113 protein-coding genes, 2 pseudogenes and 1 riboswitch are annotated in these 115,343 nt (G+C 41.6%); of the genes and pseudogenes, 26 read left to right on the forward strand and 89 right to left on the reverse strand.

Annotated features, from left to right (window positions below):
- Positions 1-195: 195 nt before the first annotated feature.
- The 5 genes from AC6CHU_RS05495 to AC6CHU_RS05515 form a co-directional block, all read right to left on the reverse strand.
- The gene (locus AC6CHU_RS05495) at positions 196-852 is read right to left on the reverse strand and encodes a potassium channel family protein (protein ID WP_159862922.1); all 657 of its coding nucleotides are present in this window, start codon (positions 850-852) and stop codon (positions 196-198) included.
- A 459-nt stretch (positions 853-1,311) separates the two neighbouring features.
- Positions 1,312-2,175 carry an NmrA family NAD(P)-binding protein gene (locus AC6CHU_RS05500; protein ID WP_498120660.1) on the reverse strand — a complete coding sequence of 288 codons (864 nt, stop codon included), beginning with the start codon at positions 2,173-2,175 and terminating at the stop codon, positions 1,312-1,314.
- A 669-nt stretch (positions 2,176-2,844) separates the two neighbouring features.
- A complete protein-coding gene (locus AC6CHU_RS05505; RefSeq protein WP_159862921.1) occupies positions 2,845-4,008 on the reverse strand; it encodes an endonuclease in 1,164 nt (387 codons plus the stop codon).
- Between the two features lie 140 nt (positions 4,009-4,148).
- Positions 4,149-4,673 carry a DinB family protein gene (locus AC6CHU_RS05510; protein WP_159862920.1) on the reverse strand — a complete coding sequence of 175 codons (525 nt, stop codon included), beginning with the start codon at positions 4,671-4,673 and terminating at the stop codon, positions 4,149-4,151.
- A 271-nt stretch (positions 4,674-4,944) separates the two neighbouring features.
- Positions 4,945-5,415, reverse strand: coding sequence for a GNAT family N-acetyltransferase (locus tag AC6CHU_RS05515; protein ID WP_159862919.1), 471 nt, complete (start codon positions 5,413-5,415; stop codon positions 4,945-4,947).
- Positions 5,416-5,822: 407 nt separating this feature from the next.
- On the opposite strand from AC6CHU_RS05515, the gene AC6CHU_RS05520 reads away from it, so the two are divergent.
- The 5 genes from AC6CHU_RS05520 to AC6CHU_RS05540 all read left to right on the forward strand — a co-directional run bounded on the left by AC6CHU_RS05520 (position 5,823) and on the right by AC6CHU_RS05540 (position 10,679).
- Entirely contained in the window at positions 5,823-6,347 is a 525-nt protein-coding gene (locus AC6CHU_RS05520; RefSeq protein WP_159862918.1) for a GNAT family N-acetyltransferase, read from the forward strand.
- Positions 6,348-6,455: 108 nt separating this feature from the next.
- Positions 6,456-6,596, forward strand: a riboswitch (cyclic di-AMP (ydaO/yuaA leader).
- 149 nt (positions 6,597-6,745) lie between these two features.
- Complete coding sequence (locus AC6CHU_RS05525) at positions 6,746-7,969, forward strand: dicarboxylate/amino acid:cation symporter (protein WP_251284438.1); 1,224 nt, start codon at positions 6,746-6,748, stop codon at positions 7,967-7,969.
- Positions 7,970-8,133: 164 nt separating this feature from the next.
- Entirely contained in the window at positions 8,134-8,505 is a 372-nt protein-coding gene (locus AC6CHU_RS05530) for a MerR family transcriptional regulator (protein ID WP_159862916.1), read from the forward strand.
- 122 nt (positions 8,506-8,627) lie between these two features.
- Complete coding sequence (locus AC6CHU_RS05535) at positions 8,628-9,938, forward strand: hemolysin family protein (RefSeq protein ID WP_251284452.1); 1,311 nt, start codon at positions 8,628-8,630, stop codon at positions 9,936-9,938.
- A gap of 138 nt (positions 9,939-10,076) precedes the next feature.
- Complete coding sequence (locus tag AC6CHU_RS05540; protein ID WP_159862914.1) at positions 10,077-10,679, forward strand: DedA family protein; 603 nt, start codon at positions 10,077-10,079, stop codon at positions 10,677-10,679.
- Between the two features lie 35 nt (positions 10,680-10,714).
- Here AC6CHU_RS05540 and AC6CHU_RS05545 read toward each other — a convergent pair whose 3' ends face one another.
- The 3 genes from AC6CHU_RS05545 to AC6CHU_RS05555 all read right to left on the reverse strand — a co-directional run bounded on the left by AC6CHU_RS05545 (position 10,715) and on the right by AC6CHU_RS05555 (position 12,427).
- Positions 10,715-11,530 (reverse strand): lipid II flippase Amj family protein, encoded by an 816-nt coding sequence (locus AC6CHU_RS05545; protein ID WP_159862913.1) that lies wholly within the window; start codon positions 11,528-11,530, stop codon positions 10,715-10,717.
- Between the two features lie 227 nt (positions 11,531-11,757).
- Positions 11,758-11,883, reverse strand: coding sequence for a hypothetical protein (locus tag AC6CHU_RS05550; protein WP_498120663.1), 126 nt, complete (start codon positions 11,881-11,883; stop codon positions 11,758-11,760).
- Between the two features lie 4 nt (positions 11,884-11,887).
- Positions 11,888-12,427 (reverse strand): general stress protein, encoded by a 540-nt coding sequence (locus tag AC6CHU_RS05555; protein ID WP_159862911.1) that lies wholly within the window; start codon positions 12,425-12,427, stop codon positions 11,888-11,890.
- 152 nt (positions 12,428-12,579) lie between these two features.
- On the opposite strand from AC6CHU_RS05555, the gene AC6CHU_RS05560 reads away from it, so the two are divergent.
- Entirely contained in the window at positions 12,580-13,131 is a 552-nt protein-coding gene (locus tag AC6CHU_RS05560; RefSeq protein ID WP_498120665.1) for a DUF3231 family protein, read from the forward strand.
- Between the two features lie 226 nt (positions 13,132-13,357).
- Here the strand turns inward: AC6CHU_RS05560 and AC6CHU_RS05565 are convergent, their stop codons facing one another.
- From AC6CHU_RS05565 to AC6CHU_RS05595, 7 genes are all read right to left on the reverse strand, one after another.
- Complete coding sequence (locus tag AC6CHU_RS05565) at positions 13,358-13,795, reverse strand: hypothetical protein (RefSeq protein WP_159862909.1); 438 nt, start codon at positions 13,793-13,795, stop codon at positions 13,358-13,360.
- Positions 13,796-14,085: 290 nt separating this feature from the next.
- Positions 14,086-14,586 carry an RNA polymerase sigma factor gene (locus AC6CHU_RS05570; RefSeq protein ID WP_498120667.1) on the reverse strand — a complete coding sequence of 167 codons (501 nt, stop codon included), beginning with the start codon at positions 14,584-14,586 and terminating at the stop codon, positions 14,086-14,088.
- Positions 14,587-14,601: 15 nt separating this feature from the next.
- On the reverse strand, positions 14,602-16,821 hold the full coding sequence (locus tag AC6CHU_RS05575; protein WP_498120669.1) for a sensor histidine kinase: 2,220 nt from the start codon (positions 16,819-16,821) through the stop codon (positions 14,602-14,604).
- A complete protein-coding gene (locus AC6CHU_RS05580; protein WP_159862906.1) occupies positions 16,799-17,491 on the reverse strand; it encodes a response regulator transcription factor in 693 nt (230 codons plus the stop codon). The genes AC6CHU_RS05575 and AC6CHU_RS05580 overlap by 23 nt, the downstream gene beginning before the upstream one ends.
- Before the next feature lie 230 nt (positions 17,492-17,721).
- Positions 17,722-18,846, reverse strand: coding sequence for a DNA polymerase III subunit beta (dnaN, locus tag AC6CHU_RS05585; protein WP_159862905.1), 1,125 nt, complete (start codon positions 18,844-18,846; stop codon positions 17,722-17,724).
- A gap of 69 nt (positions 18,847-18,915) precedes the next feature.
- Positions 18,916-19,371 carry an NUDIX hydrolase gene (locus tag AC6CHU_RS05590; RefSeq protein ID WP_159862904.1) on the reverse strand — a complete coding sequence of 152 codons (456 nt, stop codon included), beginning with the start codon at positions 19,369-19,371 and terminating at the stop codon, positions 18,916-18,918.
- Positions 19,372-19,390: 19 nt separating this feature from the next.
- Positions 19,391-20,206: a pentapeptide repeat-containing protein gene (locus AC6CHU_RS05595; protein WP_251284442.1), complete on the reverse strand. Its 816-nt coding sequence runs from the start codon at positions 20,204-20,206 to the stop codon at positions 19,391-19,393.
- Positions 20,207-20,358: 152 nt separating this feature from the next.
- Here AC6CHU_RS05595 and AC6CHU_RS05600 point away from each other — a divergent pair, with 152 nt between their 5' ends.
- From AC6CHU_RS05600 to AC6CHU_RS05610, 3 genes are all read left to right on the forward strand, one after another.
- A complete protein-coding gene (locus AC6CHU_RS05600) occupies positions 20,359-20,700 on the forward strand; it encodes a hypothetical protein (RefSeq protein ID WP_159862902.1) in 342 nt (113 codons plus the stop codon).
- Between the two features lie 639 nt (positions 20,701-21,339).
- A complete protein-coding gene (locus AC6CHU_RS05605) occupies positions 21,340-22,269 on the forward strand; it encodes an ABC transporter ATP-binding protein (protein WP_159862901.1) in 930 nt (309 codons plus the stop codon).
- A 25-nt stretch (positions 22,270-22,294) separates the two neighbouring features.
- Positions 22,295-23,392, forward strand: a complete 1,098-nt coding sequence (locus AC6CHU_RS05610; protein WP_159863034.1) for an ABC transporter permease — start codon at positions 22,295-22,297, stop codon at positions 23,390-23,392.
- Between the two features lie 57 nt (positions 23,393-23,449).
- Here AC6CHU_RS05610 and AC6CHU_RS05615 read toward each other — a convergent pair whose 3' ends face one another.
- Positions 23,450-24,460, reverse strand: coding sequence for a DUF3231 family protein (locus AC6CHU_RS05615; protein ID WP_498120672.1), 1,011 nt, complete (start codon positions 24,458-24,460; stop codon positions 23,450-23,452).
- A gap of 186 nt (positions 24,461-24,646) precedes the next feature.
- Positions 24,647-25,813, reverse strand: a complete 1,167-nt coding sequence (locus AC6CHU_RS05620) for a TraB/GumN family protein (protein WP_498120674.1) — start codon at positions 25,811-25,813, stop codon at positions 24,647-24,649.
- Positions 25,814-25,984: 171 nt separating this feature from the next.
- On the opposite strand from AC6CHU_RS05620, the gene AC6CHU_RS05625 reads away from it, so the two are divergent.
- Positions 25,985-26,611 (forward strand): metal-dependent hydrolase, encoded by a 627-nt coding sequence (locus AC6CHU_RS05625; RefSeq protein ID WP_251284446.1) that lies wholly within the window; start codon positions 25,985-25,987, stop codon positions 26,609-26,611.
- A 29-nt stretch (positions 26,612-26,640) separates the two neighbouring features.
- Here AC6CHU_RS05625 and AC6CHU_RS05630 read toward each other — a convergent pair whose 3' ends face one another.
- From AC6CHU_RS05630 to AC6CHU_RS05640, 3 genes are all read right to left on the reverse strand, one after another.
- A complete protein-coding gene (locus AC6CHU_RS05630; protein WP_159862897.1) occupies positions 26,641-27,084 on the reverse strand; it encodes a GyrI-like domain-containing protein in 444 nt (147 codons plus the stop codon).
- Positions 27,085-27,670: 586 nt separating this feature from the next.
- Positions 27,671-30,883: a DEAD/DEAH box helicase gene (locus AC6CHU_RS05635; RefSeq protein WP_498120676.1), complete on the reverse strand. Its 3,213-nt coding sequence runs from the start codon at positions 30,881-30,883 to the stop codon at positions 27,671-27,673.
- A 111-nt stretch (positions 30,884-30,994) separates the two neighbouring features.
- Positions 30,995-31,459 carry a hypothetical protein gene (locus AC6CHU_RS05640; protein WP_159862895.1) on the reverse strand — a complete coding sequence of 155 codons (465 nt, stop codon included), beginning with the start codon at positions 31,457-31,459 and terminating at the stop codon, positions 30,995-30,997.
- Between the two features lie 101 nt (positions 31,460-31,560).
- On the opposite strand from AC6CHU_RS05640, the gene AC6CHU_RS05645 reads away from it, so the two are divergent.
- A complete protein-coding gene (locus tag AC6CHU_RS05645; RefSeq protein WP_159862894.1) occupies positions 31,561-32,307 on the forward strand; it encodes a uracil-DNA glycosylase family protein in 747 nt (248 codons plus the stop codon).
- Positions 32,308-32,351: 44 nt separating this feature from the next.
- Here AC6CHU_RS05645 and AC6CHU_RS05650 read toward each other — a convergent pair whose 3' ends face one another.
- The 4 genes from AC6CHU_RS05650 to AC6CHU_RS05665 form a co-directional block, all read right to left on the reverse strand.
- Positions 32,352-32,972, reverse strand: coding sequence for a LysE family translocator (locus tag AC6CHU_RS05650; protein WP_498120678.1), 621 nt, complete (start codon positions 32,970-32,972; stop codon positions 32,352-32,354).
- 90 nt (positions 32,973-33,062) lie between these two features.
- Positions 33,063-34,013, reverse strand: coding sequence for an oxygen-dependent tRNA uridine(34) hydroxylase TrhO (gene trhO / locus AC6CHU_RS05655; RefSeq protein ID WP_498120680.1), 951 nt, complete (start codon positions 34,011-34,013; stop codon positions 33,063-33,065).
- Between the two features lie 93 nt (positions 34,014-34,106).
- The gene (locus tag AC6CHU_RS05660; RefSeq protein ID WP_159862891.1) at positions 34,107-35,159 is read right to left on the reverse strand and encodes a DUF2332 domain-containing protein; all 1,053 of its coding nucleotides are present in this window, start codon (positions 35,157-35,159) and stop codon (positions 34,107-34,109) included.
- A gap of 251 nt (positions 35,160-35,410) precedes the next feature.
- Positions 35,411-35,737 (reverse strand): histidine phosphatase family protein, encoded by a 327-nt coding sequence (locus AC6CHU_RS05665; protein ID WP_498120682.1) that lies wholly within the window; start codon positions 35,735-35,737, stop codon positions 35,411-35,413.
- Between the two features lie 68 nt (positions 35,738-35,805).
- Here AC6CHU_RS05665 and AC6CHU_RS05670 point away from each other — a divergent pair, with 68 nt between their 5' ends.
- Positions 35,806-35,946, forward strand: a complete 141-nt coding sequence (locus tag AC6CHU_RS05670; RefSeq protein ID WP_175609156.1) for a hypothetical protein — start codon at positions 35,806-35,808, stop codon at positions 35,944-35,946.
- Between the two features lie 51 nt (positions 35,947-35,997).
- Here the strand turns inward: AC6CHU_RS05670 and AC6CHU_RS05675 are convergent, their stop codons facing one another.
- The 13 genes and pseudogenes from AC6CHU_RS05675 to AC6CHU_RS05735 form a co-directional block, all read right to left on the reverse strand.
- Entirely contained in the window at positions 35,998-36,555 is a 558-nt protein-coding gene (locus tag AC6CHU_RS05675; RefSeq protein WP_251284449.1) for a GNAT family N-acetyltransferase, read from the reverse strand.
- On the reverse strand, positions 36,552-37,040 hold the full coding sequence (locus AC6CHU_RS05680) for an NUDIX domain-containing protein (protein WP_159862888.1): 489 nt from the start codon (positions 37,038-37,040) through the stop codon (positions 36,552-36,554). The genes AC6CHU_RS05675 and AC6CHU_RS05680 overlap by 4 nt, the downstream gene beginning before the upstream one ends.
- Before the next feature lie 21 nt (positions 37,041-37,061).
- Positions 37,062-37,247 (reverse strand): hypothetical protein, encoded by a 186-nt coding sequence (locus tag AC6CHU_RS05685; protein ID WP_236566147.1) that lies wholly within the window; start codon positions 37,245-37,247, stop codon positions 37,062-37,064.
- 43 nt (positions 37,248-37,290) lie between these two features.
- Entirely contained in the window at positions 37,291-37,806 is a 516-nt protein-coding gene (locus AC6CHU_RS05690; protein ID WP_236566146.1) for a class I SAM-dependent methyltransferase, read from the reverse strand.
- An 11-nt stretch (positions 37,807-37,817) separates the two neighbouring features.
- Positions 37,818-38,210, reverse strand: a pseudogene (locus AC6CHU_RS05695) (GNAT family N-acetyltransferase); the annotation flags it as partial.
- Positions 38,211-38,236: 26 nt separating this feature from the next.
- The gene (locus AC6CHU_RS05700) at positions 38,237-38,896 is read right to left on the reverse strand and encodes a hypothetical protein (RefSeq protein WP_159862887.1); all 660 of its coding nucleotides are present in this window, start codon (positions 38,894-38,896) and stop codon (positions 38,237-38,239) included.
- A gap of 13 nt (positions 38,897-38,909) precedes the next feature.
- Entirely contained in the window at positions 38,910-39,062 is a 153-nt protein-coding gene (locus AC6CHU_RS05705) for a glycine zipper domain-containing protein (protein WP_201306482.1), read from the reverse strand.
- 242 nt (positions 39,063-39,304) lie between these two features.
- The gene (locus AC6CHU_RS05710; RefSeq protein WP_201306481.1) at positions 39,305-39,445 is read right to left on the reverse strand and encodes a hypothetical protein; all 141 of its coding nucleotides are present in this window, start codon (positions 39,443-39,445) and stop codon (positions 39,305-39,307) included.
- Between the two features lie 60 nt (positions 39,446-39,505).
- A complete protein-coding gene (locus AC6CHU_RS05715) occupies positions 39,506-39,967 on the reverse strand; it encodes a GyrI-like domain-containing protein (protein WP_159863033.1) in 462 nt (153 codons plus the stop codon).
- 4 nt (positions 39,968-39,971) lie between these two features.
- A complete protein-coding gene (locus AC6CHU_RS05720) occupies positions 39,972-41,132 on the reverse strand; it encodes a pyridoxal-phosphate-dependent aminotransferase family protein (protein ID WP_159862886.1) in 1,161 nt (386 codons plus the stop codon).
- Between the two features lie 53 nt (positions 41,133-41,185).
- Positions 41,186-42,193 carry a nuclease-related domain-containing protein gene (locus tag AC6CHU_RS05725; RefSeq protein WP_498120687.1) on the reverse strand — a complete coding sequence of 336 codons (1,008 nt, stop codon included), beginning with the start codon at positions 42,191-42,193 and terminating at the stop codon, positions 41,186-41,188.
- An 892-nt stretch (positions 42,194-43,085) separates the two neighbouring features.
- Complete coding sequence (gene cysI, locus AC6CHU_RS05730; RefSeq protein ID WP_159862884.1) at positions 43,086-44,807, reverse strand: assimilatory sulfite reductase (NADPH) hemoprotein subunit; 1,722 nt, start codon at positions 44,805-44,807, stop codon at positions 43,086-43,088.
- A gap of 24 nt (positions 44,808-44,831) precedes the next feature.
- A complete protein-coding gene (locus AC6CHU_RS05735) occupies positions 44,832-46,640 on the reverse strand; it encodes an assimilatory sulfite reductase (NADPH) flavoprotein subunit (RefSeq protein ID WP_159863032.1) in 1,809 nt (602 codons plus the stop codon).
- 197 nt (positions 46,641-46,837) lie between these two features.
- On the opposite strand from AC6CHU_RS05735, the gene AC6CHU_RS05740 reads away from it, so the two are divergent.
- Both AC6CHU_RS05740 and AC6CHU_RS05745 read left to right on the forward strand, forming a co-directional pair.
- On the forward strand, positions 46,838-47,728 hold the full coding sequence (locus AC6CHU_RS05740) for a LysR family transcriptional regulator (RefSeq protein ID WP_159862883.1): 891 nt from the start codon (positions 46,838-46,840) through the stop codon (positions 47,726-47,728).
- A gap of 323 nt (positions 47,729-48,051) precedes the next feature.
- Positions 48,052-48,261 (forward strand): methionine aminopeptidase, encoded by a 210-nt coding sequence (locus tag AC6CHU_RS05745; RefSeq protein ID WP_159862882.1) that lies wholly within the window; start codon positions 48,052-48,054, stop codon positions 48,259-48,261.
- Positions 48,262-48,307: 46 nt separating this feature from the next.
- Here the strand turns inward: AC6CHU_RS05745 and AC6CHU_RS05750 are convergent, their stop codons facing one another.
- Together AC6CHU_RS05750 and AC6CHU_RS05755 are read right to left on the reverse strand one after the other, a co-directional pair.
- Positions 48,308-49,486 (reverse strand): M20 family metallopeptidase, encoded by a 1,179-nt coding sequence (locus tag AC6CHU_RS05750; protein ID WP_159862881.1) that lies wholly within the window; start codon positions 49,484-49,486, stop codon positions 48,308-48,310.
- Positions 49,487-49,561: 75 nt separating this feature from the next.
- The gene (locus AC6CHU_RS05755) at positions 49,562-50,077 is read right to left on the reverse strand and encodes a YbaK/EbsC family protein (protein WP_159862880.1); all 516 of its coding nucleotides are present in this window, start codon (positions 50,075-50,077) and stop codon (positions 49,562-49,564) included.
- 196 nt (positions 50,078-50,273) lie between these two features.
- On the opposite strand from AC6CHU_RS05755, the gene AC6CHU_RS05760 reads away from it, so the two are divergent.
- Positions 50,274-51,362 (forward strand): aromatic acid exporter family protein, encoded by a 1,089-nt coding sequence (locus AC6CHU_RS05760; RefSeq protein ID WP_159862879.1) that lies wholly within the window; start codon positions 50,274-50,276, stop codon positions 51,360-51,362.
- Between the two features lie 38 nt (positions 51,363-51,400).
- Here AC6CHU_RS05760 and AC6CHU_RS05765 read toward each other — a convergent pair whose 3' ends face one another.
- The 4 genes from AC6CHU_RS05765 to AC6CHU_RS05780 all read right to left on the reverse strand — a co-directional run bounded on the left by AC6CHU_RS05765 (position 51,401) and on the right by AC6CHU_RS05780 (position 55,810).
- Positions 51,401-52,462, reverse strand: a complete 1,062-nt coding sequence (locus AC6CHU_RS05765) for an SDR family oxidoreductase (RefSeq protein WP_159862878.1) — start codon at positions 52,460-52,462, stop codon at positions 51,401-51,403.
- A gap of 132 nt (positions 52,463-52,594) precedes the next feature.
- Positions 52,595-53,362, reverse strand: coding sequence for a hypothetical protein (locus AC6CHU_RS05770; protein ID WP_159862877.1), 768 nt, complete (start codon positions 53,360-53,362; stop codon positions 52,595-52,597).
- Between the two features lie 143 nt (positions 53,363-53,505).
- Positions 53,506-55,002 (reverse strand): BglG family transcription antiterminator, encoded by a 1,497-nt coding sequence (locus AC6CHU_RS05775; RefSeq protein WP_159862876.1) that lies wholly within the window; start codon positions 55,000-55,002, stop codon positions 53,506-53,508.
- 127 nt (positions 55,003-55,129) lie between these two features.
- On the reverse strand, positions 55,130-55,810 hold the full coding sequence (locus AC6CHU_RS05780; protein WP_159862875.1) for a response regulator: 681 nt from the start codon (positions 55,808-55,810) through the stop codon (positions 55,130-55,132).
- 194 nt (positions 55,811-56,004) lie between these two features.
- Between AC6CHU_RS05780 and AC6CHU_RS05785 the strand changes: the two genes are divergently transcribed.
- A complete protein-coding gene (locus AC6CHU_RS05785; protein ID WP_159862874.1) occupies positions 56,005-58,047 on the forward strand; it encodes a molybdopterin oxidoreductase family protein in 2,043 nt (680 codons plus the stop codon).
- Positions 58,048-58,076: 29 nt separating this feature from the next.
- On the opposite strand, the gene AC6CHU_RS05790 is transcribed toward AC6CHU_RS05785, so the two are convergent.
- Entirely contained in the window at positions 58,077-58,610 is a 534-nt protein-coding gene (locus AC6CHU_RS05790; RefSeq protein ID WP_159862873.1) for a P-loop NTPase family protein, read from the reverse strand.
- A gap of 149 nt (positions 58,611-58,759) precedes the next feature.
- Here AC6CHU_RS05790 and AC6CHU_RS05795 point away from each other — a divergent pair, with 149 nt between their 5' ends.
- Positions 58,760-59,626: a YitT family protein gene (locus AC6CHU_RS05795; RefSeq protein ID WP_159862872.1), complete on the forward strand. Its 867-nt coding sequence runs from the start codon at positions 58,760-58,762 to the stop codon at positions 59,624-59,626.
- Positions 59,627-59,671: 45 nt separating this feature from the next.
- Here AC6CHU_RS05795 and zupT read toward each other — a convergent pair whose 3' ends face one another.
- From zupT to AC6CHU_RS05825, 6 genes are all read right to left on the reverse strand, one after another.
- Positions 59,672-60,481 (reverse strand): zinc transporter ZupT, encoded by an 810-nt coding sequence (gene zupT, locus AC6CHU_RS05800; RefSeq protein ID WP_159862871.1) that lies wholly within the window; start codon positions 60,479-60,481, stop codon positions 59,672-59,674.
- A 248-nt stretch (positions 60,482-60,729) separates the two neighbouring features.
- Positions 60,730-62,082 carry a glycosyltransferase family 2 protein gene (locus AC6CHU_RS05805; RefSeq protein WP_159862870.1) on the reverse strand — a complete coding sequence of 451 codons (1,353 nt, stop codon included), beginning with the start codon at positions 62,080-62,082 and terminating at the stop codon, positions 60,730-60,732.
- A 148-nt stretch (positions 62,083-62,230) separates the two neighbouring features.
- Positions 62,231-63,076, reverse strand: a complete 846-nt coding sequence (locus tag AC6CHU_RS05810) for a pirin family protein (RefSeq protein WP_159862869.1) — start codon at positions 63,074-63,076, stop codon at positions 62,231-62,233.
- A 60-nt stretch (positions 63,077-63,136) separates the two neighbouring features.
- Entirely contained in the window at positions 63,137-63,748 is a 612-nt protein-coding gene (gene wrbA / locus AC6CHU_RS05815; RefSeq protein ID WP_159862868.1) for an NAD(P)H:quinone oxidoreductase, read from the reverse strand.
- 111 nt (positions 63,749-63,859) lie between these two features.
- Entirely contained in the window at positions 63,860-64,462 is a 603-nt protein-coding gene (locus AC6CHU_RS05820; RefSeq protein ID WP_498120693.1) for an alpha/beta hydrolase, read from the reverse strand.
- 20 nt (positions 64,463-64,482) lie between these two features.
- Complete coding sequence (locus tag AC6CHU_RS05825) at positions 64,483-65,421, reverse strand: ring-cleaving dioxygenase (protein ID WP_498120695.1); 939 nt, start codon at positions 65,419-65,421, stop codon at positions 64,483-64,485.
- A 282-nt stretch (positions 65,422-65,703) separates the two neighbouring features.
- On the opposite strand from AC6CHU_RS05825, the gene AC6CHU_RS05830 reads away from it, so the two are divergent.
- A complete protein-coding gene (locus tag AC6CHU_RS05830; protein WP_159862866.1) occupies positions 65,704-66,903 on the forward strand; it encodes an iron-containing alcohol dehydrogenase in 1,200 nt (399 codons plus the stop codon).
- Between the two features lie 71 nt (positions 66,904-66,974).
- Here the strand turns inward: AC6CHU_RS05830 and corA are convergent, their stop codons facing one another.
- The 7 genes from corA to AC6CHU_RS05865 all read right to left on the reverse strand — a co-directional run bounded on the left by corA (position 66,975) and on the right by AC6CHU_RS05865 (position 72,199).
- Positions 66,975-67,931, reverse strand: a complete 957-nt coding sequence (corA, locus tag AC6CHU_RS05835; RefSeq protein ID WP_498120697.1) for a magnesium/cobalt transporter CorA — start codon at positions 67,929-67,931, stop codon at positions 66,975-66,977.
- Between the two features lie 197 nt (positions 67,932-68,128).
- Positions 68,129-68,479 carry a GNAT family N-acetyltransferase gene (locus AC6CHU_RS05840; protein WP_498120700.1) on the reverse strand — a complete coding sequence of 117 codons (351 nt, stop codon included), beginning with the start codon at positions 68,477-68,479 and terminating at the stop codon, positions 68,129-68,131.
- Positions 68,480-68,580: 101 nt separating this feature from the next.
- Positions 68,581-69,390, reverse strand: a complete 810-nt coding sequence (locus AC6CHU_RS05845) for a GNAT family N-acetyltransferase (RefSeq protein ID WP_159863031.1) — start codon at positions 69,388-69,390, stop codon at positions 68,581-68,583.
- Between the two features lie 17 nt (positions 69,391-69,407).
- A complete protein-coding gene (locus tag AC6CHU_RS05850; RefSeq protein ID WP_159862864.1) occupies positions 69,408-70,349 on the reverse strand; it encodes a hypothetical protein in 942 nt (313 codons plus the stop codon).
- Between the two features lie 112 nt (positions 70,350-70,461).
- Entirely contained in the window at positions 70,462-71,139 is a 678-nt protein-coding gene (locus tag AC6CHU_RS05855; protein WP_159862863.1) for an NAD(P)H-dependent oxidoreductase, read from the reverse strand.
- Between the two features lie 120 nt (positions 71,140-71,259).
- Positions 71,260-71,715: a GNAT family N-acetyltransferase gene (locus AC6CHU_RS05860; protein ID WP_159862862.1), complete on the reverse strand. Its 456-nt coding sequence runs from the start codon at positions 71,713-71,715 to the stop codon at positions 71,260-71,262.
- Between the two features lie 82 nt (positions 71,716-71,797).
- Positions 71,798-72,199, reverse strand: a complete 402-nt coding sequence (locus AC6CHU_RS05865) for a VOC family protein (protein ID WP_159862861.1) — start codon at positions 72,197-72,199, stop codon at positions 71,798-71,800.
- Between the two features lie 132 nt (positions 72,200-72,331).
- Here AC6CHU_RS05865 and AC6CHU_RS05870 point away from each other — a divergent pair.
- Positions 72,332-72,960 (forward strand): annotated as a pseudogene (locus tag AC6CHU_RS05870) (flavodoxin family protein).
- Between the two features lie 129 nt (positions 72,961-73,089).
- On the opposite strand, the gene AC6CHU_RS05875 reads toward AC6CHU_RS05870, so the two are convergent.
- The 3 genes from AC6CHU_RS05875 to AC6CHU_RS05885 all read right to left on the reverse strand — a co-directional run bounded on the left by AC6CHU_RS05875 (position 73,090) and on the right by AC6CHU_RS05885 (position 75,317).
- Positions 73,090-74,460, reverse strand: a complete 1,371-nt coding sequence (locus AC6CHU_RS05875) for an MATE family efflux transporter (RefSeq protein ID WP_159862859.1) — start codon at positions 74,458-74,460, stop codon at positions 73,090-73,092.
- A gap of 117 nt (positions 74,461-74,577) precedes the next feature.
- Positions 74,578-74,901 carry an ArsR/SmtB family transcription factor gene (locus AC6CHU_RS05880; RefSeq protein ID WP_498120703.1) on the reverse strand — a complete coding sequence of 108 codons (324 nt, stop codon included), beginning with the start codon at positions 74,899-74,901 and terminating at the stop codon, positions 74,578-74,580.
- A complete protein-coding gene (locus tag AC6CHU_RS05885; RefSeq protein ID WP_498120705.1) occupies positions 74,901-75,317 on the reverse strand; it encodes an SRPBCC family protein in 417 nt (138 codons plus the stop codon). The genes AC6CHU_RS05880 and AC6CHU_RS05885 overlap by 1 nt, the downstream gene beginning before the upstream one ends.
- Before the next feature lie 167 nt (positions 75,318-75,484).
- Between AC6CHU_RS05885 and AC6CHU_RS05890 the strand changes: the two genes are divergently transcribed.
- The 3 genes from AC6CHU_RS05890 to AC6CHU_RS05900 all read left to right on the forward strand — a co-directional run bounded on the left by AC6CHU_RS05890 (position 75,485) and on the right by AC6CHU_RS05900 (position 77,289).
- Positions 75,485-76,282 (forward strand): DUF169 domain-containing protein, encoded by a 798-nt coding sequence (locus tag AC6CHU_RS05890; protein WP_159862856.1) that lies wholly within the window; start codon positions 75,485-75,487, stop codon positions 76,280-76,282.
- Positions 76,283-76,376: 94 nt separating this feature from the next.
- The gene (locus tag AC6CHU_RS05895; protein WP_159862855.1) at positions 76,377-76,991 is read left to right on the forward strand and encodes a class I SAM-dependent methyltransferase; all 615 of its coding nucleotides are present in this window, start codon (positions 76,377-76,379) and stop codon (positions 76,989-76,991) included.
- A gap of 88 nt (positions 76,992-77,079) precedes the next feature.
- On the forward strand, positions 77,080-77,289 hold the full coding sequence (locus AC6CHU_RS05900) for a hypothetical protein (protein WP_159862854.1): 210 nt from the start codon (positions 77,080-77,082) through the stop codon (positions 77,287-77,289).
- 210 nt (positions 77,290-77,499) lie between these two features.
- On the opposite strand, the gene AC6CHU_RS05905 is transcribed toward AC6CHU_RS05900, so the two are convergent.
- The 7 genes from AC6CHU_RS05905 to AC6CHU_RS05935 all read right to left on the reverse strand — a co-directional run bounded on the left by AC6CHU_RS05905 (position 77,500) and on the right by AC6CHU_RS05935 (position 85,569).
- Entirely contained in the window at positions 77,500-78,672 is a 1,173-nt protein-coding gene (locus AC6CHU_RS05905; RefSeq protein WP_159862853.1) for a phenylacetate--CoA ligase family protein, read from the reverse strand.
- A complete protein-coding gene (locus tag AC6CHU_RS05910; protein ID WP_061792213.1) occupies positions 78,672-79,460 on the reverse strand; it encodes an ABC transporter ATP-binding protein in 789 nt (262 codons plus the stop codon). The genes AC6CHU_RS05905 and AC6CHU_RS05910 overlap by 1 nt, the downstream gene beginning before the upstream one ends.
- A 170-nt stretch (positions 79,461-79,630) precedes the next feature.
- Positions 79,631-80,812 (reverse strand): ABC transporter substrate-binding protein, encoded by a 1,182-nt coding sequence (locus AC6CHU_RS05915; RefSeq protein WP_159862852.1) that lies wholly within the window; start codon positions 80,810-80,812, stop codon positions 79,631-79,633.
- 73 nt (positions 80,813-80,885) lie between these two features.
- Entirely contained in the window at positions 80,886-81,947 is a 1,062-nt protein-coding gene (locus tag AC6CHU_RS05920) for a branched-chain amino acid ABC transporter permease (RefSeq protein ID WP_159862851.1), read from the reverse strand.
- Between the two features lie 3 nt (positions 81,948-81,950).
- The gene (locus AC6CHU_RS05925; protein ID WP_159862850.1) at positions 81,951-82,835 is read right to left on the reverse strand and encodes a branched-chain amino acid ABC transporter permease; all 885 of its coding nucleotides are present in this window, start codon (positions 82,833-82,835) and stop codon (positions 81,951-81,953) included.
- On the reverse strand, positions 82,835-84,742 hold the full coding sequence (locus AC6CHU_RS05930) for an AMP-binding protein (protein ID WP_159862849.1): 1,908 nt from the start codon (positions 84,740-84,742) through the stop codon (positions 82,835-82,837). Before AC6CHU_RS05930 ends, AC6CHU_RS05925 begins: the two co-directional genes overlap by 1 nt.
- Before the next feature lie 53 nt (positions 84,743-84,795).
- Positions 84,796-85,569: an ABC transporter ATP-binding protein gene (locus AC6CHU_RS05935; RefSeq protein ID WP_498120710.1), complete on the reverse strand. Its 774-nt coding sequence runs from the start codon at positions 85,567-85,569 to the stop codon at positions 84,796-84,798.
- 288 nt (positions 85,570-85,857) lie between these two features.
- On the opposite strand from AC6CHU_RS05935, the gene AC6CHU_RS05940 reads away from it, so the two are divergent.
- Both AC6CHU_RS05940 and AC6CHU_RS05945 read left to right on the forward strand, forming a co-directional pair.
- A complete protein-coding gene (locus tag AC6CHU_RS05940) occupies positions 85,858-87,192 on the forward strand; it encodes an FAD-dependent oxidoreductase (RefSeq protein WP_251283986.1) in 1,335 nt (444 codons plus the stop codon).
- Positions 87,193-87,273: 81 nt separating this feature from the next.
- Complete coding sequence (locus AC6CHU_RS05945) at positions 87,274-87,648, forward strand: nucleotide excision repair endonuclease (RefSeq protein ID WP_061792220.1); 375 nt, start codon at positions 87,274-87,276, stop codon at positions 87,646-87,648.
- A 28-nt stretch (positions 87,649-87,676) separates the two neighbouring features.
- Here the strand turns inward: AC6CHU_RS05945 and pssA are convergent, their stop codons facing one another.
- Positions 87,677-88,372 carry a CDP-diacylglycerol--serine O-phosphatidyltransferase gene (gene pssA, locus AC6CHU_RS05950; protein ID WP_095245375.1) on the reverse strand — a complete coding sequence of 232 codons (696 nt, stop codon included), beginning with the start codon at positions 88,370-88,372 and terminating at the stop codon, positions 87,677-87,679.
- Between the two features lie 365 nt (positions 88,373-88,737).
- Here pssA and AC6CHU_RS05955 point away from each other — a divergent pair, with 365 nt between their 5' ends.
- Entirely contained in the window at positions 88,738-89,052 is a 315-nt protein-coding gene (locus AC6CHU_RS05955; protein WP_251283987.1) for a hypothetical protein, read from the forward strand.
- 43 nt (positions 89,053-89,095) lie between these two features.
- Here AC6CHU_RS05955 and AC6CHU_RS05960 read toward each other — a convergent pair whose 3' ends face one another.
- The 19 genes from AC6CHU_RS05960 to AC6CHU_RS06050 form a co-directional block, all read right to left on the reverse strand.
- Positions 89,096-90,190: a CaiB/BaiF CoA transferase family protein gene (locus AC6CHU_RS05960; RefSeq protein ID WP_498120714.1), complete on the reverse strand. Its 1,095-nt coding sequence runs from the start codon at positions 90,188-90,190 to the stop codon at positions 89,096-89,098.
- Between the two features lie 20 nt (positions 90,191-90,210).
- Positions 90,211-91,779: a fatty acid--CoA ligase gene (locus AC6CHU_RS05965; RefSeq protein WP_251283989.1), complete on the reverse strand. Its 1,569-nt coding sequence runs from the start codon at positions 91,777-91,779 to the stop codon at positions 90,211-90,213.
- A 19-nt stretch (positions 91,780-91,798) separates the two neighbouring features.
- Positions 91,799-92,950, reverse strand: a complete 1,152-nt coding sequence (locus AC6CHU_RS05970; protein WP_498120716.1) for a thiolase family protein — start codon at positions 92,948-92,950, stop codon at positions 91,799-91,801.
- Positions 92,951-92,962: 12 nt separating this feature from the next.
- Positions 92,963-94,108 carry an acyl-CoA dehydrogenase family protein gene (locus AC6CHU_RS05975; protein ID WP_498120718.1) on the reverse strand — a complete coding sequence of 382 codons (1,146 nt, stop codon included), beginning with the start codon at positions 94,106-94,108 and terminating at the stop codon, positions 92,963-92,965.
- A gap of 257 nt (positions 94,109-94,365) precedes the next feature.
- Positions 94,366-95,133 (reverse strand): 3-hydroxyacyl-CoA dehydrogenase, encoded by a 768-nt coding sequence (locus AC6CHU_RS05980; RefSeq protein ID WP_159862840.1) that lies wholly within the window; start codon positions 95,131-95,133, stop codon positions 94,366-94,368.
- A gap of 136 nt (positions 95,134-95,269) precedes the next feature.
- The gene (locus AC6CHU_RS05985) at positions 95,270-95,791 is read right to left on the reverse strand and encodes an RNA polymerase sigma factor (protein ID WP_236566141.1); all 522 of its coding nucleotides are present in this window, start codon (positions 95,789-95,791) and stop codon (positions 95,270-95,272) included.
- Between the two features lie 32 nt (positions 95,792-95,823).
- Complete coding sequence (locus tag AC6CHU_RS05990) at positions 95,824-97,800, reverse strand: DUF6449 domain-containing protein (protein ID WP_159862839.1); 1,977 nt, start codon at positions 97,798-97,800, stop codon at positions 95,824-95,826.
- Positions 97,754-98,650: an ABC transporter ATP-binding protein gene (locus AC6CHU_RS05995; RefSeq protein WP_159862838.1), complete on the reverse strand. Its 897-nt coding sequence runs from the start codon at positions 98,648-98,650 to the stop codon at positions 97,754-97,756. The genes AC6CHU_RS05990 and AC6CHU_RS05995 overlap by 47 nt, the downstream gene beginning before the upstream one ends.
- A complete protein-coding gene (locus AC6CHU_RS06000; protein WP_159862837.1) occupies positions 98,634-99,032 on the reverse strand; it encodes a GntR family transcriptional regulator in 399 nt (132 codons plus the stop codon). Before AC6CHU_RS06000 ends, AC6CHU_RS05995 begins: the two co-directional genes overlap by 17 nt.
- A gap of 156 nt (positions 99,033-99,188) precedes the next feature.
- The gene (locus AC6CHU_RS06005; RefSeq protein WP_251283992.1) at positions 99,189-100,979 is read right to left on the reverse strand and encodes an L-lactate permease; all 1,791 of its coding nucleotides are present in this window, start codon (positions 100,977-100,979) and stop codon (positions 99,189-99,191) included.
- A gap of 255 nt (positions 100,980-101,234) precedes the next feature.
- A complete protein-coding gene (locus AC6CHU_RS06010; RefSeq protein ID WP_159863029.1) occupies positions 101,235-102,011 on the reverse strand; it encodes an IclR family transcriptional regulator domain-containing protein in 777 nt (258 codons plus the stop codon).
- Positions 102,012-102,056: 45 nt separating this feature from the next.
- Positions 102,057-102,836, reverse strand: a complete 780-nt coding sequence (locus AC6CHU_RS06015; RefSeq protein ID WP_159862835.1) for a fumarylacetoacetate hydrolase family protein — start codon at positions 102,834-102,836, stop codon at positions 102,057-102,059.
- 144 nt (positions 102,837-102,980) lie between these two features.
- Positions 102,981-105,158: a malate synthase G gene (locus AC6CHU_RS06020; RefSeq protein ID WP_159862834.1), complete on the reverse strand. Its 2,178-nt coding sequence runs from the start codon at positions 105,156-105,158 to the stop codon at positions 102,981-102,983.
- A 183-nt stretch (positions 105,159-105,341) separates the two neighbouring features.
- A complete protein-coding gene (locus tag AC6CHU_RS06025; protein ID WP_159862833.1) occupies positions 105,342-106,802 on the reverse strand; it encodes an FAD-linked oxidase C-terminal domain-containing protein in 1,461 nt (486 codons plus the stop codon).
- Positions 106,799-108,157 carry a (Fe-S)-binding protein gene (locus tag AC6CHU_RS06030; RefSeq protein WP_159862832.1) on the reverse strand — a complete coding sequence of 453 codons (1,359 nt, stop codon included), beginning with the start codon at positions 108,155-108,157 and terminating at the stop codon, positions 106,799-106,801. Before AC6CHU_RS06030 ends, AC6CHU_RS06025 begins: the two co-directional genes overlap by 4 nt.
- Positions 108,158-109,480 carry an FAD-binding oxidoreductase gene (locus AC6CHU_RS06035; RefSeq protein ID WP_159862831.1) on the reverse strand — a complete coding sequence of 441 codons (1,323 nt, stop codon included), beginning with the start codon at positions 109,478-109,480 and terminating at the stop codon, positions 108,158-108,160.
- 63 nt (positions 109,481-109,543) lie between these two features.
- Positions 109,544-110,236 carry a FadR/GntR family transcriptional regulator gene (locus AC6CHU_RS06040; RefSeq protein WP_159862830.1) on the reverse strand — a complete coding sequence of 231 codons (693 nt, stop codon included), beginning with the start codon at positions 110,234-110,236 and terminating at the stop codon, positions 109,544-109,546.
- Between the two features lie 766 nt (positions 110,237-111,002).
- Positions 111,003-112,355 carry a coiled-coil domain-containing protein gene (locus AC6CHU_RS06045; RefSeq protein ID WP_498120725.1) on the reverse strand — a complete coding sequence of 451 codons (1,353 nt, stop codon included), beginning with the start codon at positions 112,353-112,355 and terminating at the stop codon, positions 111,003-111,005.
- A 321-nt stretch (positions 112,356-112,676) separates the two neighbouring features.
- A complete protein-coding gene (locus tag AC6CHU_RS06050) occupies positions 112,677-113,036 on the reverse strand; it encodes a Na-translocating system protein MpsC family protein (RefSeq protein WP_498120727.1) in 360 nt (119 codons plus the stop codon).
- A 176-nt stretch (positions 113,037-113,212) separates the two neighbouring features.
- Here AC6CHU_RS06050 and fdhD point away from each other — a divergent pair, with 176 nt between their 5' ends.
- Complete coding sequence (fdhD, locus tag AC6CHU_RS06055; protein ID WP_498120729.1) at positions 113,213-114,010, forward strand: formate dehydrogenase accessory sulfurtransferase FdhD; 798 nt, start codon at positions 113,213-113,215, stop codon at positions 114,008-114,010.
- Positions 114,011-114,087: 77 nt separating this feature from the next.
- On the opposite strand, the gene AC6CHU_RS06060 is transcribed toward fdhD, so the two are convergent.
- Together AC6CHU_RS06060 and AC6CHU_RS06065 are read right to left on the reverse strand one after the other, a co-directional pair.
- Entirely contained in the window at positions 114,088-114,408 is a 321-nt protein-coding gene (locus AC6CHU_RS06060; protein WP_159862827.1) for an 8-amino-7-oxononanoate synthase, read from the reverse strand.
- Between the two features lie 12 nt (positions 114,409-114,420).
- Positions 114,421-115,326: an HD domain-containing phosphohydrolase gene (locus tag AC6CHU_RS06065; RefSeq protein WP_251283997.1), complete on the reverse strand. Its 906-nt coding sequence runs from the start codon at positions 115,324-115,326 to the stop codon at positions 114,421-114,423.
- Positions 115,327-115,343 lie beyond the last annotated feature (17 nt).

Below are 115,343 nucleotides of genomic sequence, written 5' to 3' on the forward strand. Positions count from 1 at the left end.
CTCTTGCTGCTGCACTTATTTTCGGCTCCATGACTGCTCTATGACGACCTTTTTCTTCACGCTGTTCTCATTTTCGGCTCCATGACTGCTCTATGACGACCTTTTTCTTCACGCTGTTCTCATTTTCGGATTCATAAAAACCAGGGTAGAGCACTCCACTCTACCCTGCACAAACGGCAATCCGAAGTTTTATCCTTAAACCCCATGCCTTTCAAATCTGCCAATCCCTTTATTGTGCCCCATTACAAGAAGGACGTCGCCCTTTAATATAACCTCTTCCGCTGGAGGAGTAACCATTACTTCTTTCCCGCGCTGAATACCCACAATATTACAGCCATACTCAGCCCGTATATTTAAATCCGCAAGAGATTTGTTGGCGATTTTATCTGTTGCCACGATCTCCACCATACTATAATCTTCAGACAGCTCTATAAAATCAACCATTTTTTCGGAAACAATATGATGGGCGATCCGCTTTGCCATATCCCGCTCAGGATGAATTACACGATCAACGCCAATTTTTTCGAGCACTCTGGCATGATACTCATTATGCGCCTTCGCCCAAACCTTTGGAATTCCCATTTCTTTTAACAGCAAAGATGTTAAAATGCTGGACTCAATGTTTTCACCAAATGAAACAAATGCATGATCAATATTTTTGATTCCCGTCTGTTTAATAGCAGCTTCATCAATACCATTAATTTGGACGGCATATGTTACAAACTGTGCGTATTGATCCACTTTCTCCTGATCGACATCAATCGCCAGCACTTGCACACCTAATTCATGGAATTCCTTTACAAGACTGCCGCCAAAGCGGCCTAAACCAAATACTGCATACTGTTTTTTCATTGAAGAAATTCCCTTCTTTTTGAAAAGTAACACAAAAAAACCACTCTTATTAAAGAATAGCCAATGGTTCCCTATAACCCTTCTCTCGATTTTGGTATACGGAGTCAGCTTTCAGATTGGGGATTATGAATAATCCCTTCTTAGCCTTAATATGCTAAGAATCCCCCCAAGTTAAACAACATATATCATTATTTGACCTACCCGTACAAATGGTTCAGCAATTAGGATTACAAAAAAATGAATAAATCTAAATTACTCCCATGGTAATCTCTTGTCAAACTTTTTGGCATAAGCTGTTCAAGATGTCTTTTTAAACAAATGAAAAGGACCTCCTCATCAGGTCCTAAGTCATTTATTGAATTTCTATATTACCCCAGGATCATACTAGCCTTCTTACTAAAAAAGGCAATCTGTTAATAGGGTTAATTATGATCTACCCTTAATGTTAATTTAAATTGTTCAGAAGCTCCAGAATGACTGCCTGCTGGAATTAATAAAATATCCTGTATTCGCCTTAACCCACTCTTCAAAAGTATACGGCTTATCTCCTGTAACATGCTCTACGGTCGATAATACCTTATGAGCGGATGGAGGCGGATTAAGATGCCAGTTTATCACATAGTCAATGGCATCTTCCTCAACCCCCATCTTCCTCATCTGCTCACGTTCCTCTTCTTCGGAACTCTCAACAAAACGGATATCCCTTCCGATTACTTTGCTAATAATCCCTACTTTATCTTTAACTGACAAACTCTCAGGCCCTGTTAAGGTATATATTTTACCTGCATGACCGTCCTCAGTCAGTGCAGCTGCTGCAACCCTTCCAATATCAGCTTCATGAACAGGAGCAATTGGAGAACCCCCGAAAAGATCACGAACCAGCTCCTCTGAGCGTATGGAATGTGCCCATTTTCGTGCATTTGCCATAAATTCAAAAGCTTGAAGCTGAGTCCACTTCAGGGCACTTGCTTCAACAGCACTCTCAAAAGGGCCCTTCTCTCCATTCCATAAAACGGTAATCCTGCTTACTCCAGCTTTCTCAGCAAGACGAACGATTTCTGGTCCCGTTTGTAACGGAGTATATTCGGCGCCGGTAGTAATCAAATGCATACCGCTAATGCCAGCCAAAGCAGCCCTTAGCGTACTTGGTTCACTTAAGTCCCCCGCAACAACCTCAACACCTGCAGGCAGATTGGCCATTTGCGGATTACGTGTCAATGCCCTCACTTTTTCCCCCTTACGAATAAGCTGATCTACGACATGCCGCCCTACGGTTCCCGTTGCTCCTGCCACTAAAATGGTCATTCTTTTCCATCCTCCCATTCTTATTTCATCCTATTAATTTCTTTCGAAAATAAATCCCTTTAAACAAATATAAAATCCTCATAATTTATTTTTACATTATTACGAAATGATTGCCTCCAGGTATAGTTTGAAATCCCCTACAACTTTAGATGTAGGAGCCCAGAAAAGGCAGCCATTTTGACAGCCGTAACCCAATTAATGCACCAGTTTGTATAAGTACCATCCTTCACAAACTGACTTTGGAATATGAAAAAGAGGTGCCTCAGCATATTCAAGCACCCTATAGTTTAGTTTTATCTAATGTTAGACTGCCTGCAAAACCCCCATTAATCCAGTTATGATGAAATCATAGATAGTGATTCTGTAAATATCCTAAACTGCCATCATAAACACCATTCAGCAGAGGTACTTAGTTTCCAGTTCAATTGATTTGAGGTTGCACATTTAAGGTTTTACATTTTTATTAAATCTAAAATATTTTTTTGTTCCTTTAACTCGCAATCAGCGAGCTGTCTCCATCTGCTTTAAAGTTTTAGTAGATAGTCGTTTATTTTCAGAAAGGAGGAACAAAAACGCTTTCTCCTTAATTTAATTATAGCCAGTTATTGCCCTTAATCATTTCAAGATATATAGGTAATTCACGAAACATAAAAAGCACTTTCAACAAAGAAAGTGCTTTCCTCATGATTATTCCCAAATCGCTGATGCCCACTCCGGATGATCTATAAATGGATTTCGGTTATGCTGATAATCAGAGTAGATAATTACATTTCTTCTCCGTTCAATTTCATCAACCGGATCTTCCTTGTGCCACTGGAGCAGAACAGACATTTTGCCATGATAAGGAGCAGAACCGTTGTTTACTGCATTATTTAGCTCCAGATCTACCTCCCCGCTGTCTCCTTCATAACGGACAGCCATATAAAAAAGCATACGCGCTACATCGCCTTTTACAGCATCCCTTGGTTCCCATGAATCTGAGTCATAGTAATTTCCAATTGCTTCTGAATGCTGGGATCCGCCATTATCAAAATCGAGATTCCCTCTCGAGCTATTGACAGAAACATCTGTTGCCCGCAAATGGTGGAGGTCAGTTCCCGGACCCATCGCTGTGCCAAAGTCTCCGTGCGATTTAGCCCATACATGTTCCCTGTTCCAGTCATTGACTCCAGAACCATTGGCGAATTTGTCCTGAGAACGGCCCGTATATAAGAGAATGACGTTATTCGGATTAGCCGGGTCTTCGTCTGTTTCACGAAGAGCTTCCCACACATTGGAATAGGATATTTCAGTATGATCATCAATGATGTTATGAAGTGCTGATTTTAAAGACTCACCTGTTTTTCCAAATGCTGCATCATAATACCCGCCAGGTTCAGGATCAGGATCAGACGCTCCGCCTCCATCCAGTTCAAAAGCAGTACCGTCCTTTAACCCCGGATGAGAAAAATAGGCAGTCAGCGTTCCCGTTACCTTGATTTTCTTTCCCATCAGCAATGGATTCGACTTTAAACCAAAAGCTGAACGAAAGGAAGATGGGATTTGTACATAAAGCATCTTAGCCAAGTTGGTCTCTGATGGACTATCTGCCAGGGCCAAAGCATAGTCATTAGGAAACCCGCTGGTGATAACCGTATTGGTGGCAGTTGGCTGTCCAACTACATAGCCCTGGACAGTTTTGCCAGCGTTGTTTTGTGAATTGATTCCCTGTGAAACCGAATAAGGGGATGACCAGGATCCATCTCCCGCAGCTGCCCTTATGATTGAACCTTGAATGGGCACCATTACAACCAGAATGGCAGCAAATAGAATCAGCGATAACAGCAGAAATTTTCTCTTACGATTCAGCATTCATTCGCCTCCATATTATTTTAAAAGGACTTCGAATAATCAGAAAAGTCCAATCAACTTTAAGTATAAATGAACACCATAGGCTATATCATGAGGTATTGGTCCCAAAACTTTACATTTTACAACCCTTATTAAAGAGCTTACTTTTTTAAAATGCCCAAATACTCAATCCAAGGACCAACATCTATCCTGTACCTGTTTGCCAGCACTCTTGAAATCTGCGCTATATGCGTAAGATCATGGACAGCCCATGTGGAAATCAATTCCCTGACTCTTACAGAACCTAATGCCGGATGAAGCCCCTTCTTTTCGAATTGAGTTTCCAGATCAGGCATCCCCTTCAATGTGGCCAAATTATCTCTTCTAAGCGTCTTAAAAATCTCAAGTTTTTCCTCAATTGATAAATCCCCTGATATATTTAAATGAGCAAAACGGTCAAATGGAGGAAATGGCTTGCTTTCCCCTTCCTGCAGAATAAATGTCAGCCGCGGAATCCAATTTTTCTCCTCGCCGTCAATCAAATGGCCAACCACTTCTGCAGCATTCCATGTGCCTTCCCCTTCATTTTCTTTAAGCCATTCTGAAGATAGACCGCTTAGCAGTGCATCAAGTGTATCAGGTGTACGTTCAAGAATCTCAATAGCTTCACTTAAGTTAAAAATCATTTCAGCAGCCCCCATTTTTACAGATTAGTCAATGCAAACACAGCATGCGTGGGTATATAAATCAAATCTTAAAGTCCTTTTCTATTTCTTTCTTTTCTTTGACAAGTACAACCAGAAAAACCAATATTATTAATCATAGAGCTTAATTTTTTATAATTATTTTTAATTAACATGAGACTCTCCTTAAGGTATTTTCCATTGATCACGAGTAATAGCGGACTCGATAAAAACATATCATAATTTTCCGATTTTTTAAAAATAGCGATCTTTCCTAATTGGAAGAATCGCTATTCGGTAAGTATTTTTCAAAAGCAGTAATAGTCAGGGATTCATTTATGTTAATTCTTTCAACCTCGCTGAATCCATTTTTTAGATAGAAAGCGACAGCCGGGGTATTCTTGGAGCCTGTGGTGACAATCATTTTTCCTATCATCGGCCTTCGTTCAATGTAATTCAGCAGCTTTTGCGCAATACCCTTTCTAAAATGTTCAGGATGCACGATCAGTCTGTGAATATCTATAACATCCTTATTCTCTTTAAACGAAATCGCACCGCATAATTCTTCACCAATAAAATACCCAAAGAAAGTCTCTCCGGTTATTCTTAGAGTATCCGCTGTTTCCTTCAAAGGCGGTAAGTCTGGATATTCAATGATTTCAGCTTCAATTTTATACGCTTGCAGCTGTACTCTTAGCACCTGCTGAGCTGCTTTTCGGTCTTTAATATTTATTTCCTTGATCATCGAAGTCCCTCTTTTATATTAGTTTAAGGCTCTTTTCTAAAAGATTGTTGTTTTTTGTTAATAAATTGTGCCCGTTGATTGCAGCGAAAGGCACACAGCGAACCGCGGGGAGGAATGTGCCCCTCGGCTTCGCCTGCGGGGTCTCACACTTCCCTCTCCTCCCGCAGGACATTGAATAAGCTCCTTCGAATGAACACCGCACGAAGGAAATGCCTCAGCATTTTCGAGGATCAACTGCCCCCAGCGAAGATCAACTCAGCAAACTATACAAAGGTATAAAAAAAGCAACAAATAAACGAAAACAGTTATTTAAAAAGTAATTCCTCTTTCAAAGTTCGTTTCCCTCTTTTATTTTGGACGAATACAGGCATTCCGATATAAAATATTACCTTAAGGGGTGAATTGGAATGAATTTAAACTATGAAGTGATAACAGAAGACAAGATCAGCTTTTGCCGGGATTTATGCAATGAGCTGATGGCTTTTCAGAAATCTAAGGCACATATAGCATCTGAACGTTTTGACAGCATGAATTTTGAAACAAGAATGGTTCCATCCGTAAAATCTGCTATACATAATTATATCGTGATTGTTAAAGATGATGAAGAAATTGTAGGCTATGTTTATTCCAATGTTTCTCCTAAAGAAGCCTACTCAAATGAATTCGCTACTTTTTTCGATTTATCTTCAGTAGAAAAAGACAATGTTGGCTGCTTATCACAATTCTTTATCAGAGATGGCTACCGGCAGTATGGAATTGGCTCAGTGCTATTTAACATGTCTATGGAATGGTTAAGCCAATTCCATGATGTGGAGGATCATTTTATTTTTGTGTCCAACGGGAATACAGATGCCCTTGAATTTTATACACGCAAGGGGTTTGCTATTAGTCACGATATACTGGAAGGATTTATTACCGTACTGCGTAAATAAGACTATTTGCCCGCGCTGCAAGCATTATTATTAGAATAATAGTTATTTTAAAAATTAAAGTGCTGTTTACAATTTTCACAATTCTTTGTTATTATATTAAAAAAATATAAACTATTTTCGCTTAATCTTAATTGAGCGGGGGAACCAATGTACTTTTTTAGAAAAGTACCTGGGGTGAATCCTTTACAGGCAGGGTACTCTCAAGACCCGAACCCGACAGCTAACCTCGTAAGCGTTTTGAGAGGAAAACACTGCATATACGCACAGTGGTTACACCTCTGTGTTTTTTTGTTGCCTTTTTAAGTTAGGTTTATGTTTTTTGGGGGTAATGTAGGGAAGGACATTATTCTCGTGTCTTTATTTTATATTTTTTTACTTTATTCATTGGAGGAACATATATGAAATTATCTACTAAAATTATTATTGCTTTGATTGCAGGGGGAATTACAGGACTTTTAATTAATTTGTTTGCGCCGGGAATATTCCCTGAGCTTGACAAGTATCTGTTTACACCTCTTGGAAAAATCTTTCTCAACCTGATTAACATGCTGGTTGTCCCGATCGTATTCTTTTCCATCGCACTTGGAACAGCGGGGCTTGGTGATCCAAAGAAACTAGGAAGAATTGGTATAAAAACAATATCCTACTTTTTAGTTACTACAAGTATAGCCATTATTATTGGACTTACATTAGCAGCCGTTTTCCAGCCAGGAAATGTTGGGGAATTCGACGTAACCAATGTGGAGTATGAATCTAAAGAAGCTCCTCCTGTCTCAGAGACATTATTAAATATTATCCCAACCAATCCGGTAAAAGCCTTTACGGAAGGAAACATGCTCCAGATCATAACATTTTCCATTTTCATCGGATTTGCCTTAACGATGCTTGGAAATAAAACTAAAGGAATTTTAAACCTTATTGAACAGGGAAATGAGATAATGATGTATCTTGTTAATCTTGTTATGAAATTTGCACCTTATGGGACGTTCGGACTTATTGTTTCTGCTGTTGGAAGCCAGGGTCTCGATGCCATTAAAGCAATGGGACTTTATATGATTGTGGTAGTTCTTGCCCTGCTTGTCCACGCCCTTATCACCTATGGCGGTTCAATCGCACTCATTGCAAAAAGAAATCCATTATCCTTTTTTAAAGGCTTTGCTCCGGCAATGGGTGTTGCTTTCAGTACATCAAGCAGTAATGCGACACTGCCAATTTCCATGAGTACTGCTCAAAAAAACCTGAAAGTTCCTGAATCAATCAGCAGCTTTGTGCAGCCGCTGGGTGCAACGATCAACATGGATGGAACAGCCATCATGCAGGGTGTGGCTACTATCTTCATCGCGCAAGTATTCAATGTTGATTTATCACTCACCCAGCTTATTACTGTTGTTCTAACTGCGGTTCTTGCCAGCGTTGGTACTGCAGGGGTTCCAGGTGTCGGCCTAATCATGCTGGCGATGGTTCTTAACTCCGTTAACCTGCCGGTTGAAGGTATCGCATTAATCATTGGTATTGACCGTCTGCTTGATATGACGCGAACAGCTGTCAATATTACAGGCGATGCGGCTTGTGCGGTTATTGTTGCGGAAACAGAAGCAAAGAAAGAGGCTGTGAAAGCCTAATCACAAAATAACACCGGATTACCGGTGTTATTTTTTTGCATCTCTTTTCTCCCTGCCTTCAAATTTATTGATTTTCTATACTAGTTTAGTATAATTAGATTCATAACCATCACGTAACAGTTTGGAGGAAACCAAATGGGGCAGAGAAGTTAAGAATAGGAGAATTGGCTGAAAAAGCTAAGGTTACGAAGAGAACGATTGATTACTATACTTCCCTGGGCCTTTTAGAAGCAGAACGTTCACCTTCTAATTATCGCTATTATGACTGCTCCTCCATTGAACGGATTGCATTCATTGAGAAATGTAAAGCGGATGGATTGTCTCTAGAGGAAATTAAGAAAAAAGTCATCAGCCAATTTTCTGAAGAGGTGGATGTTCTTGAACTGCGGCTAAAAATTCAGGATCTGGAAGAAGATGTGACGAAAGCACTTTCCCAGCTAAAAAAATCAGATCCGGAAAAATATGAATACGTTAAAAAAAATATTTCAAATGAAAGCTTATCATTAATTCAGTCACTGCTTTTACTGCTGAACTGATATCGATTTTTGATATTTAGAGCATTTTGGATATCTGTTTGGGCACAATTTAAGTAGTGAACTTATTAAGTATTATTGCCATTTTAGGAGGTGTATGTCTTACTTTTTAGTAAGACTGCTTGTTGACAACCATAAATTTATTACTGATAGCATTATTAATAGCATTAACCGCATTCTTCGTAGCAACTGAGTTTGCGATTGTGAAGGTCCGAGTCTCCCGAATTGATCAGCTGATTGCTGAAGGAAATAAAAGGGCTATAGCGGCAAAGAGAGTCGTTACGCACCTCGATGAGTATTTATCAGCCTGCCAATTGGGGATTACCATTACCGCATTAGGTCTCGGATGGCTTGGTGAGCCAACAGTTGAAAAGCTATTGCATCCGTTGTTTGAAAGATTTGATATAGCAGAATCGCTCACTCATATTTTATCATTTGGTATTGCCTTTGCTTTAGTCACCTTCCTGCATGTCGTTGTAGGAGAGCTTGCACCTAAAACAGTTGCCATTCAAAAAGCGGAAGCCGTTACAATGGCGTTCGCTGCACCGATTATCTGGTTCTACCGAGTGATGTTTCCCTTCATTTGGTTCTTAAATGGATCTGCCCGGGTACTCGCTGGCCTATTTGGATTAAAGCCGGCTTCTGAGCATGAAATGGCGCACTCTGAAGAAGAACTGAGAATACTTTTATCAGAGAGTTATAAGAGCGGTGAAATCAATAAAAATGAATTGAAGTATGTGAACAATATCTTTGAATTTGATGAAAGAATTGCAAAAGAAATCATGGTTCCGCGTACTGAGATGATTACGATTGCTTCGGATAATACACTGGAAGAAATTATGGAAACTATCCAAACAGAAAATTACACGCGATATCCCGTTGAAGATGGAGATAAGGATAATATCCGCGGGTTTATAAATGTTAAAGAATTTTTGACGGCCAGTCTTACAGACAAGATTACACCGGAAAATCTTGATCTTGACTCCTTTATTAACCCGGTTATTCATGTCATCGAAAGCATTCCAATTCATGACCTGCTTGTCAAAATGCAGAAAGAGCGAATTCATATCGCCATCTTAATGGATGAATATGGCGGAACGTCCGGTTTGGTGACGGTTGAAGACATTCTTGAAGAAATAGTCGGTGAGATCCGTGATGAATTCGATGAAGATGAAGTTCCTGAAATACGAAAGTTAAACGAGGACCATTATATCCTGGATTCCAAGCTTCTTATAGAAGACGTCAATACTTTGCTTGGAACTAATTTTGATCATGAAGACGTTGATACGATTGGCGGCTGGTTCCTTACACAGCATATGGAAGCAGAGATAGGAACAGAGATTGAAGCGGATGGATTTACATTTAAAGTCCATGAAAAAGATGGGCACCAGCTTCATTACCTGGAGGTTTTTAAAAGCAAGCCCCTATTAGCCTAAAAAAACGGCGGCTCCGATTTCGGCAGCCGCCGTTTCATTTGCTTCTATATAAATACTTGATTGTTTTCCTATTACCCGTTAGACTGACTTATGTACTTGAAGGATTACCTTTTTTATAAATTTACAGGATGTGTGTCTATGTCAGAAATTGTTATTAGCTTAATTGAATTCTTAAAACAGTTCTCATATTTTGGAATATTACTTTCACTTTGCTTTGAATTCGTTCCGGCAGAAGTGGTTCTTCCATTGGCCGGCTTTTGGGTCTACCAGGGTGACTTTAATTATTATCTGGTTGTATTAGCAGGCACTGTGGGAGGTACGATTGGTCCGCTGACATTATATGCTCTGGGCCGATATGGCGGCCGTCCCATGGTTTTAAAATACGGTAAATACTTCTTAGTTTCACAAAAACAGATTGATGCTTCGGACAAGTTTTTTGAAAAATACGGTTCAGGGGTCGCTTTCTTTGCCCGCTTTATGCCGGTTGTCCGTACCGCGATATCGATTCCATGCGGAATGACCAAAATGAATGTGTGGAAGTTCTCGATCTATACGTTCCTGGCCATGCTCCCGATTACCGCATTCTACGTTTATCTGGGGTTTAAACTAGGTCCGCATTATAAAGAAGCAGAGGAGATCTTCAATAGCTATGCCCTTCCTCTGGTCCTGGTTATTGTGGCGGGGCTCATTATTTTCGCTGCTTACAAAATCATCAGCAAGCGCAAGAGCGAAAGTCTTTAAATAGGAACGGCACTCTTTGATGAGTGCCGTTTTTTTTATACAAAAAACTTTGAAGCCCAAGCAATATAATAGGCCCCAGGTATAAACAAAATCTGTGCAAGGACAGTGCCAATTAATCTGGAAGTAACCATCATAATGGAAATTCCTTTGAGGTTCGTATATTTGGCTTTCCCTCGCACTACATTATCAGACATGACAGAAATTTTCGGGTCGACAAAAATTGATAGAAGGATCGTTGCTACACCGTTTATAAGACCAGATGACATAATAGCTGTTCTTGAGCTTTCGTAGGTAAGCAAAGAAGCATATATGGCTGACAGCACCCCAATTGTATAGATGGCGGTTACAAACATGTTAAATAAAAATAGCCGTTTCGGTATTTCGCTGAGTTTAATTCCATTTAGATAGGACAATCTCGGAAACTTTAAATGTTTGATCACTTTCTTTGCCGATCTCCAGCTTAACCCGACCTTTAGCAGCGATGGTACTGACCCTCCTTGATCAGCAAGACGGATAATGGCTCTTGAGAAAATCGCGATGAATGTCGGCAGCAGCAGAATACCAATGATGGTCCCTATAGTGGAAGCTCCAATTAATACCCTAAACTGACTTTCAACAAAACCGAGAAAATTTTGCTTCGGAGCCGTATCAATAATACTCCCAATAAGCGGCTGCTGACCCATGTTCGCCATTCGAGAAACAATGACAATGGTGCTGAACAAAGAAAGCCCAGATGCAATCAGCTTGACCCTGGCACCGGATAACCGGACTGCGTAGGCTAAGGTTTCAATACTATGTATGAGAATGATGAATAAGGAAGTAAACAGGATCTTTCCTGTAATTAGATCCAATATGAACACTTCTTTCGTTTTTCCTGATTATACCATTTTGTCATGAGTGTTTGAAGTTACATGATGGCTTATCCGGATGAATTGTGACCATTTTACAAAAGGACACGTCTCATAAAATTCCTTCTTGATTTACTCCTCATTTTCCTTCTTTTCTCATGGGTTTGGCGTTATTCTTCTTGACTAATTACCGGTTTCCTCCTGCTCTTGCCGTTTTGTGCGTTATCCCCCTAATGGAAACCACTACTATGACCAAAACTTAAAGAAATGCTGCAAACCACATGATAGATACCTCTTTTTCCTAAAAAATCCAGCCAAGCTGCATCAATCCGCATGCGAGACAGCAAATTTTCCATATACTCACCGTAATCCCTTGCCATCCTCATTCCCCAGCCTCTTAAATTCCTTGCTCAAACAAGCCTGTTTAAAGCGCTTAGCCTGTTTAAGGCTGTTAATGTCAGAGCGATTGTCATAGGATAGCTGAATATGAAAATAGTTGATATATTCCAGAATGGCAAAGACATAGATAAAGCAGGCAATCGCCAGCCCGGGAGGAACTGCCGTATGCCATATTATGAAGTCTGCCACGAATGCACCTGGAATCACTGCGATCATGCCCAGATTCCATTTCTTCATGATCCATAGCCCCCGTACTATCCTGATGGGGGCTTCTGACGTATTTTCTCTTTTTAATCGCTTCCATTTTACAAACCAATAACTAGAGCCCTGAAACAATATGAACTCCAGCAGCAGAAATGAAGACCAGAAGGCAAGCAGTGAATATAAATGGAGATCCGGATAGGTATCGTTCACCAGGTAACTGATGTATAGAAACAAAATAAGACTAATTGATTCTCCAGTAAAAAGATATGAAAGTCGTTTTAGCACTCTATTTCTCAATTTGAAATTCCCCTTTTACCAGTAAGAAATGTTTAAATGTATTACGAATAATCACAAAAATGGTTTCAAAAAATGTGTCTCATTCTTGACATCGAATGAAAATGAAAATATCGGTAAAACTAAAAAAAATGTATATTATCAGGAGTGAGATAATGCGAAACCCATTTGAAGCAATTAAAGAAACCCTTAAAAATTTTACTGATGACGAACCCAAGCCGCCTTTGCATGTCGGGGAGGTTATGGATCTTTGGACTCTATATACTGCTTTCCACGAAGCCCACTATCTCTATTATATTGCTTTAAATATGACGACAGATACAGCGCTATTGCACACCATCCGTTCTGCCATTGAAGGAAGCCGGGCAGACACAAAAATGATTGAAGATTTTCTGCTTAAAGAAGGTGTGCCGCTGCCATTAACTAATGCGGAAAAACCACTTTCCAACCCTGATTCTGTTCCTGAGGGCGTAAGGTTAACAGATGATGAAATAGCCAATTTAATATCTGTTAAAGTCGCAGCAAGCATAACCTATTGTGCTCAGGCTATGATCAAAACAATCAGAACCGATGTGGGGATGATGCTATTTTCCATACAGGTGCATTTAATGGAATTCTCCTCCCCCCTTAAGAATTTAATGAAAGAAAGAGGCTGGCTGAGAATCCCGCCTAGCTATATGCCGCCTGGCAATCCGGAAAGAAAATAATTACTCTAAAAGACTTCTGCAATCGGAGCAGGAGTCTTTTTTACTTTTTTACCGATACACGTACTGGCACAGAAACTTTTTCACAGCGTATTTCTATAGTGGTGATGAAAATGAAAATACTAAGAAGAATCAGAAGTATGCTAAAACATGAGGCCAGGAAATTATTTGATAACAGAATGGAAAGGAATAAAGAAGTACTGCGGGCTTCCGGCAACAGCAGGAAGCCCTAATATGATCTTATAAAATGCAAATGCCAGCGCAAAAAGAAAAATGCTGCAAAATAGTAGAAGATAGAATACCACCATTTCCAGGAGATATAATTAATAAAATCCACCTTTACTGTTACGATTTCGAAAAGCACCGAAAAAAGAACCCAGGCAGCTGTATAAAAGAAAAAAGAACGCATGGTTTCCGGCATAAAATTCAGAAAAATAATCCCAAATGATGCACCAAGAGTCAGTTCAATAAAATGGACTCCCAGCTGCACTCCCCCGCCGTTTAACTCGTACAGACGAAAATATAAACTCAGCGTTACATCTGTACTTAAGTTAATCAATGCAATGACAGCCCAGCTGACGTAAATCTCTTTATTTGTTAAATGCTTTGGCATTAACCTGATTACAATGAGATTAATGGCAAATGAAAGATAGGTAAACCAATACATACAAAGAACCGCCTTTTATTTGTACTAACTATGTCAAGAACTTAACTCCCCAATTTAGAGTTTTCATATATATTTCCTTATTTATCGATCTGCTATGCAGAGATATTGTTTCCTACATAGTAAGCTCAGCATTATAGTCTTGCAAAAAGGTTGCCCTGAAGCAATTGGGTTCCTGCAGATTGGGAAATTTGGTTATGTATTTCATGGTGCAGGTTATCTTTTCTTCACTAAAGCCTTATCTCCCAAAAAAGAGAGCTGACCATAAAATCACCTGGTCAACTCTCTTTCAATTAAGCTCCTATTCCGGCTAAGGCTCTCATTTGCTTTCTTGCCCTAAAAATCCTGGTTTTCACTGTTGAAGGCTTTAAATTTAAAACATCGGCAATTTCCTGCTCTTTTAACCCTTCATCCACCTTCAGTAAAAGGACTTCCCGGTAGTTCGAAGCAAGCTTCCCAATGGCCGACTTGATTTCCTCTGCAGCAAAACCTGATTCCACTTCCTGTTCGACGTCTTGCTTTGTTACGAGGCAGAAGCTTTCAAGCGTTTCCTGCTCCACCGGCACTGCAGCCTTCCGTTTTTCCCGCCGAATAAAATCCAGTGCGGTTCTTCTGGCAATGACTGACAGCCATGCCCCTGCTTTTTCTTCATCTATAATTGAATCTGCCTTCTTCAAAGCTTTAATAAACGTTTCTTGAACAATATCTTCTGCCAGATACGCGTCTCTTGTCATTGAAAAGCATATATGAAATAGCCGTTTATAATGGCTTGAATACAGCTCTGCAATATCCATAATTCCCCTCTTCCCTTACTCCTCTAATTTCAGTGAAATGCTCACCTTGAACAAATCACCATCTGTATCAATTTCGAGATTCCCTTCATGAAGGTCAATGATCGACTTGGCAATGGCGAGCCCAAGTCCTGAACCATCTGTATGCCTTGATTTATCTCCCCGCTTAAAACGCTCATATAATTCTTCACTCTGGTCATCCAGCTCGTATTTTGAAACATTTTTAAATGTAATGACTGCCTGGCCCTTGGCTTTTGAAATGGCGATATAGACCCGCGAATGTTCCAATGAATATTTAAGGATATTGCCTATTAAATTATCAAACACACGCCATAGCTTTTGACCATCCACATTGGCGATTGCCGGATCATTAGTCGTGGTGACACGGAACAGCAGATTGGATTCCTTAATAGCATTATCGTGCTCTGCAAGTGCCTGCTGCAGCAGCTGAACCAGGTCCACTTTCTGTTTTCGAAGCTCAATATTGCCGCTCGCCATTTTCGATACCTCAAATAAATCTTCAATCAAAACTTTTAGCCGTTTTGACTTACGGTCAATAATCTCAATATAGGCAGAACGATCCTCTTCTGACGCTTCGCCCGATTTCAAGAGCTCTGTATACGTAATAATGGAAGTCAACGGTGTTCTTAAATCGTGGCTGACGTTTGTAATCAGTTCCGTTTTTAACCTTTCGCTTTTTGCCTGTTCGCTAAGGGACGTTTTGACGCCCTGCTTCAATATATTAATGTTTCCCGCGAGTGAAGCCAGAACGCTTTTTCCTTTAACCGGCAAGTCCTCTCCCATCTGGCCGGAAGCCAAATCACTTGCGGTTTCAACAATCCGGTTAAAATAGCCAACACGCCTAATTAAGAGCAAAACAAACGGAACACCTGCAAAAACAAGGATCAATACATATAACAGGGCGAACACCGGGTGTATGAACATTGCAACAGAACCCAATCCCATACCAAAGATTAAAGCAAGTACAACAAACAGCTGTGTTCCTGTACTCCGGTTCAAAAAGGCTTCCTGCAGGCTCGTTTTTAAACTCACGGACGCCCTGTAAATCAGACTTCCCTTAAAAATTGCTATTGCGCTTTCCCAATCCTTCCATTCAATTGCGAGATATCTGAGCTGAATAATTGTCAGGCCGCAAAGAACCGATGTTCCAAGGAGAGCAATAATCAATTCAATTACTTGCGTCGCAGAGTAGTAGCCCATTAGAAAGTCGTTTATCAGAAAAAGCGCCAAAATGCTGCTTATTCCTGAAAATACTAAGAAAGTGATTTGTAAATCAATAGGCATCTTATTGAATAAAGGCTCCCACCGTTTGATTTCTTCAGACAGGGCCCTTGATTTTCTAAAGCCTATCAATGCAGAAATTAAGGCTATAACAGCAATACCGCCATAGATTAATAAAACCATCTGCTTTTGCTTGAAATGATTATATTGTTCCATGAATATATTTGAATCCGGAAGATTTTTAGCCAGGCCAATTTGGCCTTTAAAGTAGCCTGATGGGGTTGCAACCAGTGCCTCATCGACCCCATCATATTCTCCCCCTACAATAAAATGGAAGAAATAGTCTTTATCCATCGTGTATTCTGTATGATAGATCATCTCTTTTTTCATAACTTCATCCGGAGATTCATTTTTGGATAAAGTTAAATTGGTGTAGACTTCTCCAGTCGCAGTATCCTTGAAATAATAGGTAAATGAATCCTGATAAAAGTCATAGCTGTCCCGCTGCTGCTCTTTTTCCTTAAAAAACTTCTCAAGCTTTTCTTCTTTTTCCTTCACCACTTTGTTCCGCACATGTTCATCATTTTCAAAGTTTTTAGTGATGTCTTCGATTTTTTTATTCATCTGATCAGTTAAAGCCTTGGCAAGATCATTATTTTCTATATCCTTTGCCTCTTGAATCCTTGACTCATATTGGATTCTAATATTATCAATTTGTTCAGGAAGATCCCCATAACGATAGCGATGTTCATTAATTTCCTCTTCTGTCACTTCAATTGATTCTTTAGCTTTTTCGATTGTCACGTTATTCAGTTCAAATAACTCCAGATAAGCGGCATAATTGTCAATATCACTTTGAAACTGTTCTGTGTGAAAATAATCCGGGTTTATATATTCCCTGCCGTTAATCAGAACGGACAAAACGCCGCTTGCTCCGAAAGCAAATAAAACCATAATTATTGCAATGATGAATCTATTTTTCCATCTTGTACCCAATTCCCCATACCACCTTTAAATATCTCGGATTTTTCGGATCGATTTCAATCTTTTCACGGATTTTCCGGATATGTACCGCTACCGTATTTTCCGCGTTATACCCTGGTTCGTTCCAAACCCGTTCATAAATTTCATCTATGGAAAAAACGCGTCCGGCATTTGTCATTAACAGCTCCACGATTTTATATTCGATTGGAGTCAATTTCACCGGCTCACCATTAACACTTACTGCTCTTGCTTCCTTATCGAGCATAAGGCCATTCAAATCGATCACCTTTTTAATGCCTTCAAACGTTCCGAAGGACACATATCTTCTTAGCTGCGATTTTACGCGGGCAACCAATTCCATCGGATTGAAGGGCTTGGTCACATAATCATCCGCTCCAACCTGCAGACCGAGGATTTTATCGGTATCCTCAGTCTTGGCACTCAGAATGATAATCGGAATGTTTTTCTTCTCGCGAATTTTATATGTAGCCGAAATGCCATCGAGCCTCGGCATCATGACATCTAAAATGATCAGATGCACCTGATGCTCATTCAAGAGTTCCAGCGCTTCAATTCCATCCTTTGCTTTTAACACAGTGATGCCTTCATTTTTAAGATAAATTTCAATGGCGTCCCTGATCTCTTTTTCATCATCTACAACAAGTACATTATAGTTATTCATAATCCCCCTGCTTTCAAGGTGCTCTTTTCATATTTTTATACTAAACGCAAAATCTTAACATTAATGTAATAGAAATCTTAAGAATTTCTTAAGATTGGATCTGTATTTCTTAAGTTTGCACTTTTATTATTTTATAATGGGTAGAAATGGAAATATAGACTTGTAATTGTAAGGAACAAAAAAGCACCCTCCCCCAGCTAATTATGCTGATGGACGGTGCATGAAAAAAATTATGAGCGGACAGGTGATACCAGCTGAATATAGGACTCACTGCTGACTGGCTTGATTATGACCGGTCTCATTGTGCCGCTGAAGATTAAAAGAACATGCTCCTCCCGTATAGCTTTAAGGGCATCCATTAAAAAATCCCCATCAACAGAAATGGATAGTTCGTGCTCGCCAGTGATTTCTAATAGAGGCTGGCTTTCCTCAATTTTTCCAACTGCAGAAGAAACAGAGGATATTTTCAATGCTTCTCCATTTATCTCTAAAAGGACATTATTGTTTTTCCATTCATGGGCAAACAGGCAGGCACGATCAATTCCATTTAATAGTCTCTTTGCATCCAGTTTTATGACTGTTTTCGCTTCATTGGGAATGAGGCCAGTTACAACCGGATAGTTACCTTCTATAAGCCGGGAACAGAGCATGATGGATTTTGTTTTGAAAACCAAATAACTATCTGATGAAAAGATTTCTACTTCACTATCGTCCTGATGAGCTAACAGCTTTAACAGTTCTTTAAGGCTGGAGCCTGGAACTATGTAAGAGCCGCTAAGCTGAGAAAGCATCCTGGTCTCAACAACTGCTAATCGATATGAGTCAGTTGCGGCACATGAAAAGCTGTTTCCGTTAAAATTCATGTGCACACCTGTAAGTGCCGGCCTTGTGCCATTCTTTGAAACAGCAAATACGGTTTGCTTAATCATTTCTATTAATTTTGCAGAAGAAAATGCAATTCCTTCTGTATCTTTAAATTCGGGAAGGACTGGGTACTCTTCAGCGGGAAACCCATTTAAGGAAGTGAGGATTTCATCTGACCGTACTGTTATTCTATTCTTTTCATCAACTCTAATATGTATGTCACTTGGCAGCTTTTTAATAAGCTCTGTCAGGTATCTGGATGCTGCTACAACACTGCCGGTTTCAGTAATTTTAAGGCCGGCTTCTTCGTCATATGCAGAAATGACCTTCTCAATCACAATATCAGAATTACTCCCAGTAAGTGTTAATCGATCTTTACATGCTGTCAGCTTTATTCCGGTCAAAATCGGAAAAGGAGTCTTTGGTGAAACAGCACTGCTAACTTCTCCAATTGCTTTATTAAAGTATTCATTCTTTATTATAAACTCCATTCATACCCCGCCTATTTTTTTCGATAGGGTATTCATTCGACAAAATTCCTGAAAATTCCTTTCGCTTTGTCAGCTTAACTTTTGTTGAAACAGTTCAAGGGGATAAAGCTTATCCGCTTTTACGGCATCAAAAATTTGCCTGATGACTTTGGGATCGCGGAGCTCCTCGTCCTTAAAGTTAGTAAAGTTAGTTAGATCCACCCACTTGCTATCAGCTATTTCTTCTTCCTGAAGGCTCAAAAAGCCACCTGTCATTTGACCAATAAAATGAAATAAGATGACCTGATGGTCTGTACTGCTGATAAAGTTATAGACTCCGGTTGTGTGGGTCAGCAAAACATCCAGGCCTGTTTCCTCTTTAACTTCCCTGCAGGCAGCTTCAAGGATACCTTCCCCTTTTTCAACACGTCCCGCCGGAAAATTCCATTTATTCTTTACTGAGGCTTTATTCTCTTTTACCATCAGTACTTTGCCTTTATGTATTATTGATGTGCTGGAAACCAGCACGATTTCATTTTGAGTCATTCGGCATTCCTCTTTCATCTTAATTCTTCCAATGCTCTGGCCTCTGTAATGTCCCTGGCAGCTTTGTATACCTATCACCTTTAGCGGAGTTAACCTGAGCCTGATTAAGAAAAATACTTCCCATTAAATTGGCTCCGCTTAAATCTGCGTCTCTGAAGTCCGCTCCAATAAGATCCGTATTTCTTAAGTCCGCTTTGCGCAGGTCAGCAGCAATAAACAAGGAACCTCTCAAATTAGCCCCGCATAACACCTCACCTTTTAAATTAGCTCCGATAAAGTCTCTTCGCCCGCTGTATTTTTTCGCCGATTTTTTTTGATGAAATCCCGAGTTCTTCCTGATAATCTCACTCGCTTTTAGGATCAGCTTATTAACTTCATGCCTATGAGCCTGAACATCAATAGCCATAATCAAACCCGGTTCCATATTAGTTAAATTTTCTGTTGCCTCCAAGATTCCTCTGACTTCCCCATGAATTGGCCTGGCTGCTTCTAAAAATAGTATTTCTGTTAAGTAGAAAAGCATTTCATGAAGCTGATGCATTATGGGAAACACTGCAAACATCTCTTTCCCAAGACCGGGATGGCTGCGCCAGTCCCTATTCTTAAACGTGTCTTGAGATACTTTCTGGCCTGCTCCAAAGCACTCAAATGTGGTGCAGCCTCTAAAGCCTTTTTTTCTAAGGTCTGCATGTATCTGGCAGCGAAAATCAGTCTGCAGATTTGAGCATGGCCTGCCAGCTTCCTTGTCCATAGCAAAGTCTGCTGATTTTGCATAAGGCAGGGCTACACAGCAAAGCCCAAAGCAATTTTCACAATCTGGTCTTAACTTACTCAATTTTTCAGGCAAAACTCGCACTTCCTTTTTTAAAGTTTAAGGAAAGAATTCAGCAATCAATTCAATGCTATTCTTGACTTTCCAGACGGTAATGTTTATTCTTTCTGCAAATGGAAAATATTCTTAATATCACAGTATTAAGGGGTGACTACATGTCCAGGAATAAATACAAAGAAAAGGCAATGAGTGCCGTAAACAAACTAAAGGCCAACATTAAAGGTAAGTATTATGAGATGGCCGATATTCCTTCCGTATCTGTTAGGCAGCTGTCAGAATTCATCCAGCAGCATCCCGATACGCAAATAACAAAGAAAGAACTCCTTGGCAACACATACACATTCTATCGTCTAAATGCGAATGAAGACTTTCTGTATATGGAAACTATCAATGACCATATTCTTCAATTGGATGGTTCCTCCCATGGAAAAAGATTTGTTTCTTATCGATCCTACCGGGATGCGCACAGCTTTAATGCTCCAATGAGGCTAACATAAGGCCTCCAGTCAAAAGTGAGATTCACGTTAGTGGATGCTCACTTATTATGGATATGGGGTAGCTTTTAAGATTTTTTAACAGGTTAATAGCCTTTTCATTTTATCCATTTTAATTGGATAATGTCTATTTTCTCAACAAGACGAATATTGATGGCATCCAGTATGATTGGGTGCCATTTTTTCCGGCGATTGCTTTAAGGTGTACTCTCTGGCCTCCTGCTAAGAGATAAAATCCTTCTCCCTCAATGTGCAGAAATGCCGCAATATGCAATCATTATATAATTCAGGTACATATTCTAGAGATCATTAACCGCTATTGGAAGTTCTCCCATACGCCATTCTCCCCTGACTTTCTTTAAAAAGCCTCATAATCCTGCAGCCAAGTGTTCTCTTGTAAACTTGCACGTTGATTTTTCGCTGCAGGCACTCAGCAAACCTGCGCAGCTGCCGGGTTCCTCGCGCAAATCTGCGCTGCCTCTTGGTACACTCGCCCCCCGCTTCTAGAAAACGGCTATTCATTGATATTATTAAGTTTACTAAAAAAGTGAATTTTTTCAAAAATTGAAACGTATTAAATAGAAGGTTAGGAATTTTGCAGGATACTAACTTTTCAACTTGTCATGAAAGTGGGGAAAATGAATGACTGTTTTAGAGGTAAGGAATCTACAAAAGTCCTTTGGATCCATCAAGGCGGTCCAGGATATCAGTTTCTCGGTACATGCCGGTGAAGTTTTCACCATAATAGGACCTAATGGAGCAGGTAAGACGACAACACTGGAGATGATTGAAGGCCTTGTTCCACCTGACTATGGAGAAATTCATTTTGGCGACCTGAATTGGAATAAGCATGCAGTATCGATAAAGAAGAAAATAGGTGTGCAGCCTCAGTCAAGTGCCATGTTTGATTTGCTGACACCAGAAGAAAACCTGAACCTGTTTGCTTCCTTTTACGACGATGCAAGGCCAACAGAAGAAATCCTTGAAATAGTCAACCTGACTGAGCACCGCAGGAATCACGTAAAAAAACTTTCAGGCGGCCAGAGGCAAAGGCTCGCCATCGGTCTGGCGCTGATTAGCGATCCCGAAATCATCTTTCTGGATGAACCGACTACCGGCCTCGATCCCCAGGCCCGGAGAAATATATGGGATATTATTCTCCACCTTAAGGAATTAGGCAAAACGACCATCTTAACGACACACTACATGGAAGAAGCGGAAAAGCTAAGTGACCGGGTATGTATTGTGGACCAGGGTAATGTGGTTACACTTGATTCACCTTCCGCACTCATTGAGATGCTGACGGATGAGCGGGAAATAAGACTGAGTTTTATGGATGGAGAAAAGGCGGCTGAGGACGCTGATTTGTTTTCAAAGGAGCTGGCATCTGTATCCAAAACAGAACGTGAAGGGGCTGCTCTAAAAATATGGGCGTTAAAGCCGGAAGAAACTCTTTTGGACTTATTTAAATTCACCAAAGAGAAATCATACGGGGTCGAACAGGTTTCCATACGGGAAATGAGCCTGGAAGATGTGTTTATCTCGTTTACCGGAAAAGAATGGAGGGATTAAGATTAATAAATTTCATCAATTTAAAATGATGTTTCTGGCACAGCTGAGACTAACCCTTCGCGAAAAACAGGCATGGTTTTGGGGCATCTTTTTCCCGGTCATTTTAATGGTTATCTTCATGGTCATCTTCAGCGGCAATTCAGATGAAGAGTTTAAAACAGAGGTTGCCATCGTTAATCCAAGTCCAAATCCGGCATCCGAGATGATGCTTTCTCAGATCAGCGAGCTTCCTGTTTTTGAGGTTAAGTCAGGAAAGCCTGTTACGAGGGATAAAGCGGAGGCATGGGTAAAAGACCAGGAAGTGGATGCCGCTATTATCCTGCCGGAATCGGCGGAAGCCTCCTCTGTTTTACTTGTTGTCAATAAAGAAAATGAACAGGGTGCTGCAGCCCAGGCCGTTTCCGGTATTCTGGATAAGTTTGTCCAGCAGGCAAATTTATTGGCTGCAGGTGCTGCGCCCAAATATGATCTTCAATTTGAATCGATAACATCAAGCACCAATGAATTAGACTATACTGATTTCCTTTTAACCGGCATGATCGCTTTATCCATTGCCCAGGGCGGCATGTTTGGCATGGTGGATCTGGTGGAAATGCGCAGAAAGGGATTAATCAAGAGACTCCGCATGACACCGGCTAATATGGGGATTTTCGGGTTAAGCGATATGTTTATGAGACTATTATTCAGCATTGTGCAAATTACCCTTCTCTCTTTAATAGGAGTCTTTATATTCGGTGCCAGCCTATATATTAATCCTTTTACCCTGATTATTGTATTTTTGTTCGGCGCTCTATCCTTTAATGCACTCGGCTACTTCTTCTCTTCTTTCAGCAAAACGACAGAAGCTTATATGGGGGTAGCCAATATCAGCAGCTTTCTCATGATGTTTTTAAGCGGAGTGTTTTTCCCTATTGAAACGATGCCTGAATGGATTCAGCCGATTTCGGCGATTCTTCCCCTCACCTATTTCGCTGATGGTTTAAGAGAAAGCATGGTTTACGAGACCGGCATAGCTACAGCATCACTTTGGATCGGAATTGCCGTGATGGTGATTTGGGGCGCGGTCACCTTCCTTCTGGGGTCTGTACTTTATAAAAGGAAGGCCATTGCTGCAGACAGATAAAAAAGGCCCGGCTGCCTGCAACCAGGCGGCTGGACCTCACTTCAGTACTGCTTTTCCTCACTTTTTCTTTGACAGATCTTCATGGTCGGTAGCCATAGGCGGCTTTTCAAACCATCCATGGTCTATCATAATATTCATCCCATCTTCAGCCAGAATTCCAATTTCAGCAATCATCTTTGCATATTGTGCTGCAATATCCCTTCGCTGCGTCATGGACATCGCTTCTCCATAAAAGCCTATAGAGGCTGATAGAAGTGATGAAGTATGATACATCATAAGTTTATCGGAAAATGGAGGAATCGTTGAATCCGTTACTTCTGCCTCGAATGTACTGGGAATATTCAAATTCGACTGTTTTAATAGACCAGATAAAGTTTCAAGATGCTTGCGGCAAATCAGCCTGCTTCTTTCCATATATTTTTGAACTTCCTTAGATTGGGCAACCTGTCCAAATCCGAGTTCTAAAACAATCTTCATCATCATTTTCTGCATATTCACGTAAATCCCGCTGATTTCAATCGAATTTATAGGTCTCCGCTTCCCGAACCATCCCGTTAAATAACTCTGTTTATTTATAAAATCAATTTCCTGCTGGTTGTTTAATATCGGTGGTTTAACGATTACTCCTTTATTAATCAGCACATCTGAAGAGCGGTCAAATAATTCCAGCGATTCATCTATAACCTGCTTCATATACTTCCTGATATCCTGCCGGGTGGCATTGCCAATAGCACCTGCATATCTTGTGCCTCCATGTATGGACATAATATGGATATATACTCCCATAAAAACATCAGTAAATAATAACGGAGCGTCCACATGAACATCTTTGTCAGTAAACCCAACAGGGATTGGCTGATTCTCCCTTGATAAAAACCCTTTAATCTTTTCTATGTGGCTTTCAGATAATTTAAGGGCAAATTCAAGTACTTTGCGAATCTCTTTGTCCTTAACACGGTTTAAAAAATACCGCAGGATACAAACAGAAAGACTATCATTTACATATTGCGACCAAAGGGTTGCGTGTTCAGCTGCAGTAAGCTTATCTTGTTTATTTCCGCCAGGCATATCTTTCCCTCCTGCATTTTGTCTAATATATGGTTCCCCTTCCTTCACATTTTTATTTAAAAAATCTCTTCTGCACTATATAAGCGCGCAGTCCGCAGATACTTCCAACTCCATATAAACCCCTCTGGAAAACGAATCCAAAGAACCAAAAAGGTGAAACCACCCGGGTTTCACCTCGCAAAATGATTATATATTTTCAAAAAACACTCTGATAACATCGGCTCCCCCAATAAAGGTTCCGAGTGAGCTGCCCAGATTGGCTAGTACCACAATTAATAAAATACGGCTTACTTTGTTTCTCCAGAATCCCTTCACACTGAAAACATCTTCAGATAAGGTTTCAAAATCCCTTACACTTGGACGGCGGATATAAGCCTGAGTCAGCCCGGCAAACCAGCCTGCAGCCAGAAGGGGGTTCAGTGATGTTATAGGTGCTGCTACAAAGGCAGTTAAAATGGTCAGCGGATGTCCCATTGCAATGGCAGCCCCGAGTGCTGACAAAGAACCATTCCAGATAATCCAGCTGATCGTCTGTGCCAGCCCTGCCGATGGATTAGCAATGAATGTATAGGCGATAATGGTTAAAATGAACACCGGGATACTCCATCCAATGATTTTTGGCACATTGGATTTTGGAGGACGCTCAGTCAATTTGGCCATGTCCTGTTCTTTTTTAATTTCCTCTTTAATTCCCGGTACATGGGCTGCTCCAAGCACCGCTACTATTTTTTCTCCCGGAGCATCTTTAATTTTTTGTGCCAGATATTGATCACGCTCATCAATAAGGGGTTTCTTTAATCGCGGAAAACTTTCAGTAAATTCATTCAGTATTGCATTTATCGTATCCTGATTCTTCATTTTTTCAAGTTCCTCTTCAGTTATGGTATCTTTGCTGAAAATACTTGCAATTACCTGACTGAGAAGCAGTGATTTTCCTTTTAATCCAAGGTTGCCCCAAATCCTGGCAAATGTAATCTGGATATTACGGTCCGCCAAAACGAGCTTTGCCCCTGTTTCCTTCGCAGACTCAATTCCCTGGATCATTTCCTGGCCAGCCTTTATGCCAAATTGGTCGGCCATACGGTTTTGAAAGGATGAAATCGCCAGGTTCATTAAAAGCAGTGATGCCTTCTTCTCTTTAATAACCTGGATAATATCCATTTCCTTCCACTTACTGCCTTCTGTAATCGACTGATATCTCTGTTCATCCAATTCCACACAAACAGAGTCAGGCTGTTCAGCCTCAATGACTTCCTTCACCTGTTCTGCACTGTGCTTCGAAACATGCGCTGTTCCGATCAGTATGTATTCCTTGCCGTCTAAATGAATCCTCGTTATGTTTTCCTCTGACATAAATACCTTCCTTAGATACAAATTCTATTATGCAGGCTTTAGCTTTGTCCACATTATACCATGAACTGCCGGGAGATTTTAGTCTATTAGCCACCAAATAGAACAAATGTTTTGATATAATATAAGAATGCATGAAAAAAATGCAAATAACACATAAAGGTGGAAAAAATTTTGAATGGTACCGCCCATGCAGCAATTGGAGCAGCAGCAGGATACGTGGTAGCGAACACTGTTCATGCAAGCCCTTCTGCAACACTTTTACTAGTGGGCCTCGGGAGTGTTTCAGGATTAATCCCGGACCTCGATATTGATGGAAAACTCCGAGACCGGCTAACACTATCACATGAAGTCGTTCGAACGGTTGCCCAAATCATTGGAATCCTAATGATTATTTATAGTTTTTATGAGGGCTCCCCGAAAGAAAAATGGCTCGGCATGGCCATTGGAATTGGAATGACTGCCATCTCAGCGAAAATAAGGCAAAAACATATGCTGACCATAACGGGGATCGGTGTCCTGGCAGGAGGAATCTCCCTGCAGGAACTTTGGCTCATATTATTTGGGATTTATATATTGATAGCTTCCTTTGTTTCCCACCGCAGCTATACCCATTCCTTGCTGGGAGTTGTTTTTTTTGCTTTCATTTCTTCAAGATTTGAAATGTCCCTGGGCATAGAAGGAGTCTATTATACCTGCCTTGCCGGTTACATAAGCCATTTGGTTGCTGATTTAAAAATCCTGCCCTTCAATAAAAGAGGGGTAAAACTCTTTCTTCCCATTTCATCAAAGGAAATTTAAAACACCAGCCGCTCAAGCTTTTGAGCGGTTCAATCTTTGATTGGGATAAATACCTCTGCCTCTTCCTCCTCATTTGCAGCCGGATAATAAACTTCAATAATATAATGATCAATAAACTGCTGATGATTATTCTTCCTGAGCCAGCTGTTAAGCCGCATATGCAAATCGCCCATCTCAGCAGTCTTTCCTCTGATCGAGGCATAAGTTTGCCCGGCTTCTAAATACTCCATCCCATCTGGCAGTATTTCTGCTTTTTCATGAACTAAAAAACCGGTAAAAAAGGTTCCCTCTAAGTGATCTTCCCCTCTCTTTGGTTCAAAAAAGGCAACTTCTAAACCGCTGCTATTTTGAACTAGATGGCCACGCTTCAAAAAATCCTGTGCTGCTTCAGGTACCAGGCGGGCATAATCCTTAAAAAGACCATTGCTCCTTATCACAATTGCTTTAAACTCTTTTGACACCAATTTGCACACTAGGTTTCCCCCTAAAACTTTTATTCATATTAATTCTTTACCTAATGGAAAAATCCTCCTTTATTATTTTGCGTTAGAAAAGACGCGCCATGCCGGACGCGTCACTTCAATAACAACTATCTGTTTTACAGGCAGCTGGACCTATACTTTTTTGAATGGGATGACAAAGACAAACACCTGTTAAGGTTTTTGAGTTTGAAAGCCAGGGGCTGCTTCGGACTTTGCGTCCAAGGTTTTATTATTTTATGTCCCAACCCGAAGCAACTTTTAACTCTGCAGCCGTAGTTTTCTTGTTTTGTGTCCGAACCCGGGGCAACTTCTGACATAACTGCCAAGGTTTTATTATTTTATGTCCGAACTTGCGGCAACTTCGGACATAACAGCCAAGGTTTTATTACTTTGTGTCCGAACCCGAAGCAACTTCTGACTCTGCAGACATGATTTCCTATTTTTGTGTCTTTACCCGGGGCAACTTCTGACACAAACAGCCATGGTTTACTTACTTTGTGTCAAAACCCGAAGCAGAAGCAACTCCGCACTCTGCAGCCAGCCATCCATAACCGTTAAAATCCTACCGCAGCACATTCTAAATCATCAATATCTCCCGAATATCCTCTTCAGTCAGGCTGCCAGCAGCATTTTCATTTGAGTCGATAATTTCCTCGATCAGGTTTTTCTTTTTCTCCTGGAGTTCATTCATCTTCTCTTCGATGGTGCCTCTCGATAATAATTTTATCACCTGGACCGTATTTTTCTGTCCAATGCGGTGGGCCCGGTCGGCCGCCTGTTCCTCAACGGCAGGGTTCCACCACAAATCGTATAAGATGACAGTATCAGCACCAGTCAGGTTGAGGCCTGTACCGCCTGCTTTCAGAGAAATCAGGAAGAAATCGCGCTCTCCCTCATTAAATCGGCTGCAGGTTTCCACCCGTTCTTCCGAAGGTGTCTGTCCATCCAGGTAAAAGAACTGCAAACCCATAAGGGCCAGTTCTCTGCCAATAAGGTCCAGCATTTTTGTGAACTGGGAAAAAATCAGCACTCGTCTGCCGGACAATCTGGATTCTTCTATAATCCCTTTGAGCTGTTCAAATTTTGCTGAACTTCCTTTATATCCATCGACGAACAATGCAGGGTGGCAGCAAATCTGGCGTAGCCTTGTCAAACCGGCAAAGATTCTGATGCGGTTCTTTCTGATTGTGTCCTTATTTAAATGCTTTAAGGTATCTTCTCTAAGTTTTGCAAGGTATGCAGCATAAAGCTTCTTCTGATCAGGCAGCAGTTCAGAGGAATCAACCAGCTCCATTTTTTCCGGCAGCTCTGAAAGAACATCTTCCTTCATCCTTCTGAGCATGAATGGACGAACCCTTCTCGCAATCGTTTTCCTTGTTAAATGACTGTAATCCTTTAAGCCACCAAACAATTCAGGGAAGACGACATGAAAAATAGACCACATCTCTTCTGCAGAATTTTCAACAGGTGTGCCTGTTAAGGCGAATCGAAATTTTGCCTGGATTTTTTTTACTGCTCTAGCTGTTTGCGTGACCGGATTTTTAAATACCTGTGCTTCGTCGAAAAATACTGTGTGAAATGGCTGCATCTCATACCATTTAATATCTTTCAGCACCAGCGGATAGGAAGTAATCACCACATCTATTCCGGATATATCTTTCTGAAGCTCGGTCCGTTCTTTTTGATTTCCATCGATGACTATTGCCTGTATGTCCGGAGTGAACTTCGTCAGCTCGCTTAACCAGTTGTATGTTAAGGATGAAGGGCAGACAATCAGGACAGGACCGTTAGATTCACGTATATCCATTAGCTCAGACTGAATAAACGCAATGCTTTGGATTGTCTTTCCCAATCCCATATCATCAGCCAAAATGCCGCCAAATCCATAATGCGCCATTGTCTTTAGCCATTTAAACCCACTCTTCTGGTATTCTCTTAAAACCGATTCCAGATTATCCGGCACAGAAATCTGCAGGCTTGATGGATCCTCAAGCTCTGCCAAAAATGTCCTAAAGGATTCCTCTTGAAGGAACATTTCCTGATCACCAGCAGCAGCCAGCATTCTAAGACCTGATACAATCGGCATGTTTAACCCGCTCTCCAGATCCTCCGCCTGTTGGGGCACAGCTCTCAGAAAACGCTGGATTTCCTCAAACTCCCTTGTCTCCAATGAAAGAAGCGCGCCATCTCTCAGGCGATAGAACTTTCGTTTTTCCTCAAGTGCAGCTAACACATCCCGTATCTCCTGATCTGCTATTCCGGTCAATACAAACTTGAATTCCAGCCAATTTGTCCGCTCTTTTTTCATTTTTATCCGAATCTGCGGTTTGGCATTCTCTCTGAATATCCTGTTTCTTACAGACGCAGTCGCATATATTTGCACCAGCTTCTGCAGTTTAGGGACAACACGATAAAGGAATTCATACTCCAGCTCATCATTCTGCAGAAAATAACCGCCATCCGTCTTCGCAAAAGAACTTTCCTCCATAAGCTGAAGAATTTCATCCTCCAATTCCACATCTCTAATAATCCTTGTGCCGCCCTTCGGCTCCCTGCCCTCCAGCGGGTTGATCACGATATTATCATAATGAAATTCAATTCCTGCCAGCAGCCGGTTCCGCAGGCGGTCCAAGAACAGCTTGGCAGTTAAAGGAGTTTTCATAAACCTGTGTGACATGTCCTCAGAAATATGGACATCTCCCAGCTTTCTCAATCCAGGTACCACTTTTTCCAGAAACATCTCCATTTGTTCAGCAGCTATCGGAATTTCATTTTTTCCGGCAGCCTCCAGCATTTGAGTTAAATCATAAAGACGCTTGCAATCATCCTTCTTGAGCGTAATGAACTTGCCGCCGGACACCACAGCACTATACGAATCCAGGATCAGCAGCCGCTCCAGTCCTTTAACACGTAAGTAATAAGTATTTTTTGCTTCGTCCAGATCAAATCGCAATGGCAGCCGCTCATCTGAAAATGCCATATAATCAAATGTTTTACCTGTTATTTCAAGCTTCACTTTTTCTGCGAGCGCCAAAACAGGCTTTAGCCGTTCCCATGATGATGGCGGGATTAAGAGCATATGCTTGCTCGCTGTATAATCAAAATCTTCCATTAAAGCATTGATATAAATGGATTCATCCTGTATTACCTGTATCAGCCGCTGAAAGACAGCATCCGCTTCCGGCGGGAAACAATGGAGGGCGGGATCATAGGAAAAAGTCAGGGATAATAGGCTTGGTTTCCCCTCTTTAACTGAGTGGAGAAATTGCCGGATATCCAGGACATCCATTGAGCCTATGGAGCATTTAATGGCAAACAGATAATGTCCTTTTCCTAAATGGACAGGCACACAGGTAAATTCAGGATGGAGCACTTGCCTGTTTTCAAAATGAAGCTGGTGCCCGCTTGACCTTAACGCGAGCTCACTGAAAAGTGTCATGAGGCTATCAGATAAGGCGTGTTCTGGAGAAGCTTCAAGGGTGCCTGAAGAAAGGTTTGGCGCTTTAGTTTGCTGCCTATCATAAATTGCCAGCAATACAGCCGCAGCGTGCTGGCACTCTTTATCAAATGATGCAAGCCTGGGACAGCTGCATGTTATTTTTAAGCCATTACCTGAAGTCTTTTCTATTTCAACATAAAAATCTTCACCGGCAGATACCGATGCTTCACAAATATCATCATTGTATTTATGTATAGTTACTTTTTTATTCCTGAAAAATGCGTCTCCTCTTTTGAAGGAGACAGTACCGCACCGTTCTTTTATCATTTTGTGAGTCAATTTAATATCCACAAATGTTCTCCTCCCGGGAAAATCCATACCAAAATTGTATCATAGTCATCTGCCCAAATTCATTTTATGCAACACAAAAAGGGGGTGCAGATCCCCCTTTTGAGTTATCCATTATTTAAGTTCCTTTTCAAGCCTGCTAACCCATTTATAATATGTCACCACTATTACAAGCAGAATTGGGTCAAGTATGGCCGCATGCCACAATCTCCACCAGCCATAGTTAAAATATCCCCAGGGTTCCGGCAATAAAGCGATGACTTCATAAAGCAAAATAGCCACTACCCAAAATAAGATATAAGAAAATCGCTTAATCCGATCTCCTTTAAACGGATACCAATTCAGAAACATCATATTTACCGGGGGGACCAGCACAATATGTGCCATTAGTCCTCCCCAATTGGGATTCTTGTCAAAGTACCAATATCCCCAATATTTAAACTCAATCATAACATCAAATGTCATCTGAGCACATATTGTAAATGTCCATATATGTAAAATTTGATTTTTTGTCAAACGCTTGTTTGTTTTAAACGCAATGGTATTAAAAAGAATGGTGGCTATCAGCAGTCCAATCATAGCAAAATCCTTTTTATTTGTTAATGTCTCTTAGATGGCGTCTATTATTCATGATTTGGTAACATTATTCATATAACAACTGTGACTAAAAGGAGAATTTAATGGAGCGCTCATTGTTTTCAGCGTTTTTTCCGGCCATACAGCAGCTTCCTGAAGGCAGGCCGCTGACAAAGGATCAATTGATTACCCGGGATTTTCTTATATCTAAGTACGGGGATTTGGAAATATATTATGCCCCCCACAACGAATTTATCAATATTGATGCGAAAGTTGTCATCGTCGGGATTACTCCAGGATGGAGCCAAATGAGGGCTGCCTTTGAATCATTCACAAAAGGAATAGCTGCAGAAAAGAAGCTTGAGACAATACTGAAAGATACTAAGGAAGCAGCCAGTTTTGCAGGAGGAATGAGGAGAAATTTAATAAGCATGCTGGATCAATGCGGTTTACAGAATGCTCTTGGCATAGACAGCTCAGATACACTTTTTGAACAAAATAGAGCACTCCTGCACACCACTTCAGTCGTAAAGTATCCAGTTTTCTACCGGGGCAAAAATTATACCGGACACCAGCCTGATCTTTTAAAAACTGAAATTCTTGCCCAGTATGCTACAAAGGTATTTCCTGGAGAGCTGAGTCTAATTAAAAGCCATGCTCTCATAATTCCGCTGGGGATAACCATTGAAAGGGTCATCCGTCATCTAAACACAGCCAGCCAGCTTACAGGACATACCATTTTATACGGATTTCCTCATCCATCAGGTGCAAATGGCCACAGAGCTAAGCAATTTGATAACAACAAACAGGCTATGGCCCGAATCATTAAAAAGTGGGCTGAACAGCAATAATCAAGTTGCTTCTCCCTTCTTAGAGGCTATTCAGTCCATTTTTCTTAAGGCTGCTTCTCAAGTGCCAATTTAATGCCAAAGCCCATTAACACAACACCTGAAATGCCTTGGATTGCATTGTTTACAGCAGGCTTTTTCAGCCATGTCCTGAAGATGTCGATCAAGTACACATAGAAAAAGAACCAGATGATGGTAATAAGCGTATAGATGAAGCCCATTGCAGTGAACTGCAGAAAGTGGTTTCCATCAGGACTTAAAAATTGGGGGAAAAAGGTTAAAAAGAACACAGCTACTTTCGGGTTGGACACACACGTGAAAAACCCTTGCAGAAAATGCGATTTGTTTTTCTTAAGCTTTCTCCCGCTGTCAGTAAATACCTGGTTGTTCCTTAAAGATACTAACGAAACGATGCCTAAATAAATCAGATATAGTGCCCCGGCATACTTAATAAAAGTAAAAATGTATGCAGACTTTACAATTAAGGCCGATAAGCCCAGAACAACAGCGATTGTATGGACAAGCAGCCCGGCGACAGATCCAAACATCGTTTTAATGCCGCTTTTTTTCCCGTTTGAAATCGTGTTTTGAATCAGGATGCCAGTATCTGGTCCGGGCAAAATGACTAGCAGAAATGACATTAAAAGAAATAAAAGTACATTATCCATACCCCACCCGCCTCATAAAAATATTAAGAATATTATATCAGCTTTTAAAAAAAAAGAGCAGTTCCATGAAGGAAATCTGCTCTAATTCTCTTATGCTTTTACTTTTTCTAATCTTTCTTCCACTTCTGCCTCAGAAAGTCCATGCTCAGCAATATAACGGTTCCGAGGATGCGTGCGGCATTCATGAGAACAGCTGCGCATATATTTATGCTCGTTTTCTTCAGAGCAAAGGATTTTTTTGTTGCAGGCAGGGTTTGCACAGTTGACATAGCGCTCACAAGGCTCGCCTGTGAAGTAGTCCTTACCTACGATAACATGCTCTTTTTGGTTAACCGGAACGCCAATGCGGTCATCGAATACATAAAGCTGGCCATCCCATAGCTGCCCCTGTACTTCAGGATCTTTTCCGTATGTGACAATTCCTCCGTGAAGCTGGGCTACATCTTTAAAGCCTTCTTTTACAAGCCAGCCTGAGAACTTTTCACAGCGGATGCCGCCTGTACAATACGTAATGATCTTTTTATCGCCAAGCAGTTCTTTATTTTCACGGACCCAGTTTGGCAGGTCGCGGAAATTTTCGATATCCGGCCTGATTGCCCCTCTGAAGTGTCCAAGATCATACTCATAATCATTTCGTGCATCCAAGACAATTGTATCTTCATCCTGAAGTCTTTCGTAGAACTCTTTTGGCTCAAGGTATTTACCTGTAAGCTCGTTCGGGTTCACGTCGTCTTCAAGACGAAGAGTTACAAGCTCGGGACGTGCACGAACCTTCATCTTTGGAAACGCATGTCCATCTGCTTCATCTATTTTGAAAACCATCTCCGCAAAGCGCGGATCCTGCTTCATTACTTCCATATAGCGGTCTGTCTGTTCCACTGGTCCGGAAACAGTTCCATTTATGCCTTCATTTGCAACCAAAATACGTCCCTTAAGGCCCAGTTCATTGCAAAGAGCTTTATGCTCACTTGCGAACTCCTCAGGGTCCTCAATCGGAACATACATGTAGTAAAGTAAAACTCTGTACGGTTTTTGACTCATTTGTATTTCCACCTATCACTTAATATTTGCAAGATATATCTGTTAATAGGTTAAAACAATATATACTTACCTAGATAAGTATAACAGATGATGTCAAGTTTCAAAATTTTCGGAGTGCGAAAGATTCAATTCCCATGTAAACCACTTTCCATGTCCTTCAGTATGTCCGACAATTCTCTTGAATTCCTTAGTACCAAGAAAATAATCAAGATGAAGACCCCTGTCCTGGATATTATTATAAATATGGAAAATATCCCTGTTTTGCCCGCAAGCTGTTATTTCAGCAAGCAGTTGCTCTTTTCCTTCTGCCGGCATTTGATTGGCCACATGTGTGTGGAATACACAGATTGAATGGTCGTCAGGTATTTCTTTAACCAGACCCGGCAAAAGCTTGGCACCATCTCCCTCAATCAGTCTTACTGGATTTTCTTTCAGACACTTGGCAGCTTGTTCAAATAAATTTCTTCTCTCCAGGTGTTCAGGCCAGATAAGTGAATACAGCCACAGAAAATCTTCCTGATTATTCAGGTCATTAATATGAAGGTCAACTCCAGTTCTCGATGCAACCGGGGGCATTTCTTCAGGAAAAATCGGGACATTTCTTCCCCTGATTTCAGAGGTTAAATGAACGTCTGCGTTTGAATTCCCATATATTTTTCCTGTTCCATATGAGTAGCTGTACTTGTCCCAGAGAAGCTGCAGACCGGCGCTTGTCCCTATCTCAATCAGGGCCAGCGGCTTTTGTGCCTGCTGGAAAATATATGAGAATACGGGAAATAAGTAAGCACAGCGCCTTACTTCATTTGTCTGAACGATTTTCGTTTTTAATATCTCTTTAATTTCTTGTGAATTCAGCCTGCAGAAATCTTTAAAGCATTGGAAGGCATCCTGCGGGTTTCTTGGATCCTCCTCCAGGCTTGGATAGTATTCCTTAAGCTCATGATCTTTCCCTTTTAACAGCAGATAATGTATGGCCCCAAAAAACAAGTTCGGTACAGGCTGGCCGTCTCTCGCCTCTGATGCCAAAACCAGCAATTCATTATCCTCAGCAATTTTATTTGATAGGAATTCATAAAGATTACTCGAACCGCGGCATTCAAATTGTCCAAAAGTCTTGAATTTCGATGATATATTTGCTTTTATCATATTCTTACGCCCCCGTTATTTCACATAAGTGACTGCATTCCAATGCTTTGAACCAGTTCTTCTCTTTCCGTTCCATCCGGATTTCTGAAGTTCTTTTGCAATATAGAGGTTAAAAAACCCGTGTCCAATGAGAACGGCATGTTGATGTTCTTTCGAAAAAGAAGTTAACTTTAATGAAGCTCGTTTTGCCCGGTGCTTTGCTTGAATGTATGATTCACACCCGTGTGAATAGCCGCAGATCCACAGGATTCTTAATAAGAAAGTCCATGTTTTGGTCTTAATCTTACTCCCGTCAGATGAATGTCAGGCAATGGCAATTCCATTTCCCTGAATAACGGATCTGATTGTACCTTTGCTGAAGGGTTCAAGGTTCTGGCCGATTCGATTGATCTTTTTAAATCACTTGTGAGTAAAATTAATGATGATGCCCCTTTTTTGATTGAATCCTCAGGACCTCTCTCACCCTCAGCTATCCCTAAATTGTTATACGTATCAACCCATTTTTTGTATTCCATGCTGGTCATGCGGTGATTTTCCATTTGCGCTGACCTGCCATGTCTGATTAGTGTTATTTCCATTTAAAAACCTCAAAATTTATATATTTTTTTCCTTTATGGATAATTTAATTAACATGGAGGTGAAGACCATGCGGGAACAAGAATATCCAAATGTAAAGCTCGGCGGCAAAAAGGTGCATGAAAAAGGAAATGGCGGAGACCAGGTGCGGGGCCATGAAAAGGAAAATAAAAACGGGACATTTAATACAAATCCTAAATCTGATTTATAACAAAATAACGGGACACCCCCATATTGATTGGCGGGTGTCTTTGACACTTGTCTATGCCCAATCTGTTTTTTTCATAATGTAATGAAAAAACTGTTCTCCATCAATTATTTTTTCTCCCGCAAGCTTGAAGCTGCATTTTTGCAGAACTCTATTGGAACTGGCATTGCTGGTTAAAGCAACAGCATTTAGTGTTTCAAGGGCTGTTTTCTCAAAAAGAAAACCTATCAGCCCTTTTGCAGCAAGGGTGGAATAGCCTTTATTCCGCCAGTGCTTTGAAATGGCATAGCCAATTTCCCTGTTCGGTTCCGGCAGTTCATCCTTTATACCTGTATTGCAAAAGCCGATAAACTCTCCAGTTTCCTTTAAAATGATTCCCAAATTCAAAAATCCGGCATTTTTCAGTTCCGGCAATGAGGACTTGAATTTGTTATTGGCTGGAATTTCATAATTCTCCATCCAGTTCACCCGCTGCTCCAGAGTAGCCTTTGCCCCTGGGATAAACTCATAAACTTCCGGCTGGGACGTAATTTCAAAAAGTGCCTGGACATCCTCCATCCGGTATTCCCTGAGGATTACTTCACCGCAATCAATCATGATTTCTTCATTCATTTTTTCATCTCCATAGGGTACACATCCAGTGTGTGCTCTTCAATTAAATCTATGTTTCGTTTATTGTTTATATATTCTAAGATGTGAGCTTTCATATTAGGATACAGCACTATATTGGCAAGCGTAGAAAGCGGCACCCACCTGACACCTGTCTGGTTAGGATCCGGGGCTGATGGCATTTTAGGCATGGAGCCTTCAATTAACTGGCATTCAAACATTAAGTCCAGTGAATGTATTTGCCCATAACTAAATTCATTTAAGTGTGGGGCATATTCATATACAAATGCCAATGGGCCAACCCTCACATCCACAGATGCCTCTTCTTTCACTTCCCTTATCACTGCATCAATTACAGATTCCTGGGGTTCAACCCCGCCTGCAGGCAAATTAAAATGAAGGCCTTTTTCATCCTGAAACTCAATCAGCAGGATCGAATTATTTTCTATAATAACTGCACCTGCTCTGACTCTAATATGATAGGTCATTTGGTCTCTCCGCCTTTTCTTCTATAGCTTTCTGCATTTAATAATAAAAGCAGCGGGTACAGCTCTCGCCTTTTCATAGGAATACCAGCTATTGGCATGCCGCTGAACATCTCCCTTAGTAAGGCTGACATCTTCAATTACCCTTTCAATCGCAAACCCGTTTTCTATTAATAGATTGATATATGTACTCAGTTTAAATTGCTGCATAATGGCAGGCTGATTCCATGCAATGTGCTGATAAGGGCCTTCCTCATGATAGGATTTCCATAATTAATGCTCTATTTTCAGCCTTAATCCGGTTATATAGGGGATGTTCCCAGCTGAAGATGAACATTCCGCCAGATTTAAGATAGGAATGAACATTTTTCAGCGTCTCTTCTATGTTCGTTGTCCAGCCAATCGCATATATAGAAAAAACGGCATCGAAATAATCAGCAGGAATTCCAGGATTTTGTTCCATCGGGGACTCAAACAGCTTTACTGGTGAAGAAGATTTGACTAAAAGGGCCTTTGCTGATTCGATTTGACTGGAGGATAGATCCAATCCCCATAATTCACCTGCTCCCCGCTGGTCCAAATACTTAAGGGAATGCCCGCTTCCGCACCCAATTTCCAGCATTTTTAAGCTGCGCACATCTCCGAACAATTGGAGATTATCTTCAGTTGGCGCTAATGGCCCATATTCAGGCAGCGAATTTCTCCCATAAAACCTTTTAGCAGCTGCATCCCAGCTTTTCTTATTTAACTCAAGTGTTTCATTAATCATTCGTAACTCCTTTATACCGAAAAATAGTAAACCTCTTCCTCTCCCCATATCTCTGCGGTGGGAGAAAATCCAAAGTTATTATAAAGCTTTTTTGCGTGAAGATTATCTTTGTGAACCGTTAAGCGGATTTCCTCGCATTCTGGAAACTTAGCTTTTATCCAGCTGATCATCTTCGCTAATGCTGCACGGGCATAGCCCCTGCCCTGATACATCTGATCAATAAAAAAACCGTTGATCCAATACATATTAACTGTATCCGGTTCATAGGCGTGCAAAATAAACCCGACCATTTTATCATTGTCATATATGGAGAATGGAATATACTCTACTGCCTCGCCATCGGGTTTTATATATACCTTCATCTGTATAGCTTCTTCCCAATTCTCTCTTGTGACAGGTCTTAACTAAATGTTCATTCTTTCAGCCCCTCTCACAATTTCCTGATTTTCTCACCAGACTTAATCATGATGCTTATATAAGCAGATTCCCCATTTGTAACGTGATTTGGGATTTGTGACACATCCATCTCTTTCTCAATCCGAACAAGCTTTGATTCGTTAGGGTGCAAATTAACGGAATGAGGTTCGCCGCTGCTCATCAGTGAAACCATCTTTACATCTTCTTCGAATAAGTATTTGTCATAAAAGCCGATAGTAAAAGACACTTCATCATTGCTGTAATTTTCAAATGGCAGCTGACAAATTCCCTTCAAAGTATCTTTACCTGTCATTTCAAACGTACAACGACTTTCATCTTTTATATAAGAAACAGCATTGATCCCATTTGCCAGCGTTTTTTGATACGTCTCTGCCAGATAAGGAGGAAGAAGGGAAAAGATGATAATAACGGCGAAAAATGATCGCAAATGATACTTTTCAAGAGAACGATGCAGGAACACAATTCCCAATATAAGTAAAATGAGATTGAATACACCTTTATAATAAATGCCCTCTGCTGAATTGATAGGAATAGTGAAAACCGCAGTTCCTTCATCACCTAAGGGATACTCATTCGGGAAAGGAAAATTCATAGCCATAGATATAACGAATAAGATCATTGATGCCATAAACAGCTTTTTATTTTTAATCATGGCAGAATCTCCTTTATTTCTTATCTGCTGATCCAAACGAAGCCCCAAAGGCAACTCCCATGGCAATGCCCAAGGCCCAATTGTCAAAAAGCATTCCAAAAACTAATCCCATAGACAGTCCAAAAGCCATTCCGCTGCCCGAAAAACCCCAATTCATTTTTTTCATCAAATATAACCGCCTTTAATTGTTTTCCTTATATACGAACTAATGGAAGTTTAAGTTTCATATTTTTGGAAAAAGGCAGCAGGTTTATTTATTTCCTTTGAGCAGCCAGCTATCCTGTTTCGCTGTTAAATGTATTAACGTTTTCTCTCTAATTGCTGACAGTTCCTCCAAATCATATTCAAGGGGATGATTATTGATTTCACGCCTTGCTTTTTCACCCAGTTCATACGCAGCGGCCCATTTTAAATGTTCTTGGTCGTTAGATCTCTGTTTTCAAACGTAATGATTTGGTGAACATATTCAACAAATGCAATATGCTTCAGAACCAAGTCTCCTATTTTTTCATCGTATCCCTTCATATGTTTAATTCGATACTCTATCACTCTTTTATTCTCCCTTCTTTTATTTCAGGGAAAAGACTGCCGGGAAGGCAGTCTTTAACATCATGCGATCGTATCCAGCAGCTCTATATCTAAATCCTCTAGCCGTTCCCAGCTATGATGGATTTCTATGTGCCACTTATTTTTCAGCCGTTTGTATCCCTTTTCTTCAATCCATCTGTGCAGTTTCCTGTAGGAATTTCCAATCTCATCATTAGGTCCTTTGTGCCGGATAGAAGCATATTTTTGCGGTGGAATTTTTAATGAGAACATCCCATCAGGAACACGAATAAATTCCTTCACCTCTATGCCAATCCAATATCCGTCTTCTTCAGGAGAATCTTCCTCCACTTTGAAGGCACCAACAAGCTGCTCAGGATTTATAGCTCCCTTGATTTCTGTTAGGCGTTCAGATAAAAGATGAATTGCCTTAGGAATTTCAGCGGGATACTGATCAGGCGGGCATATGATGCGGATCCCTATTAGTTTTAATTCCCCAAGTTCTGTCTGAGTCAAATCAGGCATCTTATTAAGCAACAGGCAATGCCAGTTCTCTAAATCTATCAGCTGCTTTTTGGATATCTGCCTCAAAACCCAATTCGTTCATTGTTTCCCCGATCAGCACAATGGCCTTTTCAAGCATATCTTCTGTCGTATTCCCCATATGGCCGATTCGGAATGCTTTCCCTGCAAGATGGGCCAGTGCTCCGGCAACAATGACACCTTTTTTCGCAAGGGATGAACGGAATTCAGCATCATCCATCCCTTCAGGGTAAAGAATACAGCTGAGAGTGGCTGATGCGGCCTTTTCCTCGGCAATTGCCTTCATTCCATATTCAGCAAGTGCCGCACGTACTGCTTTGCCGTAGGTTTCATGACGCTTATAGCGTTGTTCCATTCCCTCCTCTAATACCAGCCTCATTCCCTCGTCATAGGCATAAATCAAATTCACAGGCGGCGTGGCAAAGTATTTTTGCGGATCATGCATAATGGGAATCCAATTATAGATATCACAATAATAGGCAGGTACATGTTCCATTTGTTCGCGGGCAGCCAGTGCTGTCTCATTGAATGCTACAACTGCGAGTCCCGGCGGTACACCGATTGCTTTCTGTGATCCTGTTAAGACCACATCAATTTTCCCTTCTCCATATGACTTGCTCATATCCTCTTCCATTGCCGCCGTAGCACAGACTCCATCCAGAATGACAAGTGCCCCGTGCTTCTTAATGATAGGCACCAGGGAATCCAGATCAGCCGACACACCTGTTGATGTATCCGCATGGGTAATCGTCACAGCTTTATAGGAATGAGAAGCAAGTTTCTCCTCAACTGCTGCGGGGTCCACCTGCTTACCCCATTCAGACTGAATAATATCTGCCTGGATTCCGAACGCCTTAGCTAAATGCAAGAAACGATCACCGAAAAAGCCCTGGCTGATAATCAATAGTCGTTCTCCTGCTGCTACCGTGTTCACGAGAGCCATTTCCATCGCAATCGTCCCGGACCCGGAAATGACAAGCACCTCTCCATCCGTCTTCAGCATCTCCCTCGTTTTCTCAATCGCACTCTTATAAACAGCGGCAAACCTCGGATCCGTATGTCCCCTTGTCTCTTGTGACATCGCCTCATAAATCGAATCTACTACAGGCGTAGGTCCTGGAATTAAAAGCATTTCCTCGTTTGGCATGATAAAAATCCTCCTTTGGCTGTTATGTAGATATCTAAATGTTTCGACATTTCCTAATGAATACCTCTTTTAATTCCTTTTTGATTTGTAGATTCCTCGGGGAATATGAGTGTATATGTTCTATTTTTCTGAGCTCCGGTTTGCGGGAGATTAAGGGATTGGAGAAGTCGGGTTGCAGTATAGGAAGAAGAGATATGAAGAAAGTTTCTGAGTTCCTTGTTTGTGATGGCATTACCCAGCAGAAGGCTATAGTCGTGTAATGCTTGCACATGAGCATCTATATTTTTCAGATTACATTTGGGACAGTACCATGTGCGGCTTACTCTTTGGAGGGGCAAAAAGCTGCAGGCAGGACAGAATACACCAGTAAGTATTTCAGATTGATGGATCTGGTACCTTGATAGAATAGAGCTTTCCTGCTCTGTGCTCTGCTTCTTTAATAAACGAATGATCTTTTTAAGTGTTTTTTCACTGATTTCTTTCTTAATGGAATTTTCTATTTGCACAATCTTTAAAGGAAGAGTATTTCGGTGTATAACTTTACGGCTGAGGTCAATATGTGAAGGGATAACTTTAATTCCTGTATGCGGATTACTAATGACTACAAAAGATAAAACAGGTAAATCTTCCATACTGCCACTGGCTTTTAGCCACCTTCTTAGTTGTGACGCCTGTCGATTAACCTGAAGTAAAGGACAAGGAAAAACCTGCTCTTTGCCATTCTTAATACGTATTAATTGATTGTATACTGTATCAAAATGAAGAAGTCCTGTAATATTTTTCACTTCCAGTACTAGTGCAAATTTTTTCGTAAGGATGAGTGTATCAATTTGGAAAAAGCGATCATGATCCGGCAAGCGAAGATCATGAAGAATAAAATATTCCTTGCTATCCAGAAAATCAAGAGGAAAATCCAATGAAGCTTCTCCTTTATAACCTGCAAGTCTTTTATTCAAATCCTCGTTTATGAGTGGGATTTTTTGGTGGTGGGATGGCAGCCTGCGGAGGAGGGCTTCTGTTTTACATATTAAAAGAGGGATTTTTCGTTTTTTGAGGATCATTTTTTCACTCCATTCTTGTTTTATACTAGTGGATTCTTCAATACTATCTGGAAATCCTTTTGGAAAACTACTAAAAAAGTATTTATGTGCGGATAGATGAATTTGTGTGCGCAAAAACGATTTTGTGTGCGCATAGGCAAAAAATATGTACAGATAAAATTATTTATGTGCGTCCACTCCACACTATGGTGAAAAGACAAAGTCTTAGCTCAATTAAGGAGATTTTTCACTCTTTGAGGATCATTTTCCGCTCCAATCTTGCTTTATACTAGAAATTCTATTACAAATCTCTTTGAAAACGGCCCAAAAGTGAGTTTATGTGCGGATAACCAAATTTGTGTGCACATAAGCCCAATATGTGAGCGGATAAAATTATTTCTGTGCGTTCACTGGCAAACTTGGCGAAAAGACAAAGTCCTAGCTCAATTAAGGAGATTTTTCAGTCTTTAAGAATCATTTCTACTGCAATCTTGCTTTTTTCAAGAATTTCTATTACAAATCTTTTTGAAAACGCCCCAAAAGTGTGTTTGTGTGCGGATAACCAAATTTGTGTGCGGTTAAGCCCAAAATATGTGCGTATAAAATTATTTCTGTGCGCTCACTCACACACTATTAAAAAAAGACAGGTTTGTAGCTCAATTAAGGCGTTTTTCGCTCTTTGAGGGTCCATTAACCGCTGCAATCTTGATTTATACTAAAAAATCTATTACAACTCTCTTTGAAAAACGCCCCAAAAGTGGGTTTATGTGCGGATAGAAGATATTTGTGTGCGGATAACCAAATTTGTGTGCGCATAAGCCCATAATATGTGCGGATAAAATTATTTCTGTGCGTTCACTCGCACACCAAGAAAAAAAGACAGGGCACCAGCCCCGTCTTTCCTCAAACTCAATCAATCATGAAAATTAGTTCCATCCGTAGTAGCTTCAATAAGTCCCGTACGGATCACGAAGTCGCCAAAATGCTCGCCGTCCAGACGTTCGCGGGCGTAGCGCGGCAGGATGACGCGCAGCTCGTTCAAGATTTCTTCTTCCCCGATATTTTCGCGGTACATTTTGCTAAGGCGGCTTCCGTCAAAGGCTGCCCCGAGATACATATTGTACTTGCCGACTGCCTTGCCGATAAAGCCGATTTCGCCGAGCGCATGTCGCGCGCAGCCATTCGGGCAGCCGGTCATGCGGATCGTGATTTCTTCATTCCTCAAGCCCGCCTCATCGGCGATTTCATCAATTTTATCGATCAATCCAGGCAGATACCGTTCAGCCTCAGCCATTGCCAATCCGCAGGTCGGCAGGGCAACACAGGCCATGGATCCGCGGCGGAGTGCACTGTAGCGGCTTCCGTCTGTTAGACCATATTTTTCAATAAGCGACTCAATCTCTGCCTTATCCTCATCAGCTACACTTCCGATAATCAGGTTCTGGTTGGCCGTCAGCCTGAAATCACCTTTATGAACTTTGGCAATCTCCCGCAATGCTGTTTTCAGCTTATAATCTTCATAGTCAGCCACACGGCCTCCTTCTATGAACATGGTAAAATGCCATTTTCCGCGGATGCCCTTAACCCATCCATAGCGGTCACCATTGGAATCAAACTTGAATCCGCGGGCTTCCTCCAGTTTCCAGCCTAAGCGGCTTTGCAGCTCTTCAATCACAGTCTCCAGCCCAAGGCGGTCAACTGTATATTTAAAACGTGCATTTTTCCGGACAGAGCGGTTACCGTAATCGCGCTGAATCGTAATAACCTTTTCAGCCACTTCATAGATTTTATCTGGCGGCACAAAGCCAATAACCTTTGAAAGCTGCGGATAGGTTGCCTTATCTCCATGAGAGAACCCCATTCCGCCGCCGATAGCTACGTTAAAGCCAGTCAGCTTGCCATCTTCCACGACTGCAATAAAGCCGAGATCCTGTGAAAAGACATCAATATCATTTGAAGGCGGCACAGCGATCCCAATCTTAAATTTCCGCGGCAAATATAGCGGGCCATACATCGGCTCAATTTCTTCATCAACATCAGGAGAGCCGGCTACTTTTTCTTCATCCAGCCAGATTTCATGATAGGCACGTGTGCGCGGCAGGAGATCATCACTCAGCATCTTCGCCAGCTCATACACTTCCTCATGTATTTCCGATTGATCGGGATTGGAGATGCACATGACATTCCGGTTCACATCTCCGCATGCCGCGATTGTATCAAGCATTGTCGAATGGATAGCCTGAATAGTCTTTTTCATATTCCATTTCAGGATTCCATGCATCTGAAAGGTCTGGCGTGTAGTTAATTTCAGTGTGCCGTTGCCATACTTCTCAGCCAGGTCATCCACAACCAGCCATTGCTCGGGGGTTGCGACCCCTCCGGGAAGCCTAAGGCGGAGCATAAACTGATAAGCTGGTTCAAGCTTTTGTTTCTGACGTTCATTCCGCAGATCCCTGTCATCCTGCAGATAGCTCCCATGGTGCTTCATTAATCTATTATCATCATCGGGAATACCGGCGCTGATCCTGTCCTGCATAACTTCCGCCAGCGTTCCGCGCAAATAGTTGCTTCGCTCCTTAATTCCCTCAACATCACTTGGAGGGCCATCCGGTGCTTTTAAGTTTGGGTTTACCATGCTGTAAAACTCCTTCCTTCCAAATCAATATACATCGCGCTGGTAGCGTTTATTTTTCTGCATATCGGCCAGATATTCCGCAGCCTGTTCGCGGCTCATTACGCCTTCTTTTTCAATAATATCAATGAGTGTGTTATGGACATCATGCGCCATGTTTTTCTCATCGCCGCAGATGTAAACAGCTGCACCTTCCTCGAGCCACTGGAATAGCTCCCTGCTGTTTTCCTTCATTCTATGCTGAACATAAATCTTCTCATCACCGTCACGGGAAAAAGCGACGTCCATCTTGGATAACACTCCATCCTTAAGCCACTTCTGCCATTCAGTCTGATAAAGGAAATCCGTCACGAAATGCTGGTCGCCGAAGAACAGCCAGGACTTCCCTTCCGCGCCGCTTTCTTCACGCTCCTGCATAAATGAGCGGAACGGTGCAATTCCGGTTCCCGGACCGACCATGATAATAGGTGTGTCTGGATTTTCAGGCAGTTTGAAGTTTTCATTCTGCTGAATAAACACTGGCAGTGTATCACCAGGCTGTAGGCGTTCTGCACAAAGAATCGAGCAGACCCCCTTGCGTTCACGGCCATGGGCATCATAGCGGACAGCACCGATTGTTAAATGAACTTCATCCGGATTCGCTTCAAAGCTGCTCGAGATGGAATAAAGACGTGCAGGCATTTTCCTCAAAATAGAGATAAACTCCTGTGCCGTGCTGTTCCATGGCTTAAAATCACGCACTAAATCAATTAAATCGCGCCCATCAATATAGGATTTCAGTTGAGTGCTGTCTGAGACAAGCTGATGAAGCTCTTCATTTCCGGAGAACTTTGCAGCCTTTTCCACTAGCGGCTTGGTCAGGACAGTAAGCTCAAAGTGTGCCATAAGCGCTTCTTTTAATGTTACTGTTGCTTCTTTCACTCTGACTGTTTCCTCAGGATCCCAGTTCATTTCAGTTAAAAGGAGATCAACCAATTCCGGATCGTTTTCCGGATATACTCCAAGACTGTCACCAGGCTGATACGTCAGCCCTGAACCTTCCAGTGAAATCTCAAGATGGCGTGTTTCTTTATTGGAGCCGCGGCCATTGAGATTAATATTCTCGAGCACTTCTGCCCTGAATGGGTTAGAACGGGAATAAACTGTTTCGGCTGGTGCAGCAGCTGATACTGACGCTGCTGAAGGAGACAGACTGCTGCTTCCCCCTTCGCTCAAACCGGATAAAACAGCTTCCGCCCATTGGGCTGCAGGCTCGTCGAAATCAAGGTCGCAGTCTACCCTTGGCGTAATTCTTGTTCCGCCAAGCTCTTCCAATCGCTTATCAAAATCCTTCCCAGTCTGACAGAAGAATTCATAAGAACTGTCTCCAAGTGCCAGAACAGAGAACCTGAAGTCCTCCAGTTTCGGGGCTCTTTTTCCATGAACGAATTCATGGAATGTCAGCGCGTTATCAGGAGGATCTCCCTCACCATGCGTACTGACGACAATTAACAGGTTTTTAACCTTTTTAAGATTATTAGGCTTAAAGTCGCTCATGCTTGAGACCGTTACTTGAAAGCCTTTTTCCTCGAGCGTTTTCCCGGCTTTTTTTGCCAGATTTTGCGCATTCCCGGTCTGTGATCCAAATAAAATGGTCACTTCTTTTGGAATGGACGGCATCGCTGCCGGTGCTGGACGTTCCTCTACTGCCGGTGCAGCCTGCAATGATGAAGACTGTACAGCGGCAAGATACCCGCTCAGCCAGAGGGTTTGAGTCTCCGTCAGAGTTGGGAGTAGACGATTTAGGAGCTCTGTCTGCTCCTGGTTAAACGGACTGTTCATTACCTGAAGTTGCAACATGATCCACCTCGCAAACCAGCTGAAATAGGCTGGTTTATTCTTATTTCTTTAAAATTCTTCTTTTCCTATAAAAAAAGTCGGGTTTATAAGTAAAAAATATATATCTAATACTTTACCTAATGATTTAGCATTAGTAAAATAAATATTAATTATCATAACTATTAATATTATTAATTATAAAAAGGGTGATATTTTTGCATTATGATGCGTTAAAAACATTCGTCACCTTGGCTGAAGTAAAAAATTTTACGAAAACGGCCGAGCTCCTGCTCATGTCACAGCCCAGTGTCAGCCTTCATATCAAAAATCTGGAGAAGGAATTTCAGACAAAGCTCTTTCAGCGTTCTCCAAAATACTTGAAGATTACGCCCAGCGGTGAAATATTATATGACCGGGCCAAGCAGATGATTACCATCTATGAGCAAACCCGGCAGGAAATTTTAGATCAGCAGCATTCCATTAAAGGGGATCTGAAAATTGCGGCCAGCTTCACGATAGGGGAATATGTCCTTCCTTCCCTTCTGCTTGACCTGCAGAATGAATATCCCGAACTGAATCTTCATGTTACGATTGCCAACACGGAGGAAGTTGTTCAATCCACCCGCTCCCATCATGTCGATATCGGCTTAATCGAGGGCCAGACAAATGAAAAAGAGCTAATAGTTACTCCCTTTTTAGAAGATGAATTATTTATTGTAACCTCCACACAGCATCCACTGGCACAAAAAGAAGAAGCAACCATTGCTGATCTGCAGGATCAGGCATGGATTATGAGGGAAAATGGGTCAGGAACCAGGGAGTATTTTAACCATGTGGTCAGATCAAATGGTCTTAAGGTGAAATCTCTCCTGACGATCAGCAGCAACCAGGGGATAAAAGAAACACTCATTAACGGGCTGGGAATGAGCATTCTTTCCGGGAGTGTGGTGGCAAGGGACGTAAAACAAAACAATCTGTCGATTATAAAGGTGAAAAATCACGAATTCAAACGCACTCTTTCCTATGTACTTTCCCCCATTATGCAGGACAAAAGGAATGTCAGCATTTTTATCGAAGCCCTTAGCGAAAAATGGAAAAAAAAATAATATTAACCTAGATTAATTTGCTGAGCTGATCTTCGCTGTGTGCACTCCATCGCCGAAAATGCTAACGCATTCTCTTCGTGCGATGTTCATTCGAGGAAGCTTATTAAATGTCCCGCGGGAGGCTCAGTCCTCCCAGCCGGTTCTCTATGTGCCTGAAGCGAGTTGAAAACATAAACAAAAGACAAAAATCCTTGGAAAAAAACCTAAAAATAAGACAAGCTTTTTTCACACTAGTCCTATTTTATGCATATATTATTGTGTAGAGGTGTATAAAATCTGCCCAATTTATTCAAAATAAGGAAAAATTGGCTGAGGTGAAAAAGATGGGATTATTGAATGCCTTTAATGAATGGCGCGAAATGAGATATCAAAACCATGTTAATCGCATGAAGGAAGAAAATAAGTGTCCAGACTGTTACGGCAGGGGTTTTTCACTCTATCCAGGGAATGAATTCGCTTATCATGCTAATCAATTTGACTGCCAGGGCTGTAATGGAACCGGATTGTATTCAGAATGGGAGAGTTTATCCTAATAAAAAGGCCATGATCCATTTAAGGATCATGGCCTTATTTTGGCACTTAAGCAAATGCCCGGCTTGACTCAAATTCTGCTTTAATCTTTTGGAGAAGCTCCTTGTTTGTTAACACTTCATACCCTGTGAGTGCCATTGCTTTGGCTCCGAGGATCATGGCTTCTCTGGCCTGATCACTCATGGCAGCTTCGCGGAATTCATGTGTATGGCAGGCATATGCCTCATTGCAGATTTTAATATAAGGATGAATGGAGGGGGCTGCCTGACTGACATTTCCCATATCAAGAGAACCTGAGCCATCCTTCTGCTCCATTATTTCCTCCTCACTTACACCGAGGGAAATCAGTTCTTTATTGAACGCTTCCGATAAAGGGCTGTTCGTAACCATATCATCATAAGAAAATTCATAAAACGACCATTTCATTTCAGCGCCAGTCTGCAGAGCAGCCCCTTCAGCACATTTCTTGACCTTTTCTACTAATTCATTTACATATTCACGTTTCGCAGAACGAACATAGAATTGTGCAACAGCATAATCTGGGACAACGTTAGCCGCTTTGCCCCCTTCTGTGATAATTCCATGAATCCTGGCATCTGGCTTGATATGCTGGCGCAGAGCATTTATGCTGTTGAACGTCTGCAGAACAGCATCCAGCGCATTAATTCCCAAATGCGGGCTGGCAGCGGCATGCGCTGACTTTCCAAAAAACTCAAACTGGATTGCATCCATCGCCAGTGATGTTCCGCTCTTCACATAATTGTCAAGGGGATGAACCATAATCGCTGCATCCAAAACGTCAAAAATACCCGCTTCAGCCATGGTCACCTTGCCGCCCTTTGTCTCCTCTGCAGGCGTTCCAAAGACGATGACTTTCCCTCCTATTTCATGAATCACTTTACTCAGACCTATTCCGGCAGCAATTCCCATTGTCCCAATAAGATTATGGCCGCATGCATGCCCGACTTCAGGCAATGCATCGTACTCAGACATATAACCGATTACTGGCCCTTCTTTCCCGCTGTCATAAGTTGCCGTGAAAGCAGTCGGCAAACCGCAAGTGCCAATTTCCACGGCAAAACCATGCTTTTTCAGCTCATCTGTCAATACTTTGCATGCCTTATACTCTTCGTGTCCCAGTTCAGGGTTCTCGCCAATGTAGGTGCTGATTCTATTAAACTCATTTTGAAGTTCATCGATTTTTTTAATAATCAAATTCTTTCCCATATTCGTTCTCCTAATCTGCAATCTATTTATTCATTCACCAGTATAATAATACAACATTTTTTTATGATAAACTGCCTATTTCGTAATTTTTTCAAGAGGACGATCAACGATCAGTGCATCCTCCCAGTCCTTGCAGACATCCACCCAGGCTTTTGCATCTGAATATGTATTAATTTCAGCAGGTGTAAGTTCAATGGCAGAATTGCTGCTACCGCACGCAGGGAAAAGGGTTTCGAATCTTTTCATAGATTCATCCAGATAGATATCCAGGTCATTCTTCAATCCAAATGGGCAAACTCCGCCTACCGCATGCCCAGTCTGTTCAAGAACTTCCTCGGATGAAAGCATGCGTGCTTTGAAACCGAACGTTTTCCGGAATTTTTTGTTATCAATTTTCGCGTCACCGGCTGCCACTACCAGGATTGCTTCATCCTCATCACCTTTGAAGGAAAGAGTCTTGGCAATTTGCGCAGTGCTGACACCGATTGTTTCAGCAGCCTCTTTTACAGTTGCGCTTGAAGAATCAAACTCCATTACATCCTGTTCCCGATCCCATTTCTTAAAATGGGCTTTCACACTTTCAATTGACACTTAATCTCACCCTTCCCCTTTGTTAAACTCTTATATATATTCATTATCTACACTTTATAGTTGTCTATTTTAACATACTATCTGATTATGTCACCGGGATATTCTTTTTTATCAGAAGATTTGCATTTGCTCTTATTGATGAGTTGCACTAAGATATTAATAAATTCAAAGCCAGAGGTTTAAAGAAGGTTTTTTTATGAAACAGACTATTCCATATACATTTATTGGAGGAAGAATTGCCAAAACCGGGCTGGCTGTTTTTATAACAGCCTTTATATGCCATATGCTGAAATGGCCGGCCATGTTTGCAGTAATTACGGCAATCGTTACGATTGAGCCAACTGTTGCAGACTCCATCCGGAAAGCATATGTAAGATTTCCAGCCGCAGCTATTGGAGCGGGCTTTGCTGTTTTATTTACATTCATTTTTGGAGACAGTCCGTATAGTTATGCCTCAGTGTCGCTCGCGACAATCATTGCCTGCCATAAGCTTAAGCTTCAAGATGGGATGCTTGTCGCAACCTTGACGGGTGTTGCAATGATATCTACCGTCCAGGACCATTATCTGTCCTCTTTTTTCATCAGACTGGGAACTACTTCGACTGGTATAGTTGTGTCTACAGCTGTTAATTTATTGGTCATGCCGCCCGATTACTCAAAATCAATTATGAAAAATATCCAGGCCCTCTACCGGCGATCGGGCGACATATTATTTAAAAGAGGCCATGAGGTTTTTAATATGCTGGAATCAAATGGCACTGCCCGTGCTGATTTCCAGAGCCTTATTAAAGATATCGATAAAACCGAAACTTTATGCCATTATCAAAAATCTGAATATAGGTTTCACCGATTCAGCCGTGAAGATATGCGTGAATTTCATTATGAATATAAAAAACTGACGATTTTAAAGCAAATCTCCTATCACATTGGAAACCTGGTTTTTTTGCCGCCTGGAAGGCCAGACATGGAGTCGGAAAGGAAAAATCTTGCCGCATCAGTTCTTGAGGATTTAAAAAACAGACTATATGAACCGGACTTCCTGATTACAGATAGTCATTATAAAAAAATCAGCGAAGTAACACAGTGGTTTTTTGAGCAAAAACAGCAGAACCCCGGGGCCGGTTTAAAACCTCGCACACACCACCATGTTCAGCCAGAAACAGCTATTCTATACGAGATTCTATCCATTCATGACCTAATTGAGGAATTGAATCAAATTCAAACGATGGAAGTCAAAAACCGAAGGATTTTAAAAACCCCCTGGAAACAGGGGGAGGGTGAATAAAAATAAAGACCGGGAATTCATATCCCGGTCTTTTTCCACTAAGAAGATACACTCGTTTTATTAAGCAAATATCCTGCTATTATTCTCGTTAATACCTCTCGATCCATCTGCAGCATGGGAACCCCTGCAGCTGCAAGCAGCTTTTCCGTATTGTCTGATGGAAAATAAATGGTCCGCTGAAAATAACTATGGAAAATGCTCATTGATTCATGAAAGGTCTTTTCCTCAATAGACATTTCTGCAGAGGATTCAGGGACACACATCTCCAATTGCGAAAAACCCAATACCTCTTTTACTATTTCATATATATCTGACTGTAAAGGCGGGTTAGGATTTGTAATATTGTAAATACCGCCATTCACTCCATGAATCAAGGCAGCATTCAGAGTATCTATAACATAATTCACCGGTACAAAGTTCTGGGCCACTTCAGGATCCAGATAGATTCTGCAGGTTCGGCCGTCCTGTTTCCGCATCGCCCTTTTTTTTAAGATCTTGATGCCTTTTAGAAAACCATATAAGCCGAAGTTTGTATCAGCTTCACCTGACCTGGAATCACCAATGATAATCCCTGGACGGAGAATAACAATATCCAATTTATCCCGAAAAGTATAAACGAGGTGTTCTGCCTCGCATTTGGAAGCTTCGTAGGGATTCACAAACTTCCTTTCCGTTGAGTATAGAGCCTCCGCACCCGAGACCTCTGTACCGACCGTATAGGCGGTACTGATATATAAAACCTTTGGGCAATTTATTACCAAAGCAAGCTTTAGAACATTCTCTGTGCCTCCCACATTCACTTCAAAAGTCTTATCCCGATCTTTTTCATCAAATGACAGAAGGGCTGCACCATGGTAAAAGGCATTTATCTTTCCTTTTAATGAATCCACTAATTTTCTATTCAATCCAAGATGCTCTTCTGTAACATCGCCTTCCAATATATGAATCTTCCTGGAAAAGCCGCGTGCTTCGCCTTGCATGAAGGCATCCAGCCGCTTTCTGCTTCTGACTAATAAATAAAGTTCATGCCCCTGTTCCAAAAGCTTGAGTGAGAGCTTTTTCCCTAAAAATCCGTTTGCACCTGTAATAAGTATTCTCAAAAAAGATTCACAGCCTTTCTACTTACATCCTTCTAAAAACTTTAGCGGGAAATCCAATTAAAAGCAATGGAAATACATTCACCCTAAATCAATTCATTAACAGCAGAAGCGCCTGGTTTTCCCAGGCGCCTTTTAGGATAAGTATTTGTGTTTTCCCTCAATCTTTCCGTCCCTGTCACAGACATCCTGAAAAGGACAGGCTGGACACTCATTCATATTGTACAATTCCGAAAACTTGTTTGTGTCTTCGAGAAGCGTCTTCATCATCTGCAAATAGTTTAATCCCGCTTCAAGGCTATCTTTACTTGGAATGAATACGTGCCTCTCATCATCCATTAATGTCACAACTTCAATTCTGGCCGGCCTTATTCCAAATACCCTTTCTGAAAAAACCACTGTTAGATGACTATAAAGCTCAAGCATTTGCTCGTCAGCATCCACCAGGAATTTCTTCACTATAAAAGTATCCTGCTGCCATTCCGCGACATCAAAAGTTAATGAGAGATCTGCATTCAGCTCTTTAAGATTCATTTTAAACTTTTCATACAAAAACAGCGGCTGAGCTATTTCCGATTCACTGCTTAAGTTTCTCATTAACCCATCTGTTACTGCAGCTGCAGCCATATAATATTGGAGGTGGGAGTCAAACATGCGCAGCTGGAGCCTTCTCCAATATTGATCGATCAGCATCATAACATTTGCAGGTGTCCGATGGCTTTGCGGCAGCTGAAAATAGGATGAAACGACTTTATTGATAATATGCTGAATGGCCTGACGCCAGCCAAGAGGATGCTTTTTCTTTTCGATATGTGTGTAATAAAATCTATAAGGACACCGAATAAAGTCCGTTAAATTCTGGTCAGTCATAGTGCGTACGGATACTTGAGGGCTTTTATTCAAATCCACGCCTCCTTAAAATATAACCTATGTTTGTGTAAGATTATCATTTATTTTATTTTAATTGATAATGATTATCAAAATCAACATGTTTCAGAAAATAAATAAAAAACGCCTTCAGCTTTGAAGGCGTCTTCTTTTCCTGCTTATTTTTCAAAAGGATAGATCATTTCTTTATCCAGCCCGATTTGTTCAAAGAAATGGTCATGAATGAATTGCCTGATTTCCATAAGCTCTGACCCTGTCGGAAAGGCAGAAACATTAATGGCCGGCAGGTGTCCTATCAGCTTAGATGACTGATTGAGCTCAGTAGAAATGACTAAATCAAACTCCTCATACTCTGAAATTAAATCAACACTTGATGAATCAAGGGTTGATATGGCAAGCTGGTGTCCAAAATGATATTTTAATACTTCCCTGATATAATCTTTTTCATAGTATGTCCGGCATACCAGTGCAGCCTGTATGACATGCTTATTTTTCCTTCGCAGGATAGCAGCCTGGAAAAGAGTAAAAATCTCAAGTACATTCAATTTACTAAAAACAAGAGGGATTTTCGAGAATGTCTCGGCTACCAGTTTTTCTAATGTTTGAAAAAGCGGGTTTGTCTCATAATACGGCAGATGCTGAAGCATTGAGCTTTGCAGTGTTTCAGTATTAAATTCATTCCCAAGATGAATCCTTTTAAAGGTCTGGTAAATGTGAAATAAAAAGATATCATCATCTGTCAGATTGAAGCCGGCTATGTCTGAAAGGCGTTCTAAGCAGACAGAAAAAGGATGTTCTTTTTCGCCTATCCTTCTCCTTCGCAGATACCGCAGATGCTTGGCCCGATTCGTAGGCCTTTCCTCGCTCATTAAATATACAGCAAAGAACAGAATCTCCTGAAGCTGTGTCTCCCTGGACGGAATCTTTTCTTTAGCGATATAATGCATTAAGTCTTTAGCAGCGAGAAAAAATTTACTATCTTTATATACATTCAGGAAAGCTATTGGAAACGCTGCAAAATATCCCATAGATATACGCAGATTTGATATATATATAACCATTTTGAGTCGTTGAATGGCTCCTGTCCGCAATGTAATAGAGTGTTCTGATGTTACTTCCAGTAAATCCTGCTGAAACCCCCCGGAATGCAGCCATTCCTGCTCAGCTTCAGGGCTAAAACTCATCAAATCTAAGTATTGCATAAGAAAACGCCTGATAATTCTTTCATCCCCAACTACTTTGAAAGGACTTGGAGTTAAGGCAAGCTGTGATTCCTTTAGCACTTCCTGCAGCTTCTCGATGTGGCGGTATGCTGTCGAACGGCTAATATGGACTTTATTGGAAATTTGGGCAATGTCAATTCCATCGCTCTTTAAAATCAGCTTTAACGTATGAAAATACGTATTTTTTTTTCGAATTTCACTTAAGATTGTTTCCAGTGTGCCGCTTTCAGGCTTTTTTAGCTTAATACCCAAGGTCTCATGCTTTTCCAGCTTCCAATTCTCCGGCAGAATCGTCTCCAGGAATTCCAGATCACGCCATATCGTGCTTTTGGAAAAGCCTGTTCGTTCTGCCAGCTGTGCTAAGCTGATCCACTTATTTTCACTGAGCAAATGAAAAATTAAATCTGAGTAGCGTTTATAAAACCTGTTCATATTATCACCTATCTTTTCAGGCTCTTCCAATTTATCATTTCTTTTACTGCCGAGACTTACTCATCCCCAAGCACAAAAAGACATGCTCCGGTGAACATGCCTTTAAAAAACAGTACAATAGTGAAATCTATCCGATATTGACCCAGCCTCTTTTAATCGCCTTGAGTACGGCCTGTGTCCGATCATTGACCTTAATCTTTCTTAAAATGCTGCTGACATGGTTTTTTACCGTTTTATCGCTAATAAAAAGCACCTTGCTGATATCAGTATTGCTATTCCCGTCCGCCAGAAGCTGCAGCACCTCACATTCGCGCCTTGTCAATATATGGAGCGGCCGCTGATAGCTTTGACTTGAAACATGATTGCTGGCTGAATTAAATTCTGTCAGCCTTCTATATTCCTTAATGATATTTTTCGTAACCTTCGGATCCAGATAACTGCCGCCTTCCGCAACAACCCTGACTGCCTCGACCAGCCCTTTAGCACCAATATCTTTGATTAGGTATCCGGCGGCGCCGTTCTGCAGAACCCGGGTGACATAATTTTCATCATCATAAAAAGATAAAATAATGACCTTGCTTTTCGTTTTGTTCTCATTCAGCTTATCCGTAGCCTTGATGCCATTCATATTAGGCATATCGATATCCATAATCATTACATCCGGCTTAAAAGCTTTATCAATTTTAAGAGCATCACGGCCATCTTCCCCTTCGGCAACTACTTCAATGCCCTCTTCCATTTCCAGAATTCGTTTGATGCCTTCTCTGTAAAGCTTATGATCATCTATTATCGCTATTTTCATTACCATCTATTCACCTGCTCAGTTTTTTCTGAACTAAAAAATCTATAGAACCAATTTTACAAAAGTTTTTTCAAGGCAAAGTTCCAAATATGAGGTCTGATGTTTCATATTAGAAATCCCCATGCTCCTCCTGGACATCAATCAAATAATCTGAATTTTATGGTATGATCAAATTACTTAGAGGAAGGGGTATTTTGGTTATGAACTCTTACAGCAGTACCTTAAATGGAGTTTTTCCATCTGTTTGCTCCCTGGATTGTCCGGATCAATGCGGCCTTCTGGTACATAAAAAAGATGGAAAAATCGTAAAAATTGAAGGGGATCCCAATCATCCCGTCACACAGGGGAATATTTGCAATAAGGTCCGCAACATGCCTTCAAGGATATATGACAGAAATCGCCTTAAATATCCTATGAAACGTGCCGGCACCAAAGGTGAAGGTCATTTTGTACGAATTGGGTGGAAAGAAGCCATAGACACGATTACCTCCAAATGGAAGGAGCTAATTGCTGAAAATGGGCCTGAAAGCATTCTGCCATACAGCTTCTATGGAAACATGGGCAGATTAAACGCTGAAGGTATGGACCGCCGTTTCTTCCATAAACTCGGAGCAGCCCAGCTTGACAGAACCATTTGCCAATCTGCCGGTACAGCAGGATATTCGTACACCATGGGAGGAAGCTTTGGAATTGATCCAGAAGATACCATCCATTCAAAGCTCATTATTCTATGGGGCATTAATGCAGTCAGCACGAACATGCATCAAATGATTCTTGCTCAAACGGCAAGAAAAAACGGTGCAAAAATCGTGGTTATTGACGTTCATAAAAACCAGACGGGGAAAATGGCCGACTGGTTTATCCCCATTACACCCGGCACAGACACTGCTCTTGCACTTAGCATTATGCATGTCCTGTTTGCGGAAAATTTAGTGGATGAGGCGTTTCTGAAGGAGTTTACTGTTGGCCATGAGGCACTTCGTGAACATGTGAAGGAGTATGACCCTGAAACAGCAACACGTTTAACAGGTGTCCCAAAAGAGGACATTATCAAATTAGCCCGTATGTACGGAGAGACTTCCCCAGCTTTTATCCGGATCGGCAACGGGCCGCAGCATCATGACAATGGAGGAATGTGCATCCGCACCATTTCATGTCTTCCTGCCCTAACAGGACAATGGCTCTTAAAGGGCGGCGGTGCCATCAAGGGAAACTCCGGGTATCTGGCTTTTAACACCGGAGCCCTGCAAAGGCCTGATCTCCTGCAAAAGAAGAATACACTAACTATTAATATGAACCGGATCAGTTCTGCACTGCTTGAACAGGACCAGCCGATTAAATCTATGTATGTGTATGGAACCAACCCTGCTGTTGTTGCACCGGAAGGGAATAAAGTCAGGAAAGGGCTGCAAAGAAAGGATTTGTTCCTTGTCGTGCATGATCTGTTCTTAACCGAAACGGCCAAATATGCTGACATTGTGCTTCCGGCCGCTTCCTCATTTGAGAATAAGGACATTTATTCATCCTATTGGCATCACTATATGCAGATTCAAGAGCCAGTCATTGAACCATACGGTGAATCAAAGTCAAATGTCGAAGTGTTTCGGCTTCTTGCAGAAGGGATGGGCTTTCATGATGACGTATTTTATGAAACGGAAGAAGAAATGATGGATGCCGCATTAAATTTTCCGGCTAACCCCTTCATTGAGGAGATCAATGCTGAATCCCTGAAGCGAGACAAGTTTATCAAGGCTGCGGTAAAACCGCTGTTTCCCGGCAGGCTGCCGACGCCAAGCGGAAAAATTGAATTATATTCGCAGAGAATGAAAGATGACGGTTATCCTCCTCTGCCTACCTATATACCGCTGAAGGAAGACGGCAATTTCCCGTTTCTATTTGTTCCTGCACCCAATCATAACTTTTTGAATTCAACCTTTTCAAATAATGAAAAACATGCAGGCATGGAGAAAGAGCCCCGTCTTCACTTGAATAGCAAGGATGCGAAGGATGCCGGAATCGAGGATGGAGATATCGTCCGCATTTGGAATGAGCGCGGGGAATGTGAATTGAAAGCGGCAGTTGGAGAGCTTGTCCTTCCTGGTACAGTAGTTTCACAGGGAATATGGGCAGATATCCCCGGAAGCAAATATCTCGTCAATTCACTGACCTCCGACCGGCTTTCCGATATGGGCGGCGGTGCCGTGTTCTTTTCAGGTCGGGTGAATGTTTCAAAAATCAGTTAAAAATAGCCCCTGCCATAGTGCAGGGGTTTTTATAAAGCTTTATCAGTCCTGCCATCTAAATTATTCAGGAAAGAATCAATATCCCTAGTGTTTTTCAGTACTATAACCTTTTTCCCTTCTGTTTTAAATTGAGAGAGCCTTTCAGCCATTTCTTTTTTGCGGCGCTTATATGTAGTCACAATGAATTTAATAAACTTCCAGTCCAGCTTTTCCCTGCACCCGGCTGCCATATCTGGCCTTGTTTTGCCCAGGTTGATCAGCCACCTTTTTACTACTCTGTACAGACAAATATACAGGGGAAGGTCAAGATAAATGACTGAATCGCATGCAGCTGCCCTGATTTCCAAAGTGCTGGTATAATTACCTTCCATAATCCACTGCCTTCTTTTCACTATTTCATGCTGTGCATCCGAAAATTCCTGAAGTCCGCTTTCCACCCAGCCGGGCTTCCAATATAAAACATCCAGATGATAAACCTCTATGCCTGTTTTCTTACCCAGTTTTCTGGCGAAGGTTGATTTCCCTGCGCCTGCCGATGCCCCCATCACCATTATTCTTTTCAAATAATCACCTTCCCTCGCCGTTTCCGCTTCAATACATTCAATATATGTACTTTAATTCCCTCTTTTAAAGCCAAAGTATTTCTCACTTAAAAATTCACCCTGATAAGTGCTATAATATGTAAGTATTTTAAAATGAGGGGCATGATTATATGGCAATGACAAAGAAAAAACGGGTAATAAAAGAGGTAAAACAGCTCATCATGATCACAATAGGTGCGATGATTGCAGCAGCAGGACTTGAGCTTTTCCTCGTTCCCAACAGCATTCTTGATGGCGGGATAATCGGTCTATCCATAATTGCTGCAGAGCTGACCGGGAAAACCATGAGTATATTCTTAATTATTCTAAACCTGCCATTTCTTTATATTGGCTACCGCAAGATAGGAATGAAATTCACGATACATACCTTATTCGGTGTTATTGTATTATCCGCAAGTACCGCATATCTCCATCATTTTGAGCCTATTACAAATGATTTATTTCTGGCAACCATCATTGGAGCAGTGATTCTTGGAACAGGGGTTGGCCTTGTGATCAGAACTGGCGGAGCTTTGGATGGATCAGAGATTATCGCCATCCTGGTCAGCAAGAAACGTCCGGTATCTGTTGGCCAATTTATCATGATTGTCAACGTATTTATCTTTATTCTTGCAGCTTTCCTCGTGTTCAGCTGGGAAACAGCCATGTACTCCATTATCACCTATTATATTGCTTACAAAATGATTGATATCGTTGTGGAAGGTATGGAAGAGCTGAAGTCGGTTACAATCATTTCTGATGTGCCTGAAGAAATCTCTGCCGAACTCCAAAAGCAATTGGGGCGCGGAATGACCTATATTCAGGGACAGGGTGTTTTTTCTGGAGAGCCCAAAAAGATTATTTATACAATCGTAACACGGATTGAATTGTCAACGCTCCGTTCCATTGTGGAAGAGATTGATCCTGGAGCATTAGTGGCAATTGAAAATATTGCCGATGTCAGCGGCAGTAATTTTGAAAAAGGCACTGCGCACTAAAAAAGCAGTCCCTGCACACACTGCTGTGCGGGACTGCTTTTTTTGTTATATGAACAGCAGCAGACTGAGCGCCATGACAGCCATCCCTGCCACAAGCCCATAAATGGAGGTATGGGCCTCATCATACTTCTTGGCAGCCGGCAATAATTCATCAAGAGAAATGAATACCATGATCCCGGCAACTGCAGCAAAAATGACACCAAACATGACATCATTTAAATATGGCATTAAGATCAAGTAAGCTACTACTGCACCAATAGGCTCTGACAGTCCTGATAAAAATGAGAGCTTAAAAGCCTTCTTCTTGCTTCCTGTGGCATAATAGACAGGAACTGAAACCGCAATTCCCTCTGGTATGTTATGAATGGCAATGGCCGCCGCAATGGCGATGCCAAGCGAAGGATCCTGGAGTGCAGAAGTAAACGTTGCAATTCCTTCAGGGAAATTATGAATCGCTATCGCCAATGCCGCAAACGTCCCCATTTTCAAGAGTGCCGGGTCCTGGACGGCATTGCCGGAATCATTCATTTCTTCTACTGTTCTTACTTCATGGGGATTATCCTTTTTAGGTATAAACCGGTCAATTAATGCTATAAGAAGGATCCCTCCAAAAAAACCTCCGACAGTTGCCCAGTTGCCGCTAACTTCCCCTAATGCTCCTACAAGCGCATCTTTGGCTTTTACAAAGATTTCTATCATGGAGACATAAATCATTACACCTGCGGAAAAGCCAAGTGCCAATGATAAAAACTTCGTATTCGTTCTAGAAGTAAAGAAAGCCATTAAACTGCCAATACCTGTCGCTAAGCCTGCAAACAAAGTAAGACCCAATGCAAATAATACTTCCTGCGACATTTCACTCTCTCCTTTTTCTCTATTGCCAAAAAGTTTCTCCAGGGCAACTTTTGCATAAAAAAAATATATATCAATAAGTATATGCGCCTAACTTAAAAAGTTTACTTTGGTAAACATTTTATCTTCAACCCAAACCAAAAGCAATAAAAAAGGACTATTCGATTGTTTTTTCTTCCATATTATAAGAGGGATTGAGGAAAATGTGCATATATAAATTAAAAACCTTCTCCTTTAATCAGGGCGAAGGTTCATTGCCAGACACGCTTTAATTTAAATAACTCCTGTATGTATCCAAAGACCGATATGGGTGACATGATCATTTGATAGAAAAGGATGAATGTAAAAAATCCTAATACATTTTTTCTGACTTTCAGATTCAAATTTTTAAACACATAATGCTTTTGATACAAATATAAAATACCGTAGCTTAAAATCGTAAGCGGCAGCACAAACAAGGTCGTTGGGCCAACAATCCAGAAATAACCGAAGAACGCAAGAATTAATCCCGGAATCCAGAAGAATGTATAAACCATATCTAAATACGGCATTATCAGATTAACCCCTGTTAAATATTTTGTGTAGATTTGAGGCTGTTTCCATGGCTTGATTTCATTCAGTCCTTCTATCATTCCCCTTGCCCACCTCGATCTTTGCTTGGCAAAGTGAGATAAAGAAGAAGGAACCTCGGTAAAAGCAACAGCCAGCGGTTCAAAATATACCTTCCATTCTATTTGCAGCAGCCTCCAAGTTAATACAATATCTTCGCCAATGGCATCAGGCCAGCCATTTACCTGACGGACTGAGTCAGCTTTGTATAAACTGAAAGCCCCTTGAGCAACCAGTGTTCCCTGATATAACCCCTGCAGTCTTTTTATTGATGCGATTCCCAGGTAATAGTCCCACTCTTGTGTTTTAGTCAGGAGGTTTTCCCGGCTATTACGTACAAGCATGGAGCCTGCCACCGCGCCTACCTCTTCGGGACTGCTTTCCATGCGTGATACTAAAAAGCGGACTGCTGAAGGATGCAGCAGTGTATCTGCATCCAGTGTGATTACATATTCTGTTGTCACATGCTCAAGACCTCTATTTAATGCATTGAATTTTCCGGCCTTAGGTTCATTCAAAATATCAATCGTAAGATTAAGCTCCCTTTGAGCTCTTTCTACTTCACGGTGAGTATGGTCAGCAGAACCATTATTTATAACGATGACCTTAATTTTCCCATGATAATCCTGACTTGCCACATAGCTTAACGTTTGAAAGATTGTTTTCTCTTCATTGAAGGCAGCTATAAGCATTGTCACTTCCTTATCAGGATCAGCATTTTTAAAAGATGGCTGCCTGTCCAAAAGCAGGCTCATTACCATAAAGGCATTCATATAGCCCGGTACATAAGCAATACCGCCAATAATAAAAATGCTGATCGGGAGAGTGACTATTTCTGATAAATCCTTCAGCCAAGGCAATGATAGATAAATAGAAAAAACCATCCAAAGTGCTGAAACGAGGTGACTGAATACAAACTTTTTATTAATAGAGACATATAACTTCTTTCTCTCACGCCTTGCTATCGGCTTGATGGGTGTTAGACTTGGCTGCATTGGCTCACCTTCAAAATAATATAGTTAATTTAAAAATATATGATTATTGTAGTGAAGTAACCTGGTAATTTATACTAGATTACCAGGCAGAATGTCTGCATTTATATCAAGAAATAAGAGCAGCCATAGACTGCTCCTCACCCGTATCTTATTTTAGAAAGGTCCCATTCATATATTCTCTATAAGCGGTCCGTATTTCTTCTTCTGTATTCATAACAAACGGTCCACGTGCCACAACCTGCTCTTTGACCGGATCGCCTGCATACAGCAGAAACCGCATAGGCTCTTCGGCTTTAACGGCTATTTCACTTTCACCGTTTCCGCCATGTTCCAATTCAAGGACCTGGCTATTGGCCCCTTGAACACCATTTTCCCCAAAAATCCCGCTGCCCTCTATAATATAAATAAAGCCTTTGTAGCTCCCAGGCAGGTCCAGTGAAACTTTAGCGCCTTTTTCTATCCTTACTTCAACCATTGTGACAGGCACATGATTTAAGGTTGGAGATACAACACCCTTGGAGGAACCAGAGAAGACCTTAATAACAGCACCCTCTTCCTCCCAGACAGGTACGTCACTGCCTTTGAGGTTTTGATATCTTGGTGAAGTCATTTTCTTCTCCCGCGGAAGATTGATCCACAGCTGCAGCGAATGGGCAGTTATTCCTTCTGACGGCACTTCATTGTGAACAACCCCGCTGCCAGCTGTCATCCATTGGACATCTCCTGGCCCTAATACACCGCCCTCACCGGAATGACTGTCATAGTGCTCAATGGCTCCTTTAATAACATAAGTGACTGTCTCAATTCCGCGATGGGGATGAACGTCAAACGCTCCTTTTTGAAATTTATCTTCCATCATCAGCAGAAAGGGATCATACTTCTCCCAATTTCCCGGTTCTATTACAGGTCCTGCTGCATGGATGGGACTGTGCTCCTGCAATGTCACATTCCTGACTGAAGCAATAGCCCGTTTGGTATTTCTTTTATTCACCATATGCCACCTCTCCCTATATTTGAAAAGGAGCAACTGCAAAAACAATTGCTCCCTCTTTAATTATTGGTTACCTTTTTTAATCCAGCTGGCAACTGTGACAGTTCTTTTCGCCTGATGCTTAACAGCTTCCTTCACATCTTCAATCATTTTTCCATCCTGATCAACTGTTACGCTTGTTCCATATGGATTGCCGCCTGCTCCAAAAAGAACCGGATCGGTGTAGCCAGGAGCAGCCACAATCGCTCCCCAGTGATACATTGTAGTGTAAAGAGACAGAATCGTTGCTTCCTGGCCTCCATGCGGATTTTGAGCTGATGTCATTGCACTTACTGCCTTATTCATAAGCTTTCCTTTTGCCCAGAGACCTCCGGTTGTATCAAGGAACTGCTTCATTTGGGAAGGCATATTTCCGAAACGGGTAGGTACACTGAATATGATGGCGTCTGCCCATTCAAGATCGTCAGGCTTAATTTCAGGGACATCCTTTGTCGCTTCAATAGTTGCTTTCCATGCTGGATTGCCTTCAATGGCAGATTGAGGTGCCAGTTCCGGGACCTTAAACACTTTTACTTCCGCACCAGCTTCTTTGCCGCCTTCCTCCGCCCACTTAGACAATTGGTAGTTTGTTCCGCCCATGCTGTAAAAAATGACCGCCAATTTTACGTCTTCCATGTTAATCGTCTCCTTTTTGGTTGAATTTCCAAATAACCTTGATAGGATTCCCATAACAGCACTCCCTATTCTTTCATCCTCTTCCCTTTTCATACACTTTAATAACAATCATTATATTTGTTTATACCAGCGGGCAGCAGCCTCCACTTCACCCATAGTTAATTGGTGTCCAAAATTTTCCCAGTGAAGTTCTGCCTTCGCTCCAGCGCTTTCCAATAAAGACTGTAAATCAGTGGATTCTTCTGCGGGACAAATGGGATCATTGGTTCCGGCTGCTATAAATACGGATGTTCCGCTAAGATCAGGCAGTTTAACACCTCGCCTTGGAACCATCGGATGGTGCAAAATGGCCGCTCTTAAAGCGTTCTCATGATGGAATAATAAACTTCCTGCAATATTAGCTCCATTTGAATAGCCAATTGCCACGATGTTTTCACGGTCAAAATCGTAATTTTGGGCAGCTTCATTTAAGAAATCGTTCAACTCTTTCGTGCGGAAAATCAGATCTTTTTCATCAAAGACACCTTCTGCCAGTCTGCGGAAAAATCTCGGCATCCCATTTTCCAGCACATTACCGCGCACACTAAGAACAGAAGCATCCGGATCTATATGACTTGCAAGCGGAAGCAGGTCAGTTTCTGTTCCTCCCGTTCCGTGAAGCAGCAATAATACAGGCTTTAAAGAATTCTTTCCTTTTTGAAATATGTGTTTCATCGTATCTTCCTCTCTAAGGTTTATTCCAGTTCCCTGACTTTAATAGGAATTAATTTTCGCTCGATGCGACTTCGCATAGTCTCATATTGTTCAGGCAGCATCAGCTTTTCACCCATTTTTCCGGACGATTCATCATGCGCAAATCCTGGCGGGTCCGTTGCAATTTCAAAAAGAATCTCCCCATGCTCCCGAAAATAAATAGCATTAAAATATTTCCGATCCTTTACTGGAGTTACTCCATAACCATTGGACCTCACATATTCCTGCCACTCCAATTGGGCCTGGTTATCTTCTGCCCGCCAGGCGATATGATGGACAGTGCCGACACCCATCTTTCCACGCTTGCCGGTGGTCTTTTTCAGATCTATGACATTGCCGATTTCTGCTGAGGATTTGAATCGGATCATTTCTCCCTCTTCCCCCATTCGCTCTATACCCATTACTTTTTCGAGCAGATGTGCTGTTTGTTCCGGCTGGGATGAATAAAGAATGGCCCCTGCAAAGCCTTTAACTGCAACATCAGGAGTGATGCCTGCAAATGACCAAGTATTTGGCTCACCCTCATCTCTTTCAACCATTTCTAATACGAGACCATGCGGATCATGAAATCTTATTGATTCTTCACTGAATCTTTTTTCGATTGTGTAAGAGATTTTAAATTTCGCCAACCGGTCCTTCCAGAATTCAAGGGCATCTTTTGGAATAGCATAGGAGGTGACCCCAACCTGGCCATCCCCAATGACTCCCCGTAAGGCATTGGCCCATGGGAAGAAGGTGATGATGGTTCCTGGCTTCCCTTCCTTATTGCCAAAATACAGGTGATAAGTGCCCGGGTCATCAAAATTCACAGTCTGTTTGACCATCCTTAAACCTAATACGCCTGCATAGAAATCGGCATTTTCCTGCGGATGGCCGACGATTGCGCTTATATGATGGATTCCACTGGTTTTTCTGTTCACTTTTAACACCTCTTCTTCTTTAATGTAACCAGAATTCAATCTATGAAACTCATTTTAAGTCGAATATTATTAATTCAAGATAATTAAGCTTGTTACTTCGAAATGATTTATCTTGAATTCGAGATAATTATAAAATACATATTTACTAATGTCAATCTTTCAGAAACAGTAACGAAGTTAGATCTATCCTAGTTGATTCAGCATATTGACATCTTCTTAAACATAAAGGAATATATGAATTATATTATTAGAATCTTCCGACAAATAAACGGAGGTAAGAATATGTACAATGCATACTGCCGAATATACCAGAAAACCTACAAGCTGCTATCCCCTTTTCTGCCATGGCGGGAACCGGAGTTAATCGAAGGACCCAATAGCCTGGACAGACTGCCGGATATAATTAAACAGAAAGAAATCAGCAGAATTTTGATTGTCACTGACAGCGGCATCACTGCTCTTGGCCTGATGGATGGTTTGCTATTAAGTTTACAGAAAAGAAATATTGAATACCATATTTATGATAAGACCATTCCTAATCCAACAATTAGTAATATTGAAGAAGCACTTGAGGTATATATCAAGAAAAATTGCCAGGGTATTCTTGCATTTGGCGGGGGTTCGCCAATGGATTGTGCTAAAGGCGTTGGTGCCAGAGCTGTGAGGCCTGAGAAAAGCATTCCGCAAATGAAAGGCCAATTTAAGGTCAGAAAAGCTCTCCCTCCCCTTTTTGCCGTTCCGACTACAGCAGGCACTGGAAGTGAAGCCACTGTTGCAGCGGTCATTACGGACAGCCGGTCACATGAGAAATACGCAATCATTGATTTGAACTTAATCCCTCATTATGCCGTTCTTGATCCATTGATTACCATTAAGCTGCCGCCTCATATCACAGCTGCAACCGGTATGGATGCAATGACTCATGCCATAGAAGCGTACATTGGGAGAAGCACGACTGCAGAGACCAGAAAATTCAGTATTGATGCAGTCAGGCTGATTTACGATAATCTTTACGAAACATATGTGAATGGAGAAAACCTGGATGCAAGAGCCAGCATGCAAAAGGCTGCATATCTTGCAGGACTGGCTTTTACGCGATCATATGTCGGCAATGTTCATGCTATCGCCCATACGCTGGGAGGATTTTATTCGGTCCCTCACGGTTTGGCTAATGCCGTCATTCTTCCTTATGTACTGGAGTATTACGGAGAGACAGTCTGGGAACCTTTAGCTGAATTAGCAATAGCTGCAGGTATTGGTGATCCTGCAGCTTCAGATGGAGAAAATGCAAAAAGCTTTATCAGCAGCATAAAAGCCCTTAACCATAAAATGGAGATTCCACAAAGGGTGAGCGGAATTATAGATAATGACATTCCGTTAATGGCTGAACGTGCCTTGAAGGAAGCCAATCCCTTGTACCCTGTGCCGAAAATCTTCGGCAAAAATGATATGTTAACACTGTATCAATTGATAAAGGAATAGAACTATCAATAGCTCAAAACACAAATAAAAGGCAGATGCATATTAAAATTCATTCTGCCTTATACCCTACATTATCTGAACCAGCCCTTTCTCTTAAACCACCAAAACATGCCCATGGCAATCATAAACATTAATAACAGAGTTTCAAAATATCCATATTTCCAGGATAATTCCGGCATGTTTTCAAAATTCATTCCATAAATGCCCGCTATAAAAGTTAATGGCATGAAAATGGTGGTTATCACGGTAAGAACTCTCATCACCCGGTTAGTCTGGTGGGAGTTGATCGATAAATAACTGTCACGGATATCAGTCGTCAATTCCCTGTTTTCATCAATCATTTCAGTTAATTTCAATAAGTGGTCATGAATATCTGCAAAATATTCGTATCTTTCCTTGACACCCTTAAGCCTATGGGAATTAATGACCCGATAGATTAAATCCCTCATTGGAATCACTGTATACCGGATTTGCAATAAATGATGGCGTATATCAAATAATTTCTCCAATAATTCTTCCATTGTTTCATCGTTAGGATTATCTTCAATGAGACTCAGGCGATCTTCCAGCTGATAAACAATGGGAAAGTAATTATCCACTATTTTATCAATGATATGGTACATAACCAGATAAGGATCCCACTTATTAATCTTCTTACTTAAGTTAAGCCTTTCCCAAACATCATTCATTTCCCTGGATGATTCATGATGGTAGGATACTATGTAATTAGAACCGATAAAAAAGTTAATCTCCTGTTTATCCTCATTTATATGATTTAAGCTATGGGTGACAAAAAAGCTATAGTCTTCATAATAGTCCATTTTAGGGCGCTGAAGTTTGACTACACAATCCTCAATGGCCAGGGGATGAAAGTGAAAAGTCTTTTCAAGTTCAGCTGTCTCCGTCTCGGTTGGCTGATCAAAATCAACCCAGAACCACTTATAACTTTCCCACTCCGCTTTCAGCCTCTCTAAAGTAATATCATTCTTCAATTCATTTTTCTTATTAACAGCTTGTATTCTAATCATGATTGTCTCCTAGTCTGTACATCATAAAACGTATTTTTTCCCATTCTGAGGAAGAATATCGGTGATATTTAATATTTACCTCTTCAGCCGAACATGTTAAACTTATTCTTTTTTAAAAGTAGAATCGATACATGTATAGATAGCAAAGAAACCAGGTTGCTGAATCGCCTGGCCTGCCCTACTAGTCCCGAATTCTTTTAAACGGAAGAAAGATTTTTCACAAAGCCTGTACTCTTTGCCTGAAAACCCAATCTTATATAAAATTGATGTGCATTTTTGCGTACTGCTCTGTTACCGCTATTAAAAACGATTGCTGCTGCCCCCAATTGTTCTGCATAATGTTCAACAGCCTGCATCAGCTTCTTCCCTGCTCCGATTCCTCTGTACTCTTTATCTGTAACTAAGGCAATGATCCGGATATGAATGCCGTCTGCATTATATAAAAGACCAATATGGAATCCAGCCATTCCGATCACTTTATCTTTCAAGCAAGCCACTATTGTATAGTAATCAGGATGTAAAAAAATGGCATTCAGCCTCTTTTCCATTTGCTCCCTTGATACCGGATACCATTAGTCTGGCAAGATGAGGAATATCCTCATTAGCTGCCTCTCTGGTATATATGTGAAGCTCCCTTTCCTGCATGGGTTTATTCCCTTGTCCAAATCGCTTTTGTATATCCAATTTTCAGACCTGCTTTTTCCATATTGTTCTGGCTAACTGAACCAAACCTTGCCTGCCCAGTCACAAGTTCGGAATTATTGGTAATCGCCTGGTAAATTCGGGCTTGTATTAGCGCCCCATGTACCCCCCTGTTCCTGAAAGCTGGCAAAACAGCTGCAGCCGCAAGACTCGCTGTTCTCTCTTCGATATAAACAACCCCTATTCCAGCTGATTCATTGTTTACAAGGGCAAGGTAAAAGAACCAGTTTTTATTGTTATAAAGAACTTCATTATTTTCAGCTATCCCCTGGCTTAGAAATCCAGGCAAGCCAAATCCCTTTGTATATAGCTCACCGAAAAGATGAAAGTCGCTTCTTTGCATCCTGCGTATATCAATATCGGCATGTATCGGAGTGTCTTCCAGACTTGATGTTTCCGCATATAAAGTGGTATGGAAATCACATTGATAGAACCCTTTTTGGTGAAGCAGCTTCAGTAATTCTGATGATCCGTTAGATGGGGTGATCTCCAATCGAACCGGTATTCTTTTTTCCTGATAGAAATCTATTAATTGATCCAGGACCTCTGCATCTGCTTCACTGAAACCTTTTACAAGATTGAAGGCTGGTCCCGGCATATTATTGGCAGTAAACGCTGTTGTCCTGCCAATTCTTTTAATTTCCACGCCCATTGGATTTCCGTCCCTATTTTGAATAGCCGTCAATCTGGAGTGCAGCACATCAGTCTCTGCCTGATCCAGCCTCACAGCCAAGTCCGTTTTCATCACTAGTTTCATCATTCTCACCTCATTTATTAATCGTCAAGTCTTCCAAACGAATGCAATATTTTATATCGTTTAACTGCAAGTATCCCTTTCCAATGATTGCGTGCAACCGGGAACTCATTTTCAAATTGTCCCCAGCTCCAGTTAATGTCCCAAGTCCCTTCATTTGAAAGCTGCTCAATATAGAAATCAAGATTATCATTTATGTACGTTCCAAATTCCATAGAAAGAAAGTCCTCAGGCTGCTCAGCAAAATCCAATGGAGTGGCTACATAGCCTTCTGACCATACTGCTTTACTCTTACCGGCAGCTTGATAAGCAAGTGCATTCACTTTTTCAGCCGTTTCCTTGAGCGAGTAATGAATTCTTGAATCGAATTCAGTTTCCTGCCCAGGCATCAGCTTAACCAGCTGCTGAAAATTATTTATTTGATGTCTATCCATCTCATCTGCTTTCATTAAATAGTCAATTGCACTTTTTACGGTTTTCCATCCTATTTCAGCAGCACTGCTTCCAGGTGCTGACCAATGCAATAAAAACCCGGCGAGCTCTGCGCTCGGATTATAAGACCAATTGTCCTGGACATTCTCGGTCCAATGCCACCATGGAGCATGCGGGTAGTCATTGTTAGAAGGCATCACAGATGGCCACATATACTTCTCATGCATATAGCTGCTTTCTAAATAATTTACTAGTTTTTGTACTACATTCAACTCGGGCTTTGCTTCAATGTCCAGTAAAATTTGTCCGGCAGCCCAGGAAGCCATTGGTGACGAATGAGGTGACCAGAAATCCGGTTCAATGCCATGTCCAAATCCTCCGTCTTCATTCTGAAACGCTTCAATACACTCTATTACCCTTTCATCGTTACGATCCTCAAAATGATAAGACCATAGGGCTGATTCCAGAGGCCTTGCATTTCTTTTTATCCATCTGCTTGTCTTTTCAAATTTTTCCTTCGGTATCTTCATAGATAAGTTCCCTTCCTATACAGGCCGATTGATTTCTAATAAGATCTTCTAGCCATACTTTTAATTTCCTTTTTTAAACAATAAAAAAAGGAAAAGAGTTAATGCTCTTTTCCTAATCAATCCATTTTACAATATCATCGAATGGTCTGCGTGTTTTTGGCCTAGGATCCTTCACTCTATACCCAAAGGCACACATTACCGACAGCCCGAAGCTGCCTTCTTCAAGCAAGCCTTCCTCATTTAGCAGCTTATTCATTTTTTCAATGTCAAACCCCTCAATTGGGCAGGAATCTATGCCAATTTGTGCAGCGGCGGTCATCATATTCCCAAGTGCGATGTAGCTTTGTTTACAGGCCCAGTCAAAAAGAGGCCGATCTCCTTCCAGAAGATCAAAATCGGACTTCTGAAATTCCTCGATCCGCTGCAAATATTTCTCCATCATCTCTTCCGGCATCCCGAGAGTATTTTTAAAATGATCCTTCAAATACTGCGAGTCATATTTAGTATCATTTTTTGTTCTTGCCAGGATTAAAACAAAGTGGCTGGCTTCAGGCAGTTTACCGAATGCTCCCCAGGCTGCATTTTTAATTTTCTCACGGAGCTCCTGATTCTGAACAACCACAAAACGCCATGGTTCAAAGCCAAATGAACTTGGTGACAGACGGCCTGTCTCTAATATAAACTTGAAATCTTCTTCGGGAATTTTTTTATTTGGATCAAATTCCTTTGTCGCATGCCTGAATTGATAGGCATTCAATATTTCTTCCTTTAAAGCTTCCTTTTCACGCAAATGCAAACACTCCTTCTCTGATTGATCTAATATAAACGTAACACATTGCCAGCACAACTTTCATGAAATCAGCTTTTAGTCTGCCCCTTTTACTCCTAATTTTAATCCCTTTGGGCACTTTCACTGCAGATCCATTGACAGCCTGATCATATCCCGGCAGCGGATTCCATTTTCATGGATATCGTCTTTGTAATGCCGTACAAAAAAGTTTTTATCGATTCCGGTGATTTTAAAGCCGCATTTCTGATAAAGAGCAAGCTGCCCAATACTGGAATTACCAGTTCCAATCTCAAGGGTCTTAATCCCGCTTTGAGAAGCAGCCTCTATTGCATGCTGTATAAGTTTTCTGCCAATGCCCCCTCCCTGATATCTTTCCTCGACAGCAATATTAACAATCTCACAGGTCCCAGGTCTTGTGTCAAGAAGGATATACACGCCGACTGCTGCTTCATTAAATTCTGCGACATATGTAGTTCCTCGTATTATATAATCCTTAATAAATTCAATTGAAGGATCGGCCAATAGCAGAAGATGCATTGGAGGGGGCTCTGAATGGCCAATTTTTCGAATCTTCATATGTCCTCATTCCTAGGCCTTTCTGGCAAAAAATGAAGGGTAAAGCCTTCCTCTCTTTCTATAAAATGATGATCCATGGCAGTCAACTCCCCAGTTTATTTTCAATTACTTTTTTTATTTGTGTTTCCTTTTCATGCTTATCGATATATTCAAAAAGCCCAATTCTATTTCCCCAAGGATCTGAAAATGTAGCCCACTTAACAGGGACTCCTTCTCTTGAATGGATTTCAAATGGAGTGAGTTTTAATTCTGCGATTAGTCTTTCACGTTCCTTTTCAAGATCAGGCACACCAAGTCTGACTGGACCGCTTCCTATACTTGGGGCACCCACTGCTATCTGAAGCCAGCACCCTTTAATGAGTTCCCACTCCGCAAATCCTTCATGGGGAATGAAATCAGGTTTTTTATTAAGCAATGTTTCATACCACCACACCCCTTCTTTCATATCCAGTACCCGGAATTGCACTGTCATTTCATAAATCATTTCCTTCCCTCCATTCTTATACCAAATTATGTATTTCGCTGGATTTCTCTCTATTCCTTCATTTTCATTGTTTTTAATTATCGGCAAAGGGAATTAAGTGTAGTGAATATCGTAAAGGGAGTTGGATGTCACATGTCAATTAAAGCATTAGTCCTAAACTGTACACTAAAAAAAGCAGTGAACCTTCCAATACCAGAGCACTTATCGATGAGGTTCTTAAATTTTTTGATAAAACGGAAGTGGAAACAGAGGTTATTACAGTGGCAGATTTTAGGATTGGCTACGGTATTACTTCTGAAGCTGTGGATCAGGAGGACGAATGGCCAGATATCTTCAAGAAGGTTGAAGAGGCAGACATTCTTATTCTTGGTTCTCCCATCTGGCTAGGCGAACAAAGCAGCATTACCACTAAAGTAATTGAGAGATTGTATGGAGGAAGCGGTCTGACGAATGAAAAAGGACAGTATATTTATTACAACAAGGTAGGCGGCGCAGTGGTGACTGGCAATGAAGATGGCGCGAAACAGGTTGCACGTTCCGTGATATATTCACTCTCCCATATGGGATTTACCATTCCGCCGAACGTTGACACCTATTGGGTTGGTGAGGCTGGCCCCGGTCCATCCTTCATTGAAGCAAAAGGCTATGAAAATGACTTCACCAGACAGCATGCCAAAATAATGGCTTATAATTTAATTCATTTTGCCCGGAAGTTAAAAGCACACCCGATACCAGCAGAAGGAAATATTGTTAAAAGCTAGTCACATTAACAAGCAAAAAGAACCAGCATTGGCCTCAATTGCTGGTTCTTTTTGCAATGACTTTAGACGAACTCGCCTTACAGGCAAATATAAAAAACCGTCCATACCGCAATTAGCGGATAGACGTCATTAACCGGCTTCCCTGATTTCTTCCATGTTAAATTTTTTCTTCTGGATAACCATGAGCCTAATTGATAGACAAACACCTGCAGCAAGAAGCCCGAGTGTAAGGCCTAGCCAGTAGCCAGTTGCACCAAGGTCTGTATAGTGTGCAAGTACATAACCCGCGGGCAGGCAGATCAGCCAATAAGAAACCAGTGTGATTATAAAAGAAATATTCACATCTTTATATCCTCTTAATGCTGCTAGTGCTGTAGCCTGAATGGCATCGGAAATCTGGAAAAACAGGGCATAAATCAGAAAATGGGCAGTTAGGGCAATAACCGCCTGATCAGTAGAATAAAAGCCCGCAACCTCATAGCGGAAAATGACAACCAGGATCCCTGTGAACAGTGCTACTAAAACAGAAAGATAAATGCCCAGCCAGCTGTAGGATTTTGCATCCTTATACCTGCCTGCGCCCACTTCAAACCCGACTAACACGGTCTGCGCCATTGAAATACTAATTGGAATCATATACAGGAAGGAAACAATGTTTAATGCAGACTGATATGCAGCAATAGTTGTGACATTGAATTTACTGATTAAAATGGTCACCGCGGCAAACATACTAGTTTCAAAGAAGATTGACAGTCCCATGGGTACACCAATCTTTAAGATTTCCTTGCATTTATCCCATGAAAACCCCTTCATGCCGCTAAAAATGGCATAGCTTGAAAAAGGAGCCTTTGTTTTGATAATTAATGCCGTCAAGACAAGGATAAACCAATAAGTAATAGAAGTTGCATAACCGCCTCCTGCACCTCCTAATTCAGGAAATCCCCATTGGCCAAAAATCAGGACATAATTCAGGAAGAGATTGATAGGAAGTGAACAGAATAAAATCACCATGACAACTCCCGTTTTGCCGAGTGCGTATATGAATGATCTTAAAACATTAAATATGAATAAAGGAATGATCCCGAAGCTAAGACCCACTAGATATCCATGAGCCGTTTCCTCCACACCAGCAGGCAGATTCATTATCTCAAGCAGCGGATCAAGCAATATCGATCCCAGAAGGATGACTGTAAAAGCAATGATAAATCCCAATAAGATGCCATTTTTTACAATAGATAAAACTTCTTTGTTCTTTTTTTCTCCAATTGCTTGAGCTGCGATTGGGGATACTGCCATCAATATTCCACTGAGCCCGGTAAAAACGGGATTCCAAATGGAGGTCCCAATCGCTACTCCGGCAAGGGCCTCAGCATTATACCGTCCTGACATAATTGTATTAAAAAATCCCATTGCAAACATGCCAAGCTGCGTGATGAGGATAGGAAGCAGCATGAATGTGATTTGTCTGAACTTCTCCTGTAAAGAAAACGTCTGATACATCCTCAAGACTCCTTTACAAAATAGTAAACACAAATAATATTATATTATATTTTCAAAAAGAAAGACCTCTTTTTCATTCAAAAGAAAAAAGAGCTTCGGCAGCTCTTTTTCCGGAAATCAATCTTCATCTTCAACAATATATTTAAGTTTTTGCAGCTTATTGCTCCAGAATTGCTCATAAAAGGAGAGCCATTCCTTTAATTCAGTCAGCGGCTCAGGCTGAAGATGATAAATTCTTTCTCTGCCTGCTTTTTCCGCTTTTACTAAATCAGCTTCAGAAAGAATACGAAGATGTTTTGATATGGCAGTACGGCTTATAGGAAAATGCGCGCTTATCTCTGAGATTGGGCGCTCTTTTTCAGCAAGCAGCCGTAAAACTTCTCTTCTCGTAGGATCGGCGATTGCCTGAAACACATCATGTTTCCTGGCAGGAGCACCCATTATTCCTCAACAGCCTTGCCAAGCTCCGCAAGAATTCCAGTCCACCCGTGAAACATTCTTTCACGGATAACCGCACTATCCTGCTGGGCTTTTTCAACCAATTCACCCGGCTGTTTCCATCCGCCATGTATAAGCGTAAATTCAGTTTTCCCGCCTAAATCTTTTAAAATAAAAGATACAACCCATCCATCAGTATCCCATTGAAAAGAAAGCCTGTTTGGCTCATCCAGTTCTGTCACCTTACAAGGTGACGGGCCAAAAGGAGATTGAATATGGAACTCATATCCAACCTCAGCCTTAAAATCATTTGGCATAAACCACGCTTCGATTCCTTCTGGTGTTGAAACTTTCTTCCAGACTTTTTCGATAGGCGCATTGAGTATTACAGTTTGTTTAATATCCTGAATTGTTTCCATTTTCTTATTCTCCTTCGTCTATAAAATACAACCTTTTGGTTTCATATGGATTATATAAAACCTTTTGGTTTCATGTCAATTCCTGTTTGCAAAAATAAATGCCCTGTTATGCAGGTTGATCGATATAATCTGCAGAATACATATTATATCTTAAGGAGGGATTATTAATGCAGGAAGCCATTCACGCCCAAAAGCTATCTGACCTGGAAACTGCAATTCATACATACGTTCGTCCCGACACCTTTCCGCTTGCTATTAAAGTAATGAAAATGGAGGAGGCATTGCCTGACAGAGTAAAACGGCCGGCAAAAGACTTCGGCAAAACATTCAGCATCTGCCAGGGAGTGACGATGTCAAGAAGATATGGCTGGGCGGTTGCCATGGGCAGAGAGGATTTATCATGCCCCATTGCTAAAATTGCTTTCGGATTTGAAGAAGAACTGGATTATTACTCAGAGGGAAATTTAACAGATGGGATGTATACAAAAACGTGTAATCTAGGTGCATTAACCGAAGCGGCGGTACCTAAGTTTACAAAAGAGGAAGCCGGGACCGTGCTGATGGCACCTCTGGGGAGAGCTGCATTTGAACCGGATGTAATTACTGTTTACGGAAATTCGGCACAAGTCATGCGAATGGTGGCTGGTGCACTCTATCATACGGGCGGCGAAATTACTTCCACTTTTACAGCCCGGGCAGATTGCGCCGATATTGTTATTAAGACAATTCAATCCGGTAAGCCGCAGGTTATTCTGCCATGCTATGGGGACCGGGTCTTCGGTCAGACACATGATCACGAAATGGCCTTTACCATCCCCTTTTCCATGGCGGATGATTTTGCAGAGGGATTAAAGCAAACCCACAAAGGCGGTGTGCGCTACCCTGTCCCTGCCTACCTTCAGTATGAGGCAAAATATCCTGACACATATGAGAAGCTTAACGAGATGTTTAACAGCATTCCCTGAATAAGAGCTGGCTCCTCCAATAGAGGTGCCGGCTGTTTCATTTTGGGAAAAGGGTAAAATAAAAAGACGGCTATTAAGAGAGAAGTGAGGATTTTTGAGCAAATTATTCCCATCCCTATATGATCTGGCCATGCAGCCTCTTGAAAAAAGAAAATTTCAGAAAATCAGAAGCGAGATTCTTACCATGACTTCCGGCCGTGTTCTCGAAATCGGAGCCGGTACAGGCATCAACTTCCCCTTATACAAAAATGCAGACCGGGTAGATGCAATTGAACCGAATCAGGCTATGATTGAAAAATCACTTCCTCGAAAATATGAGGCTGCAGTTCCTATTCAAATTCACCAGCAGTCTGCTGAAAAACTCGAATTCGCCGACAATACATTTGATTCTGCCGTTGCCGCACTGGTGTTCTGCACAATTCCAAATCCTGAAAAAGCACTCGCAGAGATCAGACGGGTCTGCAAGCCACAGGCAAAAATACTATTCTTTGAACATGTAAAAATGGAACAGCCCGCTCTCGCATTTGCCCAGGAAGCCCTCAATCCTCTATGGAAGCGGATATGCGACGGGTGCCACCTGAACCGGAATACACTTCAGGCTATTCAAGATTCAGGCATGAAAATAACGAACGTGACTGCCTATTATAAAGGATTGTTTCTGGTGGTGAAGTGTGAGAATCTTGATAACGGCGCCATTTTTGTTAAATGAGATAGGCTGTTATCTTAGGGGATTGCTGCTTTAGATAATACCCATTGGCAGGAAAACCAACTAAAAAATACGAAAGGAGAAGCGATAGTTGAACAAAAATAAAACAAATATGATTATCTCAATAGTTGGAAGTGTCGCTATTCTAACGATTGGCGGATTAGTATTTAACCAAATTCATAAAAACGATCAAGCGAATAGACTCATTATAGAGAAATGCTTTGATAACTTTGATAAAGCTGAAGAGGTAGTGATAAAGAAAGATGGCTTTTGGTCACCTGTTAGCTGTGAGAAAAAATAGCATTTTAAGACCTTATATTCGGGGTCTTTTTTTGTTTCGGCGTTATTCCTTCTGATTAACTACCACTTTCCTCTGCTTCACTTCATTTCGGCAGTAATCCTCCTGATTAATTGCCATTCCCCCTCCTCTACCTCGTTTTCGGCATTAATCAAAGTTAACCATCGCAAATTCTCCCAAAAAAAGAAGGGCGATTCAATCAGCCTCCCTTAATTAAACCCTCTTTAATTCATAGTTGCGCTTATCCACCAGCTTCTTATCATCCCTTTTAATAGAACCTGGCACTGTTAATTCAATTATCGGCTTAACCCTGATCACATTCTGGACTTTTGAAGCAAGGTCAGGGTTTAAACCTTTTTCAGATTCTATAAAAATCGTAATCTGGTCCTGTCCCTGCTCATTTGTTACCACAGCCTGATAAACCGGATACCCTGCTTCATTCAAGAAGTGTGACAGCTGTTTTTCTCTAACAAACATCCCTTTAACTTTTACACCATCACTCACACGCCCCAGCACTCCCGCAATCCTTTTCCCTTCATACCCTTTAACCCAGCGGGAAAGGTCGCCAGTGCCAAAGCGGATAAGCGGGTAGCTTTTATCAAATAGAGTGACAACCACTTCTCCTTCTCCATCTGTCACTTCCACTCCAGTCTGCGGGTCACAGATTTGAACAATCGCAGAATCTGTGATTCTCAGTCCAGTTCCCAATTTGTCCTCAAAAGCTAGACAACCGCAATCTGCAGTCCCATATCCTTCATATACGGAAATTCCATTGTCTTCACACCTTTTACGCGTTTGTTCTGTCAGCATTTCAGCAGTGAAAAACGCTTTTTTCACGACAATATCCTTTCCTGTCTCCCATCCTTTTTCTGCGATGGCATCCAGCAAAAGGATAAAGAAGCTCGGTGTTCCCACATAGCCGGTCACTCCGACATCCTTCATAACCTGAATCTGCAGCTCCCGATTCCCGGTTCCGGCAGGAATGACAGTTGCTCCTAATTCACGAAGGGCGGAGTCAAACATAAAGCCTGCTGGTGAAAGATGATAGGAAAATGTATTTTGGACTATATCCCCCTTCCCAAAGCCCGCTGTCTTAAGAGCTTCTGAGAAACGCCAGAAATCTTTCCCATTCGTCTGCGGATCGTAAATCGGACCCGGCGACATAAAAATTCGTTCCATTTCATATGGCTTTACAGCTGTGAACCCCCCGAAAGGCTGGTCTGCTGATTGCAATTCCGGTAATCTGTCTTTTTTAAGAACTGGGATTTTTTCCAGGTCTTTTAAGGTTTGCATGTCACCTGGAGAAATACCGGCTTCCTCAATCCGCCTTTTAAATCCGCTTGCATTTTCATATGCATGGTGAATTACTTCCTTCAGCTTTTCCATTACAGCCACCTCTTTCTTCTTTTATAAGATTTAATATCTTTATAGCTTTTCCGTCCCTTATCCCCCATCCCAAGGTAAAATTCACGTACATCCTGATTGGAAAGAAGCCGGTCCACCGTTCCATCCATCACAATCCGGCCGTTTTCCATGATGTATCCATAATCGGCAATCGATAATGCAACATTGGCATTCTGCTCCACTACCAGGATCGTGGTTCCCTCTTCTTCATTGATTTTCTTTATAATGCCAAAGATTTCTTTAACTAAAAGCGGGGCCAGTCCTAATGAAGGTTCATCTAGCAGCAGCACCTTAGGCTTTGCCATGATACCTCTTCCGATGGCCAGCATTTGCTGTTCGCCTCCTGACAGGTAACCGGCCTGCCTGTGCTTCAGCATTTCAAGCTTTGGAAAATAATGATAGACTTTTTGGATATCACTCTTAATATTCTTCCTGTCTTTCCTGGTATGCGCACCTGCAATCAGGTTATCCTCTACAGAAAGGTGCTTGAACACGCGTCTTCCTTCCATGCACTGAAAAATACCTTTCTTTACAATTGTTTCCGCATCGTTTACATCAATGCGCTCTCCATAAAGCTCAATAAATCCATCCGTGACTTCACCGTTTTCGCTTTTCAGGAGGCCTGAAATCGCTTTGAGCGTAGTCGTTTTCCCTGCACCATTGCTTCCAAGCAAAGCAACAATTTTCCCTTTTGGCACCACCATCGACATCCCTTTTAATACAAGGATGACCTTATCGTACATCACTTCTACATTGTTGATAGTCAGCATACATCTGCCCTCCCGGTTATCTCTATATTTTCGTTCCCAGGTCAAATACTGGATTGTTCTTTGTTTGTGAATCTTCATCTTCCTTTGCCAAATTTCGAGTTTTTTTGCAAAGTTCACAACAGGCCTTTAAAAGCGAACAGGAGGCGGGTAAAAACCTCGCCCCCATCATGTTAGTAGCCGATATAATCAGTGAACACTTCAAACTTGCCATTCTTCACTTCTGCCAAGCGGACTTGGTTTGTACCAGCATGATTGTCAGGAGAAAAAGTAACCGGTGCGGCTAATCCGCCAAGATCCAGATTTGAAATCTTCTCCAGACCGGCACGGATGCCTTCGCCGGAAGTCGGGTCTTCAGCAAGCTTTAGGCCTTCGACCATAATTTTGGCGGACACCCACCCTTGGATAAATTTCTGGTTCTTGTCCTCCAGCTTTTCTCCCTTGCTTTCAACGTACTTCTTGATTTCTTCCATTCCAGGCAGATCTTCATATGGGAAGGCATGTGTAACCACCCCGATAAACCCTTCAGCCGCATCACCGGCGATTGGAAGCAAGCCTTCACCTGTAGCCCAGTTTAAACCGATGAATTGTGTGTCCAATCCAAGCTTTTTAGCATCTTTTAGAATGGTTGCTGTTGCACCCCAGGTTTGGTTGATAATCGCATAATCAGGGTTTTTCTTTTCCATGTTCAGCAATTGGGATGTTGCATCAAGGGTTTTTAGGTCGACAATTTGTTCATCTACAATTTCAATGCCATTTTCCTTGGCAAAGTTTTTGGCATCTTCAATTGGCGATTTTCCAAAAGCTGTATCATTGTAAATTAAAGCTACAGTCGGTGTGCCGCCTGTGTGGTTGTCTTTTATCCATTTAAGTACGGATCTTGCCTGATCGGAGTATGATGCCGCAGCCAGGAAGTTATATGGACTTTCGTCAATATTCTTCAGGTTCTCTGAGTATGATGCCGAAATGAATGGAAGCTTGTCGGCAGCCACCTGCTGGCGGAGGGCCTCTGTGTCCCCTGTTCCCCATCCTAAAATGGCCGATACTTTATCTTTTGATTTTAATTTCTGATATAGTTTTTGGGCTTCCGGAATTTTATAAGCATAGTCATCACCAATTAATTCGAGTTTATAGCCGTTAATCTCCTCGCCTGCAATGGATTCAAAAAAAGCTTTTTCACCTTCTGCATATGGTGTTCCAACATCACCGGTACCGCCAGTAAGATCAAAAATACCGCCGATTTTAACAGTGCCGCCTTTCTTGTCACCTGATGCTTCCTCGGAGCCTCCTGAACAGCCAGCCAGCATTCCAGCCATTAATGTTGCTGCCAATAAACCTTTCCAAACCTTCTTCATAATGTTCCCCCTCTTTTTTTATAAAAATTTGAAAGAGTTACTTTCAAAATTTTCAGATATTATTACCCGGGAATTAATAGGAAAACGGCCACAGTTTAAAATAGTCTTTGATGTTTTTCCATATTTTCGCGAGACCCTGCGGTTCATAGATTAGGAATAAGATAATCACCAGGCCGAATACTACCTCTTTCATCCCGATTAGGACAGCGGATAAGTCAGGAAACACCCCACTCATCATTTCTACTCCGGATCTTAGGAGAACCGGAAGCAGCGTGATAAATACAGCTCCGTAAATTGACCCGAATACACTGCCCAGACCACCGACCAGTATGATTGCCAAGTATTCGATGGACACTGAAATGCTATAAAGCTCAGGACTGACAACCATTGTATAATGGCCGAGTAAAGCGCCGGCAATGCCAACAAAGAAGGAACTTACAATAAATGCCAATACTTTATATTTGAATAAATCAATTCCGATAACCTCAGCTGCCACATCTCGGTCCCGGACTGCAATAAATGCCCTGCCGACCCGCGACCTGAAGAGGTTCAGTGTGAAGATGGCTGTAATAATCAGCACCACAAACATAAGGTAGTAATAGCTCCGTTCACTGTAAAAGACAAAACTGCCAAGTTCAGGCCTGGATAGGACCATTCCTGCTGTTCCGCCAGTCAGCGCATCCCAGCGTGAAATGACAAACAAAATGATAACCTGTGCTGCAAGGGTGGCAATTGCCAGGTATAAACCTTTTAGCCTTAAGGATGGCAGTCCGAATAGTCCGCCGACTATCGCCGTTACAATCCCGGCTGTCGGCATGGCAATCCAGAAGCTTAACCCCAGCTTTGCTGTCAAAATGGCCGACGTATAACCGCCTACCCCCAGAAAGGCCCCCACCCCTATAGAAATCTGGCCCGTAAAGCCAGTCAGGATGTTCAATCCAATTGCTCCAATCGCAGCAATCCCGCAAAGGGTAGCCAGTCCAATGATATAATCGGATGCAAACATCGGAAATATAGCAAAGGCAGCGAGCAAAATGAACACCCTCATCCTTACTCTGGTTATCTTCCAGATAGCCATATCTTGTTTATAATTCACATGGAACTCTCCACAATCCATTACAAAAGGATTTCTCATTGGTTACACCCTCTCGATTTCTTTTTTTCCAAACAAACCATATGGCTTGAACATAAGGATAAATACGAGAATGACAAAAGGCATAACCTCTTTCAGACCCCCGCCAACCAATGGATCCAGATATCCGCCGGTCAGGCTCTCAAGAATGCCGATGATCAGCCCGCCGATGATGGCACCGGGAATACTGTCGAGTCCTCCAAGAATGGCAACCGGAAGCACTTTTAAGCCGATCGCTGAAAGGGATGCATTCACGCCATTGATGTTTCCGAGAAGGATGCCTCCAACTGCAGAAACAATGGCAGCAATTGCCCAGGCCACTGCGAAAATCATTTTTACGCTGATGCCCATTGACATTGCAGCCTGCTGATCATCTGCGGTTGCTCTCATTGCAATCCCAAGCTTGGAATATTTGAAAAAGAGGGTGAAAATGACAAGCATCACCACAACGATTAATAATGACCATAAATAGACCGGCGCAATGACGATCTCACCAATATTAACTGGCTGTTCAGAGAAAATCTTAGGAAATACACGTGTTTCATGCCCCCAAATAATATGGACAATCCCGGCAAGAACACTCGATAATCCGATTGTCGCCATAATCATGGATATGACAGGCTCTCCAATAAACGGCCTCAGAACGACCCGTTCAATGACAAAGCCTAAAACAGCACTGAACATCAGTGCAATTAACAGGGCTGCAGCAAACGGAATGTTGTAGGCTGTAATAAGCGTTAAACAGACATACGTTCCAATTAAAAGGAACTCACCCTGTGCAAAGTTGATGGCGTCACTTGATTTATAGATAAGTACAAAGCCCAATGCTACAAGAGCATAAACGCTTCCTACCACAATGCCTGTTACGAGCATTTGCAAGAAAAATGTCATTAAGCTGCCCCCTCTCCTTCATCCATAAAAATTACCTGGAGCGTTGTTTGGATGGTTTGTTCCATGCCATCACGATACTTGATCGTGCCATTGACACGTATTTTTTTGTCCTCTGTATAAAGTCCATCGATTAAGGCCTGATACTTTTTAGCAACAAACTGTCTGCGGACTTTCTTTGTTCTAGTAAGCTCCTCGTCATCTGCATCCAGTTCTTTATAAAGAAGAACGAATTTTTTCACTCGTGCTTTTTCAGGCAGAGCCTGATTGATCTCCTGCACCTGTTTTTCGATCAGCTCCAGCACTTGAGGCTTGGAAGATAAATCGGTATAAGTGGTATAGCTGATTTGATTTTTCTCTGCCCAGCGTCCTACATTTTTCATATCGATATTGATCATGGCAACCACATAGGGGCGATCCTTCCCGATTGCTACCGCTTCCTGTATGAATGAACTGAATTTCAGCTTGTTTTCGATAAATTGCGGGGAGAACATTTCCCCCGTATCGAGGCGGATCACATCCTTAATCCGGTCAATGATATACAAATGACCTTTCTCATCCAGCCTCCCTGCATCGCCGGTATGCAGCCATCCATCCTGAATAGTTTCTGCTGTGCTTTTCTCATTTTTGTAATACCCTTTGCAGACACTTGAGCTTTTGATCAGAATTTCCCCTTCTTCAGAAATTTTCACTTCTGTACCCGGTATGGGAATTCCAACACTATCAAGCTTAATATCGCCGTCCCTATGTACAATGGAAATTCCGGCTACCTCTGTCTGTCCGTAAATGCTTTTTACATTCACACCAATGCTGTGGAAAAATTCAAATACATCAGGTCCCAAAGGGGCACCGCCTGTATAGGCACGCTTGATCTTCAAGAGCCCAAAGTGATCGCGGATCGCACTGAACATCAGGTAATCAGCAATTTTATAAAGAATCTTTGTACCCGTGCTGACTGGTTTATTTACAAAATGGGCCTTAGCAACTTTCTCGCCTATCGGCTTGCACCAGTTATAGATCTTCCTTTTTAGCCAGCCGCTGTCCTGAACTCTGACCTGAAAACGCGATACCATATCTTCATAGATTCTGGGCGGCGAAAACATAACCTGTGGGCCAATTTCTCGCAGGTCTTCCAAAACGGTTGCCGGCTCTTCCGGAAAATTAATCGTCATCCCATTGTATAGCCCCATGGCAAGGGTCATCATCTGTTCCCCGATCCAGGCAAGAGGAAGGAAGGAAACATATTCATCCTTATCTGTCAGCGGATCAATTTCTGAAAGATTCCTAGCCATATCGACCAGATTCCGGTAAGTAAGCATGGTGCCCTTTGGATTGCCTGTCGTCCCTGAAGTATATGATAAAATCGCCACGTCATCTCCGGACCCCTTATCAACTTCCTCTGAAAATAAGTCAGGCTGCCCTGATTGATAACTTCGGCCCATTTCCAGAACTTCGTTAAATTCCAGCAGAAAGTCCTCCTGATACCCCCTCATGCCGCGTGAATCATAATAAATAATCGTCCTGACTTTAGGAATGGAGTCTTTAATTTCCAGCAGTTTATCCACTTGTTCCTGGTCCTCCGCAACGATTATGGTTGCGTCACAATTATCGATAATGTAACTTAGTTCAGCTGATAGGGATTCCTGATAAATTCCTACTGAAATGCCGCCTAAGCTTTGCGCAGCAAGCTCACTGATTACCCATTCGGGCCTGTTATCGCCAATAATGGCAAGCTTATCTTCTCTTTTTAGACCCAACGATACCAAACCCAGGCTGAAATTCTTTACTTTGTCCAAAAACGCTTCATACGTGATTTCATTCCAAATTCCAAATTCTTTTTCTCTTAAAGCAACTTGGGATCCATTATTGTAAGCCCTTTCAATCAGCAGCTGCGGAAACGTCTTGCTCATAGAATCGCTCCCCCCTCCTATAAATACAAAAATCACTATAGCCGGAACACCTTTTATACGGCATTCTCTTCTTCTCCCAGATAGGCTTCTATGACTTTAGGATTATTCTGAATCACTTCCGGTGTCCCATAGCCAATCAGCTTTCCGAAATCAAGTACTGCAATGTGATCGGATAAATCCATTACAACCCCCATATCATGTTCAATTAATATAATGGTGGTGTTCATTTCTTCGTGAATGTCGATAATATATCTGGCCATGTCCTCTTTTTCTTCACTATTCATGCCTGCCATAGGCTCATCCAGAAGAAGAATCTCAGGTTCCATCGCCAGAGCCCTGCCGGTTTCGACCCTTTTCTGCAATCCATATGAAAGAGTCCCTACCGGTGTATTTCGGATATCCTCAATTTCAAGAAAATCGATTACCTGCTCAACTTTTTTCCTGTGTTCAATTTCCTCTTTCTGCGCCTTCCCCCAATACAGCCCTCCTGCAAGCAGACCGGTTTTCATTCTTACATGCCTGCCAAGCATCAGATTGTCCAAAACAGATAAATGCGGAAAAAGCTCGATATTCTGAAAGGCACGTGCAATGCCCATACTGGCTCTTTTGTGAGGTTTATACCGGGTAATATCTTCCCCCTTAAAAAAAATCTTTCCGGATGAAGGTTTGTACAGCCCGCTAATACAATTCAGCATACTTGTCTTACCTGCACCATTTGGGCCAATCAGTGAAAAAATCTCCCCCTCCTGCACTTCATATGAAACCTGGTCAAGAGCTGTTACGCCTCCAAACCGTAAAGTTGCATCCTTAATCTCCAAAATCCCCAATCCTCCGACCCCCTTCATTACATTTGTTTAAATATTATTTACAAAATTATGAATAGTTTAAATATTCTTTACACATCCAGTTTCTCCTTTTTATATTTAAAATATTTTTCTCTCCTGAGCTATTTTTCATTTTTATGTGAATGAAAATATTGATATGACATTTTCCTTATATGAAAGTAGTTTTCACTATGAATATGGTGGGATATGGGAGGCTATTTTTTATTAAAGATATCTTTATTAGTCAAAAGGAACTAATATAAAAGCATTGAATGTTATGGAGGATTTAGAATGCTTGGGACTCAAAGTGATGACAGGAAACAGAAAACAGCCATTGTGATAGGAGGAAGTATTGCCGGGATGCTTGCGGCAAGAGGGCTTTCAGACTTCTTTGAAAGGGTCATGATCATCGAAACAGATGGAAAACAATCGAAAAGCAGTCTTCGAAAAGGGATACCGCAGGCCGCACAAGGACATGTTCTGCTGAAGAGCGGAGAGAGTATACTTGAGGACTTTTTCCCGGGCCTGAGAGCTGAAATGATAGAAGGAGGTTCGGTTCCAGCCAATTTTGCCAATGACATTGCCTGGAACCATCATGGGAGGTGGAAAATCAGATATAACTCAGGCTGTTCTATTATTCAGCAAAGCCGCCCCTTTCTTGAATATTATATTCGCAAAAGAATAGATCAGATTAAAAATATACATACTTTATATAATACAAAAGCTAAAGGTTTTATCTTAAACTCGTCCAGAATTACGGGTATTGAGACGGAAAATGCAGACGGTAACGCCATTCATTCTGCAGATTTAACTGTTGATGCATCTGGTGCCGCCAGCCTTGCATTTCAATTGCTCGGAAAACTTGGGGTCGGCCAGCCTAAGAAAACAGAGATATCAATAAATTTATTTTACGCCAGCCGTATTTATAAAAAAATTCCGGCAGATGCTGAATGGAAGAGTTTATTAATCTATCCGAATCCTCCGCATCAATCCTTTGGAGGAGCTATTTCACCAACCGAGAACAAAGAATGGTTGATTACCCTCTTTGGTTATGGTGACAATCATCCGCCAGCGGATAACCAGGAATTCCTTGAGTCAGCGAAAAACCTCGAAAATCCGCATATTTATGAGTGTATAAAAAATGGTGAGCCGGCTTCTGATTTAAAGGTATACCGCTTTCCCTCAATGAGGCGATATCATTTTGAAAAGATGAAGACATTTCCTAAAGGATTGCTTGTAATGGGTGATTCTTTTTGCAGAATAGATCCGGTATTTGCTCAGGGTATGAGCATTGCAGCTAAGGAAGCAAAGGCATTGCAGGAAGTCCTTTTAAGTGCAGGAGAAGCAGATGCAGATCCTTTTATTTTCCATAAAAAACTCAGCAAAATAGTGGATATTCCCTGGTTAATTGCTTCAACTGAGGATTTCAGGTTCTCGCACACGGCTGGATCTAAACCTTTGGGAGTGCCCCTTCTTCAGTGGTATGTCAAAAAAGTGGTCAATGCCTGCTCCTTTGATCCCTATTCATATGACCGCTTTATGAAAGTGCTCCATCTGCAGGCACACCCGGCAATATTGTTCACTCCAGGAGCAGTATGGAATATATTTCGAAGGCAAAAGAAATAAATATACCGATTTCTTTCTTTGAATGTGGATTACTTTGCTGGTATATGTTAATCTTTATTTTTAGAATAGGAAGTGATGATATTGATAAAAATTGAAATACCAGAGCCTAATCTCGTAATTACAAGAAGCAGACAAACAGGACAGGCAGGAGAAAGTGACCTTAGCAGTGTCTATGGTTTTACAGATTACCATAAGATACCAAGAGATAAGGGCGGCATGATTCTGTTTTTTGATGCAAAAGAAGATCTGCTTTTTGTAGGGAAGGCCCGAAAATTAAGACAGCGAGTTAAAAAGCATTTTGAAGACAATGTTTCTCCTATAAAAAATCATCGTGATGACGTCTATAAAATTGCGGTTATTTATGTGGAAGACAGCATGGAACGCGAAATTTATGAAACTTACATCATCAATGCCCTTCAGGCAAAATATAATATCGATAAAGTATTTTACAAATAAAAAAAGGCCATCCCGGCCTTTTTTTTATTTAGTCAATTTCTTTTTTATTTTTTCCTTTAATGAATCGGTATGTCAAATAAGCAATGTAAAGCGGTATCGCAATATAAATCAAATCGGGAAATGGGCCATAAGAGCCCTTGTAGATTACGTATAGGACACTTCCAAGAAATACAGTAACAATCGTTCCGTATTTCGGAAGGGGAACTTCTTTAAAGCTGGGTATCCTGATTCTGCTTACCATAAGAAAGCAGAGTGCAGTGAAAACGACTGTTGTAATAATATTGGGAATCCGATCCCCAAAAAGGGTCAGTATGGCCATGATCCCGCCTGCTGCTGTTATCGGAACTCCAATAAAATAGTTTAAAGAAGATTTTGGAGGGCTGATATTAAATCGGGCAAGGCGATATGCCCCAAATAAAGGAAAAAGACCTGAAACCGCTAATCCAAGAATACCAAATTGAAAAAAGTATGTATAAAACACCAAAAATGATGGTGCTACGCCAAAAGTAACAATATCTGCAAGAGAATCCAGTTCTTTTCCAAGTGTACTATCCGCCTTCAGCATTCTGGCAAGCCTGCCGTCCATGCTATCAAGCATCATGCCAATTAAGATTAATATGGCTGCATTTTTAAATTCTCCATTGGCAGCCATGCCGATTGAAAGAAAGCCGCAATATAAATTACCCAAAGTGACCATATTGGGGATTGTTTTAATAAAACGCACTAGTGACCATCACACTCCAAAATTGTAAAAAAGATTATTTTAATATATATTCCCTCTCATTATACCATTTAATCTCAGCTGGAACCCACCCTTACAAAAAATTCAAAGGCAAAAATCCATTGTGTTGGATACTTGTCCTATACCAATTTTGAAACTCTGTTAAATATAATAAGGAGGTGATTTGTTTATTATCTAATAAATCCCATGACCGCTCCTGCTCTGGTAAAGAGAGGTACTCAAGAAATACAGGCAAAATTTATGTCACCAATGATTTCATTCCCCAATTTTTTGACGAGAACACTTCCCTTCCTTCCACCGTTCGCCTAAACAGCGCTAAAGGAGATTCTAATTTTCACTTTGATGCAGTGAATAATACGATAACAGTTGAGGAAAGCGGCCTTTATTTTCTTCAGTTCAGCATACAAGTGTTTGCTGCTACTATAAATCAAAATAGTCTGCCGCTGAAATTTGAGCTGCAGCGTAATGGCGGAACTATCGTTAATTCTCAAACCTCCTTTAATAACAACAACTTTGACATTGATTATGCAACATCCACTTTAATGCTGGAGGAGCTGAAAAAAGGCGATAAGATCCGTCTTGTTTTATCCGGCCCTTCCCCTTTCCCTGCAGGAAGAGTGAACCGCCTGGATTTCGCCAGTGTCGCCATTTTTAGGGCATAACAAAAGAGTCCCTCATAATTGGGGACTCTCTTTATTTATCCGGTTAAACATTCATATTTTTCTTTGCGATGCTTAATAATTCCTCATTATTCTCGCCTAAATCTGGAGGACATCCTATTGCTGAATCAAATCCGCCATGCATTTTTACCCAGGGGTATTTTCCGTTAGCATCTAAAACTCGGTTGAATAAGGGGAAGTCTGCCAATTCGCCTGACTCCAGTACCGGTGTCAGGCAGCAATCTGCTTTTTGGCCAAATTCAGTCCAGTCTTTTAATGTCCTGCTTTTAAAAAACTCGGTTATCTCCAAATAGACAGGATTATCACTGGTTGCACTTGAGAGGTGATATTCAATCCAATCCTCTCTCTCAGCATTTTTACAGAAATTAATCCAGAATTTCGGTTCCAGAGCCGCAAGTGCTGCAAACCGGGCATCCTTCGTTTCATAAATAGAATAGGCCACTACTTCCCCGTTTAATACAGAAAGTCCATTAGTATAGCCTTTTTTCTTCTCAATCAGCAAATGGTTCCCCATCGTGGAAGCCATCACTTCCGCAATTGAAATGCAGTGATAGCCTCCCTTGCCAAACATTTTACTGGAAAGAAGTGCTGCCAGTATCCTTTCACTTGCAGCCAACCCACCCATAAAATCTGCTATAGTATGGGTGGGATGAACAGGACGCCCGCTGCGGTCCTTCAGCTGGGCAAGGACACCGCTTACTGCCATATAATTTAAATCATGGCTTCCTAAATATTGATAGTCTTTATGCTCTCCGTAGCCTGTAAGAGAGCAATAAACTATATTTGGTTTGTGTTTTTTCACAGTTTCATAATCCAGGCCCAGCTTTTTCATGACGCCAGGCCGAAAACTTTCCAGCACCGCATCGCTTTCTGATATCAGCATAAGTGCTGCATTTTTCCCTTCTTCGCTCTTCAGGTCAAGGGTAATGCTTTTTTTGCCGCGGTTATTTGCGGCAAACACTGCGCCGGTACCCTCTATTTTGATATCCAGATGCCTTCCGGGATCACCGGATACTGGTTCCACTTTTATCACTTCTGCTCCAAGCTCTGCAATCCTCTGGGAAGCAAACGGCCCCGGGAGATAGTTGGAAAAATCAATAATTCTAATGCCTTTTAACATCGTGCAATCCCTTCTTCCGGCTACATTTTCCCTTCAGCAAAAAGATCCTCCAGCTGCTTGCGGAGCATGAACTTTTGAATTTTGCCGCTCGCATTTCTAGGCAATGCATCACAGAATACATATTTTCTCGGCCGCTTATAATTGGCAAGTTCATCACTATTCCTGCACAATTCATCGAGTTCTTCTTCAGTCAGTGCCGGATCTTTTTTGACAACAAATGCTGTTACGGTTTCACCCCAGCGGTCATCAGGCTGCCCGATTACTGCCACATCCAGGACACCGTTGTGCGTATATAAAAGATCCTCCACTTCACGCGGATAAATATTTTCACCGCCGCTAATAATCATATCGTCTACTCTGTCCTTGACGTACAAGAAGCCCTCTTCATCCAGATAGCCGATGTCGCCTGAGTGGTACCATCCTCCATGCATGGCGTGTTCGGTTGCTTCTTCCCGATTAAAATATCCACTCATCATGCATGGTCCCTTTACAATGATTTCACCCGTTTCTCCTGAAGGCACCACATCATCAGGATTCGATGGACCATTCTCATGCGGTCTTACAATCCTGATCTCATGATTTAAGCAGGCCTGTCCTGCTGAGCCGGCTTTCCTGATTTGATCATCTTCCGATAAAAACGTAATCGCCGGACCCATCTCGGTCATTCCATATGCCTGAACGAGGGAGATGCCTAATTTTTCACGGCATGCCATAACCAGAGCAGGAGCCATTGGTGCTGCTCCATACAATCCCAGCTTAAGGCTCTTCAGGTTATAACGGCATAAGTTTTCCTGCAGCAGCATATTCCACATCGTAGGAGCTGCAAAAAACTTGGTGATTTTCTCTTCTGTGATTAACCGCAATACTTCCTTTGCATCAAAGTGGTGGAGGATGGTATTGGCAGCACCCACATGCACCCTCGGCAAGAAGGCACAATGAAGCTCTGCGCAATGGAACATAGGTGCAGTCACAAGTCCATTATCACTGCTTTCAAGCTTAGTCGCCCCTATAACAATCAGACTTTGTTCAGCCATATCCCTGTGTTTGTGGACTACACCCTTTGGCCTTCCAGTAGTGCCGCTTGTGTACATGATTGCGTACAAATCATTTTCATGTATCTCGATGTCTATTTCATCAAGTGATGCTTCATCCACCTTTTTCCTGTAGGATGAAGCGTATGGGGGCGGATTGTCATCAATGTACCAGAATTCTGTACGCGGAAAACGCTTAGCAATGGGGGTAATGCCGAATTCCAGCATTTGCTCAAATAACACTACTTTTGGCTCTGCATCCTGCAGAATATAAGCAATTTCTTCTGACATCAGCCTAAAGTTGATCGGATTAAAAACGGCACCGATTTTTGCACAGGCAAAAAACGCTGTTGCAAGTTCCTCGGTGTTAAAGAGGCAGGTTGAAACCCTGTCACCCTTCCTGACGCCTGCATTCAATAAGGCATTAGCCAATCTATTAATCTCAAAACTCCATTCCTTATAGGTAAAACGCAGATTTTTTCTGACATCATACAGAGCTTCTTTATCCGGAAACTTTCCGGCCGTAAGATCAAAAATTCTTCCTATAGTAGTTGTCATTTTCATTCCTCCCCATTTATTAATCTAATCGTTCAATAATAGTCGCATTTGCCATTCCAAGCCCCTCACACATGGTCTGCAGTCCATATCGCCCTCCTGTTCTTTCGAGTTCATGCATCATGGTGACCATCAGCCGGGCACCGCTTCCCCCCAATGGATGGCCAAGTGCAATGGCACCTCCATTTGGATTAAGCTTTGCCGGATCCGCTCCCGTTTCTTTCAGCCAGGCAAGCGGTACAGGAGCGAATGCTTCGTTCACTTCAAACACGTCAATATCCTCAAGAGCTAGTCCAGCTTTCTTTAACACGCTCTCTGTTGCAGGTATGGGTCCGGTCAGCATTAATGTTGGATCCGACCCCACTACAGTACGCGCCAGTATACTGAACCTCGGTTTCATTCCAAGCTCTTCTGCCTTTTCACGTGACATAATTAATAAGGCTGCTGCTCCATCACTGATTTGACTAGAATTGCCTGCATGAATCACTCCATCTTCTTTAAAAACTGTTTTTAAGCTTGCCAAAGCTTCCAGAGTGGTTTCCTTTCTCGGGCCAGAATCTTCGGTCACCTTCATTTGCTGCCCGTCCGGCATTGTCACATTCAATGGTGTGATCTCTTTCGCAAACCGGCCTTCAGTCTGGGCATTTAAAGCCTTCTGATGGCTCTCGAATGAATAGCGGTCTAGCTCCTCTCTTGTAAACCCATATTTTTCAGCAATGCGTTCAGCTGATAAGCCCTGGTGGATGATTTCATGTCTGTCTTTCAGTTTTTCACTGAATCCCGCTCCCTGATAACTGGATCCGATAGGAACACGTGACATGCTTTCGACCCCGCCAGCAATCACAATATCCATATCTCCCGCTAAAATCGCCTGTGCTGCAAAGTGGACAGCCTGCTGGCTGGATCCGCATTGGCGATCTATGGTTGTACCCGGCACTTCAATCGGGAACCCAGCAATCAACGCTGCAACTCTTGCAATATCGCCTGTTTGTTCACCGATTTGTGAGACACAGCCAAGAATGACATCATCAATTAATTCCGGATTCAGCCCTGCCCGTGTGACAAGGGACTTTAATGCTTCAGCGGCCAGATCGTCTGCCCTTATATCCTTTAATGAACCGTTTTTTCTTCCTACAGGTGTTCTGACTCCTTCGACAATGACAGCTTCGCGCATACATACTCCTCCCTATAGACCCATGTTTTTCGCAATAATCGTTTTCATGATTTCATTTGTGCCTGCATAGATGCTGGCGACTGGTATATCTCTGAACCTCCTTGCAATCTCGTATTCTTCCATATAGCCATAGCCCCCATGAAGCTGCATGCATTCAGCTGCAATCTTGCGGGCATTTTCTGTCAGCTTCCATTTCGCCATGGAAACCTTTGTAACTACATCTTTTCCTGTCATATGCTCTGTAATTAATTGATCCAGGAATGCCCTTCCCATCTCAATATCTGTTGCCATTTCGGCTATTTTAAATTGAGTGTTCTGGAACTTGCTGACCGGTTTTCCGAATGCCTCGCGATTTTTCACATAATCTATTGTTACTTTAAGCATTTCCTCTGCAGCCACTTGTGCAGCAATTGCCACGACAAGCCTTTCCTGCTGCAGCTTTTCCATTAAATATAGAAAACCTTTTCCTTCTTCTCCGATTAGGTTTTCTTTAGGAACCCTGCAATCTTCAAAAATTAATTCAGCCGTATCCTGGCAATGAAGACCGACCTTATCTAATTTCCTCCCTCTTGAAAACCCCTCTGTCCCCCTCTCGACTGCAAGCAGGCTTACCCCTTTATGCCGGGGAACTGCATGGGGATCTGTTTTACATGCTATGATGATTAAATCGGAATGAATTCCGTTCGTAATAAAGGTCTTTTCGCCATTCACTATGTAATGGTCCCCTTCAAGCCTCGCTGTCGTTCTAATGCCTGCTAAATCAGAGCCGGCGCCAGGTTCAGTCATTGCAATAGCTGTAATAATTTCACCCGATGCACACTTTGGCAGCCACCTTTCTTTTTGCTCATCTGTGCCATAAGCAGTTATATATGGAATGACGATATCATTGTGGAGTCCGATTCCCACCATTCCTGAGCCAACCCGTTCAAGCTCTTCATTAATAATTACTGAGAAGCCCCAATCAACATTGCTTCCGCCATACTTTTCATCAATATCAGGGCACAAAAAACCCTGCTCCCCCATCTTGCGCCAGTAATCACGGGGAATGATTCTGTCCTCTTCCCATTTAGCATAGTTCGGATAGGCTTCTTTCTCTAAAAACTTACGCAGAGATTCCCGAAAAATTTCATGCTCTTCCTGCAGATATGACGCTGCCATATTATGAACCTCCGAAACTAAAATTTTTTTGGCATAACACAAAGTGATAACTACCCTATTTGTAAAGGCTTACAATTATATTGTACAATAATTATCTATATTTTTAGAACATTTAAAATTCATTTTTAACCTATTTAGAAGAATTGTTTTTTCGTAATCAAGGTTGATTTCCGTTCCAAACTCCCCTCTTTGCAAACAAATGAGTAAAAAAAAAGCAACAAACCTTGCGAAAACAGCTTTGTAAAAGAACTTCTTATTTACTTTGGCTGCATGCGGATGCCTCCATCCAGCCGGATTGTTTCTCCATTCAGCATCGGATTCACTAGTATACTTTCAGCAAGCCTGGCATATTCCTCCGGAAATCCCAGCCTTGAAGGGAAAGGCACCATTTTCCCCAAAGAATCCCTTGCCTCCTCAGGCAGCGATTCAAACATTGGTGTATTAAACAGTCCAGGGGCAATTGTCATCACACGAATCCCATAAGCCGCAAGCTCCCTGGCGATCGGCAGTGTCATGCCAACCACTCCTCCTTTGGATGCACTATAAGCCGCCTGGCCAATTTGCCCTTCAAAGGCAGCGACTGAAGCCGTATTAATAATCACTCCTCTTTCTCCTTGATCATTTGGGTCATTTTTTGCTATTTGTTCTGCCGCCAGACGAATGACATTAAAAGTCCCAATCAGATTAATCGAAATGACCCTTTGAAACATGTCCAGTGAGTGGACTCCTTTTCGTCCCAGCAGTTTTGAGGCAATCCCGATGCCTGCGCAGTTAACTGCAGTATTAATGCTGTCAAATTGTTTAGAAGCGAAGGCCACCGCCATTTGCACGTCTTCTTCTTTTGTTACATCCGTTTTCAGAAAAAGAACATTATCCCCCAGTTCCCTTAACAGATGAACTGCCCGATCTTCCGCTAAATCCGCAATAAGCACCTTTCCTCCGCTACCGGCTATTTTTCTCACTGTCGCCTCTCCAAGCCCAGAGGCACCGCCCGTAATTATGGCTTTACATTCTCTCAGTTCCATAGTGAACCTCCTTTTATAAATCAGGTTTTCTATGATGTCATTTCCATTTGTAAAGAGGTTTTTCCTGCTGACCGGCTGAATATTTATGAATACCTGGTAATAACAAAAAAACAGCTCCTTTTCAGAAGCTGTTTGTTTATGCCAAATTCCGGCCGGCAAGTATTTCTCTAAGATGCTGTCTGACCCGATATAATTTTGTTTTAACAGTATTCGGGTTGAGATGTAGAATGTCCGCTATTTCTCTTTCTTTCAGCCCATGCTTTGTTTTCAGCTGAAAAACCCTTTTCTGTTCATAGGAGAGGGAATCAACATAAGCGTTTATCTGCTCCTGGAGCATATTGACCTCAGCTTCCTGCCCTGGATCGCTGTATCTGCTTTCCATGCAGTTTTCGAAATCAACGGCATCCTGTATCCTCTCATTCGTCCTTCTTTCTTTACGCACAAAATCAATTGCAGTTCTGGTCGCAATAGATGATAACCATGCTCCCAGCTTATCTTGATCTTCTATACTGTCCATTTTTTTATATGCCTTGATCAAGGTTTCCTGTACAACATCCTGTGCAAGATAATGATCCCGGGTAATGCTATAAGCAATATGATAAAGCCGCTTATTATAGAGCCTGCAGATTTCTCTCATATCCATTGAAGGTTTTATCACTGGAATCCCCCCTCCCGTAAATTTCTCCCGAATTATTGAAGCCGTTTTTTTATAAAGTTCGGCACAGTTTTTTCAGTGAACCATTTAATATCAATTGACCTTTGTTCATCAAAATAGAATGCAATTATAAAGTCTCCTTCATAGGATCCATTTGAATTCCTCAAAATGCTTTCTATTTTTTCTTTATCTGTTATCTTGATTGAAGATCTGCTGTCAGTCATTTCTTCAAAAATTTCCTCATAAGAGTACCCTGCTGCAAAGTTAATTTCGATATCCTCCACTTTAGCAGCCAGTGCAAAAGAAATATCATTACTATTAACTTTTGCATCCTTCAGCAATGACTTTGTTTCCAGCCATTCTTCAAATCTTTTGTACGCTGGATTCCAGGTCATATATGCTTTTTTGCTGTCTTTATGATAAATCTCAATATCTGCATATGGCTCATAGTCACCTTGCAGCTCCTCATAGGAAGCAGTCTCCACTTCCTCAGTCAATATCTCAACAGCTTCCATTAGTTCTTGTTTGTCTGTAATAACCACACGCTTTGTAACTGGCCCGGTTGGAGTAATCGTGATTTTCGCAGTTTCATCTGATGAGACCTGAAAGATTTCATTCGTTGCCATTTTATATTCCTTCGATTCATAAATCAGCTTGAGAAATGGCTTATATTCTCTTTTATTAATGCTATACGAGCGTACCAGCTTTTCGCCATTCTTCAATTCATACACAATAAAGACAGAATCACGTCCTGAAACATGCTCATGCCTGTGTTCATCCTCTACAAGCTTCTCATGAAACCTTCTGACCAAATCAATATTTTCGTATTCTTTTAAATATAACGGTTCTTCATGATCTGCATCACTATAAAGGTAAAAATTATCGCTGAAATAGACACGCTCAATTTCATTGCTCCGCGGTATGCTTTTTTCATATTGAGTCAAATCAAATTGGAATAAGACGAATAAAGCCGCCATTACGGCTGTGTAAATCATCAATCCTTTTACATGAATAGTCACTCGCCATGATTTCTGGAGAACCATCTCGGCCGCAGCATAACCGATCAATGCTCCAAACACATATCCCGATATAATCCAGGCTATGCCGTCCTGCATCTCACCAAAATAACCGCCCCCAAGAAGCATGGAACAGAACGTTACTCCATATTTAAAAATGGGTTTTGTGATCGGAAAAACAAGCGAGTGGGAGACAGCCTCCATTCTTCTCCTTTTATAGATCTGCAAACCAACAAAATACAGACACACAATAAGCAAGAGATATATGACTGCTTCCACACTAGATGGTGTACGCTCATTCATCTGAGTAATTGTAATTAAAGGAGAGAACTTTTCGAATTTGCTTGTCATATAATATTGGTCTGGAAAGCCGAATAAATAGTAAGGCAAATTAATGGATACCAAAATGATCAGACCTACAGGAAGCAATAGAAAAATATAGGTTAAGACACCCTGGACCGCAGATAAACCGGTCAGCATTCCCACAGAAACCCCTGTCATGTAAAGAACCATATTAAATAATAGTGTGATGCCCACCCATTTGATGATCTCTCCGACTGAATAAAAATCCTGCAGATTCAAGGGCTGGTAAAGGAACAGAACAATCAGGGCAATGAGTAAAACCGGCAAAATTAACAGCATAATTCCTGTTAACGCATATTGATGGAAAATGGATTCCCTCTTAACAGGAAGGCTGTGCAATAAATCGCTATATTGTTTTACCTGTGTATACCTGAATAAGAACACAGACAAGATCACCGGTACTGAAATACTAAGGATAAATTGGAGCTGGAAGTTGTATTGATACAGATTTTCAATGTCCAGGAATTTCCGCTGTTCCTCTGAAGAATTCATTATGATATCAAGTGGAATGGCAAAGAATAGTCCAAGAAAATACACAATAGAAACCCAGCCGACACTTCTGAAGATCGTTTTTAAAATTTCTCTTTTAATCAAGGATGTTTTGGACTGCATATCCAATGTCCCCCATTTCATAAATGAAAATCTCCTCTAATGTCAAGGAAAGCATATCGAAAATCACTGGCTTAAATTGTTCTACGTATGATGATATTTCCTTTGCATCTCCCTTTACAATGCAGATCATAATGCTCCCTCTTTTTTCTTTATGAAGGATTTTCAGCGAATCGAAAATGGCCGGTACAGATCCTTTAAAGGCCACTTGGATTTTATGTGTATCTGTTTTGAGGTCATCAAGATCTTTCTCCAGAATCATACGCCCATTATGCATAATGCCTATAAAATCACATAAATCTTCAACTTCACGCAGATTATGCGAGGAAATAAGAATCGTCATTTCTCTTTCAGCAACCTCATCGATCAGCAGACTTTTCACTTTCTTCCTAATGACAGGGTCAAGCCCGTCCATAGGCTCATCCAAAATTAACACTTCGGGCCTTGCAGACAAAGCAAGAATAAAAGCAGCCTGCCTCTGAATGCCTTTTGAAAATCTATGAATCTTCTTATTCGTATCCATTTCAAAAATAGCTGCCAGTTCCTCAAAACGCTCTTCATCCCACCCGCTGTATATGTTTTTATAAAACAGCGCCATTTGCTTAACAGTATATTGAGGCAGAAAATAGGGATGATCCTGAATAAAAAAGATCTTATCTTTCATTTGCGGATTTTCGAACACCGGCTGGCCGTCAATGGCAATGGATCCTTCATCCTCTGCATAGATGCCTGCCAAAAGCTTTAAAAGTGTTGTTTTTCCGGCTCCATTGGAACCAAGTAAGCCGTAGATGGATCCTCTATTCACTTGAATACTGACATTTTCAACAGCATCCATCTCTTCGTAAGATTTGCGCACATTACGGATTTTGATCATCCTCTATCCCTCCCCCTATAGCTGTTTCAATTTCCTGGATGAGCTTAAATAATTCATTCTTTGTGATACCAAGGTACATAGCTTCTGATAAAAGCTTCGAAAGTTCATTTTTCACTTTTTCTATTTTTTCGCTATTTAGATTAGGAGTCGATGCACTGACAAAACTGCCCTTCCCTTTTATGGAATAAATATAGCCCTGGGATTCAAGCTCCCTATATGCCTTCTGAATGGTATTAGGATTGATCGTCAGCTGATGGGCCAGCATTCGAACGGAAGGCAGCTGTTCATCTGCTGTTAATACCTCTGTGATGATCAGCTCTTTAAGCCGCTCAACCAGCTGTTCATATATGGGTTTTCGGCTCCTTACGTCCAGTTCAAACATGCTTGCCCTCCCATCTGTATGTAGTGTACTATGATTCATAGTACAGTTAGTACAGTTAGATTATATTATATGTATTTGGAAAAGAGAAGAGGGAATTTTATTTTTTTACTCAAAGAAAAAACTGGCCAGCCGAAGGGCTAAGCCAGTTGTTCTTGATTATTTAGCCGATTTCATATTCACAGGAGGCTGTGGCATGATCATGTTGGAACGCCTGTTATTTGTGGCAATTATATAGACAGCTGCGACTGCGATGGCAACTGCTATGAAGGAACCGATATTGAAAATCCCTTTTTGCGAATACCAGACAATCGAGTATCCTACAGATCCTGCCAGCAGCGCATAGTAGAAGAATGGGAATAAAGTTTTCCGAATGACAGCGCCTTCTTTTCCGGCAAGCCCAACTACAGCTGATGCAGCAACGACGTTATGAACACAAATCATGTTTCCAGCAGCACCGCCGACTGCCTGGAGGGCTACAATCCAGGTTGCATCCACCCCGATTTGTGAGCCGACATCATACTGGAATAACGCAAACATCATATTACTTACTGTGTTACTTCCTGCAATGAAGGCTCCAAGTCCCCCGATAAAGGTGGCAAAGAACGGCCAGAATTCTCCCGCAAGAGCTGCAGCACCGTTTGCTAGCTCGATCGGCATCTGATTATAGCCTGCCTCTCCTCCGCCGGTGTTGATGAAAACCTGTACCATCGGAACAGTGAAAATTAATGCTGTTGAAGCAGCTATGGTTGTTTTTCCCGAATCCGCCCAGGCTTTTTTGTAGGAACTGGAATTCATTCCATGGATAAAGTAAGTGATAACAGAAACCAGTATAAAAATCGTACCCGGCAGATACAGCGGCTGGAAGCTTGAAGTGATGCCAGAATCAAAAATATTTTCAAATTTGACCGTCCATGCCTGGAGCCACTCTAAAAATGGAAGCGATTTCAGTCTGGACAATACTAAAAACAAGCCGACTAAAACATAAGGAGTCCATGCACGCATCATGCTCATGCTACCGCTCTTGTGAGCAACAGCTTTGATTTCCAGCCTTCCAGTCCATTCAGGATCCCACTTGGATTTCTCTTCAAAATCCCAAACCTGATCCTTAGGTGGCATAAGAAAGCCTTTTTTAGCAGCAAACACAACTATGGCTAAACCAACTAATCCCCCGATCATGGATGGGAATTCAGGTCCAAGGACATTTGCTACAATTACATAGGGAATCGTCATGGCAAAAGCAGCAAAAAGTGCGAACTTCCAGATCTTTATCCCTTCAGTAAATGATTTATTTTTGCCGAAAAATCTTGTCATTAAAGCTACTACAAATAAAGGAATCAATGTGCCCGAAATCATGTGGAGGATAGCTACCTGTCCTGCGATTTGAGTTACTAATCCAAGCAGATTATCTGTTAGGCTGGCATTGCCCGATAAACCGGTCTGAACGCCCACAAGCATCGGCGTGCCTACAGCACCGAATGACACCGGTGTACTTTGAATGACCATACCGGCAATAACTGCGGCCATTGCAGGGAAGCCTAGGCCGACTAACAGCGGAACTGCTACAGCGGCAGGAGTACCAAACCCGGATGCACCTTCAATGAAAGAACCAAAAAGCCAGGCTATGATAATTACTTGTATTCGGCGGTCAGGCGATATATCTGTAAAGCCCTGACGGATGGTCATTAAGCCCCCGCTTTCTTGCAGAGTATTTAGAAGCAGAATAGCGCCGAAAATAATATAAAGAAGTGTTCCGGCGACAACCAGGCCATTGATGGATGCAGCGGCAACTGTAGCTCCTGAAACTTTCCATACAAATAGAGCAAGGACCACTGCTACAAGGTATGAGATTGGCATTGCCTTACTTGCCGGCCATCTCATACCGACAAGAAATACTGCTACTGCAATAATTGGCAATAAAGATAGTAAAGCTAACATTCCAGTACTCATAAATTACATTTCCCCCTTTGTTTTGTAATAGCGAACAATGATTGCATTTTGTTGCGGACAGCGCAACATGTTATATAACTATAATGGTTTTGTTATACAACATGGTATTAGGCTTATTTACATTATACAAACATTTTTCGTGATTTCAATAATATTTGGAAAATTTAATCTATATATTTATACAAAAGAATTTGTATGTATATACAAAAAAATTAGCTCAATATATCTTTTTATCAAGATATATTGAGCTAATGACTAATTAATTCTGCTTAAATGTCCAAGGCGTGCGGAAATATTTTGCCCTGTCTTTACCATTATGGATTTTAATGCATCAAGCCGTTCATCTGTCATCCTCATTGTAGGTCCTGATATACTAACTGCTGCAATAACCTTGCCAAGGTGGTCAAAAATAGGAGCTGCGACACAAGTAATTCCGTATTCATTTTCTTCCAGATCCAGAGCATATCCTTTTTGCCTTACCTGACCCAATTCTTTCATGAATTCATCTTTATCAGTTATGGTTTTATCTGTATGGACCGGCATCCCTTTTCTTTCTAGAATATCAGACACGATGCTTGAAGGCAGATGTGCCAAAATGGCCTTACCGACAGATGTACAATGCATGGGTGCGCGTTTCCCGACTTTCGAATGCATTCTTAATGTCTCATTGCCTTCAAGCTTCTCGATGTACACAACCTCTCCCTGATCATAAACGACTAGATGAATAACTTCATTTGTTTCATTTTCAAGCTCCTGCAGAAATGGCCTTGCTTCTGCACGCAAATCGATTGATTCGAGCAGCTTTGAACTGATCTCGAGGAACTTATACCCTAATTTGTACTTGCCGGTTTCGCTGTCCTGCTCTATATATCCGTATTGAACAAGGGTAGATAAAATACGATATACTGAGCTTTTATTAATGTCTATCTGATTGGCAATTTCCGTAACGCCAAGGCCGTTTTTTTTCAGGCTGATCAATGTAATAATATCCAATGCCCTGCTGACGGACTTGACCATATTTTCTCTTTCCACCATACTCACCTCAGGGGGCAAAAGCCATAATTCAATTCACTTGAATTATACCGTTTTTGCGCTTTCACGTGCCACTGCAAATGTATTTCGCAGTGTACCAATCTCTTTGATTTCACAATCAATAACATCGCCCGACCTGACCATCTCAGCTCCAACCGGACTTCCAGTAAGAATCACGTCACCCGGCTTCAGTGTCATGACATTAGACAGATAAGAAATCATTTTTCGGATCGGGATAATCATGAGATCTGTGCTGCTGTTTTGCTTTTCTGAGCCATTTAACTTTGCCTCAACCTTTACTTGAAACGGATTTAGTTCCGTTTCTATTACAGGGCCAAGCGGAGTAAAGCTGTCAAAGGATTTGCCAATGGTCCAATGCCCATCATTATGGAAAAATTGCGGAGCAGTCACATCATTCCCCACTGTGTATCCGAAAACATAGTCAAGTACATCTGACTCTGCTACATTTTTGGCTTCTCTGCCAATGACTACAGCCAGTTCTGATTCAAATTTAACCTCTTCAACGCCTTCAGGGATGATAATATTCTCCTCAGGCCCGATAACAGAAGATACAGGCTTGAAGAAGAATACAGGAATATCAGGGAGTGTCTCAGGGAGATCCGATTTCTCGGACACATAGTTGGCGCCAATACCAATGATCTGATTAGGAACCAGCGGTGCAAGCAATTTAGCTTCATTTTGTGAAAAGCTTTGGCCGGTATACTCCCAATCTTCAAAAATATTACCTTTAATTCCTTTTAAAATACCTTCTTCCAATACTCCTTCATGCACTGCCCCATTAACTTCAAATCTTGTAAATTTCATATTTATACCTCTCCCCTCAATCTATAGTAAATGCTCTAAATGTCGTCCGCTGATTTCCCGCTTCAGATGATAACATAGAATAACAAACCTAGCGAAAAGATTCTTAGAAAAACAGGGCACTTGCATGCCCTGTTCTCTTAACCATTACTGCTTAACAGCATACTTGGACTTCGCTTCGAGACGGCGTCTGTGCAAAATCGGTTCTGTATAGCCGTTTGGCTGATCATAGCCTTCGAAAACAAGGTCACACGCTGCCTGGAATGCAACCGATTGATCGAAATCCGCTGCCATAGGGCGGTATGCAGGATCCCCGCTATTTTGTTCATCCACCACTTTAGCCATTTTCTTAAGTGTCTCAAGCACCTGCTCCTTCGTACAGATGCCATGGTGAAGCCAATTCGCAACATGCTGGCTGGAAATCCTTAATGTCGCACGGTCCTCCATCAAACCAATATTATTGATATCAGGAACTTTGGAGCAGCCGATGCCCTGCTCAACCCAGCGGACCACATATCCAAGAATACCTTGCGCATTATTCTCAAGCTCTTCCTGAATTTCCTCTTGAGACCATTGCGGATTTTCTGCAACAGGTATTTGCAGGATTTCATCACGAAGATCCGAAATGTCCTCCAGCAGCTGGTTTTGCACCCTTTGAACTTCCACCTGATGATAGTGCAGCGCATGAAGGGTAGCAGCAGTTGGAGAAGGCACCCAGGCAGTATTGGCCCCAGCTTTCAGATGACCAATCTTCTGCTCCATCATATCTGCCATCATATCAGGCATAGCCCACATGCCTTTTCCAATTTGGGCACGGCCCTGGAATCCTGTTTCGAGACCTGTATTGACATTTGATTTTTCATAGCCTCTTAGCCATGCTGTAGCTTTCATGTCATTTTTGCGGATCATTGGGCCAGCTTCCATGGAAGTATGCATCTCATCCCCGGTACGGTCAAGGAATCCAGTATTTATGAAAACAATACGCTCCTTTACTTCACGGATACATGCTGCAAGATTCAAGGATGTACGGCGTTCTTCATCCATTACACCAATTTTCAGTGTATTCCGCTCCAATCCAAGCAGATCTTCAGTCCGGTCAAATAGCTCGTTTGCAAAAGCAACCTCTTTTGAACCGTGCATTTTTGGCTTAACGATATAAATGGATCCTTCTGATGAGTTTTGATATGGGCCGTTTCCAAGCAATGTATGCTTGCCAATCAGGGAGGTAATTACCGTATCGAGAATTCCTTCCTGCACTTCATTTCCTTCAGCATCCAAAATGGCGTTAATCGACATTAAATGTCCGACATTCCTGACAAACATTAGTGAGCGTCCAGGTAAAGAGAAATCCTTTCCTTCAGGAGAGACATATGAACGGTCGGGATTTAATGTACGTGTCACTGATTTGGCTCCTTTTGTGAAGGATGCGGAAAGATCCCCCTTCATTAAACCGAGCCAGTTGCGGTATACAAGGACCTTGTCTTCAGCATCCACTGCTGTTACTGAATCTTCACAATCCATAATGGTGGTAATTGCCGCTTCAAGCAAAACATCCTTCACACCGGCATCATCTGTTTTTCCAATCGGGTGGCTTCTGTCAATCTGAATCTCAAAATATAAGCCATTATTCTTTAAGAGAACTGCAGAAGGCTGATCCCGCTCTCCCTGATATCCGGCAAACTTTGCTTCATCTTTAAGATTTGCAGTTTCACCATTGCTCAGAACAACTGCAAGCTTACCCTCCTCCACTTTGTACTGGACAGCTTCTTTATGAGAACCGCTTGAAAGAGGAACGGTTTGATCTAGAAATTCCCTTGCAAAAGCAATAACCTTTTCTCCCCTGACAGGGTTATATCCGCCGTCTCTATGTGCACCATTTTCATCACTGATTGCATCAGTGCCATAAAGAGCATCATATAAGCTTCCCCATCGGGCATTTGCTGCATTGATTGCATATCTCCCGTTATTTACTGGAACGACCAATTGCGGCCCTGCCTTTACTGCTACTTCATCATCCACGTTTTCTGTAGTAATTTTTAATTCCTCGGCCATTGGCTCAAGATAGCCAATCTCTTCTAAAAATGACTTATAGCTATTAAAATCAAAATTCTGGTTTTCCCTGTGCCATGTGTTCAGCTGATGCTGAATTTCGTCACGCTTGGCAAGCAATGCTTTATTTTTTGGGGTCAGATCATTTATAAGCGCTTCCAAACCTGACCAGAATTGTTCCTGATCCACTCCGCTTCCCGGCAGTGCCTCCGAATTAATAAATTCATAGAGTTCACTTGCAACCTGCAGGCTACCTGTTTTTACATAATTATCCATTATTCATTTCCTCCTTTGATTGATGCTTTCAATACTCGCTGTTTCTTATTACAAAACAGCGTTCCTAACTTCTCTTAAAAAAATAATAGCATGTTTTTAAAATGATTTTCAATAATTTTCACACAATTTTGTTCTTATCTTATTTTAATGCCCAGCCTTTCACCGGGAAAGGCTGGGTAAACCTTATGAAATTGCCTGAGCTTTCATCTCTTTTTTGACTTCGGCACATCTGCCCGGTGATGGGAAAAGCTTTCCGGCATTCAGAAGATTATCGGGATTAAAGACTTCCCTGATTTCTGTCTGCGCAGCAATTTCTTCTTCTGTAAAAACAAATCTCATTTCTTCCCTCTTCTCAATACCGACACCATGTTCACCAGTAATGGTTCCTCCAACATCCGCACATACTTTCAGGCATTGGCTTCCGGCTTCCAGCGCTTTCTCTGATTCTCCCGGTATACGTGCATCAAACAGAACGAGGGGATGAAGATTTCCGTCTCCTGCATGGAAAATATTCGCAATCCTCAATCCCGATTCACTGCTGATCTGATTGATTCTGCTTAAAACCACAGGCAGCCTGCTTCGCGGGATGACACCATCCTGAACCAGATAATCTGGAGAAATGGCTCCCATGGCACCAAAGCCTGTCTTACGGTTCGCCCACCATCTGGCTCTTTCCTCTTCACTTCCGGCTGCCCGGACTTCGCGTACATTCCTCTTTCGGCATACCTCGAGGATCTGGTCAATCTGTTCCTGAATTCCTGCAGCGATTCCATCGACCTCGATCAGGAGTACTGCTTGGATATCTTTTGGGTGGCCTACCGGAAAAGCAGCAGCTTCCACCCCTTCAATAGCAGTCTTATCCATCATTTCAAGGGCTGCCGGCACTATGCCCGCAGAAATAATGTCTGATACTGCCTGGCTTCCATCTTCAACCCGATCAAAGTAGGCTAGGACTGTCTGTTTTCCTTCAGGGTTTTTCAGTACCCTCACTGTTATTTTAGTCACAATGCCAAGTGTTCCTTCAGAGCCTGTAATCAGACCAAGCAAATCATAGCCGGGAGCATCCGGAATACCGTCTTTACCGATCTCCACTATCTCTCCATTAGGCATGACCACTTCAAGCCCCAGAATATGGTTTGTCGTAACTCCGTATTTCAGGCAATGTGCACCGCCGGCATTTTCTGCGACATTTCCCCCAATGGTACAGCAGTATTGGCTGGATGGATCGGGCGCATAATAATACCCTTTATCGGATATGGAATTAGTAAGTTTCAGATTAACAAATCCAGGCTCCACAACGGCACGGCGATTTTCCAGATCCACGCTGATAAGCTTTTTCATCCTGACCATACTGATGATAATTTCACCATTAAGCGGTATAGCTCCACCGCTTAGCCCAGTTCCTGCTCCCCTGGCCAGGAACGGAAGATTATTTTCAGAGCAATATTTAACAATCTCCGCCACTTCTTGTGTGTCTTTAGGAAAGACGACTGCTTTGGGCAAGTGCTTATGAATTGTAAAACCGTCACAGTCGTAAGCAACCAGATCTTCTTTCAGGTAAAGAATAGAACGGGCACCGCCAACAATATCCGCCAAATTTAAGATATGTTTATCCTTTGATTTGACCCGGTCTTTTGCTTTCATTCTTCTCCCTCCCTCATACGGTCTTCCTTCTGATAAGCCCAGTCCAGAAGCTGGACAGTATGGACAATTTTCTGATTCCTGCCGTATTTTTGAACTCCCATTGCCATCTGAAGCATACATCCTGGATTACCCATCGATATCATTTCAACATCATCGGGAACATTCTCCATTTTGCTTTCCAGTACCGCATTGGCCATTTCAGGATTAGTAATATTGTAGATTCCTGCACTTCCGCAGCAGCGGTCTGAATTAGGCATATGAACCATGTCTATACCGGGAATATCAAGGAGAATATCGCGCGGCTCCTGCCGTATTCCCTGTCCATGTGCTAAATGACAGGCATCATGGTAGGTAATTCTTGTATTCATCTCAGCCTTTGGCTTTTCATAGCCTGTTTCATGAAGAAATTTAGAAATATCCTCCACTTTTTCAGAAAACTCTTCAGCTTTTGCATGCATTTCAGGGTCTTCCTTAAATAACTCTGCGTATTCCTTCATCATGCACCCGCATCCTGCAGCATTGACAATTACTTTATCAAAGTCCTCGAAGGCCTCCATATTCTGTTTTGCCAGCTTCCTGCCCATATCACGGTCTCCAGCATGAACATGCAGGGCTCCGCAGCAAGTCTGGTTTTGGGGAATGACAACATCACTTCCGTTTCGGGTCAGGACATTTATGGTGGATTCATTAATATCACTGAACATGACATCCATTACACACCCGGTCAGCATGGCAACTTCCTGCGTTGTCTCCCCTTTTGCTTTGATTACTTTTACGTCTTTGTATTTCTTTTTTACTGGTGTTTTCACTTCAGGCATGATGGATTCCATATCGGCAAGGTGCTGCGGCATAATATTAATTAATTTCGTTTTCCGGACTGCTTTTTGCAAGCCGCTCTTTTGGTAGAATTTCAGAAGGCCGCCGAGTGTATTTAAGCGATTCTGGTGAGGGAAAAGGTCGTGAAGAAAAAACTTGCTGATGGCTCCTTTTACACCTGTCAATGGCATTGCCTGACGGATTTGCCCCCGTGCTTCCTCAATTAGGCCGCCAACATCGACATCTGCAGGGCATGCAGTAGTACAGGCGCGGCAATCCAGACATTGAAACACCGGGTCCATGAATTGCTCATTTACTTGAAGCTTCCCTTCTGCCACCGATTTGATTAAGTGGACCCGGCCCCTTGGTGAATGCTGCTCCTGGCCTGTCTGTTCATATGTCGGGCATGATTCCAGACACATGCCGCAATGGACACAGTCTGCCCATTTCTTTTCATCTGGCGGATCGCTCCATAAATAGTTCCCTAATCCTGACGTACATGGCGGTTCTTGCTTTAAATCGAGTTCCCGCACACTCATTTATATCCCTCCTATGAATCGATTTGGGCTTAAGGTTTTATTTGGGTCGACCTTTGCTTTAATCCCCTGAAGCAAAAAGAAATAAGAAGGTTGACTGCCCCATACATCGATTTTTTTCCTGAGCTCGAATGGAAGATGGGTGACAATCGCATAGCCGCCGGTTTTATCAGCAATATCCCTTACATGTGCAGTCGCATTAGCGATATCAGACTCTGCACCTCTAATGGTTACTTGGCTCAATCCATGGCCCAAACCGCCATGCGATTCAATTTTCACATTGAATTGATCCTGGAGCAGTTCCGTTTCCTTTAATACTTTTACTGCGTCAAGATTTACCGTTCCAATTTTAAGGGAGGCTTCTGTTTGAATTGGCAATTCAGAGTCTGCCCCATTAGGGGTATGCCTGTAAAATTGCTGCCAAAACAATTCCGCTTTTTTCTTCTGATATATAAACAATTCAGCATCATCAGGAGTCAGATTACTCACGAATTCCTCCTGATAGCGAACAGAGCTTTCGACATCTTCAAAACTCAATGCAATAGTGTAGGCGTTTATTCCGGCAAGCTTATCAGAAAGTGCGGGATTCAGCAGCTCAAGTGAGACAGGTTCAATCATAGAATCCAACACCTTCACTGCAAAAGATTTTATTTCCTCCAGATTCCCTTTTGGAAAGGAAACAAGAACCAGACTCTCGCATTTTGGTATAGGACGGAGCTTTAAGGTGATTTCAGAAATGACGCCAAGCGTGCCCATTGCCCCTATAAATAGTTTATTCATATCATAGCCGGCCACATTTTTTACGACTCTTCCCCCGGATCTTATTACTTTTCCATCCGGGTATACAGTCCTTAATCCAATAACTGCATCACGGGCTGAACCGTAGCCCAATCTTTTGGGTCCGCTTACATTAGCTGCAATGATTCCGCCAATAGTGGCATTTTCAGGCCAAAAGGGATCAAGAGATATTTTTTGATTATGCTTTGCCAGATGATCCTGAAGGTCTTTAAAGCGAGTTCCGGCTTTTACTGTTAACGTCATATCACCAGGCGTATGTTCTACAATCCCTGTAAAGTTCTCAAGCGATAAAAGAATATCCGTTTTTTCGATTGATCCTCCGAACCCTCGTTTAGTGCCGCCTCCCATAATGTTGATGGTTAAACCATTCGAACCTGCATGCTTTAGCAAAGCTGCAATTTCTTCTTCAGTTTCAGGGTAAACAACCATATCTCCTGAATTGCCAAATAAGTTTGAAGATTCATTATGAACTATCTGGTTCTCTCTAAAAATTGTTTTTAAAATACTTATCGACTCTGCTGCAATCAATCTATCCACCGCCTTTTGTTTCGTAATAACAAACAAGGTTTTTAATTATATTTAAAAAAAACATCATTGTTCCTGAAGGATACTCATCTGCAAAAGCTTCTCAACCAACACTAAATGGTCAACCATGTTTTTATGTGCCTGATTCGGCTGCTTATTTTTAATAGACAAATAGATTTCCAAATGCTGCTCCTCAATCTTTCTCGCCATGTCAGACCTTGTTTCAAGATAATGGTGAAAGTCTATCATGGACTTTTTTAATGTTTCAGAAATAAATTGCACAAATTGAATGAGGATATTATTGCCTGCTGCACGGGCAATCACCATATGAAACTGGTAATCCTCCTCCCATCCATGGATAGCTTCATCGGAAATAAGCCTCTTCATCATTTCCAAATCCTCTTCCGAACGATTTGAAGCTGCCATTTCAGCAAGCCCTGTTTCCACCATTTTTCTTGCCTGAAACAACTCCTGGATGTCTTTAATGTCGGGATGCAAATGCGGATTATTAAACAGCTTGGAAGAATCAAACCGGGTTATATAAGTCCCTTCCCCCTGCTTAACCTGCACTATACCTTTACCCTGCAAAGAAGTTAGAGCATCTCTGACAGCTGACCGTCCAACACCAAATAATTCACACAACTCTCTTACAGAAGGGAGCTTATCTCCAGGGCTAAATGATCCTTTTACAATCATATCTTCAATTTGCTCTGCAGCAATTTCCGAGATTTTGCGTGTTGAGATCTTTTTTACATTCATACTCACTCCCCCTTCCTTTGCAGACATCACATATCTGATAAGTAATTGTTATTTACTATTTAAGCATGCTTAATTGTAATAATCAATAAAATATTTTGAATTTATTAAAAATTAAGTTGTTTTGAGAGGCGAGGGAGTTGGATAGCTTGTGAGGAGCTGGTCCGGACCAGGGTATTGTTCAGACACAGAAGGAGCAAATCCCGTATTTTGTGTCCGAACCTGAACCTGCTTCTGACACTAAATGAGCAAATCTCGCATCTTGTGTCCGAACCTGAACCTGCTTCTGACACTAAATGAGCAAATCTCGCATCTTGTGTCAGAACCTGAACCTGCTTCTGACACTAAATGAGCAAATCTCGCATCTTGTGTCCGAACCTGAACCTGCTTCTGACACTAAATGAGCAAATCTCGCATCTTGTGTCCGAACCTGAGCTTACTTTTGACACTAAATCAGTAAATCACGTCACTGGTGTCCGAACCTGAGCCTACTTCTGACACTAAATCAGCAAATCTCGTATTTTGTGTCCGAACCTGAACCTTCTTCTGACACTAAATAAACAAACCTCGTATTTTGTGTCCGAACCTCACCCTACTTCTGACACTAAATGAGCAAATCATGCCTCTTGTGTCCGAACCTGAGCCTTCTGACACTAAATAAGCAAATCTCGCATCTTGTGTCAGAACCTGAGTCTCCTTTGAACTCAAATACAAACATAACAAAAAAACCTGACTAACACGTCTTCACATGTCAGTCAGGTTCATTTTACTATTCTATTATACGTACAACACGGCCACTAAAGTGAGTTTTCCAATAGCCGCTGGACATATTTGCAATCGCGACACCCGTAGAGTCTTGGGAACCGATAAATTTTCCGCCGCCCAGGTAGATGCCTACATGGCCGTCTGTCTTATAGGTGTTAAAGAATACAAGATCTCCCGCTCGCATCTCGCTTGCTGAAACCTGGCGTCCGGCAAATTTAAGAGAATCTGTGCTGGCTCCTACACTAATTCCAGCCTGGGAGAATGCCCAATGCACAAAACCTGAGCAATCGAATCTTCCATTAGCGATATCATAAGCATTTCTGCCTCCGCCAAACACATAAACGGAATTACCGATATATTTATTGCCTGCAGTTGTAACGATGCTAATAGCGTTTCCGCCCTTGACGCTTGGCTTTGGAGCAGAGGTACTGGAGCCTTTTGATTTCTGGGCAGCAGGTTTTTTCTTACTGACAGCAGCTGAGCCTTTTGAAGATGAACCCGCTTCTACTGATGTTGAGCCTGATGATGCTGAATCAGAAGTAGCTGATGATGATGACACTGAAGCAACTGCCTGTACTGGTGCTGTTTGCGCAGCAATACTTTGTTCAATTTGAGCAATCATAGAAGCATATTTAGCATCTTCACTGCGCAGCTTTGCCTTTTTGTCAGCAATCGTATTTTCCTTTTCTTTTAACTGCTGGATTAATGAGCTATTTTGATTTTTTTGCTCTTCCATGGAAGATTGCATGCCTTTTAATTCAGTCATCATGCTATTCAATCCTGCCAGTTCTTCTTCCACTGCAGTTTTCTTTTCCTCGAAAGCTTTTTTATCCGCTTCCTGTTCCTCCAGTAATTGTTTGTCTGCCTGTACAAACGTAGTTACTGCACCCACACGGTCAACGAAATCACTGAAGCTGGTAGCCCCAAGAAGAACATCAAGGTATGCGACAGTCCCGCCGCTTTCCTGAAAAGATTGTGCACGCTGTTTTAAGATGGCGCTTCTCTTTTCGATTCTTTCCTCAATGATCGCCATTTCAGCCTTCAATTGATCTACTTTGGCTTTTGTGCTGGCAATATTCGTTTCCGTTTCTGCTATTAATTTATTATTATCTTCTATTGCTTTTTCGATTTTAGCAATCTTTGCATTTAGCTCAGCAGCTTCTTTAAGGACACTAGCTAATTCCTTATCGGCTTCAGCGAGTATTGCCTGCAGGCTGGAGCGCTCCTGCTGGATTTGGCTTTTTTGACTTTCCAATTTATCGATCGATTCCGCATTCACACCAGGGATGGAAAAAGCACTTCCAAGCCCAAGAATAATTGTCGTATTTAAAACGAGGAGCCTTTTTTTCAAAGTCATTACCCTGCTTTCTAATATGTACTCGGTCTATTAAACGGCCGTGGATTATATAAAACTATTTATCTATGTAAATTCCCAATTGATGTTCTCTAGTAAATTTGGCTTTCTATGGAGGATTATACCATCATTATTTGACAGACTTGTTATAGTTATATTACAAAGATATTTCAAACATGACATTAAACCCCTTTTTTCGCCAACTCCCTATGACATAATTCCCTACTTTGCGCAATGGAAATATCCGACGTGAGTTGTTTGCCGGATGCCCAGAAAAATAAAAAAGACTGAAATCCAGAATAAATCTTCCAGATTCCAGCCTTTTTATTCCATAAACTTGCTTTGAATGTCCTGATCGAATACAAATACTGATATTCCAAAATCCCGTTCTATATCAATATCCACAAAAAGGTCTATAAGCCTTGCCTGCAAAAAGTCTTCCATTTCTGCCGGCCGATTTTTTTTATACATTTCCTTTACCATCTCTGTTCTGGCAGCCCGAAGCATTTGTTTACCTTCGTCTGCACTCGCTATAAATTTCTCCACAGGAGATAAGTTACCTTCCATTTCACATATAGCCCAATTTTTGCAGAAGGTAGTCCTAACCTTGCTTGGTCCTTTGCCCATATGTTTCTTTCGGAAGGAACGCACTAAGTTACTGAATTCAGCTTCATATTTGTTCATATTCCAGCCCTCATATACCCTTATTTCATGTATAATCTCACTTATACAAGCCCGTATTCTCTTTAATTAGTTAATCAATTAATACAATTAATGTCAAACCATACAATCTTAATATCTTGTATTACTCAAATTATATGCTAATATTTTGTTAGTCGATAGGTTCTAGGGGGGATTATATGGATATCAGCAGCAGAAAAATTGTCAGATTTGAGAATGATGTTCTGCAGGAAGCAGAAGATTCTATTGTCTTAGAACATCCGCTCACAATTTATCTCAACGGAGAAGAGTTCGCAACAATGGTTTGCAGCCCTTCTAACATTAGGGAATTGGCAATTGGCTTTTTGGCTTCTGAAGGCTTTATAAGAAGATATGACGAAATAAAGAGTTTTCAAATAGATGAAAGCAAGGGTTTTGCTTATGTGGAATTACATACCCAAACCTCTACAGCCAGTCATGAATTTCACTCTAAACGTTTTATTGGTTCATGCTGCGGAAAAAGCAGGCAATTTTACTTTCATAACGATGCCAGAACAGCCAGGACTTCAACATCAAAGCTTACCCTGACTCCCAGCCAGTGCATATCATTTATGCAGCAGCTTCAGGATGGCAGCACGACTTTTCGCGAAACAGGCGGAGTGCATAATGCGGCATTATTTTCTTCAGAGGAAATGATTCTCAGCAGAACAGACATTGGCCGGCATAATGCTTTGGATAAAATCCTCGGTTATTGCATTGAGAACAGGATTCCTGTAAGGGATAAAGTCATTGCATTCAGCGGCAGAATCTCTTCTGAAGTTCTGCTAAAAGCCTCTAAGATTGGTGTTGGCATCATTCTATCAAAATCAGCACCGACTGATTTAGCCATCAAACTGGCTGAAGACCTTAATATTACAGCAGTTGGCTTTATTCGCGGTATGTCCTTTAATGTATATTCTCATCCTGAAAGAATAGTTTTTGAGAAAAAAGCTAAATAGAGGGTTTCCACACCTATTCGCCAGCAATGCCAGTAAATTAAAAAGCAAGTTAAAGCATAGCTTTAACTTGCATACTCTTAAAACATTGGATGTGGAGGGTCAATGCCCAGAACCGTTTCACCATCTACAGTTAACCAGATGTAATAATGGTCAATTTCCGTTTTCAGCACTTTTTCTATCTTTAAGATCAATCTTTCCTGCAATTCAAATGACAATCTTGCTGTCTCTTCTCCCAGCTCATAACCTTGAAGACCCATTAAATCGGCAATATACCTGGCTTCCTCGTATGACACTTCTACATATTTATCATATTCAGGTAAATATGCAGCCTCTGATGTTTTTGCGTTGAATACAAGTAAAAACATTAAACTTACTAGTACAAATGCTGTTTTCTTCATTTTTCATCCCCCTTAAATTTTAATTAATTTGTCTTTTATCTTAAAAAATGAATCAACAACAACTGGATTGTACATAGTACCACGATTATTTTTAATTTCATTTAACGCTTCAGATACGCTTCTGCCTTTCTGATAAACCCGGTCAGTAGTCATCGCATCAAATGAATCTACAACTGAAATAATTGCTGCCTCTATAGTGATTTGATCCCCTTTAAGGCCTTTGGGATAGCCAGTGCCATCATATCTTTCATGGTGCTGTTCAACCACTTCGCCTGCTTCTATTAAACTCGGCAAACCAGTTTCCTGCAAAATTTCACGCCCAAAGGTCGTGTGCTGTTTCATTACCTCCCACTCAACAGAGGATAATTTCCCCGGTTTTTGAAGAATGTCGATCGGCACCTTTACTTTTCCAATATCATGCAAAAATGCAGCAAGATTAAGTTTTAAAATTTGCCGGGAATTTAACTTTAGCTCGTCTGCCATAACCATAGACATTTTTGTAATTCTATCGCAATGGTCGCTTGTATATCCGTCTGTCTCTTCAATAGATATAACCAATTCTCTTAATTCATTTGTCACTCTGCTGTAGTAATGGAAAACTGGATTGGATGTTACATATAAAAATTCAGATTGACCTATTGATTGAAAAATATGATGTTCAGTTACTGGGCATCTTTGAAAGGAATCACCAGCTTTGAGTGTTTTCTCCCCATTAGAATCTTTTAAGAGCATTTCACCGGAAAGCATATGAATGAATTCAAGTGTTCCGCCGCCTTCTAATGGTTCCAGTCCCCACCTGGCATCCGTTTCAAGCTTATGGTAAATAATCTCTGTCCCGTCTCCCGATGCAATCAGAGAGATTTGCAACCCTTTCATGTGGACTGTTTCAATGAAACTATCTTCATTTATGATGCCCACTTTATTACCCTCTTTCT

The sequence above is a fragment of the Cytobacillus sp. GQ23 genome (genome assembly GCF_059758675.1).

Bases quoted from the DNA above. Each gene is read 5' to 3' on its own strand.
- AC6CHU_RS05495 (WP_159862922.1), bottom strand. From the start codon at position 852: ATGAAAAAACAGTATGCAGTATTTGGTTTAGGCCGCTTTGGCGGCAGT.
- AC6CHU_RS05500 (WP_498120660.1), bottom strand. From the start codon at position 2,175: ATGGGAGGATGGAAAAGAATGACCATTTTAGTGGCAGGAGCAACGGGA.
- AC6CHU_RS05505 (WP_159862921.1), bottom strand. From the start codon at position 4,008: ATGCTGAATCGTAAGAGAAAATTTCTGCTGTTATCGCTGATTCTATTT.
- AC6CHU_RS05510 (WP_159862920.1), bottom strand. From the start codon at position 4,673: ATGATTTTTAACTTAAGTGAAGCTATTGAGATTCTTGAACGTACACCT.
- AC6CHU_RS05515 (WP_159862919.1), bottom strand. From the start codon at position 5,415: ATGATCAAGGAAATAAATATTAAAGACCGAAAAGCAGCTCAGCAGGTG.
- AC6CHU_RS05520 (WP_159862918.1), top strand. From the start codon at position 5,823: ATGAATTTAAACTATGAAGTGATAACAGAAGACAAGATCAGCTTTTGC.
- AC6CHU_RS05525 (WP_251284438.1), top strand. From the start codon at position 6,746: ATGAAATTATCTACTAAAATTATTATTGCTTTGATTGCAGGGGGAATT.
- AC6CHU_RS05540 (WP_159862914.1), top strand. From the start codon at position 10,077: ATGTCAGAAATTGTTATTAGCTTAATTGAATTCTTAAAACAGTTCTCA.
- AC6CHU_RS05550 (WP_498120663.1), bottom strand. From the start codon at position 11,883: ATGGAAAATTTGCTGTCTCGCATGCGGATTGATGCAGCTTGGCTGGAT.
- AC6CHU_RS05560 (WP_498120665.1), top strand. From the start codon at position 12,580: ATGCGAAACCCATTTGAAGCAATTAAAGAAACCCTTAAAAATTTTACT.
- AC6CHU_RS05565 (WP_159862909.1), bottom strand. From the start codon at position 13,795: ATGTATTGGTTTACCTATCTTTCATTTGCCATTAATCTCATTGTAATC.
- AC6CHU_RS05570 (WP_498120667.1), bottom strand. From the start codon at position 14,586: ATGGATATTGCAGAGCTGTATTCAAGCCATTATAAACGGCTATTTCAT.
- AC6CHU_RS05580 (WP_159862906.1), bottom strand. From the start codon at position 17,491: ATGAATAACTATAATGTACTTGTTGTAGATGATGAAAAAGAGATCAGG.
- dnaN (WP_159862905.1), bottom strand. From the start codon at position 18,846: ATGGAGTTTATAATAAAGAATGAATACTTTAATAAAGCAATTGGAGAA.
- AC6CHU_RS05590 (WP_159862904.1), bottom strand. From the start codon at position 19,371: ATGACTCAAAATGAAATCGTGCTGGTTTCCAGCACATCAATAATACAT.
- AC6CHU_RS05600 (WP_159862902.1), top strand. From the start codon at position 20,359: ATGTCCAGGAATAAATACAAAGAAAAGGCAATGAGTGCCGTAAACAAA.
- AC6CHU_RS05605 (WP_159862901.1), top strand. From the start codon at position 21,340: ATGACTGTTTTAGAGGTAAGGAATCTACAAAAGTCCTTTGGATCCATC.
- AC6CHU_RS05610 (WP_159863034.1), top strand. From the start codon at position 22,295: ATGATGTTTCTGGCACAGCTGAGACTAACCCTTCGCGAAAAACAGGCA.
- AC6CHU_RS05615 (WP_498120672.1), bottom strand. From the start codon at position 24,460: ATGCCTGGCGGAAATAAACAAGATAAGCTTACTGCAGCTGAACACGCA.
- AC6CHU_RS05620 (WP_498120674.1), bottom strand. From the start codon at position 25,813: ATGTCAGAGGAAAACATAACGAGGATTCATTTAGACGGCAAGGAATAC.
- AC6CHU_RS05640 (WP_159862895.1), bottom strand. From the start codon at position 31,459: ATGATTGGACTGCTGATAGCCACCATTCTTTTTAATACCATTGCGTTT.
- AC6CHU_RS05645 (WP_159862894.1), top strand. From the start codon at position 31,561: ATGGAGCGCTCATTGTTTTCAGCGTTTTTTCCGGCCATACAGCAGCTT.
- AC6CHU_RS05650 (WP_498120678.1), bottom strand. From the start codon at position 32,972: ATGGATAATGTACTTTTATTTCTTTTAATGTCATTTCTGCTAGTCATT.
- trhO (WP_498120680.1), bottom strand. From the start codon at position 34,013: ATGAGTCAAAAACCGTACAGAGTTTTACTTTACTACATGTATGTTCCG.
- AC6CHU_RS05660 (WP_159862891.1), bottom strand. From the start codon at position 35,159: ATGATAAAAGCAAATATATCATCGAAATTCAAGACTTTTGGACAATTT.
- AC6CHU_RS05665 (WP_498120682.1), bottom strand. From the start codon at position 35,737: ATGGAAATAACACTAATCAGACATGGCAGGTCAGCGCAAATGGAAAAT.
- AC6CHU_RS05670 (WP_175609156.1), top strand. From the start codon at position 35,806: ATGCGGGAACAAGAATATCCAAATGTAAAGCTCGGCGGCAAAAAGGTG.
- AC6CHU_RS05675 (WP_251284449.1), bottom strand. From the start codon at position 36,555: ATGAATGAAGAAATCATGATTGATTGCGGTGAAGTAATCCTCAGGGAA.
- AC6CHU_RS05680 (WP_159862888.1), bottom strand. From the start codon at position 37,040: ATGACCTATCATATTAGAGTCAGAGCAGGTGCAGTTATTATAGAAAAT.
- AC6CHU_RS05685 (WP_236566147.1), bottom strand. From the start codon at position 37,247: ATGCAGCAATTTAAACTGAGTACATATATCAATCTATTAATAGAAAAC.
- AC6CHU_RS05690 (WP_236566146.1), bottom strand. From the start codon at position 37,806: ATGATTAATGAAACACTTGAGTTAAATAAGAAAAGCTGGGATGCAGCT.
- AC6CHU_RS05700 (WP_159862887.1), bottom strand. From the start codon at position 38,896: ATGATTAAAAATAAAAAGCTGTTTATGGCATCAATGATCTTATTCGTT.
- AC6CHU_RS05705 (WP_201306482.1), bottom strand. From the start codon at position 39,062: ATGAAAAAAATGAATTGGGGTTTTTCGGGCAGCGGAATGGCTTTTGGA.
- AC6CHU_RS05715 (WP_159863033.1), bottom strand. From the start codon at position 39,967: ATGCCTGATTTGACTCAGACAGAACTTGGGGAATTAAAACTAATAGGG.
- AC6CHU_RS05720 (WP_159862886.1), bottom strand. From the start codon at position 41,132: ATGCCAAACGAGGAAATGCTTTTAATTCCAGGACCTACGCCTGTAGTA.
- AC6CHU_RS05725 (WP_498120687.1), bottom strand. From the start codon at position 42,193: ATGATCCTCAAAAAACGAAAAATCCCTCTTTTAATATGTAAAACAGAA.
- cysI (WP_159862884.1), bottom strand. From the start codon at position 44,807: ATGGTAAACCCAAACTTAAAAGCACCGGATGGCCCTCCAAGTGATGTT.
- AC6CHU_RS05745 (WP_159862882.1), top strand. From the start codon at position 48,052: ATGGGATTATTGAATGCCTTTAATGAATGGCGCGAAATGAGATATCAA.
- AC6CHU_RS05750 (WP_159862881.1), bottom strand. From the start codon at position 49,486: ATGGGAAAGAATTTGATTATTAAAAAAATCGATGAACTTCAAAATGAG.
- AC6CHU_RS05760 (WP_159862879.1), top strand. From the start codon at position 50,274: ATGAAACAGACTATTCCATATACATTTATTGGAGGAAGAATTGCCAAA.
- AC6CHU_RS05775 (WP_159862876.1), bottom strand. From the start codon at position 55,002: ATGAACAGGTTTTATAAACGCTACTCAGATTTAATTTTTCATTTGCTC.
- AC6CHU_RS05780 (WP_159862875.1), bottom strand. From the start codon at position 55,810: ATGGTAATGAAAATAGCGATAATAGATGATCATAAGCTTTACAGAGAA.
- AC6CHU_RS05785 (WP_159862874.1), top strand. From the start codon at position 56,005: ATGAACTCTTACAGCAGTACCTTAAATGGAGTTTTTCCATCTGTTTGC.
- AC6CHU_RS05795 (WP_159862872.1), top strand. From the start codon at position 58,760: ATGGCAATGACAAAGAAAAAACGGGTAATAAAAGAGGTAAAACAGCTC.
- zupT (WP_159862871.1), bottom strand. From the start codon at position 60,481: ATGTCGCAGGAAGTATTATTTGCATTGGGTCTTACTTTGTTTGCAGGC.
- AC6CHU_RS05805 (WP_159862870.1), bottom strand. From the start codon at position 62,082: ATGCAGCCAAGTCTAACACCCATCAAGCCGATAGCAAGGCGTGAGAGA.
- AC6CHU_RS05810 (WP_159862869.1), bottom strand. From the start codon at position 63,076: ATGGTGAATAAAAGAAATACCAAACGGGCTATTGCTTCAGTCAGGAAT.
- wrbA (WP_159862868.1), bottom strand. From the start codon at position 63,748: ATGGAAGACGTAAAATTGGCGGTCATTTTTTACAGCATGGGCGGAACA.
- AC6CHU_RS05820 (WP_498120693.1), bottom strand. From the start codon at position 64,462: ATGAAACACATATTTCAAAAAGGAAAGAATTCTTTAAAGCCTGTATTA.
- AC6CHU_RS05830 (WP_159862866.1), top strand. From the start codon at position 65,704: ATGTACAATGCATACTGCCGAATATACCAGAAAACCTACAAGCTGCTA.
- corA (WP_498120697.1), bottom strand. From the start codon at position 67,931: ATGATTAGAATACAAGCTGTTAATAAGAAAAATGAATTGAAGAATGAT.
- AC6CHU_RS05840 (WP_498120700.1), bottom strand. From the start codon at position 68,479: ATGGAAAAGAGGCTGAATGCCATTTTTTTACATCCTGATTACTATACA.
- AC6CHU_RS05845 (WP_159863031.1), bottom strand. From the start codon at position 69,390: ATGAAACTAGTGATGAAAACGGACTTGGCTGTGAGGCTGGATCAGGCA.
- AC6CHU_RS05850 (WP_159862864.1), bottom strand. From the start codon at position 70,349: ATGAAGATACCGAAGGAAAAATTTGAAAAGACAAGCAGATGGATAAAA.
- AC6CHU_RS05860 (WP_159862862.1), bottom strand. From the start codon at position 71,715: ATGAAGATTCGAAAAATTGGCCATTCAGAGCCCCCTCCAATGCATCTT.
- AC6CHU_RS05865 (WP_159862861.1), bottom strand. From the start codon at position 72,199: ATGATTTATGAAATGACAGTGCAATTCCGGGTACTGGATATGAAAGAA.
- AC6CHU_RS05875 (WP_159862859.1), bottom strand. From the start codon at position 74,460: ATGTATCAGACGTTTTCTTTACAGGAGAAGTTCAGACAAATCACATTC.
- AC6CHU_RS05880 (WP_498120703.1), bottom strand. From the start codon at position 74,901: ATGGGTGCTCCTGCCAGGAAACATGATGTGTTTCAGGCAATCGCCGAT.
- AC6CHU_RS05885 (WP_498120705.1), bottom strand. From the start codon at position 75,317: ATGGAAACAATTCAGGATATTAAACAAACTGTAATACTCAATGCGCCT.
- AC6CHU_RS05890 (WP_159862856.1), top strand. From the start codon at position 75,485: ATGCAGGAAGCCATTCACGCCCAAAAGCTATCTGACCTGGAAACTGCA.
- AC6CHU_RS05905 (WP_159862853.1), bottom strand. From the start codon at position 78,672: ATGGAAAAGCTGAAGGAAGTAATTCACCATGCATATGAAAATGCAAGC.
- AC6CHU_RS05910 (WP_061792213.1), bottom strand. From the start codon at position 79,460: ATGCTGACTATCAACAATGTAGAAGTGATGTACGATAAGGTCATCCTT.
- AC6CHU_RS05915 (WP_159862852.1), bottom strand. From the start codon at position 80,812: ATGAAGAAGGTTTGGAAAGGTTTATTGGCAGCAACATTAATGGCTGGA.
- AC6CHU_RS05920 (WP_159862851.1), bottom strand. From the start codon at position 81,947: ATGAGAAATCCTTTTGTAATGGATTGTGGAGAGTTCCATGTGAATTAT.
- AC6CHU_RS05925 (WP_159862850.1), bottom strand. From the start codon at position 82,835: ATGACATTTTTCTTGCAAATGCTCGTAACAGGCATTGTGGTAGGAAGC.
- AC6CHU_RS05930 (WP_159862849.1), bottom strand. From the start codon at position 84,742: ATGAGCAAGACGTTTCCGCAGCTGCTGATTGAAAGGGCTTACAATAAT.
- AC6CHU_RS05940 (WP_251283986.1), top strand. From the start codon at position 85,858: ATGCTTGGGACTCAAAGTGATGACAGGAAACAGAAAACAGCCATTGTG.
- AC6CHU_RS05960 (WP_498120714.1), bottom strand. From the start codon at position 90,190: ATGTTAAAAGGCATTAGAATTATTGATTTTTCCAACTATCTCCCGGGG.
- AC6CHU_RS05965 (WP_251283989.1), bottom strand. From the start codon at position 91,779: ATGACAACTACTATAGGAAGAATTTTTGATCTTACGGCCGGAAAGTTT.
- AC6CHU_RS05970 (WP_498120716.1), bottom strand. From the start codon at position 92,950: ATGCGCGAAGCTGTCATTGTCGAAGGAGTCAGAACACCTGTAGGAAGA.
- AC6CHU_RS05975 (WP_498120718.1), bottom strand. From the start codon at position 94,108: ATGGCAGCGTCATATCTGCAGGAAGAGCATGAAATTTTTCGGGAATCT.
- AC6CHU_RS05980 (WP_159862840.1), bottom strand. From the start codon at position 95,133: ATGGAACTGAGAGAATGTAAAGCCATAATTACGGGCGGTGCCTCTGGG.
- AC6CHU_RS05990 (WP_159862839.1), bottom strand. From the start codon at position 97,800: ATGAAATGGGGGACATTGGATATGCAGTCCAAAACATCCTTGATTAAA.
- AC6CHU_RS05995 (WP_159862838.1), bottom strand. From the start codon at position 98,650: ATGATCAAAATCCGTAATGTGCGCAAATCTTACGAAGAGATGGATGCT.
- AC6CHU_RS06000 (WP_159862837.1), bottom strand. From the start codon at position 99,032: ATGTTTGAACTGGACGTAAGGAGCCGAAAACCCATATATGAACAGCTG.
- AC6CHU_RS06005 (WP_251283992.1), bottom strand. From the start codon at position 100,979: ATGAGTACTGGAATGTTAGCTTTACTATCTTTATTGCCAATTATTGCA.
- AC6CHU_RS06015 (WP_159862835.1), bottom strand. From the start codon at position 102,836: ATGAAATTTACAAGATTTGAAGTTAATGGGGCAGTGCATGAAGGAGTA.
- AC6CHU_RS06020 (WP_159862834.1), bottom strand. From the start codon at position 105,158: ATGGATAATTATGTAAAAACAGGTAGCCTGCAGGTTGCAAGTGAACTC.
- AC6CHU_RS06025 (WP_159862833.1), bottom strand. From the start codon at position 106,802: ATGAAAGCAAAAGACCGGGTCAAATCAAAGGATAAACATATCTTAAAT.
- AC6CHU_RS06030 (WP_159862832.1), bottom strand. From the start codon at position 108,157: ATGAGTGTGCGGGAACTCGATTTAAAGCAAGAACCGCCATGTACGTCA.
- AC6CHU_RS06040 (WP_159862830.1), bottom strand. From the start codon at position 110,236: ATGAATGTAAAAAAGATCTCAACACGCAAAATCTCGGAAATTGCTGCA.
- AC6CHU_RS06045 (WP_498120725.1), bottom strand. From the start codon at position 112,355: ATGACTTTGAAAAAAAGGCTCCTCGTTTTAAATACGACAATTATTCTT.
- AC6CHU_RS06050 (WP_498120727.1), bottom strand. From the start codon at position 113,036: ATGAACAAATATGAAGCTGAATTCAGTAACTTAGTGCGTTCCTTCCGA.
- fdhD (WP_498120729.1), top strand. From the start codon at position 113,213: ATGGATATCAGCAGCAGAAAAATTGTCAGATTTGAGAATGATGTTCTG.
- AC6CHU_RS06060 (WP_159862827.1), bottom strand. From the start codon at position 114,408: ATGAAGAAAACAGCATTTGTACTAGTAAGTTTAATGTTTTTACTTGTA.